We start from the raw sequence: 113,638 nt of genomic DNA, 5'->3' as shown, positions 1-113,638 counted from the left end.
CCGACGCGGTCCGCGCGACCGGTGCTGAGGTCGTCGACCACGACCACCTTCTCGCCGCGCTCCTGCAGGAGGCGCACCACGTGCGCGCCGATGTACCCGGCTCCGCCGGTCACGAGGATCGTCATGGCACCCACCCTAGTGGGGCCGCCCCGCTCCCCCGCCGCGCGCTCCTACGCGTGGTCGTGGGCCTCGCGGTCGCGCAGGGCCGCCGTCTCGAGCTGGAAGGTCGAGTGCTCGACGGAGACCGGGAAGTGGTGCGCGACGCACGCACGGACGCGCTCCGTGATCTCGAGCGCGTGCCCGTCGCGGAAGCACGCGGCGTCGACGACGACGTGCGCGGAGATGGTCGGCAGACCCGTCGCGACGGTCGACGCGTGGAGGTCGTGCACGTCCTCGACGTGGTCGAGCGAGAGGATGTGCGCCCGGACGTCGTCGAGGTCCAGCCCCTCCGGGGTGAACTCCATGAGGACGGCGGTCGCCTCGCGCAGGAGGCGGAAGGCGCGCGGGACGATGAGGAGCGCGATGAACAGGCCGGCGATCGCGTCGGCCTGCTGGTAGCCGGTCGTCGCGATGACGACGGCGGCCACGATCACCCCGACCGACCCCAGGGCGTCGTTGACGACCTCCAGGAACGCCGCGCGCAGGTTGAGGTTCGCGCGGCGCCCGGACGCGAGGACGGCGATCGCGACGACGTTGCCGACGAGGCCGACGATCCCGAAGACCAGCAGCTCGGACGAGGGCACCTCCGGCGGCGAGAACAGCCGCCGGACGCCCTCGACGACGGCGTACGCGCCGACCGCGAGGAGGAGCGCCGCCTGCGCGAGGGCCGCGAGCACCTCGACGCGGCGGAAGCCCCACGTGCGGCGCTTGGTCGCGGGCCGCAGCACGAGCGACGCCGCGACGAGCGCCACGGCCAGCCCCGTCGCGTCGGTGAGCATGTGCGCCGTGTCCGTGAGGAGCGCGAGGCTCCCCGTGAGGACCGCGCCGACGGCCTGCGCGACGAGGATCGTCGCGGTGATCCCGAAGGCGACCGCGAGCCGCGCGCGGTGGTCTGGCGTGGCACCCCCCGCGCCGTGGTCGTGTCCGGCTCCCATGAACCCTCCATTCATCGCCGAATACCGATGATATCGGTATTCGGCGATGAATACCAGGCCTGCTGCGCCGTGAGGCGCGTCACCGCGCGGGGTCAGGGAGCGAGCGCGACGTGCTCCGCGTCGGCGAGCAGGTGCGCCACCTCGGGCCGCACGAGCCGGTACCAGGACGAGCGCCCCTCGCGGCGGACCGCCACGACCCCGACGTCGCGCAGGGTGGTCAGGTGCGCGGAGACCGTGGACTGCGCGAGCCCCAGCTCGCGCGTGAGGTCGACGACACGCCGCTCCGCGCCGGTGAGCAGGTGGACGATGGCCAGCCGGCTCGGGTCCGCGAGCGCATGGAGCAGTCGCGCGACCGCCTCGTGGTCGTGCGCGCCGTCGTGCCGGGGGTCGCTCGCGGCGCTCGTCGTCACCACCCGATGGTAGCGATCGGCGTCCGCACGCCGCGCGACCTCAGTCCCAGCCGAGCTCGTGCAGACGGTCGTCGTCGATGCCGAAGTGGTGCGCGATCTCGTGGACGACCGTGACCGCGACCTCCTCGACCACGTCCTCGCGCGTCTCGCAGATCGCGAGGGTGGGGTTGCGGAAGATCGTGATGCGGTCGGGCAGCGCCCCCGCCGCCCACATGTGGTCGCGCTCCGTGAGCGGCACCCCCTCGTAGAGACCGAGGAGGTCGGGGTCGTCGGCGGGCGCGTCGTCCTCGACGAGCACCACCACGTTGTCCATCTGCGCCGCCAGGTCCGCCGGGACGAGGTCCAGCCCGTCGCGCACGGCGTCCTCGAACTCGGCCCGCGTCATCTCCACCACGCGACCATCCTCCCCTGCCGGCGGCATCGTCCGCGGCACCGTCCCGCGGCACCGTCCGCGGGCAGACCCGGCCGAGCGGTCGACCAGGAGGTCGCGGTCCCGCCGCTGTACACTGGCGCACGTTCCTGAGCCCCCATCGTCTAGCGGCCTAGGACCCCGCCCTTTCACGGCGGTAGCACGGGTTCGAATCCCGTTGGGGGTACGCGAGATCGCACCGGGACCGGTGACCACCAGCGGATTTACGGATCGGCTCATCGGTACGGTACGATCCTCTCGGTTCGAAAGCGGGCCACCACACCACCAGGTTCACTGGTGAAAATCACCGGGTCCCCTGGTGTTAAGGTGTGTCTCGCGAAGAACAGCAAGGCCCTGTAGCGCAGTTGGTTAGCGCGCCGCCCTGTCACGGCGGAGGTCGCGGGTTCAAGTCCCGTCAGGGTCGCGTGAGGCGAAGAGCCCGGTCGGCATCGGCCGGCCGGGCTCTTCCCCCATGGCTCTGTAGCTCAGTTGGTAGAGCGTTCGACTGAAAATCGAAAGGTCACCGGATCGACGCCGGTCGGAGCCACCGAAGAGACCCCCACCCGGGATCCGGGCGGGGGTCTTCTGCATCCCCGCGACGACGTCGCACGGCTCCCCCTCCGCGCCCGGACCGGCCCGCGGGAAGTTGCGCACGGCCCCGGGTGCCGGTTGAGTGGTGGGGTCACCTGCGGAAAGGCGGAGAGATGAGCGACTGGATCGACGGGCGCATCCCGCCCGAGGAGCAGAAGCCGACGGTCGGGCAGCTCGTCGAGCGGCTGTCCGAGCAGGCTACCCGCCTCGTCCGGTCCGAGATCGCGCTCGCGAAGGCCGAGCTGACGACGAAGGCCAAGCACGCCGGCATCGGCATCGGCCTGCTCGTCGTGGGCGGGGTGCTCGTCCTCTACGGGCTGGGCTTCCTCTTCCACTCCGCCATGGAGGGGCTCGCGACCGTGATGCCGCTGTGGCTCGCCGCACTGATCGTCGGCCTGGTGCTGGTGCTCGTCGCCGGTACGCTCGCGTTCGTCGGCGTCAAGCAGCTCCAGCGCGGCGTCCCCCCGACCCCGACCGGGGCGGTCGACAGCATCAAGGAAGACGTCGCGACCATCAAGGAAGGACTGCGCCCGTGAGCGGAACCGACGGGGCCGAGGTGCCCCCGCTGTCCCAGTCCCAGCTCGAGGACGAGATCGCGCGCACGCGCGCCGAGCTCGCAGGGACGATCGACGAGCTCACGACGCGCCTGGACCCGCGCGTCCAGGCGAAGGCTGCGGCGCAGCAGGCGAAGCAGGCGGCCTCGGACACGGGAGCGTTCCTCACGGGCGGCGGGCTGCCGGAGGAGGACCCCGACCGCTCGCGCAACGTCAAGCTGCTGCTGGGTGCCGTCGTCGCGGGTGCCGCGCTGATCGCTGCGGCGGTCCTGCGGCGGCGCTCCTAGAGCGCCTCCCGCACACCCCTCTGGCCGAGCCGCCGCAGGTGCCGTGTCCGTCGCGCCGGCCGTGCCGGCGGCTCGGCGCGAGGACGGCTCAGGACTTGTCGGTGCCCTCCGCCGGCTCGCTGGCGGCGCCGAGCAGCGCCCGGACCTCGGACTCGCGGTAGCGGCGGTGCCCCCCGAGCGTGCGGATCGACGAGAGCTTGCCCGCCTTCGCCCACCGGGTGACCGTCTTGGGATCGACGCGGAACAGGCTGGCGACCTCGGCGGGCGTGAGCAGAACCTCGGACTCTCCGTGCATGGACATCACGACACCTCCTCCTGGTACGCGCTGGTCCGGCAGATACCCCGGATCACGACGACAGCACGACGCCAGTACCCTCCATTGTCGCAGCATGCGGATTTCGGGCGACTTGACGGACGGGTGAATTAGGCGCTCTATGGTCGGAACGGCCGGATAGGCGCTCGTGCGGCTTACGAGCCGTGCGGGGCGCGGTCCTCGGCCAGACGGCCGCGCCTCCTACGACGCGGGCCCGCTCCTCCGCTCGTGGAGACTGTGTGACGGTAGGCACGTCCGCGGCCCGTCACGGTCTTCTGAGTGGATGGAATAGGCCCTGAGCATGTACCGTTGGACCCTGAACAGACGAAACTACACCCCGGGGCCGCACGTCTGAGCACGTAGCCGCCCCGCTTCTACGTTGAGGGGGTCGGAGCCATGGGCCGCGGCCGTCAGAAGGCAAAGCAGACCAAGGTCGCTCGCGCGCTGAAGTACTACAGCCCCGAGACGAACTACAGTGCGCTCGAGCAAGAGCTCACCGGTCACAGCCACACGGATGTCGTGACGGACTCGCGCTTCGGCGCCGAGTCGTCGGACGACCTCGAGCGCTACGACCAGCGCTACAACGACTGGTCCGACGACCGCTGACGGTCGTCGACCACCTTTCTCTCCGCCACCTCTCGCGCGGAAGCATCTCGACCACGACTGCGCCGTCGTCTGCCCACCGCAGGCGACGGCGCGGTCGTCGTCAGCGATCCGTACCCACGCGTAGTCGGTCTGGCGCGCTCTGACGTCCTCGTCGCCCGACGTCGTCGTCCCGGGGCAGCGGGAGCCGCCCCCGAGCGGGTCGGCACGTGCCGGACCCGCCCGGGGACCACGGAGAAATCAGGCGCGGTAGTCGCCGACGAGACGCACGGCGCCCGCCTGGACGCCCTTGGTGCCGGCGACGAGGTCGCCGTCCGCGACGTCGGAGGCCGCCGCCGGGTCGAAGGCCTCGACCGTGCCGAGCACCCACGCGGGCACGCCGAGCGCGGCGCAGCGGGCGAGCGCGGCGTCGACGCCGTCCGCGCCAACCACCGCGACCATGCCGACGCCGAGGTTGAGCGTGTTCTCGAGGTCGCCGCGCGGCACGCCGCCCAGCTCGCGCACGAGGCGGAAGACGGGCGGGACGTCCCAGCTCGCGCGGTCCACGACCCCGACGAGCCCGGCGGGCAGGACGCGCGCGAGGTTCGCGGCGAGCCCCCCGCCCGTGACGTGCGTGAACGCGTGGACCTGCGCGGCGTCGTCGGCGGCCAGCGCGAGGCAGTCGCTCGCGTACACGCGCGTGGGCTCCAGGAGCTCCTCGCCGACCGTGCGCCCGAGCTCGTCGACGTGCCGCTCCAGGCCCCAGCCCGCGTGCTTGAGCACGGCGCGCACGAGCGAGTACCCGTTCGAGTGCAGGCCCGACGAGGCCATGGCGACGAGCACGTCGCCCTCGCGCACCCGCTCGGGGCCGAGCAGCCCGTCGGCCTCGACGACGCCCGTCGCCGCGCCGGCGACGTCGTACTCGTCCGCCCCGAGCAGGCCCGGGTGCTCCGCGGTCTCGCCGCCCACGAGCGCGGTGCCCGCGACCTCGCACGCCGCCGCGATGCCGCGGACGATGCCCGCGATGCGCTCGGGCACGACCTTTCCGCACGCGATGTAGTCCGTCATGAACAGGGGCTTGGCGCCCACCACGACGATGTCGTCCACGACCATGCCGACGAGGTCGAACCCGATCGTGTCGTGGACGTCGAGCGCCTGGGCGATCGCGACCTTGGTGCCGACGCCGTCGGTCGACGTCGCGAGCAGGGGGCGGCGGTAGGTCGCGACCTCGGAGAAGTCGTAGAGCCCCGCGAAGCCGCCGACGCCACCGAGGACCTGCGGCCCGTGGGTGCGCCGCACGGCGTCCTTCATGAGCTCGACGGCCTTGTCACCGGCCTCGGTGTCGACGCCCGCGGCGGCGTAGGTGAGGCCCGTCTGGGGCGAGTCGGCAGTCACGGTGTCGGCTCCAAGGAGGTCTCGCGGCGCACGCGCCGGTGGTGCTGGTGGTCTCGGGTCGGATGCGGGGCTGAGCTCACGGGTGCTGGAGCGCGCCGGACCCGCCGGCGGTCACCGACAGGCTGCGCAGCCCGTCCTCGGGCGCGCCGAGCGGGAGCTCGGCCTGCTCGAGGAGGTGCTTGCCGAGCTGGTCGTCCGGCGGCAGCTCGATGGGGTATCTCCCGGTGAAGCACGCGGTGCAGAGCTGCGACGACGGCTGCTCGGTCGCCGAGATCATGCCCTCGGTCGAGATGTAGCCCAGACTGTCCGCGCCGAGCGACTTCCCCACCTCGTCGGGCGAGAGGCCGTTGGCGATGAGCTCGGCGCGCGACGCGAAGTCGATGCCGTAGAAGCACGGCCACTTCACGGGCGGGGAGCTGATGCGCACGTGCACCTCGGCCGCCCCGGCCTCGCGCAGCATGCGGATGAGCGCGCGCTGCGTGTTGCCGCGCACGATCGAGTCGTCCACGACGACGAGGCGCTTGCCCCGGATGACGTCGCGCAGCGGGTTGAGCTTGAGCCGGATCCCGAGCTGGCGCAGCGTGTCCGACGGCTGGATGAACGTGCGCCCCACGTAGGCGTTCTTGGTCAGCCCCTGCCCGAACGGGATGCCCGACTCGGCGGCGTAGCCCACCGCGGCGGGCGTGCCGGACTCGGGGACGGGGATGACGAGGTCGGCGTCGACGGAGTGCTCGCGCGCGAGCTGTCGGCCCATCTCGACACGGGCGGCGTGCACGGAACGGCCGTTGATCGACGTGTCGGGGCGCGCGAGGTAGACGTACTCGAAGACGCAGCCGGCGCGCTCGGCGGGCGCGAAGCGTTGCGAGCGCAGGCCGTCGGCGTCGATCGCGATGAGCTCGCCCGGCTCGACCTCGCGCACGAACGACGCGCCCACGATGTCGAGCGCCGGCGTCTCGCTCGCCACGACCCAGCCGCGCTCGAGCCGGCCGAGGACGAGCGGGCGCACGCCCTGCGGGTCGCGCGCGGCGTAGAGGGTGCGCTCGTCCATGAAGACGAGGGAGAACGCGCCGCGCAGGCGGGGAAGGACCTCGAGCGCGGTGGCCTCGAGCGTGTGGTCGGCGTCGCCCGCGAAGAGCGCGGTGACGAGCGCGGTGTCCGTGGTGTTGCCGCGCGCGAGCTCGCCGCGGCGCTGGTTCCCGTACCGCTCGGCCACCAGGTTCACGAGCTCGGCCGAGTTGGTGAGGTTGCCGTTGTGCCCGAGCGCGACGGTCCCGGACGCGGTGGCGCCGAGCGTCGGCTGCGCGTTCTCCCACGTCACGCCGCCGGTGGTCGAGTACCGGCAGTGCCCGACGGCGATGTGCCCCGTCAGGGCGTTGAGGGCCGTCTCGTCGAACACCTGGGAGACGAGTCCCATGTCCTTGTAGACCAGGATCTGCTCACCGTTGCTGGTGGCGATGCCGGCCGACTCCTGGCCTCGGTGCTGCAGCGCGTACAGCCCGAAGTAGGCGAGCTTGGCGACCTCTTCGCCGGGCGCCCAGACACCGAAGACGCCGCAGGCGTCCTGGGGACCTTTCTCGCCGGGCATGAGGTCGTGGTTGAGAAGTCCATCTCCGCGGGGGGCCACGTACCTCAGTGTCCCACAGCGGACGCGTCCGGACCGAAGCGCGAGGTCATGCGGACGACCGGGGCGGCGCACGCCCCGCGGCGACGCACGGGCCGTCGTTCACGGTGGCGTTACGTCGTCCCACCTGTCGGGCAGGGGTTCCGCTGGGTGGGAACGCCACGCTTGAATCTCGACTTATTCGACCGCGGCAGTCCAGTATCACGCTGGCTGCCCCGGCCCGCGGCTCGATCACCTGATCGACCTCACGCTCCACCCCCTGCTCCACCCCCGCTCGACCACCCGCTCCCGGTCTCCCGGGACCCCGACGAAGGACGACACCATGCGACGCCTCCGGACGACGATCACCCTCGCGGCTGCCGCGGCAGCCACCGCCCTGGTCCTCACCGCCTGCGCGCCGACCGCCGTCGACGGGTCGGGCGGCGGCGACGCGAGCGGCGACGGGAGCTCCGACGTCGAGCCCACGACGCTCTCCCTCGTCGGCTTCGCCGTCCCGAAGGCGGGCAACGACGCCGCACAGGAGCTGTGGGGCGAGACCGAGGACGGCCAGGGCGTCACCTGGGAGACGTCGTACGGCGCCTCCGGCGACCAGAGCCGCGCCGTCGCCGACGGCCTGGCGGCCGACTACGTGCACTTCTCGCTCGAGGGCGACGTCACGCGCCTCGTCGACGCCGGCCTCGTCGCCGAGGACTGGAACGCGGGCGATCACCAGGGCATCGTCAGCCAGTCCGTCGTCGTGCTCGTGGTGCGCGAGGGCAACCCGAAGAACATCCAGGGCTGGGAGGACATCGTCCAGCCCGGCGTCGAGATCGTCACCCCCAACCCCGGCTCGTCCGGCTCGGCCCGCTGGAACATCCTCGCCGGCTGGGGCAGCGTCATCGCGAACGGCGGCTCGGAGGAGGACGCGACCGAGTACCTGCGGAAGTTCTTCACCAACGCCGTCGCGCTCCCGGGCAGCGGCCGCGACGCGACGACCGCCTTCACGTCCGGGACCGGCGACGTCCTCCTCTCCTACGAGAACGAGGCGATCCTCGCGCGGCAGAACGGCGAGACGTTCGACTACGTCGTCCCCGACCAGACGCTCCTCATCGAGAACCCGGCCGCGGTGACGGTCGACGCCGACCCCAAGGCGCAGAGCTACCTCGACTTCGTGCTCACGCCCGAGGGCCAGGAGGCGTTCGCGCACGTGGGCTTCCGCCCCCTGACCGGGGACGTCGACTTCGAGGTCGAGGGCGCGAACGACCCGAGCGACCCGTTCCCGGCCGTCCCGACGCTCCTCACCATCGCCGACGACTTCGGCGGCTGGTCGGCCACGAACGACAAGTTCTTCGGTGACGAGGGCCTCGTGACGAAGATCCAGGCCGAGACCGGGAAGCAGTGACCCGTGACCACGACCCTCGCTGAACGACCGGGCCGGGCGGCGCGCGAGCGTCGCCCGGCTCCGGCCGCGTCGCGGCCGCGCCGGGTCCGCCGGGCACGCCGAGCGCCCAACGGCCCCTACCGCCTGACCGCGGCCTCGGGGCTCGGCCTCGGCGTCGCGCTCGTGTGGTTCTCGGCGCTCGCCCTCGTGCCGCTGATCGCGGTGCTCGTCGAGACGTCCGCCGGCGGGTGGCCCGCGTTCGTCGCCGCGATCACCCAGCCGCAGACGGCGGCGGCGCTCACCCTCACGGTCACGCAGGCGCTCGCCGTGACCGCCGTGAACGTCGTCATGGGCACGCTCATCGCGTGGGTCCTGGTGCGCGACCGGTTCCCTGGCAAGCGGCTCCTCGAGGTGCTCATCGACATCCCGTTCGCGCTCCCGACGATCGTCGCCGGCCTCGTGCTGCTCGCGCTGTACGGGCCGTCGGGACCGCTCGGGATCGACGTCGCGAACACGCGCGCCGCCGTCTTCCTCGCGTTCCTCTTCGTCACCCTCCCCTTCGTGGTCCGCAGCGTGCAGCCCGTGCTCGCCGAGCTCGACCGCGACGTCGAGGAGGCCGCCGCGTCCCTCGGCGCGACGCGGTCCATGACGTTCCGCCGCGTGGTCCTCCCCGCGCTCGCGCCCGCGATCACCGCGGGCGCGGCGCTGTCGTTCGCGCGCGCGATCAGCGAGTACGGCGCGCTCGTCCTCCTCTCCGGCAACCTGCCGATGCGCACCGAGGTCGGCTCCGTGCGGATCCTGGCCTACCTGGAGAACGGGCAGCCCGAGCAGGCCGCGGCCGTCGCCTCGGTGCTCCTCCTCGTCTCGCTGCTCGTCATCGCGACGATCCAGCTCCTCCAGCGCAGGGTGGCCCGCTGTGGATAGCTCCCCCTGGGTGCGCCGCACGCTGCGCGCCGTCGTGGTCGTCTACCTCGTGCTGCTCGTGGGCTGGCCGGTCTCGCTCGTGGTGCGTGGCGCGTTCGCGGACGGGCTCGAGACGTTCCAGCGGGCCCTGTCCGACCCGTCCGTCGTCTTCGCCCTCCAGCTCACCGCCGCCGTCGCGGTGCAGGTCGTGCTCATCAACACGGTCTTCGGCGTCGGGATCTCGATGCTCATCGTGCGGTACGACTTCCCGGGCAAGGCGCTCCTCAACGCCCTGCTCGACCTCCCGCTCTCGGTCTCGCCGATCGTCGTCGGGCTCTCGCTCGTCCTCGTGTACGGCAAGAACGGCTGGTTCGGCGGCGCGCTCGAGGACGCCGGGTTCCAGGTGATCTTCGCGCCGCCGGGCATCGTCCTCGCGACGGCGTTCGTGTGCCTCCCGCTCGTGATCCGCGAGGTCGTGCCCGTCCTCACCGAGCTCGGCACCGACGAGGAGCTCGCCGCGACGAGCCTCGGGGCGAGCTGGTTCCAGACCTTCCGGCGCATCACCCTGCCCGCCACCAGGTGGGCGGTCGTCTACGGCGTCGTGCTCACGCTCGCCCGGGCGCTCGGCGAGTTCGGCGCCGTCAAGGTGGTGTCCGGCAACTTCGAGGGCCGCACCCAGACGTCCACGCTCCTCGTCGAGCAGCGCTACCAGGACTTCGAGCAGGGCACGGCCTACGCGATCGCGTTCCTCCTCGCGTCCGTGTCCGTCGCGTGCATCGTCGCGGTCACCTTCCTCCGCTCCGACGACCCGCCGACCGCCAGGTCCGCAGTCCGCGCCCCCGACCGCACCTCTGACCGCCCCGCCGCACTCACGGAGGCCGACGCATGAGCATCGAGATCCGCAACGTCCGCAAGACCTTCGGCGACTTCGTCGCGCTCGACGACGTCTCCGTGTCCGTCCCGACCGGCCGCCTCACCGCGCTGCTCGGCCCGAGCGGGGGCGGCAAGTCGACGCTCCTGCGCGTCGTCGCCGGGCTCGAGGTGCCCGACTCCGGCGAGATCGAGATCGAGGGCCGCGACGCGACGAACCTGCCGGCCCGACGCCGCAACGTGGGCTTCGTCTTCCAGCACTACGCGGCGTTCAAGCACCTGAGCGTCGCGCGGAACGTCGCGTTCGGGCTCGAGATCCGGCGCACGCCGAAGGCCGAGATCGCCGAACGCGTCGACGAGCTGCTGCGCCTCGTGCACCTCGAGAGCTTCGCGCACCGGCTGCCGTCGCAGCTCTCCGGAGGCCAGCGCCAGCGCATGGCGCTCGCGCGCGCCCTCGCGATCCGGCCGAGCGTCCTGCTGCTCGACGAGCCGTTCGGCGCGCTCGACGCCAAGGTCCGCAAGGAGCTGCGCGACTGGCTGCGCCGCCTGCACGACGAGGTCCCCGTGACCACGGTGTTCGTCACGCACGACCAGGAGGAGGCGCTGGAGGTCGCGGACGAGATCGTCGTCGTCAACGAGGGCCGCATCGAGCAGGTCGGCACGCCGGACGACCTCTACGACCGCCCCGCGAACGACTTCGTCATGGGCTTCCTCGGCCCGGTGACCCGGCTCGGCGGCGTCCTCGTGCGCCCCCACGACGTCCACGTCGAGGTGCTGCGCGACGGCGCCCCAGACCGCACCGGCGACGACACCACCGACGGCGTCCCCGACGATGCAGCGCCGTCGCGCCCGGGCCGCTCGGTGCCGGGTGTCGTGACCCGCACGACGCGCGTGGGCTTCGAGGTGCGTGCCGAGGTCGCCACCGCGGACGAGGTGGTGTCCGTCGTCGTGACCCGGGCCGAGGCGCGGACGCTGGGTCTCGTGCCGGGCGTCGCCGTGCGGCTCGCCCCGGCCGAGGGCGCGCCGACGTCCGCCGCTCCCCGACCCGTCGGCGCGCCGGTCCCCGGCTGACCGGGCACCGACCCGACGCCACCTGCCCGCCTGCCCACGAGCCGAGAGCCGCTCGCTATCCTGCCCGCGTGGCTCCCTCCCGCGTCGACCGCTCCGCCCGGGACGGCGACGACGGGGACCGTGGCGACCGGGACCGCGGCGACCAGGACCGCGCAGGCCGGGACCGCGCGGGCCGGGACCGCGGCGACCGGCCGCGGCACCGCCGCGACCGGGCGGCCTACCGGTTCGTGGAGGTCCGGGCCGCCGCCGGCCCGGCCCGGCTCGACGGGATCGCGGCGGCGTGCGGGGCGTTCCTCACCGGCACGGTCCTCGGCTTCCTCGTGCTGCTCGGGCTCGGGCTCGTCGGGGGTGAGCTCGTCACGGGCGGGCGGCACGAGGCCGACGAGGTCCTGCGCTCGACGATCGGCTGGTGGGTCCTGACCCTCGTGCTCGCCGTGCTGGCGTTCGTGCCGGCGCACGCCGGGGCGACGCTCGCCGTCGCCCGCGCCCTGCTGGGCGAGGGTCGCCCCCGCACCGACGTCCCCCCGCACTCGGTGCGGCGGCGCGTCGCCGGGTCGAGCCCGCCGGGGGCGCTCGCCGGGCTCGCGTGGACGCTCCTCGTGCTGGCGCTCCTCGCCGGGGCGGTCGGGCTCCTCGCGATGGACCGTGACGACGTCGAGCGCACGCCCATCCTCGCGGTCTCCGCGGTCGTCGGGTGCGTGGCCGCGACCGGGCTGCTGCTCCTGCGGGGGCTGCGCGTGCGCTGGACCGCCTGGCAGGACGCCGTGCGCACGACGTGGGGGCCGAACGAGGTGCGCCTCGCCGAGGGTGCCGAGCGCCGTCGGCGCGCCGCGCTCGGCCCGTCAGCCCCCGCTCCGCGCGACGGCCGGCGCGCGCGCCGGGACGACCGGGCGGCCGCCGTCCTGGGCGGCGCCGGCCTGGTCGGCGTCGTCCTGTTCCTGGTCGGCCTGTGGATGCGGCATCCGCGCAAGTTCGGTCCGGACCGGTACTACGGGCCGGTGGGCGAGGTGTCGATCGACGTCCTCGTCGGCGTGGGCGGTGCGCTGGTCGGGACGGCGCTGCTCCTCGGCACGACGTGGCTCCTGCTCCCGGTGTCGCGGCAGGGACGGCGCCGTCGCGCGGGGCTCGCGCTCCTGCGCTCCCCCGAGCCGTCCGCGCCGCCCGCCGACGACGTCGTCCGGGAGCTCCTGTCGCCCTGGTCGGCCTCCACGACGCTCGCCCTGGCGCTCCTTGCGGGCTCCGGGCTGCTCGCGCCGTCCGTCCTCGCCGGTCTGGCGGGCGGTGGCGTGGGGCTCCTCGTCGAGGGGGTGCCGTTCACCGCCACGACGGCGGCCCTGGTCGTCCTGACCCTCGCGGCGCTGTGCGTCGTGGTGGTCGGCACGACCCGGTCGGCACGCCACCGCACCCTCGTGCGCGAGCGCTGGCACGTGGGCGACGACGGGCCCGGCTGACGCTCGCACCCAGCACCCAGCGCCCGGCACCCAGCACCTGGCGCTCGGCACCGCACCGGTGCACCGGCACCGGGTGACCGGGTCGGGTCAGCGGCGTCCGCGCAGGCTCCGCCGGTCCGCGAGGACCGCCCACAGGCCCGCGACGGCCGCGCCGAGCGCGGCGCACGTGACGACGATGACGGTGAAGTACACGCCCGGCTTGAAGACCGGCGCGGCGGCGGGCGACTGCAGCCAGGCGCCGCCGATCCCGAGGCCGAGCACGGCGCCCAGCACCACGCCGACGGTGAAGAACGCCCCGTAGCGCGGTGCGCGGCGGACGGTCGTCGGGTCCACGACGGTCTCGATCTCGACCTCGTGCGACGCCTCGGTCTCCTCCCCTGCCTCGCGCTCGGCGCGGCCCGCCCCGGCCGTGCCCGCGGGCACGGCGTCCTCGGCACCGGCGGACGCGCGGGGCGTCGACGGCGCCGCGTCGGGCTCGGAGTCACGCTCGGTGTCGGGCGCTGCGTCGGACGCCGTGCCACGCGCAGAGTCGGGCACGGCCGACCCGTCGGGGGCGTCGGCGTCGGGAACGGGGGACTGCTCGGAGCTCACGACCACGACCCTACCCGCGCTTGCTGAGAGCTCCGCGCGCCCTGGGCGGGGGTTCGGGCTCGGGACGTCGCACCCGTCGGGCCCGGACGCACCGCGACCCGGGCCCGTCGGACGGGACCCGGGTCGCGGGACGCGGCGCCGCCTCGTCGGCGGCGCCGCACGGCGTCAGCGAACCGTCAGCCGCAGGTCTGGCCCTCGAACGGGACCTCGTACTCCTGCGTCACGCCGTCGAGCGTGGCGGTGAAGGTCACCGTCCCGCCCTCGACCGACGTGGCCCGGGTGTTGAACGACTGGTACGCGTTCTTGCCCGGCTGGAGGTTCGGGAACCGCTTGGAGCCGTAGGGCGTCTCGACGACGACCTCGACCGGGACGTCCTCGCCGTTGGTCGCCCGGACCGCGACGTGGACGAACTTGCCCATGCAGCGGGCAGAGGCCTCGACGTTCTCGAGCACCACGGTCGGGGCCGCGGCCTCGACCGTGACCGGGATCCGGGCGGTCGTGCCGCTCGGCGACGCCACGACCCACAGGTCGTAGTCGCCCGCCGCGGCGTCGGCCGGGACCGTCGCCGTCAGCGTCGCCGCCCCGTCCGTCACCGTGGCGGTGCCCGCCGGGGTGCCCGGGTTCGCCGGGTCGAACGTGGCGTCCCCGGCGACGAGGTAACCGTCCACCGAGGTGTTCGCCGGCGACCCGAGCGACGTGAGGTTCAGGCCCGAGAGCCCGACGCTCACCGCGGAGCCCGCGGCCACCGGGCCGGGGAGACCGTCGACCACGACGCGCGAGCGGTCGAACGACGGCGACACCGGCGAGCTCTGCTGCAGGTACGCGATCCACGCGTCCCGGTCGACCAGACCGGAGTCGCGCGGGTCCGTGCCCTCGGTGAACACACGGAAGTTGTCGCCGCCGGTGGCGAGGAACGAGAACGTCGCCACGCGGTACTCCCCCGCGAGGTCGATCGGCTCACCGTCGATCGTCACCGACGAGACGTTGCTCCCCGGCGCCGCGTTCGGGTCGGCGGTGCTCGCCGTCCACGACACGTTGTCCGAGAGCCCCAGGGCGAGGTACGGACGCGACGGGCGCGTGCCGTCCGGGTTCGTCTGCCACTGCTGCTCGAGCATCTCGACGACCTGCTCGCCCGTGAGGGTCACGGTCCACAGGTTGTTGACGAACGGCAGCACCGCGTTGGCCTCGGCGTAGGTGATGACGCCGTCGCCGTTGTGGAAGAGCTCGTTGCGGAGCCCGCCCGGGTTGACGACGCCGATGTCCGCACCGCCGCGCGCCGGGTCGGCGAGCGTGGCGAGCAGCGAGTCGGCGACGAGGTTGCCGAGGGTCGACTCGGACCCGCGGTCGTCACGGCCGGAGGTCTGGTTCGGTCCGGACCCGACGTACGTGCCGCCGGGGCCCGTGTAGGAGCCGCCGGCGAACGCGGTCGTGATGTCCGCCGTGACCTCGCCCACCGGCTGGGCGCCGATGACGTCGGCCTGCTGGAGCGCCGCGTCGACGATCGTCTTGACCTCCGCGACGCGCGGGTACGTCGCGACGAGCGTCGCGTCGTCCGTCGTCGTGCGCGCGACGTTCTCGGCCGTGTACGCCGTGACCTCGTGGGTCTCGGTGTCCACGGTGAGCGACACGTGCCCGATGAACTCGCCGTAGCTGCCGGTCTGGACGATCGGGCGGGTCTTGCCCTCGACCCCGGGGACCGGGGCGTCCCACGCGTACTGCTTGTGCGTGTGGCCCGTGAAGATCGCTGCGACGCGCGCGTCGGTCTCGTTGACGATGTCCGCGAAGGCGCCGCCCGCGGCGACCTCCTCCTCGAGCGTCGCGCCGTCGGGCGTGCCCGCACCGGCACCCTCGTGGACGAGGGCGACGACGACGTCCGCCTCGCCGTTCGCCGTGTCGCCGTCCTGGAGCTGGGCGGTGACGCGGTTGAGCGCCTCGACCGGGTCCCCGAAGTCGAGGTCCGCGATGCCGGACGGCGTGACGAGCGTCGGGGTCTCCTCGGTGACGACGCCCACGAAGCCGACGTCCAGGCCGTCGATCTCGACCACCTGGTACTCCGGCAGCGCCGGGTTCGTCGTGCCCTTGTCGTAGACGTTCGCGCCGAGGTAGTTCCAGTCGGCCTCGTCTGCGACGCGGCCCGTGAGGTCCGCGAAGCCCTGGTCGAACTCGTGGTTCCCGACGGCGGACGTCGCGAGGTCGAGCGCGTTGAGCACGTCGATCGTCGGCTGGTCCTCCTGGAGCGCCGACGCGAACAGGGAGGCGCCGATGTTGTCGCCCGCGGAGACGAACGCCGTCCCGTCGGGGTTCGCCGCGCGCAGCTGCTCGATCGTGCCCGCGAACTTCACGGTGTTGGCGTCGATGCGACCGTGGAAGTCGTTGATCGCCAGCAGGTCGAGCTGCGTGGTCCCGGGCCCGGTGTCACCGAGCTGGAGGCCGACGAGCACCGGGTCGTGGTCGGACGACCGGAACGGCGTCGTGTCGTAGAGGATCGACGCGTTGTAGTTGTACCGGCTGTACTCGTTGGCGATGGGCTCGACGGAGTTGATGTTCCACACGTCGGTGCCGGTGACGGCGCTCGCCGCGCCGGCCGAGGCGAACACGTGGTCGAGCGACCCGACGTACCCGTCGAACAGGTAGGTGTGCTCGCCCGTCGTCTCGCCGAGGTCGGTGTATCCCGCCTCCTTGAGCACCTCGAGCGGGTCCTCCTGCGAGTACGAGTTGAAGTCGCCCGCGAGCAGGATCTTGTCCGTGCCCGCGTCCGCCGCGACGTCCTCCGCGAAGCCGACGAGCGCCGTCGCCTGCGCGACGCGCGACGCGTTGAACGCGCCCTGGCCGTCGCCCGAGTCCTCGTCGCCGGGCAGCACGGGAGTGCCGGAGCCCTTCGACTTGAAGTGGTTCGCGACGACGAGCACGTCGTCGCTCGCCGCGTCGTCACCCTCGCTGATCCCGCCGACCGGCTGGAACACCTGCGCGAGCGGCTCGCGCGCGTTGACGAACGCCGCGTCGTCGAGCAGGATCCGCGAGTCCCCGACCGGCTCGGCCGCGTCCACCTGGTAGATGTACGCGAGCCGGATCACGTCCTCGTCGTCCGGCAGCGCGGCCGGCGACGGGACGAACGCCCACTCGTCTCCGCCCGCGGACTCGTTGAGCGCGTCGACGAGGTCGGAGAGCGCCTGGTCGCGGTCCTTGCCGAACGGCGTCGAGTTCTCGATCTCCATGAGCGCGACGACGTCGGCGTCGAGCGCGTCGATCGCCGCGACGATCTTGGTCTCCTGGCGCTCGAGGTTCTCGGCGTTCGCCGCGCCCCGGGCGTCGCAGCCACGGTTGACCGTGATGGGGTTGCCGGCACGGTCCGTGTAGTAGGTGCAGCCCGTGAGCTGGTCGCCTGTCGTCGTGAAGTAGTTGAGCACGTTGAACGTCGCGACCGACAGGTCGCCCCCGACCTCGGCCGGGGCGTCCTCGCGCGTGTTCGCGAACGTGGCCGGCTGCACCGTGGCGGCGTTCCCGCCGTCACCGGCGGTGAGCTGCGTCAGCGGCTGGAACGTCCACGCGTCGAACCGGTAGTCGAGGATGACGGGCGTCGTGAAGGACACGCCCGCCCCGACGCGCGCCGGCGCCCCGCCCGTGAGGTACGGGAGCGGGATGCCCTTGTTCGCCGTGTTGTTGAAGTTCGTCGTCGCGCCGTCGTCGAGCACGACCGCCCGTGCCGCGCGGTCCGTGACCGCGGCGGCGGCCTCCGCGCTGCCCGGACGCCCGGCCGACGTCGGCTGGACGAACGGGTCCGTGCCCGCGGCGAGCAGGAACGAGCCGTAGAAGTTCGTGTCGTAGTTGTCCGCGACGACGTAGTCGCCCGCGGGCTGCACGAGCATGCCCTCGAGCACCTCGCGCGCGGCGTCGGTCGCGGGGAACGCGACGTTCGCGGGCTTGACCGCCTCGGCCGCCTCGTCCAGGACCGTCCAGCCGCCCGCGGCAGGAGTGATCTGGGTCAGCGTGAAGTACTCGGAGACCGCGCCCGTGACCTCGACGTGGTCGCCGACCTGCACGGCCGCGGCACCGGCCTTGGAGTAGACGAAGATCGCGTCCGACGCCGCGTGCGAGGCGTCGAGGTCGCCGCCCGTGCCCTCGGTCTGCAGGTAGAAGCCGTCGTAGCCGCCCGTGGGGTAGGTGGCGGTGACGACGCCGCGCGTCGTGACGGTCTGGCCGACGAGCGGGCTCGCCGCACCGGTGCCCTGGATCTCCGCGATCGGGACGACCTCGCCCGGCTCGGGGCCGGGGCCACCGCCGTCGTCGCCGCTGTTCTGCGGGGTGACGGTGCTGGAGAGCGAGAAGTCCTTGCTGTTGTCGTCCGTGTCCGCGAAGCCCGTGCGGTTGATCGACGCCGGCACGTTGTTGGCCGACGGCGCGGGGCTCACGGCGGTCTCGAACGTGTTCGACGTCCCGTACCCGACGAGGTCCACGACGTTCGCGGCACCCGCGGCGTTCCCCGCGGGCAGCGTGACCGCCGACGTGGAGCGCACGAGCGCGAGGGTGCCCGTCGTGCCCGACGGGTTGAGGCCTCCGGTCGCGTCCGGCGTCGGCAGCTCCGCGCCGTTCGAGCCGTTGGAGCCGCCCTGCACGAGGAAGTAGCCTCCGGGCGCGACGGTGCCGGTCAGCGGCGTGACGCCGGTGAAGGCGCCCGTCCCCGTCGCCGAGCGGTACTGGAGCGACATGCCGGAGAGGTCGATCGCCGCCTGCGTGGGGTTGTACAGCTCGACGAACTTGTGGGTGTAGGGGGCGTTGGCGCTGCCCCCGCTCAGGTAGGCCTCGTTGATGACGAGGCCCGACCCGTCGGGCGCCGCGCTCGCGGCGGTGGCCGCCGCGACGGAGATCGGCACGGCGAGCGCCACGGTCAAGGTGCCCGCCACCACCCTCCGTCGCCGCAGGTGCTGGTGGTCGGTCACGCTGACTCCTTCATCTCGTGCGGACGGCCGGGCAGCAGTCGCGCGTCCATCGATCGAGTCCACGACTCGGGACGGGTCGACGCCCTGCCTCCGCAGGACATCGCACCCCACCTCGATGAACGGGCGGTTGCTGCCACGTCACCGCCGCGAGAACGTCGCCGCACGTCGTCGTGCCGCGAGCGCCCGCACGGACGGCGGCCGGTCATCATCGGACGCTAGCCCTCCGCGTGCCCCACCGCCAGACCTGGGACCGAGAACGTTACGCACCAGTAACACGCCGGCCCGGACGCGCGTCGCGCTCAGCGGGGGCGGGCCGCCTGGAGCGGGAGGAGCCACGAGATGTCGGACCGCTCGCCCGACGCGCGGACACGGCCGTCGGCGACGGCGTCCGCCCACGTGAGCGCGCCGGTCACGAGGCCGAGCCACGTCTGCGGGTCGGTCTCCACGACGTTGGGCGGCGTGCCCCGGGTGTGCCGGGGACCCTCCACCGCCTGGACCGCGCCGGCCGGAGGCACCCGCACCTCCACGGTGTGCCCGGGCGCGACGTCCGCGAGCTCCTCGAGCGTGAAACGCACCGCGGTCGTCACGGCCGTGCGGTCGGCGGGGTCGTCGCGCCAGGCCGCCAGGGCGAGGCGGCCGGCGGCAGGGTCGGTACGTCGTCGGGCGGGCACGAGGCCAGCCTAGGACGCCCCGCGCGACCTCAGCCGACGGTGAACCGGACGCGACGGCCCTCCACCGACGCCTCGCGCAGCGTCGCGCGGACCGGGTCGCCGAGCGGGAGGTCCGCGCCCTCGACCGGAGCCCGGACCGCGGGGTCGGCGAGCACGACCTGGCCGCGCCGCGCACCCGAGGCGTCGCCGCCCTCCCGCTCGAGACGCCGGCCGCGCTCGCGGTCGTCCTCGACGTCGACGACGACGCCGTCGAACTCCTCCCCCTCGCGCCCGCTCAGCAGCGCCGCCTCGACGACGTCGACGATCGCGCGCTCGTACGAGGCCGCGCGCTGGCCCGTCCGTGCCATCGTGCGCGGCAGCCCGGGCAGCGCGTCGAGCACCCAGCGCGGCACCTCCTCGCCCGCGCACAGCGCGAGGCACACCTCCGTGCCGTAGCGGTCGACGAGCCGGCGCAGCGGCGCGGTGACGTGCGCGTACTCGGCGCCGATCGCGGCGTGCGCGGCGTCGTCGGGCACGCCGGGCTCCTGCCCCGTCCCCCCGAACGCCTCGTACGACGCGCCGCGGAAGAGCGACGTCGCCTCGTTGAGGAAGGCCGCGTGGCGCGGGACGCGCGAGTCCAGGGTCGGCACGAGGTCGGCGTACACCGTCTCGCGCGGCCAGTCGATGCCGAGCGCGCGCGCCGTGCGGCGCAGGCGCGCGAGGTCGCGCGGGTCGGCCTCGGGCAGCGCACGGAAGACGCCGACGCCGCCCGCGCGCATGAGGCGCGCCGCCGCGATGCCCGTGAGGAGCGAGATCTGGGCGTTCCAGCCCTCCGCCGGGAGGGTCGAGCGGAACTCGAGGCCGAACGAGCCGTCGTCGCGCGTGACGATCTCCTGCTCCGGGACCTCGAGCGACACTCCCCCGCGCACGCGCTCGAGCGCGAGCCGCAGCTCGCCCACCTCGCGGAGCAGCAGGAGCGCGGCACCCCCCGCGTCCTGCGCGCCACCCGCGTCGATCGCGGCCTGGGCCTCGTCGTAGGTGAGGCGTCGCGTCGACCGCACGACGGCGCGGCGCACCGTCGCGTCGAGGATCTCGCCGCGCGCGTCCAGCACGACGCGCCACGCCGCCGCGGGGCGCTCCTGGTCCGGCAGGAGGCTCGCCGCGCCCTCGGAGAGCACGGCGGGGTGGAGCGGGGTGCGGCCGTCGGGCGCGTAGAGCGTCGTCCCGCGCTCGTGCACCTCGGCGTCGATCGCCCCGCCCGGCGCGACGAACGCGCCGACGTCCGCGATGGCGTAGTGCACGACGAACGCCGCACCCGCGGGACCCGCCGGGTCGTCCCCCGCGCGCTCGAGGTGGAGCGCCTGGTCGAGGTCCATCGACCCGGGCGGGTCGATCGTCACGAACGGGACGTCACGCAGGTCGACGCGGCCGTCACCGACGACGGCGTCGCCGTCCCGGACGACCGCCTCCGCCTCGGCGAGCACCGCGGCGGGGAACGACTCCGGGACCTCCATCTCACGGCGCAGCGCCGCGAGCGCGCCGGTCACGGTGAGGACCGGGTCCACGGGGGGCGTCGGCGCGGGGGGCTCGGCGGGGCGCACCAGGCGCAGGTGACGGGCGGGCACGAGGCCGACCCTACCCACCCGGCGCCCGAGCGTCTCCCGCCCGACCGTCTCCCGGGCCACCACGGCCTCCCGGCGGGAGGCGGCGGCTCTGCGGCAGAGGGCGCGCGGGCCAGGGCGTCCGACAGACCTGGCCCGCGCGACGGGTACGCGTCACCACCGACGCGTACGGCTGGAGGCAGCACCCGCCGCCCGGATCGAGCGGGCGGCGGGTGCGCCGGTCTCACATCCCGCGCGTCCCGAACCGGTCGCGCGCGGCGTCGTCGCCCGAGCCCGCCGCGGCCGCCGCGAGCTCGCGGCGCACCTCCTCGCGGAGCTTCCCGTGGTTCTGGGGCTCGGGCGCGGCGCCCAGGAGCAGCTTCGTGTAGTCGTGCTGGGGGTCGAGGATCACCTGGTCCGACGGCCCGCGCTCGACGACGTTCCCCCGGAACATCACGAGGATCTCGTCGCTGAAGTGCCGCGCGGTCGCGAGGTCGTGCGTGATGTAGAGGACACCGAGGTTCTCCTCCCGCTGCAGGCGCGCGAGCAGGTTGAGCACCCCGAGACGGATCGACACGTCGAGCATCGACACCGGCTCGTCCGCCACGAGGAAGCGCGCGCCCGGCGCGAGGGCCCGGGCGATCGCGACGCGCTGGCGCTGCCCGCCCGACATCTCGTGCGGCTGCTTGGCCGCGAACACGGGCGCCGGCGTGAGGTTGACGCGCTCCAGGAGCTCGTGGACCCGCGCGTCGAGCGCCTGCCGACCGCGGGCGACCTTGTGCAGGCGCAGCGGCCGCTCGAGGTGGTGGCCCACCGTGTGGAACGGGTTGAGCGACGCGAACGGGTCCTGGAACACCATCTGCACGTCGTGCCGGTAGGCGTCGAGGCCCCGGCCACGGGTCGCCGACGGCGTGCCGTCCAGCAGGATCTCGCCCGACGTCGGCGTCTCGAGCTGGGCGATCATGCGCGCCACGGTCGACTTGCCCGAGCCGGACTCCCCGACGACCGCGATCGTCTTGCCCGGCTCCAGGGTGAACGACACGTCGTTCACCGCACGCAGGCGCGTGCGGCGCAGCCCCTTGCGGATCGAGAAGTCCTTGACCAGGTTGCGGACCTCCAGGGTGCTCATGCGTGCGGTCCTTCCTGGCTCTCTCCGGTGCCCTCGCCCGTGCGGACGAACGAGCCGCGGTCGCCCGTGAGGCTCGGGAACGAGCCCAGCAGGCGCCGCGTGTAGGGGTGCTGGGCGCCCTCGAAGATCGACTCCGCCGTGTCGATCTCGACGATCTCGCCGCGCAGCATCACCGCGATGCGGTCGCTGATCTCCAGCAGGAGCGGGAGGTCGTGCGTGATGAACACGACGGCGAACCCGAGCTGCTCGCGCAGCCGCATGATCTCTCGCAGGATCCCGCGCTGGACCACGACGTCGAGCGCCGTCGTCGGCTCGTCCATGATCATGACCTGCGGGTTGAGCGCGAGCGCCATCGCGATCATGACGCGCTGGCGCATGCCGCCGGACAGCTCGTGCGCGTAGCTGTCGAGGCGCAGCGGGTCGACGCCCACGAGCTCGAGGAGCTCCGCGGACCGGGTCGCCCGCTCCTTCCGCGACATCTCCGGACGGTGGGTCTTGAGCACGTCCCCGAGCTGGTCGCGCACGCTGATGACCGGGTTGAGCGAGTTCATCGCGCCCTGGAACACCATGGAGACCTTGTCCCACCGGAAGGCGCGCAGCGCGTCCCCGGAGAGCGCGACGACGTCGACGTCGTCGCCGCCCTGGTCGTGGAACGTCACCGACCCGGACGTGAGGAGGGCCGGGGGCTTGAGGAGGCGGTTGATCCCGTACGCGAGCGTCGTCTTGCCGCAGCCCGACTCGCCAGCGAGGCCGAGGATCTCGCCGCGGTGCAGCGTGAGGGAGACGTCCTTCACGGCGTGGACGACCGGCTCGACCTCGTAGTCGATGGAGACGTGCCGCGCGGTGAGCACCGGGTCCTTGCCGACGAGGTACGCGGCGTGGCGCGCGCTGGTGAGCGGCTCGGCGGCCGTGGTCGTGGCGGTCATGCGCCCACCGTCTCCTTCGCGTCGTCGGTGTCGGTGTCCGTGCCGTCAGGGTCGGTGCCGTCAGGGTCGGTGCCGTCAGGGTCGGTGGCGTCAGGGTCGGCGCCGTCGGCGGTGTCCGGCCCGGTGCCGGCAGGGTCCGCGTCCACGGCGAGGCCGGCCTTGCGGGCCTTGCGCACGCTCTTGACCGCGGCCGGGCCCAGGCGCAGGCGGGGGTTGATGATCTCGTCCAGGCTGAAGTTGATGAGCGCGAGCCCGCAGCCGAACAGGGCGATGAGCAGGCCCGGCGGGACGAACCACCACCACATGCCGAGGCTCAGTGCGTTGTTGGCGCTCGCCTGGTTGAGGATCGTGCCCCACGTGATCGAGCCCGAGGGGCCGAGCCCGAGGAACGACAGCCCCGCCTCGGCGAGGATCGCGAGGAGCACCGCGCCGAGGAACTGCGCCGTGAGGAGCGGCAGGAGGTTGGGGAAGATCTCCACGAGGATGATCCGCGGCGTCTTCTCCCCCGCGACGCGCGCCGCGGACACGTAGTCGCGGGCCCGCAGCGACTTGGCCTGCATCCGGAGCACGATCGCCGCACCCGGCCAGGCCGTCAGCCCGAGGATCACCGCGACGATGATGAGCGACCGCGTCTGCAGGTACGCCGAGATGACGATGATCAGCGGCAGGCCCGGGATGACGAGCATGATGTTGGTGACGAGCGAGAGCGCCTCGTCGGTGAACCGCCCGCGGTACCCCGCGACGATGCCGAACACGATCGACAGCACGAGCGCGATCGCCCCGGCGACGAGGCCGACCATGAGCGAGCCCTGCCCGCCGTACGCCACCTGGGCGAAGATGTCGTTCCCGATGTGGTTGGTGCCGAGCAGGTGCTCGGTGCTCGGCGGCAGGAACCGCGCGTTCGCCGTCGAGCGCGGGTCCTGCGTGAAGAACGGCGCGACGAACGTGAACAGCAGGATGCCGACCACGAGGACGATCCCGGCGGTGAGCTTGCCGGACCGGCGCGGGAGCATCGCGCGCAGGCCCCGGCGCGCGGGCGCGGCCGGTGCGTCCTGGTCGAGCGCCGCGGGGACGTCCCGCACGTCCGGGACGATCCCCTCGGTCGTCGTCGCCGGCGCGAGGCCGTCGGCCACGACCGTGGCCACGGGTGCCGCGTCGGCGGCGGGGGTCACGATCTCCGTGTCGCGGATGTTGTCAGACATTGGCGCGCGCCCTCGGGTCGATGAATCCGTAGATGATGTCCATGAGGAAGTTCGCGGCGAGCACGGCGAGCGTGATCACGAGGAACGTGCCCTGCATGAGCGCGAAGTCGCTCGCCTGGACCGCGTTGAACAGGAGCTTGCCCAGACCCGGGTAGCTGAAGACCTGTTCCATGACCACCGACCCGGCCACGACGAACCCCAGCGCGACCCCGAACCCGGCGAACGACGGGAGCGCGGCGTTGCGGGTCGCGTAGGTGATCGCGACGCGCATCCGGCGCAGGCCCTTGGCCTCGGCCGTCGTGACGTAGTCCTCGGACAGCGTGGACACCATCATGTTGCGCATCCCGAGCAGCCAGCCGCCGACGGACGAGAGCACGATCGTCAGCGCGGGCAGGAAGCCGTGGTAGATCACGCTGCCGACGAACGCCCACGACCACTCCGGGCCGTTGTCGAAGCCGAAGATGTCGTAGCTGCCGATCCGCGGGAACCACCCGGTCGAGACGGAGAAGACCGAGACGAGGATGAGAGCGAGCCAGAAGTAGGGCACCGCCTGGAGCAGGGTCGAGGCGGGGATGATGCTGTCCACCCACGTGCCGCGCTTCCAGCCGGCCCACGCCCCCAGCCCGACACCCAGGACGAACGAGATGATCGTCGCGAGTCCCACGAGCCCGACCGTCCAGGGCAGCGCCTGGCCGATCAGCTCGGTGACGGGCTGGGGGTAATAGGTGATGGAGATCCCGAGATCTCCCTGGAACAGGCGCCCCCAGTAGTCCACGTACTGGTCCCACAGGGAAGCGTTGTCGTCCGCGCCGAAGAGGAGGTCGATGCTGTTCTGCATCTGGGGCGTCAGCTCGCCGCCCTTGCGCAGGAACTTGTCGATGAAGATCTGCTTGGGGTCACCAGGCATGAGCTTCGGGATGAGGAAGTTCAGCGAGACCGCTGCCCAGAGGGTGATCACGTAGAACGTGATCCGTCGTGCGTAGTACCTCATGATGCGTGTCCCTCGTTCCCCGTTCCTCCTCCTCGGCGCGGTCGCATCAGCTCGTCGGCTCGAGCTTCGAGAGCACGACGCCCAGCGAGACCGTGCTCCACGACGGCGGGAAGGCGTAGAGGTCCTCCTCCGTCGGCCAGCCCGTGAAGTCCTTCGTGTCCATGAAGGTCTGCGAGGCGTTCACGACGACGGGGATGTAGGGCAGGTCGCGGACGATCTCCTCCTGGATGACCGCGTACTGCTCCTGCTTCGCGGCCTCGTCGTTCGTCGAGGCGGCCGCCTCGACCGCGGCGTCGACCTTCGGGTTGGTGTAGCGCACGTAGTTGAAGAGCCCGGACTCCATGACCTCGCCGACCGGACGCGTGTAGTCCGTCGACATCCACTGGCGGTAGATGGTGAACGGGTCGTCGAGCGACGGGCCCGTGATGCCGCCGACCATGAGCTGGTAGGTGCCCGCGGCGCGCGCGTCGGACATCTCCTGCTGCGTGACCTTGTTGTGGACGACCGAGATGCCGGCGGCCTTCGCCTGCTCGACGAGCAGGTCACCGACGGCGTTGTAGTCGTTCCAGCCGTCGACCGTGATGAGGGTCAGCTCGACCTTCTGGCCGGCCTTCTCGTAGATGCCGTCCGCACCCTTGGTGTAGCCGGCGTCCTCGAGGACCTTCGACGCCGCCGCGGCGTCGGCCGTCTGCGGGCTCTCCGCCTCGACGTCCGGCGAGATCCAGCGGTCGTCGCGGCCGAGCAGCGCGAACGTCGGGGACGCGGTGGCGGCGAGGCCGGCGAACGCCTTCTCGTTGATCTCGGTGCGGTCCATCGCGAGGTTGATCGCCTGGCGCACCGCGACGTCGGTCTGCGGCCCGGCGCAGCCGAGGTCGACCGAGACGCACGTGTAGATCGTCGTCGGGTCCTGCGGCGTGTTGATCATGCTCAGGCGCCCGTCCGCGGTGATGCGGTCGGGGTCCGCGACGAACATCGCGGTCCAGTCGACCTTGCCCGTGGTCATGAGGTCCTCGGCGCTCTGGTTCGCGTCGATGCCGAGGTAGCGCACCTTCTTGATCTTGGGAGCGCCGTCCCAGTAGTCCTCGTTGGCGACCACCGTGTAGGCCGCCTCGGTGACCGCGTCGGCCTTGAACGGGCCGGTGCCGACCGGGTTCTCGTTCGCGAACGTCACCAGGTCGTCGACCTCGGACCAGATGTGCTCGGGCACGACGAGCGACGTGCCGAGGATCTGGACCTCGGAGGTGAACTGCGGCGAGTCGAACGTCCACGTCACGGTGTACGGGTCGACGGCCTCGACCGAGAGCACGAAGTCCCGCTTGGCGGCCTCGTTGGTCTGGGAGAAGACCACGTCCTCGGCGTCGAAGGCCTCGCCGTCGGTCCACTTGACGCCCTCACGGAGCTTCACGGTGAGCTCGGTCCCGTCCTCCGACCACTCGAACGACTCGCCCAGACGGGGCTCCGGCGGGCCGGCCTGCGCCTTGTTGTAGTAGAAGAGCGGCTCGTAGATCGCGCCGTTGGCCGCGTGCAGCGGGTTCGGCGAGTACGGGTTGAAGTTCGCGACGATCGGCGTCTGCGACCCCGCCCAGACGTTGAGCGTGCGCCCACCGTCCGCGGTCTGCTCGCCGTCGCCGTTCCCGGAGCCGGAGCAGCCCGTCGCCATGAGGGTCACGCCGGTCACGAGCGCAACCGCCGTGAGCAGACGCTTGCGCGCCGTGCTTCGAATCATCATCGGTCCTTTCGCGTGGACGACGCGTCGTCGCGTCGTTCGTCGTGCGCCCGGAGGCGTGTGGCAGGAACACTAACTAATCGATCCGGGGTCGCCGGCTAATACGACAGGAAAGTTACCTAACTGAGACATGGCCGCCGACGCCCGCCCGGAACGACGGCGGCCGACCCCCGCGTGGGCGGGGGCCGGCCGTCGGGACGTCGTGCCGTGAACGGCTCGCGCGCGCCGGGTAGCGGGGCGAGGTGCCGCTAGCGCGCGGCGTCGAGCGCCGTGCGCGCGGCCGCGGCGACCTCGGGGTCCGTGACCTCGTAGCCGGCGTCGCCGCCGCCCCCCGGTCCGGCGTCGTCGGCGACGACGCGCTTCGCGGAGAGGTGCACGGCGTCCACGCCGGCGGCCACGAGAGCGCCGACGTCCTGGGGCCGCACTCCCCCGCCGGCCATGACCTGGACGCGGCCGCGCAGCGGGCCGCGGGCGTGCACCGACATGGCGCGCAGGCGCTCGACCCCGTCGATGCTGCGGGCGGCGCCGCCCGACGTGAGCACGCGCACCACGCCCGCGGCGGCGAGCGCGTCGAGGGCCGCGAGCGGGTCGGCCACGACGTCGACCGCGCGGTGGAACGTCACCTGGCGACCGTCGGCGGCCTCGACGAGGGTGCGCACGGCGGGGACGTCCACGGAGCCGTCCGGGGTCAGCGCCCCGACCACGACCCCCGAGGCTCCCGCCGCGACCGCGGCCCGGACGTCGCGGACCTGCACGTCGAGGTCCGTCGCCGAGAGGACGAACCCGCCCGGGCGCGGGCGCACGAGGACGTGCACCTCGACGGCCGCCGCACCGGTCATGGCGTCCGCGGCGGCCGCGACGGCCGCCTCCACGAGGCCGGCGCTCGGCGTGAGCCCGCCCGTCGCGCCCAGGCCGACGCACAGCTCGACGCGCCGAGCGCCTGCGGCGGCAGCCACCCGGACGCCGTCCGGGTCCTGCACCGCGAGCTCGAGCACGACGTCGCGGCCCACGCGCGAGGCGGGCCCCTCGGGATCGGTGGTCGTCACTGCGTTCTCCCGTCGTCCGGTCCGGCGGCCGTCGCGTCGCGCGCTGTGCGCGACGGCGGCCGTCGGCCAGGGTAGACGACGGTCAGATGACGCCGAGCGCGAGGATCGCGTCGGCGACCTTGGTGAAGCCCGCGATGTTGGCGCCGAGCACGTAGTTGCCGGGCGTCCCGTACTCGTCGGCCGTCTCGACGCACCGGTCGTGGATGCCGGACATGATCTGCGCGAGCCGGTCCTCGGTGTACTCGAACGACCACGCGTCGCGCGAGGCGTTCTGCTGCATCTCGAGCGCGGAGGTGGCGACGCCGCCGGCGTTGGCCGCCTTGCCCGGCGCGAAGAGGACGCCCGCGTCCTGGAGCAGCGCGACGGCAGCCGGGGTGGTCGGCATGTTGGCTCCCTCGGCGACGGCGACGACGCCGTTCGCCACGAGCTGCTTGGCCGCGCCCTCGTCGAGCTCGTTCTGCGTCGCGCACGGCAGCGCGACGTCGCACGGCACGTCCCAGATGGAGCCGTCGGTGACGACGCGCGCGCCCGGGCGGCGAGCCGCGTAGTCGGCGACGCGACCGCGCTCGACCTCCTTGATCTGGCGCAGCAGGTCGAGGTCGACGCCCGCCTCGTCCACGACGTAGCCGGAGGAGTCGGAGAAGGCGACGACGTTCGCGCCGAGCTGCTGCGCCTTGGCGGTCGCGTAGATCGCGACGTTGCCCGAGCCCGAGACGACGACGCGGCGGCCGTCGAGGTCCTGCCCGCGCGTCGCCAGCATGCTCTGCGCGAAGAGCACGGTGCCGTAGCCCGTCGCCTCCGTGCGCACGAGGGACCCGCCCCACGAGATGCCCTTGCCCGTGAGGACGCCGGACTCGTAGCGGTTCGTGATGCGCTTGTACTGCCCGAACAGGTACCCGATCTCGCGTCCGCCCACGCCGATGTCGCCGGCCGGGACGTCGGTGTTCTCGCCGATGTGCCGGTACAGCTCGGTCATGAACGACTGGCAGAACCGCATGACCTCGCCGTCGGAGCGGCCGCGGGGGTCGAAGTCCGACCCGCCCTTGCCTCCGCCGATCGGCATGCCGGTGAGCGAGTTCTTGAAGATCTGCTCGAAGCCGAGGAACTTCACGATCCCGAGGTAGACCGACGGGTGGAACCGCAGGCCGCCCTTGTACGGGCCGAGCGCGGAGTTGAACTCGACCCGGAAGCCGCGGTTGATCTGCACGCGGCCCGTGTCGTCCACCCACGGGACCCGGAAGATGATCTGGCGCTCGGGCTCGCAGACGCGCTCGAGGACGGCTGCCTCGACGTAGCGCGGGTGCTTGCGCAGCACGGGGCCGAGCGAGTCGAAGACCTCGCGCACGGCCTGGTGGAACTCGGCCTCGCCGGGGTTGCGACGCAGGACCTCGTCGTAGACGGACTGCAGTCGACTGTCCATGGGCACTCCTCGTCTGGGCGGAAACTCCTGCTGACGGTACGCCTGTGCCAGAAGTTCCCGTACCGCCGTCTCACTCCCTGCGCACCCGGAGAGGTCGCGCGCGGGCTCGGGACGAGGCCCGGGGCGCGCCCCGGGGGGCGTCACGGGCCTGCCGGAAGCACCCGCGGACGACACAACCGTCCACCCGTCGAGAAACCCGATCGATCTAGTGCGGTTTATCGCGAGCCGTTGCTATACCCGTCCCCAGGTCACGAGCACCAGCGCCAAGCCCCGGCTCGCTGGTCGGCAACCCCCTGTTACGGCGGGGTGCTCCGGGAGATGACCCGGCCGTGCGCGACCAGCCCCGCACCCGCGGGGACGGCCGCACGGCAAGCGTGATCGACGACTACTGCGAGGTGCACATGACCCACCGCTCCCCCTCCCCGACGGTCCTCGCCGTCTCCGGCAACCCTCGGCCCGGCTCGCGCACGCTCGGTGCCGCCGAAGCCGTGGCGCACCGCGTCGCGGGCCTCCTCGGTACGACCGACGTCGCGGCGATCGACCTCGCGACGTTCGGCGACGAGGTCCTCGCCGCCGAGCACCCCGGCGCGGACGCCGCGCGCGACCGGCTGGCCGCGGCGACCGTCGCCGTCGTGGCGACCCCGGTCTACAAGGCCTCGTACACCGGGCTCCTCAAGGCGTTCCTCGACCTCTACGGCCCGGACGGCCTCGTGGGCGTCGTCGTCGTGCCGCTCGTCGTGTCCGGCAGCCCCGCCCACGCGCTCGTCGGCGAGGTGCACCTGCGACCCGTGCTCGTCGAGCTCGGGGCGGTCGTCCCGACCCGCTCGCTCACGGTCACCGAGGCGCAGCTCGCGGACCTGGGCCCCGTCGTGGACGCGTGGCTCGCCCGCGAGGGCGACGCGCTGCGCCGCGCCGCGACGCCGCTCCCCGGTGTGGACGGCGGCGACCCGCCGCCCGCCGACCAGGCCGTCGCCGACGCGTTCGCGGGGGTGACCCGATGACCGCCGGGCTCACCCACCTGGAGGCCCTCCTCGCGGAGCAGGACGAGCCGCAGCTCTCCCCCGACGAGTACAAGGCCGTGTTCCGCGGCCACCCCGCCGGGGTCGCCGTGATCGCGCTCGAGCACGACGGCCGCCTCGTGGGATTCACCGCGACGTCGGTCATCTCCGTCTCGGCCGCGCCGCCGCTGCTCGCGTTCTCGCTCGCGTCGACGTCGTCGTCGTGGCCCGCGGTCTCGGCCGCGCGGACGCTCGCGGTGAGCTTCCTCGCCGACCACCAGGACGACGTCTCGGCCCGGTTCGCCACGAGCGGCATCGACCGGTTCGCCGACGGCGGCTGGTCCCGCCTCGGCACCGGCGAGCCCGTGATCGACGGCGCGCTCTCCTGGGTCCGGGGCCGCGTCGTGCAGCGCACGCCCGTCGGCGACTCCTACCTCGTCTCGCTGCGCGCGCTCGCGTCGAGCGTCGGCGCGGGCGGTGGCACCCGGCCCGGGGCGGCCGGCGCGCCGTCGCCCCTCGTCTACCACGACCGCACCTACCACCGGATCGGGGACCACTCGGCGCTCTGACCCCGAGCGGCGGGCACCAGGGGCGAGGGGCCCGACCGCGGACGCGCCGCCGTCGGGCCCCTCGTCCGTCCCGCGCCGCCCTTCACGGGTGGACCGGTCACCAGCTCCAGCCGCGCGCGCTGAGCTCGAGCTCCTCGCGGAAGCGTTCGTCGTCGCCCGTGCGGAACCCGGCCCGCAGCGGGGCGTCCTCGACCGAGAGCCCGGTGAGCCGGCACGCCTCCCGCAGCAGCGCGTCGTAGGCGCCCTGGACCGCGAGGTAGTGGTGAGCACGGGCGAAGACCTCCGGGTCCGCCTCGATGCGCCGCATCTCCGCCGCGAGCTCGCTCAGCCGCACCTGGAGCGCGAGCGTCGCGAGCGGGTCGGGGGGCGGCGGACGGCGCCGCAGCAGGTGCGGCCGGCTGGTCGTCCGGTGGCTCGGAGGGCGACCTGCGCGGCGCAGCACCCACCACGCGGCGGCGGCGGTGCACGCCGTCGCGCACCAGATCATGAGCAGCCACGACATCGGAGCCGACCTCTGCGCGGGGAGACCCACAGGACCCCTCCAGTCTAGGTCCGCGTGCCGCCCCGAGCCATGGGTCGCGCGCGCCATCCCCCCGGAGCGCGGCACGGCCGTACGATGCCGACGACGCGCGCCGAGGCGCGCCACGACGACGGGGGCCGCGCATGACGACAGCACGACGGCTGCGGACGATCGCGTTCCGCGGCCGGCTCTGGGCGGCCCTCGTGCTCCCGCTGTGCCTCGTGGCCGGAGCCGTCGCCGCGGGCGGCGGCCTGCTCATGGCGGGGTTCGTCGTCGCGGCGGTCCCGGTCGCCGGCCTGCTCGCGCTCCCGCCCCTGCTGGGGACGTGGGTCGGGCGCGTACGGACCGCCGACGACGTCCCGCTCCCCGACGCCGTCGTGACCGTCGCGCTGTGGGTCGTGACGGTCCCCGTCGGCTTCCTCCTGACGTACACCCAGCCGGTCCCGCTGGACGTCGCGACCCCTCCCGGGTATCACGCGGCCGAGCTCGCGAGCGCCGTCGTGGTGCCCGCGGTCCTCGTGCTCTGGGTCGCGCAGCTGGCCCTGGCGCTCGTCGGCGTCCGGGCACGGCGACGCGCGCCCGACGCCGCACCCGCCGGCCCGGGAGCCGCGACCCTGCCGGGCTGACCGGGTCAGCCGGCGAGAAGGTCCGCCTGCGGGTGCCGCACGCCCTGCACCGCCCCGCGCGGGATGGCGGCGCCGATCGCCGCGACGTCGTCCGGGGTGAGCCCGATCGAGGCCGCGGCGACGTTCTGCTCGAGGTAGGCGAGTCGCTTCGTGCCCGGGATCGGGACGACGTCCTCGCCCTGGGCGAGCAGCCAGGCGAGGGCGAGCTGCGCCGTCGTGACGCCGCGCTCCGCGGCGAGCTGCTCGAGGGTGCGCACGAGGCCGCGGTTGTGCTCGAACGCCTCGCCGGCGTACCGGGCGTGGGCGCGGCGCACGTCGTCCGCGGCGAAGCCGTCGGGCGCGTCCACGGTGCCGGTGAGGATGCCGCGGCCCAGGGGTGAGAAGGGCACGAACCCGACGCCGAGCTCGCGCAGCGCGGGCAGCACCTCGTCCTCCGGGTCGCGCGTCCACAGGGAGTACTCGCTCTGCACGGCCGTCACCGGGTGCACCGCGTGGGCGCGGCGCACCGTCGCGGCGGACGGCTCCGAGAGGCCGATGCCGCGGACCTTCCCGGCCTCCACGAGCCCCGCGAGCGCACCGACCGTGTCCTCGATCGGGACCTGCGGGTCGACGCGGTGCAGGTAGTACAGGTCGAGCCGGTCCGTGCCGAGGCGGCGCAGGCTCGCGTCGACCGCCGCGCGCACGTACGCGGGGCGACCGTCGACCCGCCGGCCGTCCGGGTGCCCGCCCGCGGGCGGGAGCCCGAACTTCGACGCGAGGACGATCTGGTCGCGGTGCGCCCCGAGTACCCGGCCGATCAGCTCCTCGTTGCGGCCGTGCCCGTAGACGTCGGCGGTGTCGATCAGCGTCACCCCGAGCTCGAGCGCACGTCGCAGCACGGCCTCCGCCTCGGTGGCGTCCGCGGGGCCGTACGCGTCCGTCACGGACATGCCGCCGAAACCGACGGCCGCGACGGTGAGGGCGGCGTCCCCCGCGCCGAGCGTGCGCTGGGGGAGGAGGTGCAGGGCGGCAGGGGCGAGGTCGTCGGTCATGACGCCAGCGGACCACTCCGGGCGTCGCTCGGCAAGGGCCGCGGCGGGTCCTCTCACCTGGCGAGAGAACGTGACGCGCACCCCTCGCGACGGGCACCATCGGCCCGTGTCGCCGTAGGTCAGGCACGCCTGTCCTTGCTGGCGGGAGCGGGGAATCCTACCTAGTCTGGAATCGTTCAAGAGAACGAGCCACGAGGACGGCACCGACGGAAGCCGGGTGACCGCCGCACGTTCCGGGAGACCCCCGAGAGAGCGAGGAGCACCATGTCCGCACCCACCATCCACCGCGCCACCGCCCGATTCGAGGCGTCGGAGACGCTCCGCGCCCACCTGCAGCGCGTGCTCGTCGCGCTCGTCGACCTGCACGTCCAGGGCAAGCAGGCCCACTGGAACGTCACGGGCCGCGGGTTCCGCGACCTGCACCTCCAGCTCGACGATGTCGTGGACGTCGCGCGCGAGCACAGCGACACCGTCGCGGAGCGCATGCGCGCGCTCCAGGTCGTGCCCGACGGCCGGACCGAGACCGTCGCGACGACGACCGACCTCTCGCCGTACCCGGCCGGCCTCGTGTCCGTCGGCGACACGGTCGACGCGATCGTCGAGCGCATCGCCCAGACCGTCGAGGTCGTGCGCGAGGTGCACGACGGCGTCGACGCCGAGGACCCCACGACCGCCGACATCCTGCACGAGATCATCGCCGACCTGGAGAAGCAGGCGTGGTTCCTCTCCTCGGAGAACCGCGAGGCCTGACGAGCCCGTCGGCCCGGGCGTCGTGGTCGCACGAGGCCCGGGCCGCACGGCCTGCGCCGAGGGGCTCGGTCAGGCGACCGCGACGTGCCGGGATGCTCGTCCGGAGAGACCGAGCGTGTCGCGCAGCGTCGTCCCGGGGTAGGCCGTGCGGAACAGGCCGGCCCCCTGCAGGAGGCGCACGACCCGGCCGACGATCGCGTCGAGGTCGGTGCTCAGGGACGACGGGCGCAGGAGGAAGCCGTCTGCCGCACCGGCGCGCACCCACTCCTCGGCCGTGACCGCGAGGTCGCGCGCCGTGCCGACGTGCGTGAGGGAGTCCGTGTCCCACGAGACGCCCTCGAGGTCCTCGATCAGGTCGAGGCGCGCCTGGGCGCTCGCACGCGTGTCGCCGATGACCACGTACGCGTCCACGAGGACCCGCAGGGCGTCGGGGTCGCGCCCCGCGTCTGCCGCGGCGGCGCGCACCTGCGCCCGCCGGGCGACAGCCTCGTCCAGCGTCGCCGCCCGCACCCGGACCACGTCCGCGCGGCGGGCCGCGAGGTCCAGCGACGCGGGCGTGCTCGCTCGCACGACGACGGGCGGCCGGCCCTGCGGCGGCCGCGGCGTGCTGGACGGCCCCGCGACCGCGAACCGGATGCCCTCGTGGTCGACGTGGCGGAGCTGCTCGCGATCACCGGGCCGGCCGGTCGCGACGTCGCGGGTCTCCGCGTCGTCCTCCCACGAGTCCCACAGCCGCGTGACGGCCTCGACGGCCGCGCCCGCCTCCGCGACGGCGCCGGGCTCGTCCTGCGCGCCGTCGGGCCCGGACGCCGCGGCCTCTGCCGGCGTGGTGGACCACCCGACCTGCCAGCCGGCGCGTCCAGAGCTCACGTGGTCGATCGTCGCGATCGCGGTGGACACGTGGAAGGGCTCGGTGTGCGTCGTCGTCACGGTCGGGACGAGGCCGATCCCCGCGCTGCGGGGCGCGAGGCGGGAGGCGACGAGCGCGGCGTCGAGCCGGCCCCGGACGGACCCGTCGCGGCTCGGCCGGAGCGTGAACGCGTCGTCGAGCGTGACGAGGTCGAGCAGGCCGCGCTGGGCGGTGGCGACGAGCTCGACGAGGCGCTTCCCGTCGAAGAGCCGCTGGGCCTGGGTGCCCACGGTCCGCCAGGCGGCGGGGTGCGCGCCGGCGTCGGTGAGGTCGACGCCGAGGTGGAGCGTGCGGGCGGGGCGGGGGTCGGACATCGCGAGGTTCCGTTCTCGGTGCTGCCAGCGCAGCGCCGACGCCGTCGCCGGTAGAGCGCCGACGACGCTCGGGGCGCGGCGGGTGCGGAGGTGGGCAGGGCTGCTCCGCCGCGGGGTGGCAGGACGGGGCGCGGGAAGCCGGGGGCGACGGGCCACGCGCGGGGCGCGCGGGCCTCTTCGGTGGCGGTTCGTCGTCAGCGACAACAGGTGGCGCGCGCGGGACCCGCGGTCCCGAGTGCGCGCGCGGCAGAGGCGCCCGCGGGTGGACGGGGGCACGTCGAGGCGTGCGCGGCGGTCACCGGGGTGCTCACCGCGGTGCTCACCGCGGTGCTCGACTCCCGCCGGTCCATCGTCCGTCTCCTTCGTGCCCGTCGCCGGGCTCCGCGTCCTTGCCCCGCGCCGCGCGTGGTCCGCGCGACGCGGGACCCGGTCCTCACCCGGGGCACCCCACCGCGCGGGAGGGTTGCCGTCCGACGAGCCGGGGCTTGGCGTCGGAGCTCATGACCATGTCCTGTGACCGGGGTACGTCGACCTCGGTTGCGCGGGAACTTACGAGCGGCCGCCGCAGGGTGTCAACGCGCCGAGGGGACCTTCCCACATACTGGACTTGATCGGTCAACTTTCTGCCGCCCGAGGCGCTGCTTGCACCGAGTGCATCGATGCACTTAGTGTCAAGAGGTGCCCCTCCCCTCCGCGACCGACCCGTCGGGCGTGCCCGTGACCGACCCGACGACGGGCTCCGCGCCCGCCCCCCCGACCGGCTCCTCCACCGACCGCCGCGCCGCGCTGCGCGCACGGCACCGGCGGGCGATCGTCGACGCGGCGGCGTCGCTCATGGAGGAGAACGGCGGCACCCGGTTCACCGTCGACGAGCTCGCGGCCCGCGCCGACGTCGCGCGGCGCACGATCTTCAACCACTTCGCGTCGCTCGACGACGTGGTGGTCGAGGTGTGCGAGGATGTGCTGGGCACCGTGGTCGACGCGCTCGGGGCGAGCGCGGCCGACCCCGGCACCGACCGCACGACCCCGCTCGACGACCTCACCGCGGCGCTCCGCGGCACCGACCTCGTCGGCCCGATGTCCTACCTCACGCGCGCACTCGGCGGCACCGCGACCGAGCCCACCCCGCGCGTCACGACGATGGTCGTGCGCACGTTCACCCACCTCGCCGAGCGCCTGGTCGCCGAGACCACGCGGCGGCACCCCGACGTCGACCCGCTCGAGATCGAGATGCTCGTGGGCGCGCTCATGGCCGGGGTCCTGGTGATCCAGCGACGCTGGTGGGCCGCGACCGGCGCCGCCGACGACGACGCCTCGCGCCGCGTCTGGGCGGACCTCCTCGACCACCTCGTCGGACGTGTGCGCGCGGGCTGGGCGCTCCCCGCCTGACGCCGCCCTCCTCCCCCGACCGACCACCACCCGGCCTGCACGCCGCACCGCTCACCGGACCGCCGACCGGACCGTCCCGGACTCCCACCGAAGGATCCTCATGGCTGAACTCCTCTACCGCCTCGGCCGCGCCAGCGCGCGCCGCGCGCGGACCGTCCTCGCTTCGTGGCTCGCGGTGCTCGTGCTGGCCGGGGCGGCGTTCGTCGCGTTCGGCGGCTCGCTCGCGAGCAGCTTCTCCATCCCCGGCACCCCGACCGCCGAGGTGACCGAGCGCCTGCAGACGGCGCTCCCGGAGGCCTCCGGCGGGAGCGGCACCGTCGTCTTCGTCACGGAGGACGGCTCCGCGTTCACGCCCGAGCAGGAGGCGGAGATCTCCGACCGCCTCGCCGCGGCGGAGGACGTCGACGGCGTCGAGACGGCCGTCGACCCGTTCGCCACGCAGGCCGAGCTGGCGGACCAGCGTCAGCAGATCGGGGACGGTCGCACCCAGATCGAGGCCGGGCGCACGCAGATCGAGGACGGTCGCGCCCAGCTCGCCGCGGGCCAGGAGCAGCTCGACGCCGCGCGGACCCAGCTCGACCAGGGCCAGGCCCAGCTCGACGCGGCGCGCGCGCAGGCCGAGGCCGCGGGCGCGCTCGACCAGGTGGCGCCCCAGCTCGACGCGCAGCAGGCCGAGCTCGACGCCGGGCGCGCCGAGCTCGACGCCCAGGCCGCGGCGCTCGACAAGCAGGTGACCGCGCTGGAGGACCAGAGCACGATGCTCGAGGAGCAGTCCGCGCAGCTCGAGCTCTCCGCACCGCTCCTCGAGATGGCGTCGGAGATCCGCATGGTGTCCGAGGACGGGAGCGCCGCCGTCGCGAGCGTCGCGTTCACCGAGCCGAACATGAGCATCGAGCAGCAGACCAAGGACGACCTCGTCGCGGTCTTCGCCGACGACCCGGTCGACGGCGTCCAGACGGACTTCTCGTCCGACATCACGCAAGGAGTTCCCCAGGTCTTCGGCGTCGGCGAGGCGATCGGCCTCGTCGTCGCGGCGATCGTGCTGATCGTCATGCTGGGCACGCTCGTCGGCGCGGGGCTGCCGATCCTCACGGCGCTCATCGGCGTCGGGATCGGCGCGCTCGCGGCGATGTCGCTGTCGGGCGTCGTCGAGATGTCGTCCGTGACGCCCGTGCTCGGCCTCATGCTCGGGCTCGCGGTCGGGATCGACTACTCGCTGTTCATCGTCAACCGCCACCGCCGCCAGCTCAAGCAGGGCGACGACGTGCAGGAGTCGATCGCGCTCGCGAACGGCACGTCGGGCAACGCCGTCGTCTTCGCCGGCGCCACGGTGCTCATCGCGCTCCTCGCGCTCAACGTCACCGGCATCCCGTTCCTCGGCCTCATGGGGACCGTCGGCGCGCTGTGCGTCGCGATCGCCGTGCTCATCGCCGTCACCCTCACGCCAGCCCTGCTGAGCATGATCGGGACGCGCATCCTCAGCCGTCGCGAGCGCGCCGCGCTCGCCGGGACCGAGGCGGCCGGGGCTCCGGGCGAGACCGACGCCGCAGCCGGCCCCACGCCGTCGGGCACCACCGCGGGGGCGGCGAAGCCCGCTCGCCCGATGTCGACGCTGCGCGCGGTGGGCACGGCGCTGCTCGCCGTCGTGGCGCTCGGGGTGATCGCCCTCCCCGCGCTCGACCTGCGCACCAACCTGCCCGACGGGTCGTCGGAGGCGCACGACTCCACCCAGTACCGCGCGTACTCGACGATCGCCGAGCGGTTCGGCGAGGGCACGAACGGCCCGCTGCTCGTCGTCGCCGACCTCCCGGGCGAGCCCACGGAGGCGGAGGCCCTGGAGTACCAGGTGCGCGTCGCCGAGGAGCTCTTCGCGCTGGACGACGTCCGCGCGGTCGCCCCGATCGGCACGTCGGACGACCGCACGGTCGCCGCGTTCCAGGTGGTTCCCGCCGAGGGACCGACGAGCGAGTCCACCGAGGAGCTGGTGCACGACCTGCGCGCGCTCGAGCCGCTCGACGGGGACGTGACGCTGGGCGTCGCCGGCTCGGCCAGCGGCAACATCGACATCTCCGACAAGCTCGCGCAGGCGCTGCCGATCTACCTCGCGGTCGTCGTGGGCCTGTCGCTCGTGATCCTCGTGCTGGTGTTCCGGTCGGTCTTCGTGCCGGTCGTCGCGACGCTCGGGTTCATCCTGTCCTACTTCGCCGCGCTCGGCGGCGTCGTCGCGATCTACCAGTGGGGCTGGCTGTCGGGGGTGTTCGGCGTCGAGACGCCGGGCCCGATCCTCAACTTCCTCCCCACGATCCTCGTCGGCATCCTGTTCGGCCTCGCGATGGACTACCAGCTCTTCCTCGGCTCGGGGATGCGCGAGGCGTACGCGCACGGCGCCCCGGCGCGCGTCGCGATCACCCAGGGCCTGCGCGCGGGCCGGTCCGTCGTGACCGCGGCGGCGATCATCATGATCTCCGTCTTCGGCGGGTTCGTCTTCTCGCACAGCGCGATGATCCGGCCCATCGGGTTCGCGCTCGCGTTCGGCGTGCTGGTCGACGCGTTCGTCGTGCGGATGCTGCTCGTCCCGGCGCTCATGCACCTCGTGGGCGACAAGGCGTGGTGGCTCCCGCGCTGGCTCGACCGCATCCTGCCCGACGTCGACGTCGAGGGCGCCGCCCTGGAGCGCCGCCACCCGCACCACCCCGACGGGGATGCCGGCGCGGACGACGCGGGCAGTGCCACGACCGACCCTGGAGCGACCGAGCCGGAGCCCGCGCGCGGCTGAACGCTCCACGTCACCTCCCGGCGCCGAACCCGGGGTCCCGCGTCACCGAGTCTGCTCGGTGGCGCGGAATCCCGGGTTCGGCGTCAAGGGCGGGGCACGTGGACCGTCGCGACGATCGCGTGGTGGTCGCTGCCGGGCACGGGCAGGGAGGCGACGTCGGTCACGACGTTCTCGCGGTCCGTCACCACGTGGTCGAGGTTCAGGACCGGCGGCACCGTGCCCGGCCGCGGCGACCACGACAGGTCGAGCCCGCCGCCCGACGCGCGGCTCGCGTCGTGGAACCGGTCGCCGAGCAGCCGGCGGAACGTCGCGTGGTCGTGGGTCGCGTTGAAGTCGCCGACGAGCACCTGCGGGAGCGGGTCCGCCGTCGCCCGCTCGGCCAGCGCGGCGGTCTCCTCGCCCCAGACCCGCACGTACTCCGGGATCGGCGGGATCGGGTGCACGGCGGTGACCCGCACCGGCACCCCGTCGACCTCGACCGTCGCGGACGGCATCGCGTCGTTCGAGAACGGCTCGAGGTCCACGTCGCGGAGGGGCGACGCGCTCCACAGCCCGCTGCCGAGCGCCCCGGACCCGACCTTCGCGTCCGCGCTGTACGGGAGCACGTCCTCGATGCCCGCCGCGACGAGGCGCTCGCGCAGGTCGGTCGTCAGCTCCAGCACGGCGAGCACCTGGACGTCCTGCTCGCGGACGAGGTCGACCAGCGCGTCGGCGTCCGCCGACCCGAGCCACGCGTTGGCGCCCATCACACGCACGGAGACCGCGCCGTCGGGCGGTGCCGGACCGGGCACGAACGCCGGCACGAGCCACACCGCCTGCGCGGCGACGCACACGGCGAGCAGCGCCGCGAGGATCCACCGGCGCACGACGAGCGTGACCACGACGCCGACGACGGCAGCCGCCGCGACGAACGGCGTGAACCCGACGACCTGCGCGAACGGCGTCACCGCGTCGTACGGGACCGCGCGCACGAGCGTGAGCAGAGCGACCGCCACGGTCCCCGTCGCCAGCAGGACGGTGAGGACCGGACCGCCCGGCCGCCGTCGGGCGGTGACGCGCGCGGGCGGGAGGCTCGTGGTCACCGAGGTCATGCCCGGACTCTCGCAGCATCGCGCCCGGCCCCGCGCCCCGCCGCACCACCTCGCCCGCCGACCTCCACGAAACCCGCGCAGCATCGCGCCCCGGTCCGCCGAGCACGACATGAGGGTCGTTCTCCGCCCGAGAACGACGCTCATGTCGTGCTCGACAGCGGGCAGGGTCGTGCTCGGCCAGGGTCCATGGACGACGACGCCCCGGTCACCTGGGCGGTGACCGGGGCGTCCGTGGTGCGGGGTGTCAGCCGAAGATGGCCGGGAGCGTGCCGCGGAAGGCCGCGTCCGCCTCGCTGAGCGGGACGGTGAACAGGCCCGCGACGTCGAGCGCCTCGCCGGACTCGGCGACGGCGCCGGGCTCGGTGCCCGTCTCGCCGATCTTCAGCACGGGGACGCCTCGCGCGACGCACGCGTCGACGAGCTTGGACTCCTCGCCGCGGGGGACCGCGACGAGCGCGCGCGCCGTCGACTCGGAGAACAGCGCCTCGAACGGGGTGACGCCGTCGCGCTCGGTCAGCGCGTCGAGCGACACGGTGGCCCCGACGCCGAAGCGCAGCGACGCCTCGAGGAGCGCCTGCGCGAGCCCGCCCTCGGAGAGGTCGTGCGCGGCCGACACGAGGTCGTCGCGGCTCGCGTTGACGAGGACGCCGGCGAGCGCCTTCTCGGCCGCGAGGTCCACCTGCGGGGGCACGCCGCCCAGGTGGCCGTGCTCGACGTCGGCCCAGGCCGACCCGTCGAGCTCGGGGCGCGTCGTGCCGAGCAGGTAGATGCTCTCGCCCGTCTCGCGCCAGCCCGACGGCGTCGCGTGCGCGACGTCGTCGAGCACGCCGAGCACGCCCACGACGGGGGTCGGGTGGATCGACGAGTCGATCTGGCCGGGCTCGCCGGTCCCGTTGTAGAGCGACACGTTGCCGCCCGTCACCGGCACGCCGAGCTCGCGGCACGCGTCCGCGAGGCCCTCGATCGCCTCGACGAGCTGCCACATGGAGTCCGGGTCCTCGGGCGAGCCGAAGTTGAGGCAGTCGGTCACGGCGAGCGGGCGGGCGCCCGTCGTCGCGACGTTGCGGTACGCCTCGGCGAGCGCCAGGCGGGCGCCCGTGCGCGGGTCGAGCTTGCCGTAGCGGCCGTTCGCGTCCGTCGCGAGCGCGACGCCGAGGCCCGTGCTCTCGTCGACGCGGACCACGCCCGAGTCGTCGGGCTGCGCGAGCGCGGTGTTGCCCTGGACGAACCGGTCGTACTGGTTCGTCACCCACTCCTTGGACGCGAGGTTCGGCGACGCGAGGAGGCGCAGGGCCGTCGCGCGCAGGTCGTCGCCGCTCTCGGGGCGTGCGAGCGCGTCGGCCTCGACGGTGCGGGCGTTGAGGCCGTCCTGCCACGACGGGCGCGCGTACGGGCGGTGGTAGACCGGGCCCTCGTGCGCGACCGTCCGGGGGTCGACGTCGACGATGCGCTCGCCGTGGTGGTCGATCGTCAGGCGGCCCGAGTCGTTGACCTCGCCGATCACGGCGGTCTCGACGTCCCACTTGGCGGTGATCGCGAGGAACTCGTCGAGCTTGTCGGGCGCGACGACCGCCATCATGCGCTCCTGCGACTCCGACATGAGGATCTCGCCCGCGTTGAGCGTGGGGTCGCGCAGCAGGACGTCGTCGAGCCACACGTGCATGCCGCCGTCGCCGTTGGAGGCGAGCTCCGACGTCGCGCAGGAGATGCCGGCGGCGCCGAGGTCCTGGATGCCCTCGACGACCTGCGCCGCGTAGAGCTCGAGGCAGCACTCGATGAGGACCTTCTCCATGAAGGGGTCGCCCACCTGGACGCTCGGGCGCTTGGCGGGCACGCCGTCCTCGAACGTCTCCGAGGCGAGGATCGAGGCGCCGCCGATGCCGTCGCCGCCCGTGCGCGCGCCGAACAGCACGACCTTGTTGCCGACGCCCGAGGCGTTGGCGAGGTGGATGTCCTCGTGGCGCAGCACGCCGAGGCACAGCGCGTTGACGAGGGGGTTGCCCTGGTACGAGGAGTCGAAGACGAGCTCGCCACCGATGTTCGGCAGGCCGAGGCTGTTGCCGTAGCCGCCGACGCCGGACACGACGCCGTGCACGACGCGCGCCGTGTCCGGGTGGTCGACGGCGCCGAAGCGGAGCTGGTCCATGACGGCGACGGGGCGCGCGCCCATGGAGATGATGTCGCGCACGATGCCGCCGACGCCCGTCGCGGCGCCCTGGTAGGGCTCGACGAACGACGGGTGGTTGTGCGACTCGACCTTGAACGTCACGGCCCAGCCGTCACCGATGTCGACGACGCCCGCGTTCTCGCCGATGCCGACGAGCAGGTGCTTCTTCATCTCGTCCGTGGTGGCCGCGCCGAACTTCGACAGGTGGACCTTGGACGACTTGTACGAGCAGTGCTCGGACCACATGACGGAGTACATCGCGAGCTCCGCGGCCGTGGGGCGGCGCCCCAGGATGTCGCGGATGCGCTGGTACTCGTCGGGCTTGAGGCCGAGCTCGGCGTACGGCTGGACCTCGTCGGGGGTGGCGGCGGCGTGCTCGACGGTGTCGAGCGTCGGCGCGGCGGGACGAGCCTCGGAGCGTGCGGAAGCCTGGGGTGCGGGGGCGGTCATCGTTTCCCTCGGGTGGGCGCTGAGCGGGGAGCGCACGACGGCGCGCGGCCAGTCTACCGGCGTACGGGGAGAGGGCGTCCGCGCGTCTCGCGTCGCGGTCGGCGGAGAACCGAGACGGGCGTCTCGCCGTGCGGAGACCCGTCCTCCGGGTTCGGATGGAGGCGTGCCCACCCTTCTCGAACCGACCTCCGGTCCTGCCCGCACCCCGACCAGCGACCTCCTCGACCCGCACCTGGAGCGCCTCGGTCACGACCTCACGCTCGTCGAGCGCCAGCTCCACGGCTACTCCCGTCGCACGGGCTCGTACGTCGGGCACCAGGCGTTCGAGACGGTCGAGCCGGCGGGTGGGCGCTACCGGGAGGAGCTCGAGGCCGAGCGCGAGCGCATCCTGTCGCGGCTCGAGCTGCTCAGCGCGATGCGCGTGGCCGCAGGCTCCTGACCGCCCTCCCGACCCGGGTCAGAGCGTCAGCCCGAGCACGACGCCCAGCACGCCGAGCGCGGGCGGCACGAGCTGGACGAGGGCCGCGCGCGCCTTGGACGGCGACGACAGGATCAGCACCAGCCCCGCGGCGACCATCGACCCGGCGCCCGCGACGACGAGCGTGAGCCCCACGTCCTGCCGGTCCGTCGCGTACAGGACGATGCCGAGCACGACGAGCACCGCGAGGAACAGGTTGTAGAACCCCTGGTTGAACGCGAGCTCCTTCGTCGCCTCCGCCTCCTCGCGCGACGTGCCGAACGTCGCGCGCGTGCGCGCGCTCGTCCAGGTGAGCGACTCCATGACGAAGATGTACACGTGGATCGCCGCGGCGACCCCCGCGAGCGCCAGCCCGAACCCGATCACGGTCGGCCCCTCCCGGTCCGCGAGGCCGCACGGTGCACGACCTCCCGCCGGCGGGCGGGTCCGGGTCGCTGCCTCAGCGGTCCTCAGCGTTCCACAGGAGCGGCTCCGCCGCCGCGAGCGCCACGGCGAGCGCGCCGAGGGCGAGCCCGACACGCGTGTGCGGCAGGCGCACGCCCCGCGCGCGCAGCCGCTCCCCACGGCGGTAGACCCACTTCTCCCCGGCGACGGCGAGCGTCGTCGCGAGCGCGACGCCCCCGACGGCCCCTGCCGCGACGACCCCGGGCGGCACCGGCGTCGGCTCGTCGCGGTCCGGCGCGTACCTGTTGTCCTCGCGCGCGGTGGGGTCCGCGGGATCAGACCCCCGCGTGCTGCCCGTCCCGGCGCTCGGCGCCGCGTCGAGGTCGTCCGCGACGGCCCCTGCTGCGCGGACGGCGTCGCGCAGCGACCGGGCGCCCTCGCGTGCCTCGCGTCCCTCCGTCGTCGAGGTCACCGTGAGCACGGCGCCCGCCGTCGCGACCGCCGTCTTGGCGAGCGCGCGGGCCCAGCGCGGCCGTACGACGTCGGGCACGGCGTACCAGGCGACGGTCGCCAGGCCGGCGATCGCCACGGTGCGCGGGTCGGCGGACCGCCGGGTCGGCTCGTGCTCGGTCATCGGGCCCCTTCGTCGGACGGGTGCGGCGCGGACGCGCTCGCCGACCTCAACGGACCACGCGCCCACGGAGTTCCGGCGGCGGACGCGACCTCCGCCTCCCTGGATGCCGCCGAACCCGGGGTCTTTCCCGACGCACGGCCGAGGGTGAGGAGCGATCCCGGGCTCGGCGCCTGGTCAGGGCGCGACGGCGCGCAGGCGCTCGCGCAGGTAGCGGACCGCGGGGGCGTCGGTCATGGTGGCGCGCCAGACGACGGTCACCGGGCGGGTCGGGACGGGCTCGCGCACGGGCACCGCGACGACGTCGGCGGGCAGCGGGCCGCGGCCGAGCCGCGGCACGAGCGCGACGGCGAGGTCCTGCGCCACGACCTCGACCTGCGACGCGAACTCGAGGCACCGGAAGTCGATGCGCGGGACGCGCGGCTCGCGCGCGAACATGTGGCAGAACCACTCGTAGCAGATGGTGCCGTCGGGCGTGCAGACCCACGTCTCGTCGAGCAGGTCCGCGGGCGTGAGGGTGGGACGCCCGGCGAGCGGGCTCGACGCGTGCACGAGCACGTCGGCCTCGTCGCGGAAGAGCTCCTCGCTGCGCAGGCTCGGGGGCAGCGCGAGGCCGACGCCCTCCCAGTGGTGCACGAGCGCGAGGTCGAGCGTCCCCGCCGCGACGGCCGCGACCGCGTCCCACGGCTCGGTCTCCTCGACGACGAGCCGCAGGTCCGGGACGTCGTCCCGCACCCGCGCGACGAGCGGCGCGACGACGCCGCGCACCGCCGTCGAGAACGACCCGAGGCGCACGGTCCCCGTGGGGCGGGCGCCGGCGTCGTGCAGGCGCGCGCGGAGCGACTCGACGTGCTCGCGCAGCGTGCGCCCCTCCTCGACCACGCGCCGGCCGGCGGCCGTGAGGACGACGCCGCGCCCCTCGCGGTCGAGCAGGCGTGCGCCGAGGTCGCGCTCCAGGCGCTTGACCTGCTGCGAGACGGCGGACGGCGTGTACCCGAGGTCGCGCGCGGCCGCGTGGACGCTCCCGGTGCGCTCGACGGCGATGAGCGCGTCGACGGCGGCGAGGTCGATCATGCACCCAGGGTATCGGGAAGCAGCACTACCGGGAACCGTGCACGACCGTGCGCTGGACGTGCACGATACCCGGAGCGCACCCTCGTACCCATGCCCCTGCGCTCGTCCCTCCTCGCCGTCCTCGTCGCCGTCCTGTGGGGCGTGAACTTCGTCGTCATCGACCTCGGCCTCGGCGACGTGCCGCCGACGCTGTTCGTCGCCCTGCGCTTCCTCGTCGTGCTCGTCCCCGCGATCTTCCTCGTCCCACGGCCCCGTGCGCGCTGGCGGGACGTGCTGCTCGTCGGCACGTTCATGAGCCTCGGCCAGTTCGGCCTGCTGTACACCGCGCTCGCGCTCGGCATGCCCGCCGGGCTCGCGTCGCTCGTGCTGCAGGCCCAGGTCGGGCTCACCGTGCTGTTCGCCGCCGCGGCGCTGCGCGAGGTCCCGACGCGCGCGCAGCTCGTGGGCGTGCTGGTCGGCGCGGCCGGGCTGGTCGTCGTCGGCGTGGGGCGCAGCGCCTCGACGCCGGCCCTCGCGTTCGTCGTGACGCTCGCCGCCGCGGCGTCGTGGGCGGTGGGGAACGTCGTCGCCCGACGCGCCGGGAGCCGCCGCGACCAGGGTTCTACCTCGCGTGACCTGGGCTCTACCTCGCGTGACCTCGGCTCTACCTCGGCGGGCCGGGACGCTCCCTCGCGACCCGGGCTGGAGGGGCTGTCGATGACCGTCTGGTCGGCGCTCGTCGTGCCCCTCCCCATGCTGGGCCTGTCGCTCGCGCTCGACGGGCCCGACGCCGTCGGGCACGCGCTCACGCACCTCACGCTCGCGCCCGTCCTGTCGACCCTGTACACCGCGTGGCTCGCGAGCCTCGTGGGCTACGGGATCTGGAACACGCTGCTCGCCCGGTACCCGGCGTCGGCGGTGGTGCCGTTCACGATGCTCGTGCCGCCGGTCGGGATGCTCGCCGCGTGGGTCGTGCTCGACGAGGTGCCGAACGCGGCCGAGCTGCTGGGCGGCGTCGTGCTCCTGCTGGGCGTCGCGACGACGACGGGCGTCCTGCGCCGGAGGCCGCAGCGAGCCGCACGCCCGACGGCCGCCGAACCCGGGGTTGTCGCACCCCATGCGGCCGAACCTGGCGACGTCCCCGGGTTCGGCGAGGGTCCCGACCACAGGGCCGGGTTCGACAGCCCAGGGGCGACACGCGCGCGTTCGCGCTGACAGGACCCCGCGACCGGGGGTTCCATGGAGGTCCGGGGACGTCCGAGACGCGAGGGAGCCTCTCATGAGCCAGACCGCGGGTCGCACGGAAGAACGGCAGCAGCCGGAGCTCAAGCGCGTCATGGGGCCGAGGCTGCTGCTCCTGTTCATCGTCGGGGACATCCTCGGCACGGGCGTGTACGCGCTCACGGGTCAGGTCGCGGGCGAGGTCGGCGGCGCGGCGTGGCTGCCGTTCCTGCTCGCGTTCGTCGTCGCGACGATCACCGCCTTCTCCTACCTCGAGCTCGTCACCAAGTACCCCAGCGCCGCCGGGGCCGCGCTCTACACGCACAAGGCGTTCGGCATCCACCTGCTGACGTTCGTCGTCGCGTTCATGGTCATGAGCTCGGGCATCACGTCGGCGTCGACGGCGTCCAACGCGTTCGCCGGGTTCGTCTCCGACGGCTTCGGCCTGGCCCTCCCGACGGGCGGCGACGGCCGGCTCCTCATCGCGCTCGGCTTCATGGCCCTCGTCGCGCTCGTCAACTTCCGCGGCGTCGGCGAGAGCGTCCGGGCGAACGTCGTGCTGTCGCTCGTCGAGCTGTCCGGCCTGCTGCTGGTGATCTTCGTGGGGCTGTGGGCGACGACGCAGGGACGGGCCGACTTCTCGCGCGTCGTCGTGTTCGAGAGCGCGGACGACAAGAGCGTGTTCCTCGCCGTGACCGCCGCGACGACGCTCGCGTTCTTCGCGATGGTCGGGTTCGAGGACTCGGTGAACATGGCCGAGGAGTGCAAGAACCCGGTGCGCGACTTCCCCCGCATGATGCTCACCGGGCTGTCCATCACGGGCGCGATCTACGTGCTCGTCGCGATCACCGCCGTCGCGCTCGTCCCCGTCGGCGACCTCGTGGACGACTCGAAGGGATCGGCGCTCACGCAGGTCGTCGCGGCCGGCGCACCGAACCTGCCGTTCGACACGATCTTCCCGTTCATCGGCATGTTCGCCGTCGCGAACTCGGCGCTCATCAACATGCTCATGGCGTCGCGCCTGCTCTACGGCATGGCGAACCAGGGCGTGCTGCCGCGCGCGTTCGGCCAGGTGCACCCGTTCCGTAGGACGCCGTGGGTGTCGATCCTCGTGACGACGGCCATCGCGTTCGCGCTCATCGTCTACGTGGTGCGCCAGTCGGGGACCGAGGCGGGCACGAACGCGATCGCGCTGCTCGGCGGCACGACGTCGCTGCTCCTGCTCGTCGTGTTCACGATCGTCAACGTCGCGCTCCTCGTGCTGCGCCGCGACCGCGTGGACCACCAGCACTTCCGGACCCGCACCTGGCTCGCGGTCCTCGGTGCGCTCACGTGCGCGTACCTCGCCGGGCCGTGGGCGCGCAGCGCCGAGCAGCAGGAGCAGTACGTCATCGCGGGCGCGCTCGTCGGCCTGGGGGTCCTGCTCTCGTTCGTCACGTGGCTGTACAACCGCTCGGTGCGGCACCGCCAGATCGCGTTCTCCGACGTGTCCCGCCTCGAGGACGAGGTCGAGGACGGCTCCGACGACGACGGCCGCTCCCCGTGAGCGACGACGTCCGCCCGGGGCCGTGGGCCTCGGGCGGACGTCGTGCGCGGCGTCAGGCCGAGCGCTGCCGGGTGCGGAACGCCTGCGTCGCGAGCCAGCCCATGACGACCGCCGCGAGCGCGAGCAGCCCCAGCCGGCCCCACACCACGCCCCAGTCCGGCGAGGCGGCGAGCGCCTCGCGCCCCGCGACGACGGCCCAGTCGAACGGGTTGTACCGCGCGACGTCGGCCACCCAGTCGGCAGACAGGCTCGTGTCCATCACGGCGGACGACAGGAACATGAGCGGCAGCGTGATGAGCTGCGAGATGCCGATGAGCGCCTCCTGCTGGCCGGTGAGCAGGGCCATGGCGTTGCTCAGCGCCGAGAAGAGGGCCGTGAGCAGCACGACCGCGAGCAGCAGCGCGAGGACGCCGAGCGTCGTCTCGCCGGGCGTGCTGCCGAACCGTGCGCCGCACAGCCACGCGACGGCGAGCACGACGAGGGCCTGCCCGACCGCGATGACGGCCTGGTAGATCATCGTCGACGCCATGAGCGCGCCGCGGGACGCCGGGGACGTGAGGAAGCGGTCCATGACGCCGCGGTCCATGTCCTGCACGTACGAGGTGCCGGCCCACGCGGCGCCGAACATCGCCGTCATCATGACGACGCCCGGCGTGATGAACTCGAGGTACGTCCCGCCCGTGGAGAACCCGGGGATCTCGACGACGGACCGGAAGAGCTGGCCGAACAGCAGCAGCCAGATCATCGGCTGCACGAGGTTCATGACCATGAACACGGGGATGCGCGCGCCCTGGCGCAGCGCCCGGGCGGTGAGGAGCCCGGTGTGCACGACGGCGGTCATGCGGCCACCCCCTCGACGGTCGCGCCGGCATCGGCCCTCGGGGCGCCCCCGGCTGTCGCGTCCGCGGAGGACTGCGCGGCCGTGAACGTGCGGCCCGTGTGCCGCAGGTACACGTCGTCGAGGCTCGGGCGCGCGAGCGTCGCCGACGCGACGGGGAGCCCCGCGGCGTCGAGCGCGGTGAGGACGGCGGGCAGCGCGACGGCGCCCGAGTCGGCCCGGGCGCGCAGGGTGCGACCCTCGACGTGCACGTCGCGGACTCCCGCGCACGCGCGCACCGCGTCGGTGACGCGGCTCGCGAGGGCGGCGCCGCCGTCGGGCCCGCCGCTCCCCGCTCCGAGCGCCGCGGGGGCGAGCTCAACGACGATGCCGTCGCCGCGCAGCTCGTCCTTCAGCGCGTCGGGGGTGCCCGCGACGGCGACGCGGCCGTGGTCGACGATCGCGAGGTTCGCGGCGAGGCGGTCGGCCTCCTCCAGGTAGTGCGTGGTGAGGAGGATCGTCATGCTCTCGCGCGCCGTCATGCGCTCGATCTCGGCCCACATCTCGGCGCGCGCCTCCGGGTCCAGCCCGGTGGTCGGCTCGTCGAGGAACAGCACCTGGGGCCGGTGCACGATCCCCATCGCGACGTCGAGCTTGCGCGCCATGCCGCCGCTGTAGGTCTTCACGAGGCGGTCGGCCGCGTCCGCGAGGGAGAACCGGTCGAGCAGCTCGGTCGCCCGGACGCGGGCGGCGCGCGCGCCGAGGCCCTGGAGCCGGCCCGCGAGGACGAGGTTCTCGCGCCCGGTGTCCATGGGGTCGGTCACGGGCTTCTGCGCGACGTAGCCGATCGCGCGCCGCACGCGCTCGGGCTGGCGTGTGACGTCGATCCCCGCGACGGTCGCCGTGCCGGAGTCCGCGCGGCTGAGCGTCGTGAGGATCTTGGCCGTCGTCGACTTGCCCGCCCCGTTGGGGCCGAGCAGCGCGAACACGGTGCCCGCGGGGACGGCGAACGACAGGCCGTCGAGCGCGTGCACGGGCGGGCGGCCGCGGCCGCCCGGGTAGGTCTTGCGCAGGTCGACGGCGGCGATCGCCGTCTCCTGCGCACGGGTGCTGGAGGGCACGATGAGGCTCCTTGTGTCGGGAGCCGTCTCGCCGGGGGTGGTCCCTCCCGCGCGGCTAGCATGGGAGGGCCCTGGGTGACTGTTGACGCAGCAGTTCTGTCGGTTTCCGGCGGGACGACTCGGGCTCGGTGGTCCGGATGTTGGCGCATCCGGGCCACCACTCTTTCTCCGTCCGGCGCGCGCCTGGTCGGGGCGCGCGCCGGTGGTTCAGGGGGTGGGGTCGGCGGGCAGGTGGCGGCGCACGACCTCCTCGATCTCCTCGGGCGAGGCGCCCGCGGCGCGCAGGCGCGCCATCTCGGCCCAGCCGTCCTGGCCGCCGACCTCGCCCGTCTCCAGGCGTGCGGCGAACCGGTCGATCCACGTGCGCTCCGCGCGCAGCATGGCCAGCCGGTAGTCGGCCTCGACGAGGAAGATCTCCGGCAGCCCCGCCGCCGCGGCGCCGGTGAGCCCGGCGTCGCGCGTGCGGATCTCGTTGTCGAGCGACGCGAGGCGCGCGCGCAGGAGCGCCGCGACCTCCTCCGGCGAGAGCATCGCGATGAGCGACAGCCCGGCCTCGACGTCCGGGTACTCCTTGGACGGCACGGCGAGCAGCTCGCGCAGCCACGCGGCCGCCTCGACCTTGCCCGCCTCCGTGATCTCGTAGACGACGCGCTCGGGCCGGTTGCCCTCTCGCTCCGAGTGCGACGGCGTGATGAAGCCGTGCTTCTCGAGCGACTTGATGACGGAGTACAGCGAGCCGAAGTTGAGCCGGATGCTGTCGTCCTTGCCCCGCTCGCGCAGGGTCGTCGTGATCTCGTACGGGTACATCGGCCGCTCGGCGAGGCTCGCGAGCACCGCGAGCGCGAGCGGGTTGGACACAGGACGACGGGACATCGCTCACCTCCGAATACTTGATCCAGAGTATTCTGTCTCGATCACTCGCGCAAGGCTATCGCCGCGATGTGGTCGAACACGGGGTCGTGGACGGTCCAGGCGCTGGGACGGGCGACCTCCGCATGCTCGGCATGTCGGGACCGCATGGTCGACGGGAGCGGGAAGGGGCTGTGGCCGTCGTCGGGCGGTCGTCGCGCATGATGGGTCCATGCAGACCCGCGTCGCCGCCTACGCCGTGATCGTCCGCGAGGACGGGAGGATGCTCCTCCCCCACTGGAGCGAGGGGGACCACGACGGCTGGACCCTGCCCGGGGGCGGCATCGACCCGGGCGAGCACCCCGAGGCCGCGGCCGTCCGCGAGGTGCGCGAGGAGACCGGCTACGACGTCGAGCTCGACGGCCTGCTCGGCGTCGACAGCGTCGTGGTCGACGCCGCGGCGCGGCTGCGCGCCGAGGACCGCGACCGTTCGCTCCACGCGATCCGGATCGTCTACCGCGCCCGCGTGGTGGGCGGCGAGCTGCGCGTCGAGGAGGACGAGTCGACCGACGACGTCGGCTGGTTCACGCCCGACGAGGTCGACGCGCTCCGGCGCGTGGGGCTCGTCGACCTCGGCCGGGGCTGGGCCGGCCTGCTTCCCGTGTCGTCGTGACCCGGCCCGGCCGCGCCGGTGCGCGGCGCCGGCCTCGTCCGACGGCGCGACCCCTCGCCGCCGACGTCCTGATGCTCGTCGTCCTCGCCGGGTGCACGCCCGGCGGCGGGGCGTCCGCGCCAAGCCCCGGCACCGTCACGACGATGCGGGCGGACGGCACGCCCGGCGACGACGGCACGGCAGACGCCGGTGGCGACACGACCGCGGCGCCCGAGGTCGTGCGGGTGCCCGTGGGTCCAGCGACGGTCGAGATCGCGGCGCCGGTGCTCGCCTCCACCGCGGCGGACGGCGGTGCTCCGGCAGCGGCGGTCTCGGCAGGCGGCGAGGGCACGTCGAACGTCGCGCTCGTGCTCGCCGACGCCCCGGCTCTGGTCTCGGTCGAGACCGGGTCGCTCGTGCGCCACCCGGACGGCACCCTGACCGTCCTGGACGACGCCGGCACGCCCGTCGGCGGGCTCGACGCCCCCCGCGTCGTCGGTCCGCACGGCGACGTCGCGCCCGGCGGCACTGCGCACGGCGACGCTCCGCAGGGCGACTCTCCGCAGGGCGATGTTCCGCGAGACGCCAGTCCGGACGCCGCGAACCGGGACGTGGGCACGACGGCCGCCGACGGGACGGACGCCGACGACGCGGCCGGACCGACCGCACCCGACGCTCCCGGTGTGCGAGTCGTGCTGCTGGACGCCCACCGCGCGGAGGTGACGCTCGCGCCCGCGACCGGGACGCCGTCGGGCACCGCGCCGGACGCCTCGTCCGGTCCCGACGAGACGAGCGGTCTTCCGCAGACCCCCGCGGACGACGCGGGCGGGACTGGCGCTACCGACGCCGCGGGCGCGACCGGCGCCGACCCGCCCGCGGCCTGGGACGTCGTCGTGACGCTCGCTACGCAGGCGGTGCGGAGCACCGACTGGGGCGAGCGCGAGGGCGGGCGGTCGCTCGCGGTCGACGCGACAGCGTGGGCGCGCGCCGCGGGGCAGGCGGGTCAGGAGCTCGTGTGGGCGCAGGTGGTCGCGGCCGAGCCGGAGGCCGACACCCCGACGATGCACGACCAGCTCGTGTGCCACGTGGTGGGCGCCCCGGACAAGGCGACGTGGAACCTCGAGCCGTGGCGGCCCGACGTCGGGCTGCTCGCCACGATGGCCGCGCGCTGCAACCCGACCTGACGGGCAGCGCCCGTGCCGCGCCGAGCACGACGTCGCGCGCGGTCGACCACGAGGTTCGTGGCGTTCTGGCCCTCAGAACGACAGCAACCTCGTGCTCGGCGGCCCGCGACCGGACGGGACGGCAACGGCCCGGGCGGCACGACGGCTGGTGGACGTCGCGCTGCCCGGGCCTGACCCTCGGCGGCGGTACCGCTCCGCCTGCTGCGCCGAGGACGTTCGGGGACGGGCCGGCAGCCCGTCGGTCGTTCTGCGGGTGCGGTCAGCGGGCCTGCGGGCCGCCCTTCGCGGCCTTGCGGAGCGACTTCTCGCTGCGCGGCTCGTCGCCGCTCGCGCGCAGGCGGCGGTAGTAGTCGCGCGCCTCGTCCTGGCGCTCCTTCTCGATGCCGGTCGCGATCGTCGCGCGCAGGTGCTCGGGGCCGTACCCCCACGCGTCGACGAGGTCCTGAGCGTGCGGGCGAAGGCGGTCGATGAGGCGGTCCAGGTAGCTCGTGACCGTCCGGGCGCGCTGCGTCGAGAGACGGCCGTTGAGCAGGTACCACGCGAGGTGGCGCTCGACGAGGCTCAGGCCGAACAGGTCGCGCACGGTCGTGAGGACCTCACGCGTGCCCGCGTCCTCGATCGTCTCGAGCGCCTGCGTGAACGCCTCCCAGCGCAGCAGCTCCGCGTGCGCGCGGGCAGCCTCGACGAGCTCGACCTGGTGGGCGTTGAACAGGTTCGTCGCCGTCTCCGGGTCGGCCTTCTGGGCGGGGCGCAGCGCCTGGGCCACGTCGGCGACCATCGTCTCGACCCGGTCGGTAAGCAGCGCGCGCTGCGTCTCGGGGTCGCGCAGGTGACCAGCGGCGCGGCGCGGGTCGCCGACGTCCGCGAGCGCCTGGGCCGCACGCTTGAGGGGCGTGCGGTGCAGGGCCATGTCGCCCGCGCGCTCGACGACGACGCGCGCCATCTGGCCCGGGGTGATGCCCTTGAACTGCTTGCCGTAGTCGGCGAGCAGCCGCTTGGCGACGAGCTGGAGCAGGACGGTGTTGTCGCCCTCGAACGTCGCGTAGACGTCGAGGTCGGCGCGCAGGCTCGTGATGCGGTTGGCCGTGATGAACCCGGCGCCGCCGCACGCCTCGCGCGTCTCCTGGAGCACGTCGAGCGCGAACCGCGTGCTGGTCGCCTTGAGTGCGGCGGCCGTCGTCTCGAGGTCCTCGCGCTGCTCCGGGGTGTCCTCCTCGCCCGAGAACACCGAGTGGAACAGGTCGAGCAGGCGGTCGTGCGCGAAGTGGGCGGCGTACGTCTCCGCGATCGGCACGATGAGTCGGCGCTTGTGCGTGCCGTAGTCGAGGAGCACGACCTCCTCGGTCGCGCTCGCCCCCGTGAACTGGCGGCGCTCGTTCGCGTACCGCACCGCGATCGCGAGGCCGAGCTTCGAGGCCGTCACGGCGGCGCCGTCGAGCGACACGCGGCCCTGGACGAGCGAGCCGAGCATGGTGAAGAACCGGCGGCCCGGGCTCTCGATCGGGCTCGAGTACGTGCCGTCCGCGTCGACGGAGCCGTAGCGCGCGAGCAGGTCGGTGCGGGGGATCCGTACGTGGTCGAAGTGCAGGCGGCCGTTGTCGATCCCGTTGAGCCCGCCCTTCTGGCCGTCGTCCTCGCCGCCCACGCCGGGCAGGAACGGCAGCCGGCCGAGCTCGTCGCGCTCGCCCGTGGTGTCGCGGATCGGCACGTAGAACGCGTGCACGCCGTGGTTGACGTTCTTCGTGATCAGCTGCGCGAACACGACCGCCGCGACGCCGTGCACCCCCGCGTTGCCGAGGAACTCCTTCCACGCCCCCCGGAACGGGGTGTGGACGACGAACTCCTCGGTCTCCGGGTCGTAGGTCGCCGTGGTGCCGATGCTCGCGACGTCGGACCCGTGGCCGATCTCCGTCATCGCGAACGCGCCGGGCACCGAGAGGTCCATCGCGCCCGGGAGGAGGCGGTCCTGCTGCTCGGGCGTGCCCAGGTGCAGGATCGCCGCACCGAACAGGCCCCACTGGACGCCCGCCTTGATCTGGAGCGACGGGTCGGCCGCGACGAGCTCCTCGAACCCGGCGAGGTTGCCCCCCGCGTCGTCCGCGCCGCCGAGCCGCTCGGGGTACCCGCGCCAGACCTGCCCCTTGCCGACCAGCAGGCGCATCTGCTCCAGCACGCGCTCGCGGTGCTCGCGCAGGCTCAGGCCCTCGATGCGCTGGAACGCCTCCTCGCCGGCGGTGGCGCGCGCCGTCGCGCGCAGGTCTGCCCACCGGCCGAGCAGGAGCTTCTCGAGGGAGGCGACGTCGACGCGGGCGTCGCCCTGCGGCGTCGCGCTCGCGTCACCCGTGGTCGACGCGCGCTGCGCGAGGGCGGGACGGTCGGACGTGGCGGTCATGGGATCTCCTTGAGTTCTGAGGCGGTCGCCGGGTGCTCAGGGCGGTCGGTGGCGGGGCGGACGCCGTCGCGACGGGTCGCGGGCGACGTGCGCCGGTCGCCATGGGAGCGGGGGGTGCCCGGGTTGTGGGAGAGGACGCCGACGGGCCCGGCCCAGAGCCAGGCGGCGACGCGCTCGGTGAGCTGCTCGCGGTCGGGGACGTCGGCCCGGTCGCGGTGGCCCAGCCACCACTCCCCGGCGCCCCGCACGAACCCGACGGCGCCCGCGGCCCAGGCTGCGGCGTCGGCGGGAGAGACGTCGGTGACGCGCGCGAACGGCTCCGCGACCAGCTCGATCACCGAGTCGAGGAACGCGGCGAGCGGTGCACGGCTCGCGCCGGTCGTCCCGTTCGTCAGCCCGCTCGCGGCGAGCTGCGCCGCCGGCTCCTCGGTCCCCGCGACGGCGCTCGTCCGGGTGACGAAGTAGTAGACGTTGGGCGAGCTCTCGATCATCTCGAGGTAGACGCCGACCATCGCGCGCAGCGCGCGCCTGGGGGTCTCGGCCGACTCGGCGGCCTGGGTCAGCGCGTCGTGCATCTGTCCCACGACGGCGGAGCCGAGCGCGACCTGCAGGCCCGTCTTGTCGTCGAAGTAGCGGTAGATGATCGACTTCGACGTCCCCGACGCCGCCGCGATCTCGTCCATGGAGACCCCGGGGCCCCCGCGGTGCACGGCCTTGCTCGCCGCCCGGATGAGCTCCGCGCGGCGCGCCGCCCGGTGCTCGTCCCAACGGGTCGACCGGCCGTCCACCGCCGCGCCCGGCTGCACCCTCCCTCGGGTGGCCGCTCGCGCGTCGGCACCTGTGTTCACGTCGCCCTCCGTTGCGCCCGACCTCGATGTCGTCGGTGCCTGGTCCTCCGGCACCGCGTCGGGGCAGGGCGCTGCCCTGTGACCCGACTCACGAAACCGAGAGTATCAGGTACTCTTGGTATTGGACACCAGCCGGCCCTCTCCCTCGCCTCCGCACGGCGTCGACCGCGGCATCGCCGTCGGACTCGTGCAGAGACTCCCTCTCCGGGCCGGACCGACGCAGCGCAGCGAGCACGGACAGGAAGTGAGGCACAGTGGCCAACCGCACCAGCCCCCGCCAGACCCCCGAGCAGACCCCCGAGAACGTTCCGGCGACCAGCACCCCGGGCGCCCCCCGCGACGCCTGGGTCGTGGGCGGGAACCGCATCCCGTTCGCCCGCGCGGGCAAGAAGTACTCCTCGGCGAGCAACCAGGAGATGTTCACGGCCGCGCTCGAGGGACTCGTCGCGCGGTTCGGCCTCCAGGGCGAGCGGCTCGGGGAGGTCGTCGGCGGCGCGGTGCTCAAGCACTCGCGCGACTTCAACCTCGTCCGCGAGTCCGTGCTCGGCTCGTCCCTCTCCCCCGAGACCCCCGCGTACGACCTCCAGCAGGCGTGCGCGACCGGCCTCGAGGCGACGATCGCCGTCGCGAACAAGATCCGCCTCGGTCAGGTCGAGTCGGGCGTCGCGGGCGGCTCCGACACCGTGTCCGACGCCCCGATCGCCGTGAGCGAGGGGCTGCGCCGGGCGCTGCTGGAGGCGAGCCACGCCAAGACGCTCGGCCAGCGCGTGAAGGCGTTCGCCAAGGTCCGCCCCGCCGACCTCGCGCCCCTCACGCCCGCGACCGACGAGCCGCGCACCGGCCTGTCGATGGGCGAGCACCAGGCGATCACGACGGCGCGCTGGGGCATCGAGCGCGAGGCGCAGGACGAGCTCGCGCTCGCGAGCCACGAGCACCTGGCGGCCGCATGGGACGCCGGCTTCTTCGACGACCTCGTCACCCCGTTCCGCGGGCTCGTGCGCGACGACAACCTGCGCACCGACTCGTCGCTCGAGAAGCTCGCCGCGCTCAAGCCGGTGTACGGCAAGCGCTTGGAGGGTGTCACCCCGACCATGACCGCGGGCAACTCGACGCCGCTCACCGACGGTGCGTCGACCGTCCTCCTCGCGTCGGCCGACTGGGCGCACGAGCGCGACCTGCCGCTCCTCGCGCGCGTCGTCGACGCCGAGACCGCCGCCGTCGACTTCGTGCACGGCCACGAAGGCCTGCTCATGGCGCCCGCGCACGCCGTCCCGCGCCTGCTCGCGCGCAACGGCCTCGCGCTCGGCGACTTCGACCTCTACGAGATCCACGAGGCGTTCGCGTCGACCGTGCTCACGACGCTCAAGGCCTGGGAGGACGACGTGTACTGCCGCACCGAGCTGGGTCTCGACGGCGCGCTCGGCTCGATCGACCGTTCCCGGCTCAACGTCAACGGCTCCTCGCTCGCCGCGGGCCACCCGTTCGCCGCGACCGGCGGCCGCATCGTCGCGACGGCGGCCAAGCTCCTCGCGCAGCGCACCGCCGAGACCGGGGCGCCCGCGCGTGCGCTGATCTCCGTGTGCGCCGCGGGCGGCCTCGGCGTCGCCGCGATCCTCGAGTCCGTTCCCACCGCGGACCCCGCGACCGACGCCGCCTGACGCCCCGACGACCCGAGAGGAACCACCGTGACCGACTCCTACGTCCAGGCCGTCAACTCCGGCTTCACGAAGACGCTCGCCAAGAAGCTCGGCCTCCCGCGCCCCGCGGTCCTGCGCCGCTTCCGTGCGGGTGACCCGCTCACCGTCGGGCCCGTGCTCGTGCTGGGCGGCACGCCGGGCGTGCGCGACGACGCCGACCGCGTCGCCGAGGCCCTGCTCGCCTGGGACCTCGACGTCCGCCAGACCCCGGACGACACGACCCGCTGGGGCGCGGTCGTCGTCGTGCTCACCGGGATCGAACGCCCCGAGGACGCGTCCGCGCCCGTCATGGCGCTCTCCGCGACGCTGCGCCGCCTCGCGTCCAACGGCCGCGTCGTGACGATCTCGCGCGCCCCCGCGGACACCGACTCCCCCGAGCTCGCCGCCGCCCGCGAGGGCGTCGACGGGTTCCTGCGCTCCGTCGCCAAGGAGCTCCGCTACGGCGCGACCGGCAACGGCATCCAGGTCACCGACGACGCCCCCGTCGACAGCCCGAGCGTCCTCGCGACCCTCCGCTTCTTCCTGTCCGCCAGGTCCGCGTTCGTCGACGGCCAGCTCCTCCGTGTCGGCGCGAGCACGCCGTCGGACCTGGGCGCTGCCCCGCGCGGCCAGGGCTCTCCCTCGTCGGACCAGGGCTCTGCCTCGGCAGGTGCGACGGGCGCCGGCCCGATCCAGGGCCCGAGCCCCGACCAGCCGCTCGCCGGCAAGGTCGCCGTCGTGACCGGCGCGGCCCGCGGCATCGGCGCGCAGGTCGCCCGGACGCTCGCGCGCGACGGCGCGAAGGTCGTCGTGGTCGACGTGCCCGCGGCGGGCGAGGCGCTCGCGAAGGTCGCGAACGAGATCAAGGGCACGGCGCTGCAGCTCGACGTGACCGCCGACGACGCGGGTGCGCGCATCCTCGAGCACGCCCGCGCACGGCACGGCGGGCTCGACGTCCTCGTGCACAACGCCGGGATCCTGCGCGACAAGCTGCTCGCCAACATGTCCGCGGACAAGTGGGACGCGGTGGTCGCGGTGAACCTCGCGGCGCAGCTGCGCATCACCGAGTACCTGCTCGGCGCGAACGGGTTCTCCTCCGCGCCGCGCATCGTGTCGCTCGCGTCGACGAGCGGCATCGCAGGCAACCGCGGCCAGGCGAACTACGCGTTCTCGAAGGCGGGCGTCATCGGGCACACGCGCGCGTTCGCGCGGTTGCTCGCCGCGCCGGGCGGCCCGGGCGGGACCGCGAACGCCGTCGCGCCCGGGTTCATCGAGACGGACATGACCGCGTCGATCCCGTTCGTCCAGCGCGAGGTCGCGCGCCGCGTCGCGTCGCTCCAGCAGGGCGGCCAGCCCGTGGACGTCGCCGAGGCGATCGCGTTCCTCGCGTCGCCCGGGGCCGCGGGCGTCAACGGGCAGGTGCTGCGCGTGTGCGGGCAGAACGTGGTGGGCCGGTGACCGCCGCACCCACGTCGCCCGACGGCGCCGCTGCCGCTCCTGCCGGAACCGCTCCCGCGCGCGTCGAGACGCTGCCCGCGATCCCGGGCCTCGGCGGGCTGTACGTGCGCGGGCTCGCGGCGTCGGGCCGGATCGCAGCGGCGCACCGCCTCCCCGGTGGCGGCGGCCGACGCGACCTCGCGCTGCCCGACGTCACGTACCGCGTCGCGGGCGTGCCGACGGGCGACGCCGCCGCACCGGACCACGTGGGCAGCGCCGCGCACCTCGCGCGGTACGCGCGCCTCGTGGGCGAGGCGCCCTCGGAGGTGCTGCCCGCCGGGTACCTGCACGTGCTCGGCTTCCCCCTCGCGACGGCGGTCATGGTCCGGACCGACTTCCCGCTGCCGCTGCTCGGCATGGTGCACCTGGCGAACTCGGTGTCCGTGCTGCGCCCCGTGCGGCTCGGGGACACGCTCGAGGTGCGCGCCTGGGCCGAGCGGCTGCGGCCCCACCGGCGCGGGGTCCAGGTGGACCTCGTCACCGAGGTCTCCGTCGAGCGCACCGACGACGAGCGCGCGGCGGGGAGCGGCCTGCCGGCGACGACGCTCGCGTACCGCGGCGTCTCGACGTACCTCGCGAAGGGCGTCACGCTCCCGGGCGGCCCGGCGGACGAGGACGCCGGGGCCGCGTCGGACACCGAGGGGTTCGTCGCCCCGCTCCCGACGGCGCGCTGGGCGCTCGGCACAGGGACGGGCCGCGCGTACGCGGCGGTCTCCGGCGACCGCAACCCCATCCACACGTCGGCGCTCGGCGCCAAGGCGTTCGGGTTCCCGCGCGCCATCGCGCACGGGATGTACACCGCCGCGCGGGCGCTCGCCGAGGCGGGACCGCGCCGCGGCGACGCGTACGACTGGACGGTCACGTTCGCCAAGCCCGTCCTGCTGCCGAGCACGGTCGACGTGGCCCTGCGCCCCGCGGGCGACGTGCCCGCCGCGGTGCGGGACGCCGTCGGGCAGGTCGCTCCCGCGGTACCCGACGGCGCGGGCGACCCGACGACGGGCGTCGTCTACCAGGCGTGGGACGGCAAGGGTCGGTCGCACCTCTCGGGCCGGGTCACGCCCCGCTCCTGAGGTCGCATCTCTCGGGGCGGGTCACGCCCCGCTCCTGACGAGCCGCGTCGCCGCCCGGGCTGACCGGCGCGCCTGCCGGACAGCCCGGGCGTGCTCACGCACGTCGCGCCTCAGCGCGACGCGCACCGACGCGATGTCGACCGCCGCCGCGCACAGGGTCCCGGGCAGGACGGCGAACCAGTACGAGCTCGCGACGGGGACCAGCAGCAGGCTCCCCGCGAGGGCGCCGAGATTCATGGCGCCGCTGACGGCGCCGGAGCCGACGAGCAGCCATCGGGCGCTCCAGGCGCTCGTCACCATCCCGCCCAGCACCATCCGCACGAGTGCGAGCGCTCCGACACCCAGGACGAGCCAGAGCACGCCGTCCGGCGACGGCTGGTCCCACACGGAACCGAGGAGCGAGGTCACGAGGAGCATCGCGAAGGAGACCCCCGAGCACGCGAGCACGGCGAGCCCGAAGTTCACGGTGACGGTCCCGGCGCGGTCGACCGACCACGGAGCGGGCGGCAGATCGGCGCGCACCCGTGGGGCGCGTGGCCGCGGTCGCCGCCTCTTCTGCCAGTCCCAGACGGGCTCGGGCGGTTCGTGGTACATGGCGTGCGGCCCCCTTCGTCGACGGCCCCGATGCCCGGGGCGCGTCGCACGCTAGCGGCGCACGGGCCGCCCCGAACCGTTGTCCACAGGCTCCGTCGGCGCGGTGCCCGCGAGCGCGTCGAGGCGCGCGAGCAGGCCGTCGCGGACGGTGGGCCACTCGTCGAGGAGGATCGAGAAGTAGGCCGTGTCCTGGCGCGACCCGTCGGGCGCGACACGGTGGCTGCGGAGCACGCCCTCGGGCACGGCGCCCAGGCGCCGGATCGCCCCGATCGAGCGGCTGTTGCGCGCGTCGGCCCGCAGCGCGACGCGCGCGACGCCGAGGTCCTCGAACGCGTGCCGCAGCAGCAGGTACTTGCACGCCGGGTTCGTCACGCCGCCCCACCACTCGCGCGCGTAGAACGTCGAGCCGAGCTCGATCCGGCCCTGGGAGGGCACCCACTCGTAGAGGGACGTCGACCCGCGGACGACGTCGGCGCCGTCGGGCGCGCCGTCCGACGCGGCACTCGACCCCGAGCCGACGACCGCGAACGCGAGCCGGCCGGGGGCGGCGACGGCGTCGCTGACGTACCGGGTCATCGCGTCCGTCCCGCTCGGCACGCGGCTGGACATGCCGGCCCAGATGCCGTCGTCGACGAGCGCGCCGAGCGCGGGAGCGTGGCTGTCGTCGAGCGGGACGAGGCGGACGCCGAAGCCTTCGAGGGTGGTCTCGTGCTGCACCCGCACATCCCACCACACCGTGGGTACCCGACCGCGTGCGAGCGAACGGGGCCGTGCCTACGGTCGACGAGTACCGACGAGAGGAGCAGTCATGGGACTCGGAGACAAGGCCAAGCACGCCGCCGAGGAGGCGGGCGGCAAGCTCAAGGAGGGCGCGGGCAAGCTCACGGACAACGAGCGGCTCGAGGCCGAGGGCAAGAAGGACCAGGCGAAGGCCGACGTCAAGCAGGCGGGCGACGACGTCAAGGACGCGTTCGACCGCTAGTCCCTGCCCCTGACCTGCTCGCGAGGGCCCCGCTCCGGCGGGGCCCTCGCGGCGTCCCGGGTCCGCCCGGTCCCGGGACCGCCGTCCGGCACGGGCGTCCGGCGACGGGCCTACGACGCGGCGAGCGGCAGCGAGGCCACCGGGTGCGCCGGGGCGAGCACGGGCACGACGCGCGGCGCGTTGATCCGCTCCAGGAGACCGACCTCGACGGTGGGCCACTCGGGCGCGAGGATCGAGAACATCACGGAGTCGGCGCGCGTCCCGTCCGGCGCGGTGCGGTGGCCGCGCATGACGCCCTCCTCGTACGCCCCGAGCCGGCGCATGGCCCCGAGCGAGCGGGTGTTGCGCGTGTCGACGCGGAAGCCGACGCGGTGCACGTCCCACGTCTCGAACGCGTGCCGCAGCAGCAGCCACTTGGTCACGGGGTTGACGAGGCTCCCCCACGTCGAGCGGGCGTAGAACGTCCGGCCGACCTCGACCCGGCGGTCGACGAGCGACAGGTCGCGGAACGCCGTGCTGCCGAGCACGTCGCCCGGGGCCCCGTCGGGGCCGGTGGCGCGCACGACGAAGCCCGTCAGGTCGGGCGCGGCGCGCGTCGCGGCCACCAGCTCGGCCATCCCCGCGACCCCGAAGGGCATGGGGATGCTCATGCCTGACCACATCGCCTCGTCGACGAGGCCGGCCAGTGTCTCAGCGTGCTCCAGGGCCAGCGGTTCCAGGCGGAATCCGTGCCCCGAGAGGACGACGTCGTGCAGCACAGCGCATATCAGAGCACACGCGGACGACGCCGCCAAGAGGCTCCGGCAACACGGTGGACAACGCTCGTCGACGGCCTGGTGAACGGACGCCCGAGCGCCCGCGAGAGAGCGACGCCCGGCCGAGGTAGCGACCTCCGGTGCCTCGACAGGGCTGCACGTCGCTACCTCGGCGGGAGGTCGCTATCTCGCGGTCATGCGGCGGGGCCGCACCCCGCCGCGTCGGCGAGGAAGCCCGCCGCGGCGGTGGCGAAGAGGCCTTCCAGGCCCGAGCCCGCCGGTACCGGGCGCGGGTCGTCGGCGACGGCCCAGCAGCCGTCGACGACCTCGTAGCGCGTCGCCGGGCCCTGTTCCACGTACGACCGCACGGCCTCGACGAGGCGGACGACGTCCGCGCCCGTCGTCCCGACGCCGACGGACGCGCGGATCGCGCCCGCGTCGTACCCGAGGCGTGCGAGCAGCGGGTGGGCGCAGAAGCGACCGTCGCGCACGCCGATGCCGTGCTCGGCGGAGAGGTACGCGGCGACGAGGCCCGGGTCGTGACCCTCGACGGAGAACGTGACGACGCCGACCGGGTCGACGGCGTCCTCCCAGACCCGCACGACGCGCACGCCCGGGACCGCCTCGAGGCCCGCGACGAGCGCGGCGCGGAGCGTCGCCTCGTGGGCGTGGAGGTCGGCCGGGTCGAGCGCCGCGAGCGCGTCGCACGCGGCCGCGAGCGCGGCGGCGCCCACGACGTTCGGCGACCCGGCCTCGTGGCGCGCGGGCGCCGTCTGCCACTGCGTGCCGGTGACGGCGACCTGCCGCACCGCGCCGCCCCCGGCGAGGTAGGGGGTCCCCGCGTCGAGCCAGTCGCGGCGGCCCACGAGCGCGCCCGCGCCGAACGGCGCGTACGTCTTGTGGCCGGAGAACGCGACGTAGTCGACCCCGGAGTCCGCGAGGGAGAACCCGCGGTGCGGGACGAGCTGGGCGCCGTCGAGGACGACGCGCGCCCCGGCGTCGTGCGCGACCCGCACGACGTCCGCGACGGGCAGCGACTCGCCCGTGACGTTCGACGCACCGGTCACGGCGACGAGCGCGTACGGGAAGCGCGCGAGCTCGGTGCGCAGGCCGGACAACGTCTCCGCGACGGACGCGCCGCCGGCGAGGACCGTCGCGCCGCCAGCACGCTGCCACGGCAGCAGGTTCGCGTGGTGCTCGACGTCGAGGACGAGCACGCGCCCGGGCGTCCCGTCCGCGTTCGCCGGGACGCAGCCCGCGAGCAGGTTGAGCGAGTCGGTCGTGTTGCGTGTGACGACGGTGACGTCGTCGGCGCGCGCGCCGACGAACGCGCCGATCGCGCGGCGCGACGCCTCGTAGAGCGCGGTCGAGACCTGCGACAGGTACCCGGCGCCGCGGTGCACGCTCGCGTAGAGCGGCAGCACCTCGGTCACGCGGTCCGCGACGGAGCGCAGCGCCGGGGCCGACGCCGCGACGTCGAGGTTCGCGTACGGGACGCTGCGGCCGTCGACGAGCGGCACGAGCGTGTCCGCGCCGACGACGGGCAGAAGCGCGGGCGCGCCGGCGACCGCCGCGAGGTCAGGCGCCGTCGGGAGGTCGGTCGGACACGAGACGTCGGCGAGAGCGGTCATGGCACAGTCCTCCGAGGGCGGTCCGGGGACGGTGATCCCCGCGCTTGCCACGCGCCGGTCGGCGTGCGGCCTGGTCGTCACCCGGGGCACCCCGCCGCGAGAGGAGGGTTGCCGGCCAGCAAACCGGGGTTTCACGCTGGCACTCATGACCTGCGTCCCAGCATGTGCGCGGCGGCCCGGGCGTGTCAACCGGTGGTCAAGGCGTCTCGGATGGCGGGACACAGCTCACGGGCAGGTCGAGGCGCCAGCCGGACTCGTCGACCTCGAACGCGTCGAGCACCTCGCCGGTCCGCGCGTCGAGCACGACGACGGAGTCGGGCGGCCAGTCCGCGGGTTCTCCGAGCGCGCCGTACGGGACGCCCTGGAGCCTCGTCCCGTTCACGAACGCCTCGACCGGCTCCCCCGACCGCGTGCTCACCAGGACCACCTCGGGGTGGGCGTCGGCGTACGCGTCGCAGGCTGCGCCGTCGCCGTCGCCGCTCCACCACCCCTCGTACCCACCGACGGCGAGCTCTGCGAGGTCGACCGGCTCGCCCCCGGTCGCCACGTCGGCGGGCACCGGTCGGGGCGATGGCGGCGGCGCGGAGCCGACGTCCGGCTCGACCAGGACGATGCGCGCCCTCCCGTGGGCGTCGAGGACGTCGTCCTCCGCGAGACGGACGCTCGCCACGCGCGGCGGCGGCTCCTCGTCGCCGGTCGCCACCCAGAGCCAGGCGCCCGCGGCGACGACGCCCGCCACCACGACCGCACCCAGAACCCGTCCCCGGCCGGTCCGCATCCGGTTCCCCCCTGCCCGTCGTCCTGCCCCCGGGACCCCCGCCCGGGCGCGCTGCCACGCTAGCGCGACCGTCCGACGTCGGGCACCTCGCTCGGGGCCGCTCGCCGAGACAGGCGTTCCGCGCGTCGGACGCGTGGCGTACGATCCGTGCCAACCATCCGGAGCGGCCGAGTGACGTGGCACGTCGACGCCGCAGCAACCCCCCGGTCCGTCGCGAGGCGGCCGGGCGCAGGGTGCTACTGCCACGATCGATGGAGGAGGACTCATGAGCGACCGGTCCCAGCAGACGTCGGCCGTACCCGACGCCCGACCCGCCGTCGGCTACGCCGGCGACATCACCCCGCAGCAGGCGTGGGACCTGCTGACGAGCGACGAGCGCGCGGTGCTCGTCGACGTCCGCACCGAGGGCGAGTGGCGCACGATCGGCGTGCCCGACGCCACGGACCTCGGCCGCGAGGTCGTCTTCGACGAGTGGGTGACCCCGGCCGGTCCCAACCCCCGCTTCGTGGACCGGCTCGTCGAGGCCGGCCTGGCGCCCGGCGACGAGCGTCCGGTCGTGTTCCTGTGCCGCTCGGGCCAGCGCTCGATCGGCGCGGCGCGCGCGGCCACGGCCGCCGGGCTCGGGCCGTCGTACAACGTGCTCGAGGGCTTCGAGGGCGCCCAGGGCTTCTCGGGCCTGCGCGACGTCGAGGGCTGGAAGGTCCGCGGCCTGCCCACCACGACCTACGACGAGGCCGCCCGGTGAGCGCCGCGCAGCCCGTCCCCGGCGGCTCGGGCCGCAAGCCCCTGCCCGCGAGCGCGCGCGCCGCGACGCTCGCCGTGCGCGGCGGGCACCACCGGACGGAGTTCCAGGAGACGTCCGAGGCGCTGTTCCTCACGCAGGGGTACACGTACGACCGCGCGTCCGACGCGGAGGCCGCGTTCAAGGGCGAGATCGACCGGTTCGTCTACTCGCGCTACGGCAACCCCACGGTGCACGCGTTCGAGGAGCGCCTGCGCCTCCTGGAGGGCGCGGAGGCGTGCTACGCGACGGCGTCCGGCATGTCCGCGGTGTTCACGTCGCTCGCCGCGCTCGTGGGCTCGGGGTCCCGGATCGTCGCGGCGCGCGCGCTGTTCGGGTCGAGCATCGTCATCTTCGACGAGATCTTCGCCAAGTGGGGCGTGCGGACCGACTACGTCGACGGGCACGTGCTCTCCCAGTGGGAGGAGGCGCTGGCGACCCCGGCGGACGTCGTGTTCTTCGAGACGCCGTCCAACCCGATGCAGGACATCGTCGACGCGCGGCGCGTGAGCGAGCTCGCGCACGCCGCGGGCGCGGTCGTCGTGCTCGACAACGTCTTCGCGACCCCGCTGCTGCAGAAGCCGCTCGAGCTCGGCGCGGACGTCGTCGTGTACTCGGCGACCAAGCACATCGACGGCCAGGGCCGCGTGCTCGGCGGGGCGATCCTCGGGACCGAGGAGTACGTCCACGGCCCCGTGCAGACGTTCCTCCGCAACACCGGCCCGTCGCTCTCCGCGTTCAACGCGTGGGTGCTGCTCAAGGGCCTGGAGACCCTGCCGGTGCGCGTCGCCGCGCAGAACGCCGCGGCGACCCAGGTCGCGGAGGCGCTCGAACAGCTCCCCGGCGTCGGCCGCGTGCGCTACCCGTTCCTCGCGTCGCACCCGCAGCAGGAGCTCGCGCGGTCGCAGCAGAGCGGCGGCGGCACGGTCGTGACGTTCGACCTCGCCGTCCCTGAGGGCACCGACCCCGAGACCGCGAAGAAGCGCGCGTTCACGTTCCTCGACGCGCTGCAGGTCGTCGACATCTCGAACAACCTCGGCGACGCGAAGTCGCTCATCACGCACCCCGCCACCACGACGCACCGCAAGCTCGGCCCCGAGGGCCGCGCCGCCGTCGGGATCGCGGAGACGACCGTGCGCCTGTCGGTGGGCCTGGAAGACCCGCTCGACGTCATCGAGGACGTGGAGCAGGCGCTCGACGCCTGACGACCCTCGCGCCGACCATGTGGTCGTGGCCCGTCCCGGCGTCGGGACGGGCCACGACGGCATGCTCGGCGGGCAGCAGGCACATGGTCGACACAGTGCTTCCGAGAAAGGCGTGGACCGGTCGCGTCATGCCTTCGTAGCGTCGGGAGGTGCCCGACGCGATCTTCGACGACGCCCGCCTCGCCGCCCTCTACGACCCGCTCGACCCGGACCGCTCCGACCTCGACGCCTACGCGGCGATCGTCGACGAGCTCGGCGCGCGGCGCGTGCTCGACGTCGGGTGCGGCACCGGGACGTTCGCGTGCCTCCTGGCGCGGCGCGGGATCGAGGTGGTCGGCGTGGACCCCGCGGGAGCGTCGCTCGACGTCGCGCGCTCCAAGCCGGGCGCCGACCGCGTGCGCTGGGTGCACGGCGACGCCACGACCCTCCCGCCGCTCCAGGTGCACCTCGCGACCATGACGGCCAACGTCGCCCAGGTGTTCCTCACCGACGACGCGTGGACCGCGACGCTGCGCGGCGTCCGTGACGCGCTGGTCCCGGGCGGGTGGCTCGTCTTCGAGACGCGCGACCCCGCGCGCCGAGCATGGGAGGGCTGGGTCCGCGAGGCGACGACCGTGCGCGTGGACGTGCCCGACGTCGGGCCGGTCGAGTCCTGGACCGACCTCACCGACGTGTCCCTCCCCCTCGTGTCGTTCCACGACACGACCGTGCTGCCCGACGGCACCGAGCTGCACTCCGACTCGACGCTGCGCTTCCGCGAGCGCGACGAGGTCGAGGCGTCGCTCGTGGCGTGCGGGTTCGAGGTCGTCGACGTCCGCGACGCGCCCGACCGCCCGGGCCGCGAGTGGGTGTTCGTCGCGCGGCGCGCGGAGCCCGACGTCGAGTGACGCAGGTCCGAGCGAGCGACGCACTCCGAGGTGCGCCTCCCGGTCGGGCGTGCGTCGGTCGGCACGTTCGCCCAGGACGGCACCGTGGTGCCTGGCATCGTCTGTGGACGGCGGTTCGACGGTGTGGGACACACCTCGTAGATTCCTCGTAGCGCTCGGCCGACCAGCGGGGCGCGACGACCGGTCCGACACCACCGACAGGGGTCCTCTTGCTGCACGTGCACCGCTCCGAGCGTGCCGAGGCGCTCGTGGCGCCGCTCGCCGCCGTGCTCGCCGAGGCGCCGGAGGACCCGTTCACGCCGGACGTCGTGGCCGTCCCGACGCGCGGCGTGGAGCGGTGGCTCGCGCAGCGGCTCTCGCACCACCTGGGCGCGGGCGAGACGGCGGGCATCTGCGCGAACGTGGACTTCCGCGGGCCGCGCCGGCTCGTGGAGCAGGTCGTCGCGGACCTCACGGACCTCGACCCCGACGACGACCCGTGGCGCCCCGAGCGGCTCGCCTGGTCGGTGCTCGAGGTGCTCGACGCGCACCTCGCCGAGCCCTGGGCGGCGCCGCTCGCGCGCTACGTCGGCGACCCGGGCGACGAGGTGCGCCGGGGGCGACGTCTGACGCTCGCGCGGCGGCTCGCGGACCTGCTCGTCGACTACGCGCGGCAGCGGCCCGAGGTCGTGCTCGCGTGGTCGGCCACGTCGCCGGAGACCGGCGACACCCCGGACGACCTCGCCTGGCAGCCCGAGCTGTGGCGCCGCCTCGTCGACCGCGTCCCGGCCACGGACCCCGCACGTCGCGTCGAGGACGCGGTCGCGGCGTTGCGCGCGGACCCGGCGGCCGTCGACCTGCCGCCGCGGCTGTCCGTGTTCGGCCCGACGCGGCTCCCGGAGGACGAGCTGCGCGTGCTGCACGCGCTCGCCGAGCACCGCGACGTCCACCTCTGGCTCGTGCACCCGTCGCCCGCGCTGTGGGAGAAGGTCGCGGCGTTCGACGGCGGTCCCGCCGCGACCCTCGACGCCGCCCCGGACGACCGCCCGGAAGGCGTGCGCACCCGACGCCGCGCGGACCTGCCGACGCTCGCGCGGCATCCGTTCCTCGCGTCGACCGGCCGCGACGCGGTCGAGCTCCAGCTCCGGCTCGCGGGGAGCACGTCGGTCGAGTCGCACCACGCGGCCGCTCCGGCTCCGCCGACGCTGCTCGGCACGCTGCAGTCCGCGCTGCGGACCGACGAGCCCGACGGCGCCCACGTGCTGGACCCGGCGGACCGGTCCGTGCAGGTGCTCGCGTGCCACGGCCGCGCCCGCCAGGTCGAGGTCCTGCGCGAGACGCTGGTCGGCCTGTTCTCCGCAGACCCCACGCTCCAGGCGCGCGACGTCATCGTGCTGTGCCCCGACGTCGAGACGTTCGCCCCCCTCGTCACGGCGACGTTCGGCGCGGTCCCCGAGCTCGGCGACGACGCGCACCCGGGCCAGCGCCTGCGCGTGAGCCTTGCCGACCGCGGCGCCGGGACGACGAACCCCGTGCTCGCGCTGCTCGCCACCCTGCTGCGCCTCGCGGACGGCCGCGTCACGGCGTCGGAGGTGCTCGACCTCGCGGCGAGCGCGCCGGTCCGCCGCCGGTTCCGGTTCTCCGACGACGACGTGGACCGCCTGCGCCAGTGGGCCGTCGAGGCGGGCGTGCACTGGGGCGAGGACGGCGCGCGCCGAGCGCGATTCGACATCAACGAGAGCGTCCGCCAGGGCACGTGGGACGCGGCGCTCGACCGCCTCCTGCTCGGCGCGGCGATGGCGGACGAGGACGCACGGTTCGTCGGGCCGGCGCTGCCGCTGGACGACGTCGGCTCGACCGACGTGGACCTCGCGGGCCGCCTCGCGGAGCTCGTCGCGCGGCTGACGGAGACGCTGCGCGCGCTCGACGGGGTGCACCCGCTCGCGCACTGGCTCGACGCGCTCGACCGCGCGCTCACGCTGCTCGCCGAGGCGCCGCCCACGGAGGGGTGGCAGATCGGCTCCGCGCGCCGCGTGCTGGGCGACGTGCGCGCGGCGGGCGCCGCGCACGGCGGGGTCGCGCTGCGGCTCGCGGACGTGCGCGCGCTGCTCGACGACCGTCTCGCGGGGCGTCCGACGCGTGCCGGGTTCCGCACGGGCGCGCTCACCGTGTGCTCGCTCGAGCCGATGCGCTCGGTGCCGCACCGGGTCGTGTGCCTCCTGGGCCTCGACGACGGCGTCTTCCCCCGCACCGCCGCTCCCGCGGGCGACGACCTGCTCGCACGGCACCCGGAGATCGGCGAGCGCGACGCGCGCAGCGAGGACCGGCAGATCTTCCTCGACGCCGTCGCGGCGGCGGGCGACCACCTCGTCGTCGTGCACACGGGCGCCGACGAGCGCACCGGCGCCGCCCGCCCGCCGGCGGTCCCCGTCGCGGAGCTGCTCGACGCGCTCGACCGCGTGGCGCGGACTTCCGACGGGCGCCCGGTGCGCGAGCACGTCGTCGTGCAGCACCCGCTGCAGACCGTGGACGAGCGCAACTTCATCCCGGGCGCTCTGGGCGTGCCGGGTCCGTTCAGCCACGACGGCGCGGCGTTCGACGGCGCCCGCCAGGCGCGCGAGACGCGTCAGCCGGTCGGAGCGCTGGTGGGCGCGCCGCTCTCGCTCCCGGCCGTGGCCGAGAGCGGCCCGCAGGCCGGCGAGGTCCCGGACGCCGGGGCGGACGCCCGCGCCGACGTCGAGCTCGACGACCTGGTCCGCCTGCTGGAGAACGCGCCGCGCTGGTTCGCGCAGCACACGCTCGACGTCGGGCTCGTGCTGGAGGAGGACGACGTCGAGGACCGCCTCCCGCTCGCGCTCACCGGCCTCGCGGGCTGGGGTGTGGGCGACCGCGTGCTCCGCGCCGCGCTCGCCGGCGTCGACCCGAACCGGGCGATGCAGGCCGAGTGGCGCCGGGGCCAGGTCCCGCCGCGCGAGCTGGGCCGCTCGGCGTTGCAGGAGGTGGTCCGCGCCGTCGGCCCGCTGCGCGTCGCCGCCGTGGAGGCCGCGCGCGAGGCCGACCTCGCCGCGGGCCGCCCGGTGAGCCAGGACGTGCTGAGCTCCGCGGAGACGGTCGACGTCCGCGCCGTGCTGCCCGACGGCCGCACCCTCGTCGGGAGCGTGCCGGGCGTGCACGGGGCGCGGGTCGTGCGCACCGAGTACTCGCGGCTCGGTCCCAAGCACCGGCTGCGCGCCTGGGTCCAGGCGCTCGCGCTCACGGCGAGCGACCCGGGCCGCCCGTGGGACGCCGTCGCGATCGGTCGCTCGTCCCGGGGCCCCGGCGTCGCGTGGTCCACCCTCACCCCGCCGGACCGCGAGACGGCGTCCCGGGTCCTCACGGACCTCGTGGCGCTGCGCGACGAGGCGGCGCGCGAGCCGTTGCCGCTGCTGCCCGACGTGTCGCTGCGCTACACGGAGGAGCGGCGCACGAGCGACGCGCGCGACGCCCTGATGCGCGCGGGCTGGGCGTGGAACAAGGGCTTCGAGCGCAAGGACCCGTACGTCGTCCTCGCGTGGGGCCAGGACCCAGCCCTCCCCGACGTCGCCGGGCTCGCCACCACGGCCGACCTGGGCCGCTTCCCCGACGACCCGACCCGCCTCGGCGCGCTCGCGCGCCGTGTGTGGGAGCCCCTGCTGGAGAACGAGCTGCGAGGTGCCCGGTGAACGGCGTGACGTCCCGGACCACGCCCGGCGGCGCCCCCACGCGTGGGGGCACGCCGGGGACGAGCAGCGCGCCCCGGCGCTTCGACCCGTTCGGCGAGCTGCCGAGCGGGACGGTCGTGCTCGAGGCCAGCGCCGGCACGGGCAAGACCCACACGATCGCGACCCTCACGACGCGCTACGTCGCCGAGGGCGTGGCCGCCCTGCCGGAGATCATGCTCGTGACCTTCGGCCGCGCCGCGACCTCGGAGCTGCGCGACCGCGTCCGCGAGCGCCTCGTCGCGACCGAGCGGGCGCTGCGCGGGGCCGCCCCCGCCGACGACCCGGACCCCCTCGTCGCGTTCCTCGCCGCGGTCGACGACGACGAGCTCGACCGCCGCCGCGAGCGCCTGCGCGTCGCGCTGTCCCAGCTCGACGCGGCGACGATCACCACGACGCACGGCTTCTGCCAGCAGATGCTCACCGCGCTGGGGACGGCGGCCGACGTCGACCTCACGACGAGCTTCCTGCCCGACGTCGCGGACCTCGTCGAGGAGGTCACGGACGACCTGTACGTGCGACGGTTCGCCGACGAGCCCGAGCCGATCCTCTCGCCGCGCGACGTGCGCGACGTCGCCCGGGCGGCCGTGAGCGACCACGGGGCGGTGGTCGCGCCGTCGGACGCGGCCGAGGGGTCGGTGGCGGCGGCGCGGTACGAGGCCGCGGTCGCCGCGCGCCGCGAGGTCGAGGCGCGCAAGCGCGCGATGCACCTGCTCGACTACGACGACCTGCTCGTGCTGCTGCGCCGCGCGCTGACCGACCCCGAGCACGGCGCGACGGCGGCCCGGCGGGTCCGGTCGCGGTTCCGCGTCGTCATGGTGGACGAGTTCCAGGACACCGACCCCGAGCAGTGGGAGATCCTGCGGACGGCGTTCCACGGGCACCCCGAGGAGTGCCGCACGCTCGTGCTGATCGGCGATCCCAAGCAGGCGATCTACGCGTTCCGCGGCGCGGACGTCGTGACGTACCTGCGCGCGGTCGAGGACGCCGCGGACACGGCGACGCTCAGCACGAGCTGGCGCAACGACGGTCCGCTCCTCGCGGGCCTGCACGCGCTGCTGGGCGAGACGGCGCTCGGCGACCCGCGCATCGTCGTGCGCCCGGTCGACGCGGCGCACCCCGAGCCGCGCTTCTCCGGCGGCGCGCCGGTGCGGCTGCGGCAGGTCACGCGGCGCGCCTACCGCCTCGGCGGGTCGTCCGCGCCGTCGGCACCGGACGCGCGCAGCCTGCTGGCCCGGGACGTCGCGGCCGACGTCGCGAGGCGGCTGGGGACCGCCGGCGGCGGCGGCGACCGCGTGCGCGACGACGGGCTCGGCGCGGCGGGCGACGACGGCGTGAGCACCGGCGGCGCGGGACGGTGGCGGCCGCTCGAGCCGCGCGACGTCGCGGTGCTCACCCGGACGAACGCACAGGCCGAGGCGGTGCGCTCCGCGCTCGTCGCGCTCGGCGTGCCCGCGGTCGTGTCGGGGCCGTCGAGCGTGTTCGGCTCGGCGGCGGCCCACGACTGGCTCACCCTGCTCGCCGCGCTGGAGCAGCCGGGTCTGCACCGCCGCGCGACGGCGCTCGCCCTCACCCCCTTCGTCGGCTGGGACGCGCAGCGGCTCGCGACCGCCGGCGACGCCGACCACGACGAGCTCGGGGACACCGTCCGGACCTGGGCACGCCTGCTCGCGGACCGCGGCGTGGCCGCGGTCGCGGAGGTCGCGGCCCGGGGAGGTGCGACCGCGCGGGTCATGGCGCGGGTCGACGGCGAGCGCTACCTCACCGACCTGCGCCACGTCACGCAGGCGCTCCACGAGGCCGCCGTCACCGACGGGCTCGGCACGGCCGCGCTCACGGCGTGGCTGCGTGCCCGGATCGCCGAGGTCGGCACCGTCTTCACCGACGAGCGCACCCGGCGCCTCGAGACGGACGCCGCCGCCGTCCAGGTCGTCACGGTGCACGCGGCGAAGGGCCTGGAGTTCGGGGTCGTGTACGTCCCGTTCGGCTGGGAGCGGTTCGAGTCGGACGACCAGGAGCTGTTCGCCTTCCACGACGACCACGGGCAGCGCGTCCTGCACCTGGGCGGGGTCGGCTCCCCCGGGTTCGTCGACGCCAAGGCACGCTGGCGCGACGAAGAGCTGGGCGAGGACCTGCGGCTGCTGTACGTCGCGCTCACGCGCGCCCGGCACCAGGTGGTCGTGCACTGGACGCCGACCAAGCGCAGCACCGGGTCCGGCCCGCTCACGCGGCTGCTGCTCGCGGACCGGATGCTCGGCGGCGAGCCCGGCCGCCACGCCCGGCCCGACGCGATGCGCGACGACGCCGTCCGGTCCGCGTTCGAGGCGCTCGCCGCGCGCTCGGGCGGGACGGTCGTCGTCGAGCAGATCGATGCCCGGCCGAAGGGCGAGCGCTGGTCGCCCGGCGCCCGCGCCGGGTCCGACCTCGCCCTCGCCGCCGCGACGCACCTGCCCGACCGCGAGTGGCGGCGCGCGTCGTACTCGGCCCTCACCGCGGCCGCGCACCACGGTCCGGTCGGCGGGATCGAGAGCGAGCCCGAGGACCCCGGTGTCCAGGACGAGCCGGAGGAGACGCCGGACGACGACGGGACCGGCACCGCGCCCGCCGTCGTGCCGGCCGGCCGCCCCGGCGCCGACGTCCCCTCGCCCTACGAGGGGCAGCCGGGGGGCACGGCGTTCGGCACGCTGGTGCACGAGATCCTCGAGTACGTCGACACCACGGCGGACGACCTCGACGCCGAGGTCCGCGCCCGGTGCGCGCAGGCTGCGACGGTCCGTGTGCCCGGGGTGGAGCCCGTGTCGCTCGCGGCGGCGCTGGGCCTGTCGCTGCGCACCCCGCTCGGACCGATCGCGGGCGGGCTCACGCTCGCCGACGTCGACCCGCGCGACCGGCTGCCCGAGCTCGAGTTCGAGCTCCCGCTCGCGGGCGGGGACGAGACCGAGGGCGTCACGCCCTCGACGCTGCGCGACCTCGCCGACGTCTTGCGCGCCCACCTGCCCGCCGACGACGCGTTCGCCCGCTACCCCGACCTGCTCGCCGCGCTGGCCGACGAGGCGGCGGACGGCTCCGGGGCGAGCGGAGCGGCGGGCGGCGGCGTCCCGCTGCGGGGGTACCTCACGGGCTCGATCGACGCGGTGCTGCGGGTGCCCGCCACGGGGCCGGACGGTCGTCCCGACCCTGCGGGCCGCCGGCGGTACCTCGTCGTCGACTACAAGACCAACCGCGTCGGCCCGCCCGGGGTGCCGCTCGCCGTCGGCGACTACCACCCGGACGCGACGCGCGACGCGATGCTCGCCTCGCACTACCCCCTGCAGCTCGTGCTGTACCTCGTCGCGCTGCACCGGTACCTGCGCTGGCGCGTGCGCGACTACGACCCCGACCGCGACCTCGCGGGCGGCGCGTACCTGTTCGTGCGCGGCATGGCCGGCCCCGACACCCCGACCGGTCCCGACGGCGCGCCGTACGGCGTCGTCGCCTGGACGCCCCCGCCGGGGCTCGTCGTCGCCCTGTCCGCCCTGCTCGACGGAGGTCGCGCATGACCACGACCCCTCTCGGCGCGACGGCGCCGGCCGCGCCCGTGACTCCCCCCGTGGACGAGGGCGACCCGCGCCTCGCCGTCGGGGTGCCCGCGTGGCTCGCCACGTTCAACGCCGCGCGCGTGGTCTCCGCGGCCGACCTGCGCGTCGCGCTGCGGCTCGGCCGCCTCACGGGCGAGCAGGACGACCAGGTGCTGCTCGCGGTCGCGCTCGCCGTGCGCGCGGTGCGCAGCGGGTCGGTCTGCGTGCGCCTCGACGACCTCGGGTCGCTCGAGCTGCCCGAGGACGAGGAGGCGGCGCGCACCGACGCCACGGACCTGCCCTGGCCGGACCGCACCGCGTGGGCGGCCGCGGTCGCGCGCAGCCCGCTCGTCGCGGTGGGCGTCGACGGGCCGGCCGACCGCCCCGCGCGCTGGGTGGGCGGCGCCCTGTACCTCGACCGCTACTGGCGCGACGAGCTCGCGGTGCGCCACGACGTGGACGGTCGGCTCGCCGCGGACGACCTGCCCGTGGACGGCGAACGCCTCGACGCCGCGCTCGCGCGCCTCTTCCCCGCGGCGGACGACACCCGGCAGCGCCTCGCCGCCGCGCACGCCGCGACGCGCCGGCTCACCGTCCTCACGGGCGGCCCGGGCACGGGCAAGACGACGACGGTCGCGCGCCTGCTCGCCGTCCTGCACGACGCCGCGCTCCCGACCTCGTCGTCCGCCGGCACCACGTCCGGCGCCGCGTCCTCCCCCGTACCTCCGGGCGCCGGAGGGACGACGCCCGCCGCGGGCACCGCTCTCGCGGCGGGCACGGTCCCCGGCACCGCGCTGCGCGTGGCGCTCGCCGCGCCCACGGGCAAGGCGGCCGCGCGCCTTCAGGAGGCGGTGCGCGAGGTCGTCGCCGGTTTCCCGGACCCGGTCGACCGCGAGCGGGTCGGCGCCCCCGTCGCCACGACGCTGCACCGCCTGCTCGGCTACCGGCCCGGCAGCAGCACCCGGTTCCGGCACGACGCGCACCACCACCTGCCGCACGACGTGGTGGTCGTGGACGAGACCTCGATGGTCGCCCTGCCGCTCATGGCGCGGCTGCTCGAGGCGCTGCGGCCGGACGCACGGCTCGTGCTCGTCGGCGACCCCGACCAGCTCGCGTCCGTCGAGGCCGGGGCCGTGCTCGGCGACCTCGTGCACCGCGAGCCGGTCGCGCCGCCCGCGACCGCGACCGTCGTGGTGGCGACGGCCGACGTCGCGCTCGCCGGCTCCCCGCCGCCCGCCGTCGGCGAGGTGGACGACCGCGCGGTCCTGGGCAACGGCGTCGTGCGGCTGCGCACCGTCCACCGCCAGGACCGCGACTCCGAGATCCTGCCGCTCGCGGCGGCGATCCGGGCCGGGGACGCGGAGGCGACGCTCGCGCTCCTGCGGGCCGGGCACGGGAGCGTCCAGTTCCTCGAGACCCCCGACGACACGCCCGACGACGCCGTGCTGGCCACCGTCCGCGCGGACGCCGTGGCCGCGGGCACGCTGCTGGTCGAGGCGGCCCGCTCGGGTGACGCGCCCGCAGCGCTCGACGCCCTCGCCCGGCACCGCGTCATGGTCGCCCACCGGCGCGGCCCCGCCGGTCGGGGCCGGTGGGCGGCGCAGGTCGAGGCGTGGGTCGAGGAGGCCACGGGCCACCACGCGACCGACTCTCCGTGGGTCGCCGGCCGGCCGCTGCTCGTCACGACGAACGACGCCGAGGTCGGCCTCTACAACGGCGACACGGGCGTGCTCGTCGCAGAACCCGGGGGCGCCGGCGTCGTCGCCGTGTTCGGCGACCCGCGCTCCCCGCTGCGGGTGCGCACCCACCGCCTCCCGCCGGTCGAGACCGTGCACGCGATGACGGTCCACCGCGCGCAGGGCAGCCAGTTCGACCGCGTCACCCTCGTGCTGCCGCCCGCGACGTCGCCCCTGCTCACACGCGAGCTCCTCTATACCGCGGTCACGCGGGCACAGTCGTTCGTGCGCGTCGTCGGTTCCGAGGACGCCGTGCGCACCGCGGTGACGAGCCCGGTCCACCGGGCGAGCGGGCTGCGCACCCCGCTGCCCGGCGGTCAGTCCTCCGCGCGCCCCGCCTGATCCTTCTCCCGCAGCTCCTTCAGCCGGCTCCAGGGCACGAGCACGATCCAGGCGACGGACGCGATCGCGGCGCCCATGATCATCGAGGGGACGTCCATGGCGACCATCCTGACAGGCGTGCCCCGACTCCCCAGGGGAATGAGGCTCGGGGGTCGCCGGTTGGCACCAGGGTGAGCACCCAGACCCCGCGCCTGTCCGTCCTCGACCTCGTGCCCGTCCGCTCGGGCCAGTCCAGCACCCAGGCGGTGCGGGCGTCGCTCGACCTGGTCCGCCTCGCGGACCGGCTCGGGTACGAGCGGTACTGGTTCGCCGAGCACCACAACATGCCCGCGGTCGCGGCGTCGACCCCGCCCGTGATGATCGCCGCGGCGGCGTCGGTCACCGAGCGCATCCGGGTCGGCTCGGGCGGGGTCATGCTCCCCAACCACGCGCCGCTCGTCGTCGCGGAGCAGTTCGCGGCGCTCGAGGCGATCGCCCCCGGCCGGGTCGACCTGGGCATCGGCCGCGCGCCGGGCTCCGACCCCGTCGTCACGCAGCTCCTGCGCATCACCGGCCCGACGGCCGACGTCGACCGGTTCCCCCAGCACGTGACGGACATCCTCGCGCTCATGAGCCCGCAGGGCGCGACGCTGCGCCTCACGAGCGGCCAGGTGTACGACGTGCACGCGACCCCGGCCGCCGACGGCGCACCGACCGTCTGGCTGCTCGGGTCGAGCGACTACTCCGCGCGCCTCGCGGCCGAGCTCGGGCTCCCGTACGTGTTCGCGAACCACTTCTCCGGTCAGGGCGTCGACGAGATCCTCGCGCTCTACCGCGAGGGCTACCGTCCGAGCGAGGCGTTCCCCGAGCCGCGCACGTTCCTCACGCTCAACGCGGTCGTCGCCGAGACCGACGACGAGGCCCGGGCCCGCGCGCTCCCGCAGGCGCGGATGATGTCGCGGCTGCGCACCGGTCAGCCGCTCACCGCGCTGGAGACCGTGGAGGAGGCCCTGGCGGCGCCCCTCGACGGTGCGGCCGGGCAGATGGTCGAGGACAGCCTGCGCCGCTGGGCCGTCGGGACGCCCGACGACGCCGCGGCCGAGGTCCGTCGGCTCGCCGAGCGCCATGGGGTCGACGAGGTGATGATCGTGCCGGTCGCGGCGTCGCGCGCCGACGAGGCGCTGGACTCCACCCCGGGCCGCACCCGCACGCTCGAGCTCCTCGCGGCCGCCCTCGCGGGCGCCCCGACGGCCTGACCCGCCGACCGCCCGTCGGGCCATCCACCCGCCTCGCTGCCGAACACGACCTGGCACGCGGTCGAACACGACATGAGGGTCATGATCCGCGGGATATCGACCCTCATGTCGTGGTCGGCGGGAGGCGGTAGCCTCGCGCGCATGACGACGACGTACGACGACGCGTCCTGGCACTCCGACGGCGAGGGGTACCCGCCGGAGGCCGGCCCCGCGGCGGGCGCGACGCACATCGGCATGTTCCTCGCGTGGGCGGTGCTCGGCGGGCGCGTCTCCGAGGGGCTCGCCGAGGAGGCCGCGGACGAGCTCGCCGCGCTGCGCGACCGGAGGACGACGCCCGGTGAGTTCGTGCTCGACGCGTGCGACGGCAGGCTCGTCGACGAGGACCTCGACGACGTCGCCGCGGCGTTCGCGAGCGCGTACTACGCCGGCGACGAGGAGGACGAGGACGGCGGCGGCCTCTACCTGGAGGACTACGTCGACGCGGTGAGCCCCGGCGACGGCGAGCCCGAGGACGTGTACCGCGTGCCGGACACGTGGGAGACGTACGACCTCATCGGTCCCCTGATCGACGCGCGCTTCTCGCAGTGGGACGACGAGGGGTGCCCGACGGTCCTGCGCCACCGCGCCTGAGACCCGAGATGACCGCGCCCACGCCCGTCACCCGGCTCGCCGCCGTGCTGCGCGCCGACAACCCGGGTCCGATGACGCTCGACGGCACACGCTCGTACGCGCTCCGGGCGCCCGGGTCGGCGACGTGCGTCGTCGTGGACCCGGGGCCCGACGACGCCGCGCACCTCGACGCGCTGGCGGCGGCCGGGCCGGTCGAGCTCGTGCTCGTCACGCACCGCCATGCCGACCACACGGCCGGGGCTCCCGGGCTGCGGGAGCGGACCGGGGCGCCGGTGCGCGCCGCGGACCCGGCGCACTGCCAGGGTGGCGCGCCCCTGCGCGACGGTGAGGTGGTCCAGGCCGCCGGGCTGCGCATCGTCGTGCACGCCACCCCGGGCCACACCGCCGACTCGGTCTGCCTCGTCCTGCCCGACGACGGCCCGGTCGCCATGGCCGGCGACCTCGCCACGGCCGGCGAGCTCGCCAGGGGCGGCGCACGCCCGGGCGACGAGACCCCCGCCGACCAGCCCCTCGGCGACGCGGCCCTCGGTGGCACCCGGTCGGGTGACGCCGCTGCGGGCGGCGCGGGATCGCCGTCGGGCACGACGGTCCTCACCGGGGACACCGTGCTCGGGACCGGCACGACGGTGATCGCGGCGCCCGACGGCTCGCTCGGTGCCTACCTCGCGAGCCTCGACGCGATCGAGACCGTCGCCTCCGCGGGGCCTGGCCGGACGACGGGGCTCCCCGGCCACGGGCCGGTGGTCGACGACCTCGCGGAGCGGGTGCGTGCGTACCGCGCGCACCGGCTCGAGCGCCTGGCCCAGGTGCGGGCGGCGCTCGCCGCGCTCGGGTTGGCCGCGGGCGCGGACGACGCCGTGGAGCGGGTGGTCGCGCGCGTCTACGCCGACGTCGACCCGTCCGTCCTCGGCGCGGCGCACCAGTCCGTCGCGGCGCAGCTCGCGTTCCTGGCGCGGGCCGACGAGCTCGCACGACGGTCCGCCCGAGGGAGGTCCCGCGCGCCCCGCGACCCCGGCTGAGCGGACGGCTGGTCGTGCGGCGAGTGTCGGTGGCGCCCGGCACGATGACGGGCATGACGACACCACGGCTCGGTATCGCGTTCGTGCCCACCCACGCTCCGGAGAGCCTGCGGCGGCTCGCCACCACTGCGGAGGAGGCCGGCCTCGACGACCTCTGGGTGTGGGAGGACTGCTTCAAGCAGTCGGGCCTGGTGTCGGCGGCCGCCGCGCTGGCCTGGACCGAGCACCTGCGCGTCGGCATCGGGCTCATGCCGGCCCCGCTGCGCAGCACGGCGATCACCGCGATGGAGGTCGCGACGCTCGCCCGGATGTTCCCGGGCCGGCTCGTCGCGGGCGTCGGTCACGGGGTCCAGGAGTGGATGGGGCAGGCGGGGGTCCGCGTCGCGTCCCCCCTGACGCTGCTGCGCGAGCACACCACAGCGCTACGGAGCCTGCTCGCGGGCGAGGAGGTCACGACGGCGGGGCGGTACGTCACGCTCGACGCCGTGCGGCTCGACTGGCCTCCCACGCAGCCCGTCCCGCTGTGGCTCGGGGGCGTGGGTCCCCGGTCGCTCGCGCTGGCGGGCGAGCTGGGCGACGGCCTGATCCTCGCGAACGCGCTCACCCCGGACGACGTGCGGGCGGCGGCCGCGGCGGCCCGCGCGGCCCGGGGCGGTGACCGGCTCGGAGCGGGGAGCGACCTCGATGTCCACGCGACGCTCATCGCGGCGACCGGCCCGGACGCGCAGGAGCGCGTGGACCGCGAGGTGCCGCTGTGGGGCAAGGAGGCCGGTCAGGGCATCGGCGCTGGCGGCGACGCCGCGACGATCGCCGCGGCCGTCCAGGCCCTGGCGGACGCGGGTGCGACGGCCGTCGCGGTCCAGCCGACCGCCGACGAGCCGGACGTCGAGGGGTTCGTCCGGTTCCTCGGGCGGGAGGTCGTGCCGCTGCTCAACGCCCGCTGACGCGCGACGCGTCGGTCGACCCGCCGGCGCGCTGACGCTCGCGGAGGCCGTGCATCAGGGCGACCACCGCGCACACCAGCGCGACCGCGCCGACGGCGAGCGCGAGCCGCACGGGGAAGGCGGCATAGAGGTCGGACACCTCACCGACCGGGAGCCCCCACTCGACGGCGGTCTCGCGCAGCTCGCCCGCGAGGACCCCGACCCGGCCCGGCACCCGCGACGCGACTGCGGCGACCCAGCCGAGGAGCTCGATGACGACGGAGGCCACGGAGTAGGCACCGGTCGCGAGGGGGATCACGGGGACACCCTAGCGGAGCCGGACACCGCGGGCATATCCGGCACGACCCCGAGAATCCCCTGGCGCGACCCTCAGACCAGCGGCTTCGCGAAGCAGAGCGCGACGTGGTTGTCCCCGACGTAGGGCGGGAACGTGTGGACGGCGCGGTAGCCGAGCGAGCGGTAGAGCGCGATCGCGCCCGGCTGGCGGATGCCCGTCTCGAGCAGGAGCCGGGCCGCCCCGCGCTCGCGCGCGACCGCCTCGAGCCCGTCGAGCAGCCTGCGGGCCGTCCCGGTCCTGCGCGCCCGTGCGCGCACGAAGACCTTCTTCACCTCGAGCGCGTCCGCGGGCGCCCCGGGCGCGGGGCGACGCAGCGACGCGCACCCGACGGCCTCACCGTCCCGGTACGCGACGAGGGTCGCCACGACGTCGGCGCCCAGGCGTGCGTCGACCACGTCGAACCCGCCGGCGGCGTCGAACGCCGCGAACAGCTCGGGGTAGAGGATCGCCGAGGACGTCTCGTGCATCTCGCGCCGCAGAGTCGCCGCGTCCGGGTCGTCCCACGGCACGGCGCGGACCTCCAGGACCCCACGAGCAGACGTGGTCACGGACTCGCGCGGGGTCGCGGTCGACCGCGCGTCGAGCGTCCCGGGCCCGCCGATCGCCGCCGACGTCTCGTCCACGGCGCCGGTGCCGACGCCCGTACCCCGCGCCGTCCTGAGGTCGAGCGCGAAGCAGCGCGAGAGCAGGTGCCCCGCGTAGTGGCCGTACGACTCGATCGGGACGTACCCGAGCGAGAGGTAGAGGTCGATCGACTCGGGCTGGAGCGTCCCGGTCTCCAGGACGACGCGCTCGAGACCGGCGTCGACAGCGTGCCGGTGCACGGCCCGCATCGCGGTGCGCGCGTGACCGTGGCCGCGGTGGTCGGGCTCGACCCAGAGGCGCTTCACCTCGCCGGTGCGCGCGGGGTGCGCGCCGCCGCGGCCGTCGGGAGTGCCCGACACGTCCCGCAGCGCGACGAACGCGACCGGCTCGCCGGCCGACCGGACCACGAGGTTCGCGACCGACGCCTCGGGCTCGAACGTGCCCGCGTCGGGCTCGCCGTAGCGCACGGCGAGCTCCGCCTGCTGACGGGCGCGCAGGAGCTCGGCCGCGGCGTCGTCCCCGGGGACGGCCTCGACGGTGACGTGCGCGCCCGGGCGTCCGACGCCGTCGGGCCGGACGCGCGGGGACGCGCCCGTCACGCCGACCTGGTCATGCGCGGACGAGCGCGCCCAGGACCGACGTGAAGAAGCCGAGCCCGTCGGTGCCCGCGCGGGGTCCCGCCTCGTTCGCCGGGCCGAAGCCCGCCTCGACGGCGTGCTCGGGGTGCGGCATCAGGCCGACGACGTTGCCCGCCGCGTTCGTGATGCCCGCGATCCCACGGCGCGACCCGTTCGGGTTCCAGCCGTCGTAGCGGAAGACGACGCGACCCTCCGCCTCGAGCTCGTCGAGCGTGCGGTCGTCCGCGACGAACTGGCCGTCCTGGTTCTTCAGCGGGACGGTGATGCGCTGGCCGACCGTGTAGTCGCGCGTCCAGGCCGTGTCCGCGTTCTCGACCACGAGCACCTGCTCGCGGCAGATGAAGTGCAGGTGGTCGTTCTTGACCATCGAGCCGGGCAGCAGGTGGGCCTCGGTGAGGACCTGGAAGCCGTTGCAGATGCCCAGGACGGGCATGCCGCCCGCCGCCGCGTCGACGATCGACTCCATGACGGGCGCGAAGCGGCTGATCGCGCCCGCGCGCAGGTAGTCGCCGTAGGAGAAGCCACCGGGCAGGACGACCGCGTCGACGCCGTGCAGGTCGGCGTCCGCGTGCCACAGCGACACGGCCTCGCCGCCCGCGAGGCGCACCGCGCGCGCCGCGTCGCGGTCGTCCAGCGTGCCGGGGAACGTGACGACGCCGATCCGCGCCGTCGCGAGCGTCGCGCCGGACATCAGGCGAGCCCCTCGGACGTGATCGTCGCGGCGGCGTCCGCCTCGATGTCCGCCACACGCACGACGTCCTCGATGACCGGGTTCGACAGGACCTTGACCGCGGCCTCCTGGGCGGCGGCGAGGACCTCCGGCGTGACCGGGCCGTCGACCTCGAGCTCGAACCGCTTGCCCTGGCGCACGGACGTGAACTGGGTGAAACCGAGGCGCGGCAGCGCCCCGACGACGGCCTTGCCCTGCGGGTCCAGGATCTCGGGCTTGGGCATGACCTCGACGACGACGCGTCCCACGGGGGCTCCTTGGCGAGAGAGTTCGGGAGAGCCGGGGCTCCGGGATCCCGCCCACGTCACGGTCGTCGAGGACGGCCGGTGGGACGGGGCGAGCGGGAGCCGACGGCGGGATTCCGCGGCCAGTCTACCGGGCGCGCACGACGCTTCCGGCGGGCGTCCGCACCCTGGCACGACGGCGCGGCTCAGGCTCCGGCCGCGCGCGGCGGGTCCGTCGGGGTGTCCACGGGGATGTTGCCGTCGAGCACGTGCTTTCGCCACGCGCGCGCGACGTGCGAACGGCGGAAGAGCAGCCCCCCGCCGAGGAACGTCCCGCACCACAGGAGGATCAGCCACAGTTCGGGCCTGCTGACGTCGTCCGAGAACAGGACCTGCGCCAGCACCGGCCAGCCGTAGAAGATCGCGAGAGCGGTCCCGAGCCCCGTCATGGTCACGCGCCAGGGGTAGAGCAGGCCGTGGATGTCGTCGGCCACCCATCACCAGTAGCGCGACGGGAGCCGGGCGTCGAACAGCCGGTACAGCAACCAGCGCCCGAGCGGCGGGTGCTCCCGCCGGCGCAGCGCCCAGCCCGCGCGCACCAGCCCCCACGCCTCGCGCGCGCCGATGCCGTGCGGCGCCCCGCCGTCGTCGGGCGCGGGCGCGAGGTCGAGCAGGACCGCGAGCGCCTCGTCGCCGTGGAGGCGGCGCCAGCGCGGCGGGTAGGCGCGGAGCCAGAACCGGGCGGACCGTTCGTACCGGTCGGCGCCGCCCGCGCTCACGCGCCGCTCCCCGCGAGACCGTCGGCGGCGCCCGCCGGGCCGTGGCGCTCCAGGGACCGCCGCGCACGCTCGGCGAGCTCGGCGAGGCGGAGAGTCTCCGCCCGGGCCGCTCGGCGCCCGTCGTCGGTAGCGCGGTAGTAGCGCCGGAGGCGGCCGTCGACGACCTCCTCGCCGGTCGGCTCGACGAGCCCGGCCCCGACGAGCCGGTCGAGGTTGCCGTAGAGCGTGCCGGCCCCGAGCCGGGTGCGGCCGTCGGACAGCTCGCGCACGGCCTGGATCACCGCGTACCCGTGCCGCGGCTCCGCGCTGAGGGAGAGCAGCACGAGGTACGCCTGCTCGGTCATGCGGAACGCGGGAGGACTCGGCGCCATGAACGATATGTATCGGATGACGACCTATAGAGCCAGCCCTCGACGCGTGTCGGAGGGTGCGGCTAGAGTCGAACACGTGTTCGAGACGCACGCTCGGGCACGGTGCGAGGGCGGGGTCCTGCCCCTTCCCCGCCCTCGCACGAACTGGTCCCACGACGCAGGGAGGTCCGCGTGGCAGCACCGCTCGCACCTGCTCCGACCGCCGAGCGCGGCAGGGCTCGTCCGACGCCGCAGACCGTCGCGCGCGTCCTCACGCGCGACGAGACCTGCGTGTTCCCCGGGTGCCGTGTCCCGGCGTTCCGCTGCGACCTCGACCACGTCGTGGCCCCGCGGCCGGGCGCGGACGACGACGCCGCGGCCGCCGCACAGGAGGCCGACAACCTCGTCGCGCTCTGCCGGCACCACCGCGTCGTCCGTGCCCGCGACGGCTGGCGGCCCGCCCTGCTCGCCGACGGCTCGGTCCGGTGGACCGCGCCGAGCGGGCACACCTACGTGCGCCCGGGCGCCGCCCGGACCGCCTGACGGCGAGACCGGTCGACCGACTGACAGCCTCAGCCGAGCGTCGAGCCCGTGAGGCGCTCGTACGCCTCGAGGTACCGGGCGCGGGTGCGCGTGACGACCTCGGCGGGGATCGACGGCGGCGGGGTGTCGGACGCGCGGTCCCACCCGGACGCGGGCGAGACGAGCCAGTCGCGGACGAACTGCTTGTCGTAGCTCGGCTGCGCGCGCCCCGGCTCCCACTGGTCCGCGGGCCAGAACCGCGACGAGTCGGGCGTGAGCACCTCGTCCCCGAGGACGGTCTGGCCCGTGGTCGGGTCCACGCCGAACTCGAGCTTGGTGTCCGCGAGGATCACGCCGCGCTCGCGCGCGACCTGCTCGGCACGCGCGTAGACGGCGAGGGTCAGGTCGCGGAGGCGCGTGGCGTCGTCGAGGCCGATCTGCGCGGCGACCGCGTCGAACGAGACGTTCTCGTCGTGCTCGCCGACGGCCGCCTTGGTCGCGGGCGTGAAGATCGGCTCGGGGAGCCGCGAGCCGTCGACCAGCCCGGCAGGTAGCGGCACGCCGCAGACCTCTCCCCCGGCGCGGTACTCGACGAGCCCGGAGCCGGTGAGGTAGCCGCGCGCCACGCACTCGACGGGGAACATGTCGAGGCGGCGGCAGATCATCGCGCGCCCGGCGACGACGTCGGGCACGAGTCCGTCGCCCGGCTCCGACGACACCTCGGTCGACACGACGTGGTTCGGCACGAGGTCGGCGAGCTGCTCGAACCACCACAGGCTGAGCTGGGTGAGCACGACGCCCTTGTCGGGGATGCCGGGCGACAGCACGTGGTCGTAGGCGCTGACCCGGTCGCTCGCGACGACGAGCACGACGTCGCCGAGCGGGTGCACGCCGCCGACGGCGGGCAGGTCCGGCGCGTAGAGGTCGCGCACCTTGCCGGAGTACACGTGCGTCCAGCCGGGCAGGTCGAGCGCCGCGGTGTCGAGCGCGTCCACCTCGCCGAGCGAGAGGGCCGAGGCAGGGTCCTGAGGGGTGTCGGTCACGGCCCCTAGTCTCGCACCGGCCGTAGCGGGCGCGGCACCGTGTCCGACGACCGGTCGGTCAGCCTGTCAGCCTGCCTCGCCGGACCGGCGGTCCGACCTGGCGGCTCGAACAGGCGTCCCGTCCCGGCGGCCCCTCGGACGGCGCCGAGACGCCTCGCCCGACGGCACGGGACCGCGACCACCGCCGAGCCCGGCGCGACGAACGCCGCCGAAGCCGCTACTGTGCCGTCAGGACGGTCGTGGGAGCGCTCCCTCACCGTCGGGGGCCTGCATCGGAGCGACCCCCTCGGGGGCGCCTGCACCGCTGTCCCGGCCCGGCCGACGACGGCGGGGTCGACATCCGCACCGAGGAGGCAACGATGCACCACGGCACGATGCACCATCGCCTGACAGCGCTAGCAAGCGGGATCGGGGTGGTCGTCGCGAGCGTCGGGCTCGCGACGGCCGCGAGCGCGAGCGCACCCGCCGGCACCCCGACGTCCGCCGGGAGCGCGGTCCCCGCGCTGCTCGCCGGGCCCGTCCCGAGTCCTGACGACCTGTCCCCCGGCCAGCTCCACGCGCTCGAGCGCGACCTGGGCCTCGACGCGGCCGGCGTCGCGGACCGCCTCGCGCTCGACGCCGCGACCGGCGCCGTCGAGCAGGCACTGAGCGGCGGCCTGGGCGCGGCGTACGCCGGCACGTGGGTCGACGCCGACGCCGCGACGCCCGTCGTCGCCGTCACCGACCCGGCCGCGGTCCCCGAGGTCGAGGCGGCGGGCGCCGAGGCCGTCGTCGTGGAGCGCGGCCTCGCCGAGCTCGACGCCGTCGCCACCGGGCTGGACCAGGTGTCGACGCCCGACGCCGTCCAGGCCTGGTACGTCGACGTGACGACGAACGAGGTCGTCGTCGAGTCGCTCGACCCGGCCGCTGCGGAGGCGTTCGTCGCGGCCTCGGGGGTCGACCCGGCCGCCGTCCGCACCGAGGTCGTCGACGCGCCGTACGAGCTCACGGCCGACGTGCGCGGCGGCGACCGGTACATCACCCGCGACCCGGGCGCGTCGTCGGGGTCGGCGTGCTCGATCGGCTTCGCCGTCCAGGGCGGCTTCGTCACGGCCGGGCACTGCGGCGCCGCGGGCAAGGAGGTGCTCACGGCGGGCTGGGCGCGCATGGGCACCGTCCAGGCGGCATCGTTCCCCGGCCACGACTACGCCTGGGTGCGCGTCGACGCCGGGTTCTCCCCCGTCCCGCGGGTCAACAACTACGCGGGCGGCACGGTCGACGTCGCCGGGTCCGCCGAGGCGCCGGTGGGCGCGTCCATCTGCCGCTCCGGCGCGACGACGGGCTGGCGCTGCGGCGTCATCGAGCAGAAGAACATCACCGTGAACTACGGCAACGGCGACATCCCCGGCCTCGTGCGCGGCAGCGCGTGCGCCGAGGGCGGCGACTCGGGCGGCTCCGTGATCTCGGGGAACCAGGCGCAGGGCGTGACCTCGGGCCGCATCAACGACTGCTCCAACGGCGGCAAGTTCATCTACCAGCCCGTCAACCCGATCCTCTCGGCGTACGGGCTGTCGCTCGTCACGACCGGCGGCGGGTCGGGCAGCGCGCTCGTCGGGCTCGCGGGCAAGTGCATCGACGTGCCGGGCTCCGACTTCAGCGACGGCAAGCGGCTGCAGCTCTGGACGTGCAACGGCACGAACGCCCAGCGGTGGACGTTCGAGTCCGACGGCACGGTCCGCGCGGGCGGCAAGTGCATGGACGTGGCCTGGGCCGCCACGGCCGACGGGACCGCCGTCCAGCTCGCGAACTGCAGCGGCCACCCCGCCCAGCAGTTCGTGCTGAGCGGCGCGGGCGACCTCGTGTCCGTCCTCGCGAACAAGTGCGTCGACGTGCCGAGCAGCAACAGCACCGACGGGACGAAGCTCCAGATCTGGACGTGCAACGGCACCGCGGCCCAGAAGTGGCACCGAGCCTGACAGGACCCCCAGGGCGCCGAACACGACATGGCGGTCGTTATCAGCGTGAAAGCGACCGTCATGTCGTGTTCGACGGCGGGAGAGGTCGTGCTCGACGGGCGCCCGGGCGCGTCGGGGTCGGGCGGGCTGCCCGACGGCGGGGCGTCAGCCCGCGAGCGTGACCTCGCCCGCGGCGGCCCGCGCCGCGATGTCGGTGCGGTGGTGCGAGCCCGGGAGCACGATGCGGTCGACCGCCGCATACGCCCGACGGCGCGCCTCGGCGAGGTCGGCACCGCGCGCCACGACCGACAGCACCCGGCCGCCCGAGGCGACCAGGCCGCCGTCGTCCCCCCGCGACGTGCCTGCATGCAGCACGTGCACGCCCTCGACGTCCTCCGCCGCGTCGATGCCCGTGATGACGTCGCCGCCGCGCACCGCGCCCGGGTAGCCGTGCGCCGCGACGACCACGGTGACCGACGCGTCGTCGTGCCAGCGCAGCGCGCCGACCTCGGCGAGGCGGCCCTGCGCCGCCGCGAGCATCACGGCGGACAGCGGCGTGGCGAGGCGCGTGAGCACCGACTGCGTCTCCGGGTCGCCGAACCGCGCGTTGAACTCGACGACGCGCGTCCCGCGGCTCGTCAGCGCGAGCCCCACGTACAGGACGCCGACGAACGGCGTGCCGCGCCGCGCCATCTCGTCGATCGTCGGCTGCGCGACGCGCGTGACGACCTCGTCGACCAGCCCCTCCGGCGCCCACGGCAGCGGGCTGTAGGCGCCCATGCCGCCCGTGTTGGGGCCGGCGTCGGCGTCGAACGCGCGCTTGAAGTCCTGGGCGGGGGCGAGCGGGACGACGGTCGCGCCGTCGCTCACGCAGAAGAGCGAGACCTCCGGGCCGTCCAGGTACTCCTCGACGACGACGCGCGGGTCCTCGGGCATGCCGTCCGCGGCCCGGCGCGGGGTCGCGAAGCACGCGGCGGCGTGCTCGAGCGCGGCCTGCCGGTCCTCCGTGACGACGACGCCCTTGCCCGCGGCGAGGCCGTCGTCCTTGATGACGTACGGGGCGCCGAACGCGTCGACCGCGGCCGCGACCTGGTCGACGTCGGTGCACACGTGCGCGAGGGCCGTCGGGACGGACGCCGCCGCCATGACGTCCTTGGCGAACGCCTTGGAGCCCTCGAGGCGTGCGGCCTCGGCGCTCGGCCCGAACACCGGGATCCCCGCCGCGCGCACCGCGTCCCCGACGCCCGCGACGAGCGGCGCCTCCGGGCCGACGACGACCAGGTCGACGCCCAGGTGCGTGGCGAGCGCGGCCACCGCGGCGCCGTCGTTCTGGTCGACGGCGTGCAGCGTCGCGAGGCCCCCGATGCCGGGGTTCCCGGGAGCGGCGTGCAGCTCGTGGGGCTCGGAGCCCGGGCGGTCGGCCTCGTGCGCGAGGGCGTGGACGATGGCGTGCTCGCGGGCACCGGTCCCGACGACGAGGATCTTCACGGGCGCCGAGTCTACCGAGACGGCCCGGACGCCCCGCGGGGCGTCCGGGCCGTGGTCGGCGCGCGTCGTCAGTTCAGGGACGGCGGCTCAGTGGATGAGGTCGTGCCGCGGGATGATCGCATCGCGGCTCGGGCCGACGCCGATCGCGGAGATGCGCGTGCCCGACATCTCCTCGAGCGCGAGCACGTAGCGCTGCGCGTTCGTCGGCAGGTCCTCGAACGTGCGGGCGCCGGAGATGTCCTCCTGCCAGCCGTCGAGCTCCTCGTAGATCGGCTTCGCGTGGTGGAACGCGGTCTGGTCGAGCGGCATCTCGTCGTAGCGGACGCCGTCCACGTCGTACGCGACGCACACCGGCACCTTCTCGAAGCCGGTGAGGATGTCGAGCTTGGTGAGCACCATGTCCGTGATGCCGTTGACGCGGGTCGCGTAGCGCGCGATGACCGAGTCGTACCAGCCGCAGCGGCGCGCGCGGCCGGTCGTCACGCCGTACTCGCCGCCCTGCTTGAGCAGGTACTCGCCGTTCGCGTCGAACAGCTCGGTGGGGAACGGGCCCTCGCCCACGCGCGTCGTGTACGCCTTGATGACGCCGATGACGGAGCTGATGCGCGTCGGCCCGACGCCCGAGCCGGTGAGCGCGCCGCCCGCCGTCGCGTTGGACGACGTGACGAACGGGTAGGTGCCGTGGTCGACGTCGAGCATCGTGGCCTGCCCGCCCTCGAAGAGGACGTTCTTGCCCGCGTCGAGCGCCTTGTTCAGCTCGAGCGCCGTGTCCGCGACCATCGGCTTGAGCCGCTCGGCGTACTGCAGCAGCTCGGCCACGGTCTCGTCGACCGTGATGGCACGGCGGTTGTAGACCTTCACCAGCAGGTGGTTCTTCTGGTCGAGCGAGCCCTCGATCTTCTCCGCGAGGATCTTCTCGTCGAAGAGGTCCCAGATGCGGATGCCGACGCGGTTGATCTTGTCCGCGTAGGCCGGGCCGATCCCGCGGCCGGTCGTGCCGATGCGGCGCTTGCCGAGGAACCGCTCGCTCACCTTGTCGATCGTGCGGTGGTAGCCCGCGATGACGTGCGCCGAGCCCGAGACGAGCAGGCGGGAGACGTCCACGCCGCGCGAGATCAGGTCGTCGAGCTCCTGGAACAGGACCTCGATGTCCACGACGACGCCGTTCGCGATGACCGGCGTGACGCCCGGGGACAGGATGCCCGACGGCAGCAGGTGGAGCGCGTACTTCTCGTCCCCGATGACGACCGTGTGGCCGGCGTTGTTGCCGCCGTTGAACTTGACCACGTAGTCGACCCGGGAGCCGAGCAGGTCGGTCGCCTTGCCCTTGCCCTCATCGCCCCACTGGGCACCGACGAGCACCACGCCTGGCATGGAATCCCCACTTTCGCACTGCCTGTTCCTCGGGCCGGTCATGGTCGTGGGCGCACCGGCGTCCGGAGCGGAGCGGGCAGGTCGTGCCCGACGGCGCTGGGCCCGCGGGCCCGAGGCGTCACCCGGGCGGCAGTCACCCGGGGACCGGCGCCGAGTTTACCGGCCATTGACCTTTCGGGCGTCCGTCGTCCACGGCGCGTCCGCCGAGCCCGTGATCGCTCCTCATCGTGCGGCCGGCGTGGGGAGCGACCCCGCGTTCGGCACGTTCCGGTGCCGGGCGCATCCCGGGCGGGCAGAATGGCTCCATGAGCGACACGCACGCGAACCTCCTCGACGGCCCTGCGCCGGTCCGTCTTCCCGACGACTACGCGCACGTCCGCGACGCCATCGCCGCCGACGGCGACCCGTACGAGATCGCGGCCCGCACCCCCGCCAGCTCGCTCGCGTGGGCGTACCTCGCGGAGGACTTCCTCCACGAGAACGGCTCCCGCGGCGCCGTGACGGCCTACGCGTTCGCGCGCACCGGCTACCACCGGGGCCTCGACTCGCTGCGCCGGGCGGGCTGGCGCGGGCAGGGCCCGATCCCGGCCGACCACGTCCCGAACCAGGGCTTCCTGCGCGCGCTGCTCGCGCTCGCGGAGTGCGCGGCGTACATCGGCGAGGTCGAGGAGGCCGAGCGCTGCGAGCAGTTCCTGCGCGACTCCGGCACGTCGGCCGACGAGGTCCGCGGGCTGCGCTGACGGCTCCGGGTCGCGCGACCGTCGTCCAGGGGCGGTGGACGCGCGACCCACCCGGGCGACGATTAGAGTCGACGACATGATCGAGATCGCCACGTCACCCGCGACGACGACCCTCGTCATCGCCGGGGACCTCGATCTCGCCGAGCGTGACCAGTTCCCGGAGATCGCGGCGCGCGTCGTCGGGCTGCGCCGTCAGCTCCTCGTGATCGACATGTGCCGCGTGACGTTCATGGACTCCACCGGCGCCGCGTTCCTCATCTCGCTCGCGGACTCGGGGCGCAAGCGCGGGGGCGCCACGGTGCTGCGCGGCTGCGACGACCGCGACCTGTTCGTGCTGGAGGTGTGCGGGGCGCTCGAGCTGTTCCGCATCGACTCCGACCACCGCTGCGAGCCCGCGACGCCGCCGTCCGGCTTCGCGAAGGTCGAGCCCCCGGCCTGACGGCCGGGCCCGCGGGGGCGACCGCCTATCGACCCGACGGCCGCAGCGTGGCCCAGACGAGCTTGCCGGACGCCGTCGGGCGCCAGCCCCAGTCCGCGAGCCGCTCGACGATCTGCATGCCGAACCCGCCCATACGGTTCGGGTGCCCGTCCGTCGGGACGGGCGGCGCCGGGTTGGAGTCCTCGACCTCGACGCGGATGCCGTCGCCCGTGTCGAAGAGGCGCAGCGCCAGGTGCCCCCAGCCGTGCAGCACGCCGTTCGCCACGAGCTCGGAGACCACCAGCTCCGCGTTCGCGCTGTCCCGCACGCCCCACGCCTGGCACGTGCGCACGACGGCGTGCCGCGCGCGCCCGATCGACGCGGGCTCGCTCGGCAGGAGCCAGCGGCGGCTGCGCGGGCTGAGCACGACGGCCGACGCGTCGTGCACCGGGTCGGGGATGCGCACGACGACGAGCGCGACGTCGTCCTCGGGGGCGTCCGCGAGGCGGGACAGGAGCTCCTCACCCACGCCCGCGGCGTCGACGGCCGTCACGGCCTCGGACGCGGCGACGAGCGCCTCGAGCCCCACCCGCAGGGCGCGGTCGCGGCGCTCGATGAGGCCGTCGGTGTAGAAGACGAGCGTGTCGCCCGGGGCGAGCGCCGCGACGCCCGTCGACCGGCTGCGGCCGCCGAACCCGACGAGCGCGCCCCCGGCGTCGTCGAGCTGCGTCACCGTGCCGTCCCGCAGCAGGAGCGGGGGCAGGTGCCCGGCTCGCGAGTACTCGATGCGCCACGCGTCGTCGGGCTGCTCGGCGTCGGGCTGGGTGAGCGCCGCGTAGACGAGGCTCGCGGAGCGCGGGATGCGCATGCCCTGCACGAGCTGGTCGACGCGCTCGAGCACCGGTCCCGGCGTCGTGAGCTCGTACGCGTACGAGCGCACGACCGAGCGGAGCTGGCCCATCGCCGCCGCCGCCTCGACGTCGTGGCCCACGACGTCGCCGATGACGAGCCCGACGACGTCCGGCGCGATCTGCAGGACGTCGTACCAGTCGCCGCCGACCTGTGCGTGCTCCGAGTTGGGCGCGTAGTAGGTCCAGACGTCGAGCCCGGTCACGTCGGCCTGCTCGGGCAGCATCGCGCGCTGCAGCGTCTCGGCGAGGCGGTGCTCGCGCGCGTAGAGCCGCACGTTGTCGATCGCGGTGCCGGCGCGGCGCGCGATGACCTGGAGGAGCGTGCGCACGCCCTCGCGCGCCTCCGCCTCGGTGCCGAGCCCGTGCTGCGCCGCGTCGGGCGCGTCGCCCGTGACGAGCAGGCCGAGGATGCGCCGGCGGCCCGGGACCGCGGTCACCGTCACGGAGCCCGGCCGGTGCGGCAGGCCCGAGTGCCGGTGGTGCAGGTCACGCTGGAGCCAGCCGGACGCCGACCACTGCGGGTACGTGGCGGACAGGTCGAGCGTCACGGGGCCCTCGATGCGCCCGTCCAGGACGTCCTGGACGCGGTCGGGCACGTCCACGAGGCGCACGCGCGGGACGGAGCCGGTGACGGCCGCGGAGTCGCCGAGCGCGTCGGTCGTGTGCAGGCCGGGCGCGACGGGGAACGCCCCTGGCGTGTAGCGGCCGTGCCGCTGCCCGCGCCCGCTCGGGGGCGCGGCCGTGTCGACGCCCTCGGCGTACCGGAGCCCGTCGTCGTTGAGGTAGAAGCCGGCCCAGTCGACGACGTACCCCGCGAGGAGCTGGGTGATGTCGCGCAGCGCGTACGGCTGGTCGAGGTCGGCGAGGAGGTCCGAGCTGCGGGAGACGACGTCGAGCACGGCACGCTCGCGCCGCTCCAGCGCGAGGGACGCGACCTGGGCCGCGTACCGCTCCAGGTGCTCGGAGACGTCGACCTGCACCCCGACCCAGTGGGTGACGGTACCGTCCGGGCCGGCGAGCGGGGCGAGCGAGAGCTGGGTCCACACGGGGGAACCGTCGCGGCGCAGCGCGCGGACGGTGTGCGTGATCTCGCGCTCCTCCGCGATCGCCGTGCGCAGCTCCTGCGCGTCCACCGGCTCCGAGAGGAGGGACTCGAGGACGTGCGGGCTGCGGCCCAGGACCTCGGCGGCGGCGAACCCGGTCTGGCGCTCGAACGCGGCGTTCACCCACACGATCGGCATCTCGTCCGAGCGGGGACCGGTGACGAACATCGCGACACCGGCGCCCTCCATCGCCCGCGTGCACAGCTCCTGGACGTGCGCGGGCACGTCGGTGCCGAGCCCCGGCGAGCTGCCCATCGTCACCTCCGACGGTCCGTGCGTCGATCGTCTGGAAACCGACGCCACGGTCGCGTTACTGTCCCGACTGGACATTCAACCGTAGATTGGTGCTTCCCGAGACCGGAACGGGTCGGGACCACGCAGAGAGGAGCGCCGGTGCGCGAAGGTACACCCTCGGCCGCCGACCGTCCGGTCGGCGTCGCCGGCGACCCCGCCGGGGCGGGCGACCCGGCGAGCGTGCACGTCATCGTGGGGACGACGCGGGCACGCATCGTCCTCTCGGGCGAGATCGACGCCGACCTCGGCGCCGACCTCCAGGAGGCGACCGCCGCGGCGGAGGACTCCGGGCTCCCCGTCGAGATCGACGCGCACCACGTCACCTTCATGGACTCGTCCGGTGTGGCGTTCCTCGCACGCCTCGCGTCGCGCGGCCCGCACCGGGTCCGCGTCCTGCGCGCCCCGCCGACGGTCCGGTTCCTCCTCGAGGTGACCCGCATCGGCGAGCTGCTCGACATCGTCGACGTGGACCCCGGCTTCGACCTCGACGAGACCCCGGGCGACGGCGCGGGCACCACGGACTGAGGCCGGCCCCACCCCCGCACCGTCACCCTGCTGCACGGTCACCCTGCTGCACGGTCACCCCGCCGCACGGTCGTCCTGTCCGACGGGTCACGACCCGTCGGCACCGGTCGCGACCACCGGCACGACCCACGACGAGGGCCCCCGGTCCGAACGGACCGGGGGCCTTCGCGCGTCCCGAGCCGGCGCGACGCCGGCTCGCGGGGCGTCAGCGGATCTTGTTGCCCGCCGAGCGCAGCTGCTGCGACGCCTCGATGATGCGGGCGGCCATGCCGGCCTCGGCCAGCTTGCCCCAGGCGCGCGGGTCGTAGGCCTTCTTGTTGCCGACCTCGCCGTCAACCTTCAGGACGCCGTCGTAGTTCGAGAACATGTGGCCGACGACCGGACGCGTGAACGCGTACTGCGTGTCGGTGTCGATGTTCATCTTGATGACGCCGAAGTCGACCGCGGCCGAGATCTCCTCGGCCGTGGAGCCCGAGCCGCCGTGGAAGACGAGGTCGAACGGGTTCGCCTTGCCGACCTTCGCGCCGACGGCGTCCTGGATCTCCTTGAGGATCTCCGGGCGGAGCTTGACCGCGCCCGGCTTGTACACGCCGTGCACGTTGCCGAACGTGAGGGCCGTCAGGTAGCGGCCCTTCTCGCCCGTGCCGAGCGCCGCGACCGTCGCGAGGCCGTCCTCGACCGTCGTGTAGAGCTTCTCGTTGATCTCGGCCTCGTGGCCGTCCTCCTCGCCGCCGACGACGCCGACCTCGATCTCGAGGATCGTGCGCGCCGCCTGCGAGAGCTCGAGGAGCTCCGCCGCGATCGTGAGGTTCTCGTCCAGCGGGACGTCCGAGCCGTCGTACATGTGCGACTGGAAGGTCGGCAGACCGCCGTTCTTCACCTGCTCGGCCTCGAGGGCCAGGAGCGGGCGGACCCACGAGTCGAGGTTCTTCTTGACGCAGTGGTCGGTGTGGATCGCGATCTGCACCGGGTAGTTCTTCGCGACCTCGCGCGCGTACGCCGCGAGCGCGAGCGAACCGGCGATGCGGTCCTTGACCGTCGAACCCGAGCCGTACTCGGCGCCGCCCACGGAGACCTGGATGATGCCGTCGGACTCGGCCTCGGCAAAGCCCTGGAGCGCGGCGGTGATGGTCTGCGACGAGGTGATGTTGACGGCCGGGTAGGCGAACGAGCCTGCCTTCGCCCGGTCGATCATCTCGGCGTAGACCTCGGGGGTTGCGATGGGCATGCGGAGCTCCTGTGGAGTCGTGCGGGGTGGACTGTCAGGTCAAAGTCTGGCATGGATGACAGCGCAGGGTCAGGGCCGTTCGACCTGTGGTCGCCCGGTGACCACGCCGCCGCTCGACACGGCCCGCGGGTCCGGGCTCACTGCACCGGCGGCAGCGTGCACAGCAGCGCCGTGACCGCCAGCAGCAGCCCGGCCACCACCAGGAGCACGACGGCAGCGACCGACGGCTGGCGGCTCCGCACGACCACCTCGGCGCGGGCTCCGTCACCGGTCGGGGCGAGTCGACGCAGCACCTCCAGGTCAGCGGCGAGCTGTGCGGTCGGCGTGGTGCTCATCGCCACGTCGCCACGCCGGGCGTCGCTCACGAACGCGAACTCGTGCCGTGCGCCGTCGACCGTCTCGACGACCAGCAGAGTCGTCGTGTGGACGACCCGCGCGATCGACGCCCACGGGATCTCGGTCCGGGTGGTGCGGACGTGCACGACGACCCCCGCACGATCGGCCCGTACGGTCCGCGCCTCGTCGACCAGAAGTCCCAGGAGCACGAGCCACGACAGCACCGCCGTCCCCCAGGCCGCCACCGACCCGGGATCGATGTCGACGAGCATCCACCGCACGCCCGCCGTCCCGAACAGCGCGACGACAGCCACGGCACCGATCACCATGGCGGCCTGGGCGATTCGGAGGACCGCGCGACGCCCGGCGTCCGGGTAGGCGTACGGGAGACCGGCCACCGCAGCCCGGATCGGCGTGGTCTCCCCGACCGCGGGCACGGGGTCAGGCCTCGCTCAGGATCCCGACCAGGACCAGCGCGCAGAACGCCGTGATCGCGCACAGGGCGAGAGCGGTGACCACCACGGTGGCGGGCCGCTGGTACCACCACGGCCCCGGCTCCATCGGTGCGTCGAGCTCAGCGACGACGCCGGGGGTGGGCCGGGGCACGTCCAGCTCACGGACCTTGCGGACCCGTGCGCGGTTGACCAGGGGCATGACCCACCACGCCAGGAGCCCGATACCCCACCACGACCAGGTCAGCGTCCGCGCGGTCGCCTCCCGGTGGATCGCCTCGCCGCACGACCGGCACATCCAGCCCTTCCACGTGGTCACGCGGTAGAAGATCGCGATGGACCCCAGGGACTGCTGCGCGGTCTTGACGGCGGGTGTGGATCCGCAGAAGCGGCACTCGCCGACGTCCGGCTCCCGCCCGGTCGTCGTCGGCTGGGCGGAGGTCTCGGCACTCATCAGGCTTGCTCCAGATCATGTTTTGTCGGGCTATGTTGCCCGATAGCGGGCGAACCGTAGCAGCGCTGGCTCGCGGCTGTCACCCCCGCTCGTGCGGGCTCACCGCGTGCTCGTCGCCCAGGCGTACATGGCCACGGCGGCAGCCGCCGCGGCGTTGATGGAGCGGGTCGAGCCGTGCTGGGTGATGTGCAGGACGGCGCGGCACGCGGCGACCGCCTCGGGCGTCAGCCCGGTCGACTCCTGCCCGAGCAGCAGCACGCACGACGCGGGCAGCGCGTACCCCTCGATCGGGACGGAGCCCGGGATGTTGTCGACGCCCAGGAGCGGCAGCCCCTCCCCCGCGGCCCAGGTCGCGAGGTCGGCGACGGTCGCGTGGTGGTGCACGTGGAGGTAGCGGTCGGTGACCATCGCGCCGCGACGGTTCCACCGGCGCCGCCCGACGACGTGCACGCCCGCCGCGTTGAACGCGTTCGCGGTCCGCACGACGGAGCCGATGTTGAGGTCGTGCGCCCAGTTCTCGATCGCGACGTGCAGGGAGCGCGCCGGGTCGCGGCGGGCGTCGAGGTCGGCGACGACCGCCTCGACGGTCCAGTAGCGGTAGGCGTCGACGACGTTGCGCCGGTCGCCGTGCGCGAGCAGCTCGGGGTCGTACCGCGGGTCGACGCGGGTCGCCCCGGGCGGGCCCGCAGGGTCCGGGACGCGCGGCCACGCGTCCGGCCCGCCGGGCCAGGGCCCGACCCCCACCTCGCGCTCCTCGGCGCGGTCCTCGGCGCGGTCCTCGGCGCGGTCGCCCTCGTGCCCGACGGCGGGACGCGCCCCGGGCGGCACCTCGCGCGAGGCGTCGGACGGCGTCACGCGCGGGACCCGAGCCAGTCGCGGTAGGTGAGCGTCCCGTAGCGGCGGTCGGGCACGAGGTTGCGGCCCGCGCGGAAGAACTCGCCCAGCGGCCCGGGCAGCGGCACCCCGACGACGGGGCGGCGCGAGCAGTGCGCGGCGCGCCACGCGCGGGCCATGCCGCGGGCGTCGAGGACCTCGGGGCCGCCGATCGTCACCGTCGTCGCGTCCGGTCCCGGTCCCGGCACGCCGCCCGCGGGCGGCGCGCCCTCGGCGGCGTCGACGAGCGCCCGCGCGACGTCGGCGAGCGCGATCGGCTGGAACCGGACCCCGCGCGGCACGGGCAGGAGGCCGAGGCGAGCCCACCGGCCGAGCCGCCCGTCGCGCCCGAGGAAGATCTCGAGGAACTCGTGGAACTGGGTCGCGCGCACGACCGTCGTCGGGACGCCACCGGACGACAGGACCCGCTCCTGCTCGGCCTTCGCGCGGTAGTACCCGTAGTCCCCCTGGTCGACGTTCACGATGGAGAGCACGACGACGCGGCCGACCCCGGCGCGGCGCGCCGCCTCCACGAGGCGACCCGCCCCGACCGTGAAGACCTTCACCGCCCCCGGCGACATCCCGTTGCTCGCGTCGACCACGGCGTCGGCCCCCGCGAACGCCGCGTCGAGCGCGGCCGCGACGACGACGTCGTCGGAGCCGAGGAGGTCGACGCGGTGGTGCGTCGTGCCCGGGAGGCGCGCGCCGTCGTCGGGCGCGTGCCGCGAGACCACGCGCACCTCGTGGCCGCGCGCGACGGCCTCCTGCACGACGGCGCGGCCTGCCGCGCCGGTCCCGCCCACCACCGCGATGCTCGCCATGACGGACATTCTGCCCGGAACCTGCGCGGGACCCCCGGCCGCGCGGGACCTTCACAGGCGGTGCACGCCCGACGTCCGGGCCGGGCGCACCGCCCCCACTACGCTGGTGACCCGTGAACACCCTCGCCGAGCTCGCCTCCGCCCTGCCCGGGGCCGCGCACGCCGCGGGCCTCGGCGCCGCCGGACCCGTCGCCGCCCTGGGCCCGGACTGGATGGACCCGATGACGCTCATCGAGCGGTTCGGCGACGCCGCGCTCGTCGGCATCGTGGTCGTGATCTTCATCGAGACGGGCCTGCTGTTCCCGATCCTGCCGGGCGACTCGCTGCTCTTCACCGCGGGCGCCCTCGTCGCGCAGGACACGCTGCAGATCAGCCTGCCCGTGCTGCTCGCCCTGCTCTTCGCGGCGGCGTTCCTCGGCGACCAGACGGCGTACCTCATCGGGCGGACCGTCGGGCCCAAGGTGTTCGACCGGCCGGACTCGCGGTTCTTCAAGCGCAAGTACATCGACCAGACCAACGCCTACTTCGAGAAGTACGGCGGCCGGACGATCGTCATCGCCCGCTTCGTGCCCATCGTGCGCACGTACGCGCCGGTCGCCGCGGGCGTCGGCAAGATGCACTACCGGCACTTCGTGGGGTTCAACGCGCTCGGCGCGCTGCTGTGGGCCGTGGGCCTCACGTGGCTCGGCTACCTGCTGGGGAACATCACGTTCGTCAAGGACAACATCGAGGCGCTCGTCCTGCTCATCGTGTTCCTCTCCGTGGTCCCGATGATCGTGGAGGTCTGGCGCGGGCGCCGCGCCGAGAAGCGTGCCGCGGCGCTCGAGGCACAGGTCGCGGCCGACGCGGCGGGCACCGACGGCGAGCCGGCCGTCACCGACGGCACGACCGCCGTCGGGCAGGGCGAGAAGGACGGGAAGGACGCCTGAGATGACACGAGAGATCACGAGCTGGCTGACGGACATGGACGGCGTGCTCGTCCACGAGGGGCACGCGATCCCCGGCGCGCCGGAGTTCGTGCGGGCGCTGCGCGACAAGGGCCGCCCGTTCCTCATCCTCACGAACAACTCGATCTTCACGGCCCGCGACCTGCGCGCGCGGCTCGCGACGTCGGGCATCGACGTCCCCGAGGAGTCGATCTGGACGTCGGCGCTCGCGACCGCCCAGTTCCTCAGCGACCAGATCCCGAACGGCAGCGCGTACGCCGTCGGCGAGGCGGGCCTGACGACGGCGCTCTACGAGGCGGGCTACACGCTCACCGAGTCCGACCCGGACTACGTGGTGCTCGGCGAGACGCGCACGTACTCGTTCGAGGCGATCACCAAGGCGATCCGCCTCATCCTCGGCGGCTCGCGCTTCATCTGCACCAACCCGGACACGACCGGCCCGTCCCAGGAGGGCCCGCTACCCGCGACGGGCGCGGTCGCGGCCATGATCACGGCCGCGACGGGCCGCAAGCCGTACTTCGTCGGCAAGCCCAACCCGATGATGTTCCGCTCGGCGCTCAACCGCATCGACGCGCACTCGGAGAAGACGGCGATGATCGGCGACCGGATGGACACGGACGTCGTCGCGGGCATCGAGGCCGGGCTGTACACGTACCTCGTCATGACGGGCTCCACGAAGATGTCCGACGTCGACCGGTTCCCGTTCCGCCCGAGCAAGGTCGTCGACTCCGTCGCGGACCTCGTCGACCTGGTCTGACGCTCACCGCTCCCCCGCACGCACGACGGCGCCCGGTCACCTCGCGAGGTGACCGGGCGCCGTCGTGCGGGGTGCCGGTGGCTCAGGCGGTCGCGACCGCCGACGCGCGACCCGCGCGACGGCGCCGCGCGGTCAGGATCGCCCCGCCCGTGAGCAGCAGGGTCCCGGCGAGGAGCGCGAGGCTGCCCGCGTCCGTCCCGGTCGAGGCGAGGGCACCCGAGTACGCGTCGCACTCCACGTCGCCGCCGATCGGGAAGCTGAACGTCACGGGCGACAGCGCCGTGCCGGCCTCGTAGAACCCGGCGAAGGCCTTCGCCCCGGCCGCCGTGAGGGTCGCGGGAGCGCCGCTCCACGTGATCGTGGAGCCCGACGTCGACTTCTTGCCCGACAGGTCCAGGCTCGCGAACGCGACGCCGTTCGACGAGGACGTGTTGCCCTCCATGTCGCTGCTCCGGACGTCGACGACGAGCGTGCCCGACGAACCGTTCACGACGACGCGCGGGTTGCTGATCCGCAGGTCGAGGATGCCCTCGTGCCCGGAGAACGACACCGAGCCGCCGAAGCTCGCGCGCCCCTTGCCCAGGTCCGTGTTGAACGAGCCCTTGCCGCCGCTCCACGTGAACGCCGAGCCGGAGTCCTGCACGCCGCTCGTCGAGACCGAGCCCTTCGCGATCGGGCCGGTGACGTACGCGCGGAAGCGGTCGCTCACGCCCCACGAGAGGGTCGCGCCGTGGACGCCCTGCGCGAAGCACTGCTCCGTCGCGCTGCCCGAGCCCGTGCCGGTGGTCCCGGTGCCGACGATCGTGATGGGCGCGGACGCCGTGTGGTTCGCGCCGACCAGCAGCAGCGTGTGCTCGCCCGGGGCGACGTCCCTCGGGATCGTCACCGTGGAGGTCGCGGCGCCGCCGGCGTTCGCCGTGACGCCCGTCGCGAGGGTGCGCGGCGTCGAGCGGATCTCCGTGCGGATCCCGGACTCGTTCGCGCCGAAGCCGATGCCGTTGATCGTGACCGCCTCGCCCGGCGCGGCCTGCGACACCGAGAGCGTCGCCTTCGCCGGGTCGACCGTGCCGCCCGTCGAACCGTCACCCGGGGTGCCGATCGTCCCGCCGTCGCCACCGGTGCTCGACGTCGGGGCACCAACGGTGAACGTCACCGGGGCGAGTGCCTCACCAGCGCCGTAGAAGCCGGAGAAGGCCGCGGAGCCGGCTGCCGTGAGCGTCGCCCCGGCGTCCGCGTACGTCACCGCGCCGTCCTTCGCCGTCGTCGGGGTCGGGAGCGCGAGCGTCGCGAACTCGACGCCCTTCGCGGCGAACGTCGTCCCGTCGAGGTTCGAGGACGTCACGTCGAGCAGGAGCGTGCCTGCGCGGGTGCCGTCGATCCGCACGCGGGGGTCGGACACCGTGAGAGAGAGCAGCCCGTCGTGCCCCGAGAACTGGACCGTCCCGCGGTAGCCCGTGGACGTACCCGCCACCGGAGCCGCCCAGGGCGTGGACTGCCAGAACGTGAACGTCTTCCCGGAGACCGCCGCGCCCGCGCTCGCCGTGGCGCCGCCCTTCGCGATCGGGCCCTGGATGTAGTCCACGAACGAGCCGCGCACTCCCCAGCTCAGGCTCCCGACGGTGGTCGGCGTCGTGGGCTCCGGGTCGACCGGTCCGGGCTGCAGGACCGCGACCGGGGTGAACGTGTCGAGGCTGCGGTCGGTCGCGGAGAGGCCGTGCGCCGCCGACGTCGCGACGACGTACTCCTTCGCCGGGTCGAACGAGCCCGCGGGGACGGTCAGCGTCGTCGTGAACGCGCCGTCGACCACCTGCTGCGGCATGACCCAGCCGAGCTGGAGCCACCCGTCCGCGACGAGCGGGCCCGAGCCGTCCCAGATCGACGCGTCGCCGACCAGCACGTACGCGCCGAACCGCGCGCCGTCGCCGACGAACCCGGTGCCCGAGACCGTGAACGTGGTCTCCACCGCCGGGTCCACCGGCGCCGACGGCGACACCGTCACCGTCGGCACGGGCTCCGGAGCCGGGGCCGTGACGGTGAGCGTCGCGCTGCCCGTCACCCCGAGCTCCGACGTCACGACGACGGGGACGGGCCCCGCGGCGGCGTCGGCCGGGACGGTGAGCAGGATCGCGGCCCCGTCGCGCGAGTAGGTCGCGGCCTTGCCGCCGAACGTCACGCCCTTGACGTCGTCGCCCTCGACGAGGCCGCCCACGGTGAGCCGGACGGTGTCGCCGGCCTCGACCGTCGTCGTGGCTGGCGTCACCGTGAGCGACGCGGGGGTGTCGAACGCGACGGGAGCGAAGAGCTCCTGGTCCGCGTTGACGGCGCCGCCGGCGGGGTAGGTGTAGACGCCGTAGCGCCCGCCCTCCAGCGCCGCGGGGTTCTTCACGACGAGGCGTGCCTCGAACGTGCCGTCCTCGGCGATCTCGGTCCAGGCCGCGCGGATCGCCCCTTGGTACTGCGGCGGGACCTGGTCCAGGACGGACGCCGCGAGTGCCCACGACTGCGAACCGACCTTGCGCGTCGACCCCTTGGCGCCCTCCGACGGACGCCACTCCTCCGCGAAGGACCCGAACACGACGTACGTGCCCTGCGGGAGCGTCGCGGGGATCGGCATGCCGTAGCCCCCGACGTTCGCCGCCGGGTCGAAGCCCAAGCCCTTGACGACGATCGTGTCGCCGACCGCGACGGTGGAGTCACCGAGCGGCGTGGTGCCGTCCGCGGCGTAGACGTCGATCGCGGGCTCCCACGCGGGGACCTCGTCCTCGCCGAACGCGAGGGTGACCGGAGCCGTCTTCTTGGCCTCGGCGTTCGCGTCGTTCGGGCCGCTCGCGACGAAGTGCGCGCGCTGGCCCGTCGGCTCGAGGTAGGCGAGGAGGGCGTCCGTGTACTGCTGGGCCGACGACGTCACGAGGACCCGGCCGCTGCCGAGCGCCTCCGGGTCGACGGTGAACGTCGCGACGTCGAGCTGCGTCGCGGCGGACGAGTCGGCCGCGTCCGTGAGGTTGTCCCAGGACACCGCGGCCGACAGCACGCCGTGCCCCGACTCGTCGACGCGCGCGGTGAGGTCCTCGAGCTGGAGCCAGTAGAACGGCGTGTTGCCCGCGTACGTGTTCTTCCAGGTCAGACGGAGAGCGCCGGAGAGCGTCAGGTCGGTGTCGGAGTCGGACCGCTCGACCACGGTGACGGGGAACCCGAAGGTGCCGTCCGCGGTGACGCCGCCCGTGACCTGCTTGTCGTTGTAGTAGGAGAAGACGCGGTCGGAGACCTTCCACGAGACGGTGCCGCGCGTCGTCCCCGGCTCGGCGATCTGCGGGAAGGGCGCGCTGAGAGGCACCTGAGGCTCCGGCTGCTGCACCGAGACTGAGGTGAACGTGTCGAGGCTGCGGTCGGTCGCCGAGAGGCCGTGCGCGGCCGATGTCGCGACGACGTACTCCTTGGCCGGGTCGAGCTTCCCCGCCGGGACGGTGAGGGTCGTGGTGAACGCACCGGCGCGCACCTGCTGCGGCATCACCCAGCCCTGGGCGAGCCAACCGCTCGCGACGAGCGGGCCGCTGCCGTCCCAGATCGAGGCGTCTCCGAGGAGCACGTACGCACCGTTCGCCGCGCCCGCGCCGACGAAGCCGGTGCCGGAGATCGTGAACGTGTTCTCCACCGCCGGGTCCACCGGGGCGGACGGCGAGACGGTGACCTTCGGGTCCACCGCGGGCTCGGGCTCCGGCTCGGGCTCGGGCTCGGCGGCGGTCACGGAGTGCACGACACCGGCCGACGTCGAGGCGACGAAGGCCGCCGGGTCGGCCGGGTCGAAGGTCGCGCTGAGCTCGTGCGCACCGGCGGCGAGGCTCGCCGTCTCCAGGCGCGCGACGCCGTCGGCCACAGGCGCGGTGCCCAGCACGGCGCTGCCGTCACGGAACGCGACCGTGCCCGCTGCGGCGGGCGCGACGGTCGCGGCGAGCGTCACGGTCGTGCCCGCGACGGAGGTGCCCGCCGGCGTCACGGCGAGCGTGGTCGTCGTCGCCTGCGCCGGGGACGCCGGCTCGGGCGACTCGACGCGCGCGGTCAGCGTCGCGATCGGCTTGCCCGCGTACGACGAGAAGTAGGAGGAGACGTCGCCGAGCGACGCCGCGACGGTCCCGTTCGCCACGAACGTCACCTGGTCGCCGTCGCGCGTCGCCGACACGGCGACGTCCGCGACCTTGGCACCGTCGCCCGCACCGGCGTTCACCGTGCCCGCGAAGTCGGCGTAGAGGACGCCGGTCGTGGGGCCGGTGAGGTCGAGGCGCAGGTCGGAGACGGTCACGTCGAGCGCGCCGTGGTGGCCCTGGTAGCGGGTCGCGCCACCGAGCCGCACCGTGCCGGTGCCGGACGCGTCGTCGTACGTGCCGGACGCCGGGCCGTAGGAGGACTGGCCCCCCTGGAGGGCCGGCGTGACCGTGCCCTGCGCGATCGGGCCGGTGACGTAGGACGTCCAGGAGTCGACGAAGTTCCAGGTGGCCGAGCCGCCTGTCACGTCGGTCGGGGCCGCCTGCGCGGGGGCCCCCGCGCCCGCGACGGTCAGGCCGGCGGCGAGGGCCGCGGCGAGGAAGGAGGCGAGGCCGCGGCGGACGCGTCTCGACGAGGAAGTGCGCACAAGGTCTCCCGTGCTGGTCCGGGCGAGGTCCCGGCGGGGAGCGGGACCGACGACGCGGAGCGTGCTGAGGCTCCGTCGTGACGGACCATATAAGGCTCGCCTCACCAAAGCAAGGTAAGCCTGACCTATCTCGATGTGACGCGCGCCTCGTCGCACGTCGCACCGCACGCCTGACCCGCACGACGACGCCCCGCGGCACGGCCACGGGGCGTCGTCGGGCAGGCGGCGGCGCTGCGCCGGGGACCGTCCGGGCTCAGGCGAGGCCGAGGTCCTCCAGGCTGAACAGGAAGTGGTAGGGCACGCCGAGCGCCTCGATCTTCTCGCCCGCGCCCGTCGCGCGGTCGACGATCGTCGCCACCCCGACGACCTCGCCCCCGGCGGCGCGCACGGCCTCGATCGCGGTGATCGGCGACCCGCCCGTCGTCGTGGTGTCCTCGACCACGACGACCTTGCGGCCGGCGACGTCCGGACCCTCGATCTGCCGCTGCATGCCGTGGGCCTTCGCGGCCTTGCGCACGACGAACGCGTCGAGGTCCTGCCCGCGCGAGGCCGCGGCGTGCAGGAGCGCGGTCGCGATCGGGTCCGCCCCGAGCGTCAGCCCGCCCACCGCGTCGACCTCGGCCGTCCCGAGACCGCGCTCCTCGAGGAGGTCGAGGAGCTGGTGCCCGATGAGCGGCGCAGCCCGGTGGTGCAGCGTCACCCGCCGCAGGTCGACGTAGTAGTCCGCCTCCTTGCCCGAGGAGAGCGTCACCCGGCCGTGCACGACGGCGAGCTCGCGGATGAGGTCGAGCAGCTGCTCGCGGGGCGTCGCGGAGAGATCACTGGTCACGCCGCCAGCGTAGTCGGCTCCCGGTTCAGCGGTACTTGCCGATCGCCCGGACGGCCGAGCGCGGCATCGCCCGCAGCGCGGCCGACGCGACGCGGTAGCGGACCGACGGGGTCGAGATGACGACGCCGCGCCGGACGTCCGCGAGCGCCGCGGCGACCACGCGGTCGGCGTCGAGCCACGCGAGGTCCGGCAGGACGGACTTGTCGATGCCCGCGCGGTCGTGGAACTCCGTGTGCGTGAAGCCGGGGCACAGGACGGTCGCAGAGACACCCGTGCCGTGCAGCTCGACGGCGAGCCCCTCCGTGAACGAGCGCACCCACGCCTTCGCGGCAGCGTAGGTGCCGCCCGCGGTGAGCGCCGCGACCGACGCGACGTTGAGGATCGCGCCGCGACCCCGCTCCGTCATCTGGCCCGCGGCCGCGTGCGACAGGACCAGGACGGCCCGGACCATGACGTCGAGCGCGCGCAGCTCGACGTCCAGGTCGCCGTCCACGAAGTGCTGCTGGGTCGCGAAGCCCGCGTTGTTCACGAGCAGCCCGACCGGCCGCTCGTCCGGGCCCCCGGTCGAGGCGAGGCGCTCGGCCACGCGCGCGACGTCGTCGGGCACGGACAGGTCCGCCGGCAGGACCTGGACCCGCACGCCCGCGGCGGCCCGGATCTGGCCCGCGACCTCCTCGAGGCGCGCCTCGTCGCGCGCGACGAGCACGAGGTCGTGCCGCGCCGTGGCGAGTTGCCACGCGAACTCCAGGCCCAGGCCGGCGCTCGCGCCGGTGATGAGTGCTGTCGCCATGGCCACAGCCTACGGGCGGCGGCGCCCGGACCCGGCCGCCACACGGCCGCCGACGTCGGTACGGTGGGGCCCGTGCGCCTCGCGACCTGGAACATCAACTCCGTCCGCGCCCGGGTCGACCGGGCGATCGCGTTCCTCGAGCGGACGGGGACCGACGTCCTCGCGCTCCAGGAGACCAAGTGCGCCGACGCGCAGTTCCCCGTCGCGCCGTTCGAGGCGGCGGGGTACGAGGTCGCGCACGTGGGCGTGAACCAGTGGAACGGCGTCGCGGTCGTCTCGCGCGTCGGCCTGGACGACGTCGAGACCTCCTTCCCGGGCCAGCCCGCCTTCGGCGAGAAGGTCGAGGCGCGCGCCCTGGGCGCGACGTGCGGCGGCGTGCGTGTGTGGAGCCTGTACGTCCCGCACGGCCGCGAGGTCGGCGACCCGCACTACGCGTACAAGCTGCGCTGGCTCGACGAGCTCCGCGCACGGGCGGCGGGCTGGCTCGCGGACGACCCGGCGGCCCAGGTCGCCCTGGTCGGTGACTGGAACGTGGCCCCGCTGGACACCGACGTGTGGGACGTCGCGTACTTCGCGGGCAAGACGCACGTCACGCCGGCCGAGCGCGACGCGTTCGCGGCGTTCGGCGCCGCCGGGTACACCGAGGTCACGCGCGAGGCGCTCCCTGGCGAGCACACGTACACGTACTGGGACTACCAACGACTGCGGTTCCCGCGGAACGAGGGCATGCGGATCGACTTCGCCTACCTCTCCCCCGCCGCTCGCGCCCGGGTGACCGGCGTGGCGATCGACCGCGACGAGCGCAAGGGCAAGGGCGCCTCGGACCACGTGCCGGTGGTCGTCGACCTCGCCGACTGACACCTTCGCGCGGGCTCAGGCACGAGCACCCACGTGGAGCGCGACGGCGCGGACGGCCCCGATCTCGACCCTCGCCGTGCCGTCACGCCTGACCTTCACGACGTCGCCCGTGCACGAGCCGCCCACCAGGCCCGGCGCGCCCGTGCCCACGTCGCAGTAGCGCCCCGCGGGCAGGCCCGTGCGCACCTCGACGGTCACGGGCTCCGCCGCCCGGTTCACGGCCACGAACGCGCGGTCGCCGCGCGAGAAGGCGAGGACGTCGTCACCCGGCACCTGCACGTCGACGAGCGGGGCGTCGCCTGCGACCGCGCGCCAGTCGACGAGGCCCTCGACCGCGGGCCAGCGGTGCTGGCAGACCCACTCGCCGTCCTCCCACGACCGCTCCGGCCCCTCGTCGCCCACGCACGCGGCGTCGAGCACCGCGCCCTCGGCGTCCTGCACAGGGCCTGCGTCGCGGTCCGTGAACGCGTACCCGGAGTACACGACGGGCGTGCCGTAGTCCGTCGCGAGCATGAGCACGCTCGCGAGCTGGTCGCGCGCGCCGTCGCGGTAGGTGAGCGTCGACCCGTTGCGCTCCGTGTCGTGGTTCTCGACGAACACGACCGCGTCGTCGTCGGGGAGGCGTCCCTCGCCGAGGGACGTCGCGAACTCGAACGCCCCTCCGTCGAGGATCCCGACGAGGTCCTTGCCGTAGGCGAACTCGTACACCTGCCCGGCCGCGGTGTACTGCTCGGGCTTCACCGGCTGGTCGCCGTCGCGGATGACCTCTTGGAGCACGCGCGTGCCCTCGGGCAGACCCGCGACGATCGCGGCCACGTCCTCGGGCGGCACGTGCTTGGCGGCGTCGATGCGGAACCCGTCGACGCCCAGCGAGAGCAGGTCGTCGAGGTAGGCCCGCTGCGCCTCACGGACGCGCTCGCTCCCCGTGGCGAGGTCCGCGAGGTTGACGAGCTCACAACCCTGGACCTGCTCGGCGAGGAGGTACGTCGAGATGTCGCCGCCCGGGGTGTCGCAGTGGTGGAAGTCGCCGTCCGCGTCGGAGAACAGGCCCGGATACTCGTAGTGCTCGTACGGGCTACCGGCCCAGCCCGTGCCCGGCTCGTCCTGCCCGGACATGTGGTTGAGCACCGCGTCCGCGACGACCTCCACTCCGGCGGCGTGGCACGCGTCCACCATCGCCGCGAACTCGTCACGCGTCCCCAGGCGCGACTCGACCCGATGGCTCACCGGCTGGTACGAGGTCCACCACTGCGCGCCCAGCACGTGCTCCTGCGGTGGGGAGGTCACGACGAACGCGTAGCCCGCCGGACCGATCCGCTCGCCGCACTCGGTCGAGATCGCGTCCCAGGTCCACTGGAAGAGCTGCACGCCGACGTCGCGCGAGCGCTCCACGTCGGGTGCCGAGCACGCCGTGGCCCCCGCGCCGACCGCCAGCGCGGTGACGGCCAGCACGACGACGACGCCGACCACCGGACGGGTGCGGCGGTGACGGGGACGGGGGCGCGGCCGGGGACGGTCGTTCACGGTGCTCCTCGGTGGGGAGGTCGCAGGGAGTCGGTCAGGGGACGCGCAGGATGCGCACGGGATCACGGAAGGCCGCGAGCGCCGCGGAGGGGACGGCGCCCAGCAGCGCCACGAGCAGCGTGAGGCCCGCGACGCCGACGACGAACGGCACGTGCGGGACCGCGCCGACGACGCGTAGCACCACGACGAGGCCCGCCACCGTCCCGAGGGCCACGCCGCAGACCGCCCCGCACGCCGTCTGGACCAGCACCCCCGCGACCAGTGCCGACCGCGTCGCTCCGAGCGCACGGCGCCGCCCGAAGTCACGGCGACGGGCGGACACCGCGCCGAGCACGGTGACCGCGACGACGACGCACCCGACCGCCATGACGAGCGCCATCGTGCGGCGCGCGCTCGCACCGAGGTCGCCCGCCACGACGGCGCGCAGCTCGACCGCACCCGCCGCGGTCTCGACCGTCACCTCGTCCGGCGCCGCGGCAGGGGGTGCGGCCTCGAGCGCCGCGCCGAGCCGCGGGACGACCGACGCGTCGTCGGCCAGGACGTGCACGAACGACAGCACGAGCCCGGCCGGCTCCGTCGCGACGAGCACCGTCCCGTCCAGCGCCGCGAGCGGGCCCGACGCGTCGAAGGTGCCGACCACCGGGACCGCTCTCGCGTCGTCGACGCGCACCCCGGAAGCGGTCGCGTCCGCCGGGACGACCGTCCCGACGCCGTCGTCCGTCCCGAGCGCACGCGCGGCGTCGCGGCCGACGACCGCCTCGCCCGGCAGGGGTGCGCGACCCGCGACCAGCACGAGGTCGGGCGGCAGGTCCCCCACGACCGCGCGGGCCGGTACCCGGGCGTCCTCGCGCGGCAGGGACGCGTTCACGACGTCGTTCGCGGGGCCGAGGCCGAACGCCCACGCCACGTCGGACAGCTCCTCGGTCTCGGCGACCGCCTCGGCACGGATACCGGCGGTGCCGGTCGCGTCGACCAGGGTCACCAGGCGCGTGCCGGTCCCGTCGATCCGCGCGACGACCTGCTGCTCGGCGACGGCCGCCTGCCCTGTCGTGACGAGGACGACGAAGCACACGACGGCGACGAGCAGAGCAGTGACGGTCGTCGCGGCGCGCTGGGACCTGGCCGCCTCGACCGCGTCCCGGAGCAGGTCCAGGACCCGCGGAGAGCCGTTCACGAGATCTCCAGCCGTCGGGAGGACTCGGCCGCGAGACGGGGGTCGTGCGTCGCGACGACCACCGTCGCCCCGTCCGCGGCGTGCGCCTGCAGCGCCTCCCACACCACGCGCGCCGACACGGGGTCGAGGTTTCCGGTCGGCTCGTCGCCCAGGAGGACGCGGGGACGAGTCAGGAGCGCACGGCACAGCGCGACCCGCTGCGCCTGCCCCCCGGACACCTCGCCCGGGCGGTGGTCCGCACGGTGCTCGACGCCGAACCGTTCGAGAAGATCGTGCGCGCGGCGGACGCGGGCCCGCCGGTCGAGACCCCCGAACAGGCCGGCGTCGCACACGTTGTCCAGCACGGTGCGTGTCGGGTCGAGGACCGCGTCCTGGAAGACGAAGCCGACGTCGCGTGCACGGATCTGCGCACGTCGTGCGTCGGGCAGCGCCGAGACGGGCTCGCCGTCCCACAGCACGGTGCCGGACGTGCCTCGCAGCATCAGGGCGAGGAGGTACAGGAGCGTGGACTTGCCCGAGCCGGACGGCCCGGTCACGGCGGTCAGGGTCCCGGGCTCGAGGTCGAGCGAGAGGTCGGAGACGACGGGCGCCGAGCCACGCCGGTAGGAGAACGTGAGGCCCCGCGCGCCGAGCGTCACGGGACGTCCTCGGCGACCTGGACCACGGTGCCGACCTCCACACCCTCGAGCACCGCACGCCCCCCGCCCTGCGCGACGACCCGGACAGGGACCCGCACGCCGTCCCGCGCGCGGACGTAGGTCGCGCCCTCGGGACCCGTCCGCACCGCGGCGAGCGGCACGGTCGGGCCGGACGTCTCGGGGACGAGCACCTGACGACCCGTGTACACCGCGCTCCCGGGGTCGGTGGGCACGTTCCCGCACGTCTCGCCGCACACCGCCGCTCCGTCCGGGCGAGCGAGGTGCAGCACCGTGTACCCGTTCGTGTCGGTCGTGACGTCGGCGACGACCACGTCCACCTCCGCACCCTCGTACCCGACGGCCGCGGCCGCCCCCGGCGGCGGGACGTCGGCCCCGTCGGCCAGGGTCGCAGAGAAGCCCGGTGCCGCCGCGAGGACCTCGACCACGGGCGTCCCCGGGGAGAGGCGGTCCCCGACCTCGACGTCCGTCGCCGCCCGCACCCGGGCCGGCAGCTCCGGCACGAACACGACGTCACCCGCTCGCACCGTGCCGTCGGGGGTGATGCCCAGGTCCCGCTGCCAGGCGCGGACGGCCGTCGTGGTGGCCGCGCCGAAGGTCCCCAGCCCACGCCCCGGGTCGACGAGCCGGTCGGTCGCCGTGAGGAACCGTTGGAGCTGTGCGACGTCGTCGCCGACCGCGCCCGCGGTGAGGTCCCGGAACGACGGCACGGCCCCGGGCAGGACCGTCACCGGGCGCAGGTCGACCGTGAACAGGACGTCTCCGGCAGCCACGACCGCGCCGTCGGACACGGCGACCGAGGTGAGCGTCCCGTCCGCGGCGCTGACGCCCGCGCCCGCGGTGTCCCACCGCGCCACGACCGTGAGCGGCAGCGACCGGCCGACGGTCCCCTCCGTCACGGTCGTCGTCAGCGGCTCGTCGGCGGCCGTCGCGACCTGCGGGGGGACGAACGTCGCTCGGCCGAGGACGAACGCCGCGGCGGCTGCGACGAGCACCGCGACCGCCCAGCCGACACGCGCGACGGCCCGTGGACGCGCACCGCGCCACCCGGCGCCACCCCTCACGACGACGCCTGCGGGGCTCTGCTGACGATCATCTTGAAGGCGGCGCTGGTCGGGCACGCCTGGACCACGCGAGAGAGCTCGTCGGGACCTGTCGAGGTCGTCCCGTCCGGGCCGGGATCGAAGATCTCCCACGGCGACCACGCCTCGGCGTCCTGCGCGTAGGCGTCGGCCCACGCCTCGGCGCTCTGCGAGGGCGGCGGGACGTCGTACCCCTCGTGGACGAGGCACTCACGCTGGTCGAGGAGCCGCTCGTACTCGACCTGGAGGTCCGGGTCGCGCTGGTACTCCGGCTCGGGGACGACCGCACGGCACGCCTCGACAGCGGCGGCTGCGGCAGCCTCCGCCCCGGGGAGCGACTCGCCCTGCCCGTCCTGGGGGACGACGACGCCGTAGCCGCCGGCCTGGACGTCCGGGACCTGCCCCTGCTCACGCAGGCACGCCTCCGCCGCGACCCGGAACTCTTCGTCGGCCGCCCGCACCTCGGCCATCCAGCCCGGCTCCGTGTACGCGGTCGGCGCGCCGGAGATCGGCGCACCCGTGCCGCAAGCCCCGAGAAGGAGTGCCGGCAGGAGTGCGAGCGCGGCACCCGTCGCGGTGTCTCGGCACCTCCGCCGACGTTCCACGGTGTCGTTCGTCATACGTCCTCCCCGGTGCGGCGGGCGGGGCACGGCCCGCCCGCCGCGATCGCGGTCAGTGGCAGAAGCCGGAGGCGGAGATGAGCGTCGAGGCGCTCCCGCTCCACGTCCCCGTCGAGCCGGCCCCGTAGGCCCAGACCTGGGACCTCGTGCTGGTCGCGCCGTAGTAGGTCGTGACGGCACCGCCCGGCGCCTTGGCCTGGACGGTGCCCTTGCCCGTCGTCGTGGCGCCGACGTCCTTGCCTCCGTAGCAGATCTGGTATCCCGACGTCGATGCCGCCGACGCGGGTGCGGCGACCGCGACCCCGCCGAGAACGACGGCGAGACCCGCCGCGAGACCGATGAGCGAACGCTTCATTGCTGCTCCTTCGTGGCCGGCGGCACCGAGCGGTCCGCCGGTCGGCCACGGGAACCTTCCGTGCCGCAGGCGGCACGGAAGGCACCGGCGGCATCTGCGCCGCCTCCCCCTGACGCCGCAAACGTACAGAAAATTGCGGAAACTGTCTGCAACCATCCGCATCGTGGTACGCGCACGGCGCGTCCCCGGGGTCGTCCCCCGGAGCCGCGCCGTGCGCAGGCCCCCCGGCGGCGGAGCCGCTACCTCAGGTACGGGCCCGCCTCACCGACCTTGCCCGGCGCGGGGTTGCCCGGGAGGTCGAGCACGTAGGCGCGCAGGTTGCCCTTGC

General features: G+C 74.6%; 104 protein-coding genes, 3 tRNA genes and 3 riboswitches (2 of these 110 running past the window's edge). Of the genes, 44 read left to right on the top strand and 63 right to left on the bottom strand.

Going from position 1 to position 113,638, the window contains the following annotated elements; genetic code table 11:
* The 4 genes from galE to ACZ402_RS01435 all read right to left on the bottom strand — a co-directional run.
* Positions 1 to 125 carry the 5' portion of a UDP-glucose 4-epimerase GalE gene (gene galE / locus ACZ402_RS01450; RefSeq protein WP_375822563.1) on the bottom strand. Its footprint begins 895 nt before the window's first position, so only the first 125 of its 1,020 coding nucleotides appear in the window; the start codon lies at positions 123 to 125; its stop codon lies off the left edge, out of view.
* A 45-nt stretch (positions 126 to 170) separates the two neighbouring features.
* Positions 171 to 1,094, bottom strand: coding sequence for a cation diffusion facilitator family transporter (locus tag ACZ402_RS01445; protein WP_375822564.1), 924 nt, complete (start codon positions 1,092 to 1,094; stop codon positions 171 to 173).
* A gap of 92 nt (positions 1,095 to 1,186) precedes the next feature.
* The gene (locus ACZ402_RS01440) at positions 1,187 to 1,504 is read right to left on the bottom strand and encodes an ArsR/SmtB family transcription factor (protein WP_204539642.1); all 318 of its coding nucleotides are present in this window, start codon (positions 1,502 to 1,504) and stop codon (positions 1,187 to 1,189) included.
* A 40-nt stretch (positions 1,505 to 1,544) separates the two neighbouring features.
* On the bottom strand, positions 1,545 to 1,889 hold the full coding sequence (locus ACZ402_RS01435) for a metallopeptidase family protein (RefSeq protein ID WP_375822767.1): 345 nt from the start codon (positions 1,887 to 1,889) through the stop codon (positions 1,545 to 1,547).
* Positions 1,890 to 2,027: 138 nt separating this feature from the next.
* Between ACZ402_RS01435 and ACZ402_RS01430 the strand changes: the two genes are divergently transcribed.
* From ACZ402_RS01430 to ACZ402_RS01410, 5 genes are all read left to right on the top strand, one after another.
* Positions 2,028 to 2,100, top strand: a tRNA-Glu gene (locus ACZ402_RS01430).
* A gap of 163 nt (positions 2,101 to 2,263) precedes the next feature.
* Positions 2,264 to 2,337: transfer RNA gene (locus tag ACZ402_RS01425), tRNA-Asp, on the top strand.
* Positions 2,338 to 2,387: 50 nt separating this feature from the next.
* Positions 2,388 to 2,460: transfer RNA gene (locus ACZ402_RS01420), tRNA-Phe, on the top strand.
* Positions 2,461 to 2,617: 157 nt separating this feature from the next.
* Positions 2,618 to 3,040, top strand: coding sequence for a phage holin family protein (locus tag ACZ402_RS01415; protein WP_375822565.1), 423 nt, complete (start codon positions 2,618 to 2,620; stop codon positions 3,038 to 3,040).
* Positions 3,037 to 3,345: a DUF3618 domain-containing protein gene (locus ACZ402_RS01410; RefSeq protein WP_375822566.1), complete on the top strand. Its 309-nt coding sequence runs from the start codon at positions 3,037 to 3,039 to the stop codon at positions 3,343 to 3,345. Before ACZ402_RS01415 ends, ACZ402_RS01410 begins: the two co-directional genes overlap by 4 nt.
* A gap of 88 nt (positions 3,346 to 3,433) precedes the next feature.
* On the opposite strand, the gene ACZ402_RS01405 is transcribed toward ACZ402_RS01410, so the two are convergent.
* Positions 3,434 to 3,646, bottom strand: coding sequence for a BldC family transcriptional regulator (locus tag ACZ402_RS01405; RefSeq protein ID WP_024839011.1), 213 nt, complete (start codon positions 3,644 to 3,646; stop codon positions 3,434 to 3,436).
* Positions 3,647 to 4,054: 408 nt separating this feature from the next.
* Here ACZ402_RS01405 and ACZ402_RS01400 point away from each other — a divergent pair, with 408 nt between their 5' ends.
* Complete coding sequence (locus ACZ402_RS01400) at positions 4,055 to 4,264, top strand: DUF3073 domain-containing protein (RefSeq protein WP_047231363.1); 210 nt, start codon at positions 4,055 to 4,057, stop codon at positions 4,262 to 4,264.
* A gap of 237 nt (positions 4,265 to 4,501) precedes the next feature.
* On the opposite strand, the gene purM is transcribed toward ACZ402_RS01400, so the two are convergent.
* Both purM and purF read right to left on the bottom strand, forming a co-directional pair.
* Entirely contained in the window at positions 4,502 to 5,635 is a 1,134-nt protein-coding gene (gene purM / locus ACZ402_RS01395; RefSeq protein WP_375822567.1) for a phosphoribosylformylglycinamidine cyclo-ligase, read from the bottom strand.
* 76 nt (positions 5,636 to 5,711) lie between these two features.
* Positions 5,712 to 7,259 (bottom strand): amidophosphoribosyltransferase, encoded by a 1,548-nt coding sequence (gene purF / locus ACZ402_RS01390; protein WP_375822568.1) that lies wholly within the window; start codon positions 7,257 to 7,259, stop codon positions 5,712 to 5,714.
* Positions 7,260 to 7,578: 319 nt separating this feature from the next.
* On the opposite strand from purF, the gene ACZ402_RS01385 reads away from it, so the two are divergent.
* From ACZ402_RS01385 to ACZ402_RS01365, 5 genes are all read left to right on the top strand, one after another.
* Positions 7,579 to 8,637 (top strand): sulfate ABC transporter substrate-binding protein, encoded by a 1,059-nt coding sequence (locus ACZ402_RS01385; protein WP_375822569.1) that lies wholly within the window; start codon positions 7,579 to 7,581, stop codon positions 8,635 to 8,637.
* A gap of 3 nt (positions 8,638 to 8,640) precedes the next feature.
* Positions 8,641 to 9,540: a sulfate ABC transporter permease subunit CysT gene (gene cysT / locus ACZ402_RS01380; protein WP_375822570.1), complete on the top strand. Its 900-nt coding sequence runs from the start codon at positions 8,641 to 8,643 to the stop codon at positions 9,538 to 9,540.
* On the top strand, positions 9,533 to 10,408 hold the full coding sequence (locus ACZ402_RS01375; protein ID WP_375822571.1) for a sulfate ABC transporter permease: 876 nt from the start codon (positions 9,533 to 9,535) through the stop codon (positions 10,406 to 10,408). Before cysT ends, ACZ402_RS01375 begins: the two co-directional genes overlap by 8 nt.
* Complete coding sequence (locus ACZ402_RS01370) at positions 10,405 to 11,460, top strand: sulfate/molybdate ABC transporter ATP-binding protein (RefSeq protein ID WP_375822572.1); 1,056 nt, start codon at positions 10,405 to 10,407, stop codon at positions 11,458 to 11,460. Before ACZ402_RS01375 ends, ACZ402_RS01370 begins: the two co-directional genes overlap by 4 nt.
* A 68-nt stretch (positions 11,461 to 11,528) precedes the next feature.
* A complete protein-coding gene (locus tag ACZ402_RS01365; protein WP_375822573.1) occupies positions 11,529 to 12,911 on the top strand; it encodes a hypothetical protein in 1,383 nt (460 codons plus the stop codon).
* An 87-nt stretch (positions 12,912 to 12,998) separates the two neighbouring features.
* Here ACZ402_RS01365 and ACZ402_RS01360 read toward each other — a convergent pair whose 3' ends face one another.
* The 11 genes from ACZ402_RS01360 to gdhA form a co-directional block, all read right to left on the bottom strand.
* Positions 12,999 to 13,502, bottom strand: coding sequence for a hypothetical protein (locus ACZ402_RS01360; RefSeq protein ID WP_375822574.1), 504 nt, complete (start codon positions 13,500 to 13,502; stop codon positions 12,999 to 13,001).
* Between the two features lie 176 nt (positions 13,503 to 13,678).
* Positions 13,679 to 18,439: an ExeM/NucH family extracellular endonuclease gene (locus tag ACZ402_RS01355; protein WP_375822575.1), complete on the bottom strand. Its 4,761-nt coding sequence runs from the start codon at positions 18,437 to 18,439 to the stop codon at positions 13,679 to 13,681.
* A gap of 299 nt (positions 18,440 to 18,738) precedes the next feature.
* Positions 18,739 to 19,110 carry a sterol carrier family protein gene (locus ACZ402_RS01350; RefSeq protein WP_375822576.1) on the bottom strand — a complete coding sequence of 124 codons (372 nt, stop codon included), beginning with the start codon at positions 19,108 to 19,110 and terminating at the stop codon, positions 18,739 to 18,741.
* Positions 19,111 to 19,139: 29 nt separating this feature from the next.
* Entirely contained in the window at positions 19,140 to 20,714 is a 1,575-nt protein-coding gene (locus ACZ402_RS01345; protein WP_375822577.1) for an RNB domain-containing ribonuclease, read from the bottom strand.
* A 220-nt stretch (positions 20,715 to 20,934) separates the two neighbouring features.
* Entirely contained in the window at positions 20,935 to 21,819 is an 885-nt protein-coding gene (locus ACZ402_RS01340; protein WP_375822578.1) for an ABC transporter ATP-binding protein, read from the bottom strand.
* The gene (locus ACZ402_RS01335; protein WP_375822579.1) at positions 21,816 to 22,745 is read right to left on the bottom strand and encodes an ABC transporter ATP-binding protein; all 930 of its coding nucleotides are present in this window, start codon (positions 22,743 to 22,745) and stop codon (positions 21,816 to 21,818) included. The genes ACZ402_RS01340 and ACZ402_RS01335 overlap by 4 nt, the downstream gene beginning before the upstream one ends.
* A complete protein-coding gene (locus tag ACZ402_RS01330; protein ID WP_375822580.1) occupies positions 22,742 to 23,947 on the bottom strand; it encodes an ABC transporter permease in 1,206 nt (401 codons plus the stop codon). Before ACZ402_RS01330 ends, ACZ402_RS01335 begins: the two co-directional genes overlap by 4 nt.
* A complete protein-coding gene (locus ACZ402_RS01325) occupies positions 23,940 to 24,938 on the bottom strand; it encodes an ABC transporter permease (protein ID WP_375822581.1) in 999 nt (332 codons plus the stop codon). The genes ACZ402_RS01330 and ACZ402_RS01325 overlap by 8 nt, the downstream gene beginning before the upstream one ends.
* Before the next feature lie 46 nt (positions 24,939 to 24,984).
* The gene (locus tag ACZ402_RS01320; RefSeq protein ID WP_375822582.1) at positions 24,985 to 26,664 is read right to left on the bottom strand and encodes an ABC transporter substrate-binding protein; all 1,680 of its coding nucleotides are present in this window, start codon (positions 26,662 to 26,664) and stop codon (positions 24,985 to 24,987) included.
* 248 nt (positions 26,665 to 26,912) lie between these two features.
* Positions 26,913 to 27,710, bottom strand: a complete 798-nt coding sequence (locus ACZ402_RS01315) for a copper homeostasis protein CutC (RefSeq protein ID WP_375822583.1) — start codon at positions 27,708 to 27,710, stop codon at positions 26,913 to 26,915.
* Positions 27,711 to 27,792: 82 nt separating this feature from the next.
* Complete coding sequence (gene gdhA, locus ACZ402_RS01310; RefSeq protein WP_375822584.1) at positions 27,793 to 29,130, bottom strand: NADP-specific glutamate dehydrogenase; 1,338 nt, start codon at positions 29,128 to 29,130, stop codon at positions 27,793 to 27,795.
* A 246-nt stretch (positions 29,131 to 29,376) separates the two neighbouring features.
* Positions 29,377 to 29,511, top strand: a riboswitch (SAM riboswitch).
* Positions 29,512 to 29,531: 20 nt separating this feature from the next.
* On the opposite strand from gdhA, the gene ACZ402_RS01305 reads away from it, so the two are divergent.
* Both ACZ402_RS01305 and ACZ402_RS01300 read left to right on the top strand, forming a co-directional pair.
* The gene (locus ACZ402_RS01305; protein WP_375822585.1) at positions 29,532 to 30,131 is read left to right on the top strand and encodes an NADPH-dependent FMN reductase; all 600 of its coding nucleotides are present in this window, start codon (positions 29,532 to 29,534) and stop codon (positions 30,129 to 30,131) included.
* Positions 30,128 to 30,697: a flavin reductase family protein gene (locus ACZ402_RS01300; RefSeq protein WP_375822586.1), complete on the top strand. Its 570-nt coding sequence runs from the start codon at positions 30,128 to 30,130 to the stop codon at positions 30,695 to 30,697. The genes ACZ402_RS01305 and ACZ402_RS01300 overlap by 4 nt, the downstream gene beginning before the upstream one ends.
* Positions 30,698 to 30,794: 97 nt before the next feature.
* Here ACZ402_RS01300 and ACZ402_RS01295 read toward each other — a convergent pair whose 3' ends face one another.
* The gene (locus ACZ402_RS01295; protein ID WP_375822587.1) at positions 30,795 to 31,199 is read right to left on the bottom strand and encodes a hypothetical protein; all 405 of its coding nucleotides are present in this window, start codon (positions 31,197 to 31,199) and stop codon (positions 30,795 to 30,797) included.
* A 161-nt stretch (positions 31,200 to 31,360) separates the two neighbouring features.
* Here ACZ402_RS01295 and ACZ402_RS01290 point away from each other — a divergent pair, with 161 nt between their 5' ends.
* Positions 31,361 to 31,843: a hypothetical protein gene (locus tag ACZ402_RS01290; RefSeq protein WP_375822588.1), complete on the top strand. Its 483-nt coding sequence runs from the start codon at positions 31,361 to 31,363 to the stop codon at positions 31,841 to 31,843.
* Positions 31,844 to 31,848: 5 nt separating this feature from the next.
* On the opposite strand, the gene ACZ402_RS01285 is transcribed toward ACZ402_RS01290, so the two are convergent.
* Entirely contained in the window at positions 31,849 to 32,874 is a 1,026-nt protein-coding gene (locus ACZ402_RS01285) for an aldo/keto reductase (RefSeq protein WP_375822589.1), read from the bottom strand.
* 264 nt (positions 32,875 to 33,138) lie between these two features.
* Between ACZ402_RS01285 and ACZ402_RS01280 the strand changes: the two genes are divergently transcribed.
* Positions 33,139 to 33,624 carry a Dps family protein gene (locus ACZ402_RS01280; RefSeq protein WP_375822590.1) on the top strand — a complete coding sequence of 162 codons (486 nt, stop codon included), beginning with the start codon at positions 33,139 to 33,141 and terminating at the stop codon, positions 33,622 to 33,624.
* A gap of 69 nt (positions 33,625 to 33,693) precedes the next feature.
* Here the strand turns inward: ACZ402_RS01280 and ACZ402_RS01275 are convergent, their stop codons facing one another.
* Positions 33,694 to 34,848 carry an LLM class flavin-dependent oxidoreductase gene (locus ACZ402_RS01275; protein ID WP_375822591.1) on the bottom strand — a complete coding sequence of 385 codons (1,155 nt, stop codon included), beginning with the start codon at positions 34,846 to 34,848 and terminating at the stop codon, positions 33,694 to 33,696.
* A gap of 380 nt (positions 34,849 to 35,228) precedes the next feature.
* Positions 35,229 to 35,354: riboswitch (SAM riboswitch) on the bottom strand.
* A gap of 172 nt (positions 35,355 to 35,526) precedes the next feature.
* Between ACZ402_RS01275 and ACZ402_RS01270 the strand changes: the two genes are divergently transcribed.
* Together ACZ402_RS01270 and ACZ402_RS01265 are read left to right on the top strand one after the other, a co-directional pair.
* On the top strand, positions 35,527 to 36,237 hold the full coding sequence (locus ACZ402_RS01270) for a TetR/AcrR family transcriptional regulator (RefSeq protein ID WP_375822592.1): 711 nt from the start codon (positions 35,527 to 35,529) through the stop codon (positions 36,235 to 36,237).
* Positions 36,238 to 36,337: 100 nt separating this feature from the next.
* Positions 36,338 to 39,013 carry an MMPL family transporter gene (locus ACZ402_RS01265; RefSeq protein WP_375822593.1) on the top strand — a complete coding sequence of 892 codons (2,676 nt, stop codon included), beginning with the start codon at positions 36,338 to 36,340 and terminating at the stop codon, positions 39,011 to 39,013.
* An 83-nt stretch (positions 39,014 to 39,096) separates the two neighbouring features.
* Here the strand turns inward: ACZ402_RS01265 and ACZ402_RS01260 are convergent, their stop codons facing one another.
* Together ACZ402_RS01260 and purL are read right to left on the bottom strand one after the other, a co-directional pair.
* Positions 39,097 to 40,104, bottom strand: coding sequence for an endonuclease/exonuclease/phosphatase family protein (locus ACZ402_RS01260; protein ID WP_375822594.1), 1,008 nt, complete (start codon positions 40,102 to 40,104; stop codon positions 39,097 to 39,099).
* Positions 40,105 to 40,348: 244 nt separating this feature from the next.
* Positions 40,349 to 42,721 (bottom strand): phosphoribosylformylglycinamidine synthase subunit PurL, encoded by a 2,373-nt coding sequence (purL, locus tag ACZ402_RS01255; protein WP_375822595.1) that lies wholly within the window; start codon positions 42,719 to 42,721, stop codon positions 40,349 to 40,351.
* Positions 42,722 to 42,884: 163 nt separating this feature from the next.
* On the opposite strand from purL, the gene ACZ402_RS01250 reads away from it, so the two are divergent.
* The gene (locus ACZ402_RS01250; protein ID WP_375822596.1) at positions 42,885 to 43,160 is read left to right on the top strand and encodes a hypothetical protein; all 276 of its coding nucleotides are present in this window, start codon (positions 42,885 to 42,887) and stop codon (positions 43,158 to 43,160) included.
* An 18-nt stretch (positions 43,161 to 43,178) separates the two neighbouring features.
* Here ACZ402_RS01250 and ACZ402_RS01245 read toward each other — a convergent pair whose 3' ends face one another.
* The 3 genes from ACZ402_RS01245 to ACZ402_RS01235 form a co-directional block, all read right to left on the bottom strand.
* Positions 43,179 to 43,565 carry a DUF1304 domain-containing protein gene (locus tag ACZ402_RS01245; protein WP_375822597.1) on the bottom strand — a complete coding sequence of 129 codons (387 nt, stop codon included), beginning with the start codon at positions 43,563 to 43,565 and terminating at the stop codon, positions 43,179 to 43,181.
* 73 nt (positions 43,566 to 43,638) lie between these two features.
* Entirely contained in the window at positions 43,639 to 44,217 is a 579-nt protein-coding gene (locus tag ACZ402_RS01240) for a hypothetical protein (protein WP_375822598.1), read from the bottom strand.
* Between the two features lie 174 nt (positions 44,218 to 44,391).
* Positions 44,392 to 45,288, bottom strand: a complete 897-nt coding sequence (locus tag ACZ402_RS01235) for a LysR family transcriptional regulator (RefSeq protein ID WP_375822599.1) — start codon at positions 45,286 to 45,288, stop codon at positions 44,392 to 44,394.
* 90 nt (positions 45,289 to 45,378) lie between these two features.
* Here ACZ402_RS01235 and ACZ402_RS01230 point away from each other — a divergent pair, with 90 nt between their 5' ends.
* Together ACZ402_RS01230 and ACZ402_RS01225 are read left to right on the top strand one after the other, a co-directional pair.
* Complete coding sequence (locus ACZ402_RS01230; protein ID WP_375822600.1) at positions 45,379 to 46,482, top strand: EamA family transporter; 1,104 nt, start codon at positions 45,379 to 45,381, stop codon at positions 46,480 to 46,482.
* 64 nt (positions 46,483 to 46,546) lie between these two features.
* Positions 46,547 to 48,034: an APC family permease gene (locus ACZ402_RS01225; protein WP_375822601.1), complete on the top strand. Its 1,488-nt coding sequence runs from the start codon at positions 46,547 to 46,549 to the stop codon at positions 48,032 to 48,034.
* A 52-nt stretch (positions 48,035 to 48,086) separates the two neighbouring features.
* Here ACZ402_RS01225 and ACZ402_RS01220 read toward each other — a convergent pair whose 3' ends face one another.
* From ACZ402_RS01220 to ACZ402_RS01210, 3 genes are all read right to left on the bottom strand, one after another.
* Positions 48,087 to 48,875 carry an ABC transporter permease gene (locus tag ACZ402_RS01220; protein WP_047231327.1) on the bottom strand — a complete coding sequence of 263 codons (789 nt, stop codon included), beginning with the start codon at positions 48,873 to 48,875 and terminating at the stop codon, positions 48,087 to 48,089.
* On the bottom strand, positions 48,872 to 49,972 hold the full coding sequence (locus tag ACZ402_RS01215) for an ATP-binding cassette domain-containing protein (protein ID WP_375822602.1): 1,101 nt from the start codon (positions 49,970 to 49,972) through the stop codon (positions 48,872 to 48,874). The genes ACZ402_RS01220 and ACZ402_RS01215 overlap by 4 nt, the downstream gene beginning before the upstream one ends.
* 207 nt (positions 49,973 to 50,179) lie before the next feature.
* Entirely contained in the window at positions 50,180 to 50,845 is a 666-nt protein-coding gene (locus ACZ402_RS01210) for a PadR family transcriptional regulator (RefSeq protein WP_375822603.1), read from the bottom strand.
* Positions 50,846 to 51,053: 208 nt separating this feature from the next.
* Between ACZ402_RS01210 and ACZ402_RS01205 the strand changes: the two genes are divergently transcribed.
* Both ACZ402_RS01205 and ACZ402_RS01200 read left to right on the top strand, forming a co-directional pair.
* Positions 51,054 to 51,494 (top strand): NUDIX hydrolase, encoded by a 441-nt coding sequence (locus ACZ402_RS01205; protein ID WP_375822604.1) that lies wholly within the window; start codon positions 51,054 to 51,056, stop codon positions 51,492 to 51,494.
* Positions 51,491 to 52,657, top strand: a complete 1,167-nt coding sequence (locus ACZ402_RS01200; protein ID WP_375822605.1) for a DUF2599 domain-containing protein — start codon at positions 51,491 to 51,493, stop codon at positions 52,655 to 52,657. Before ACZ402_RS01205 ends, ACZ402_RS01200 begins: the two co-directional genes overlap by 4 nt.
* A 259-nt stretch (positions 52,658 to 52,916) precedes the next feature.
* Here ACZ402_RS01200 and ACZ402_RS01195 read toward each other — a convergent pair whose 3' ends face one another.
* A complete protein-coding gene (locus ACZ402_RS01195) occupies positions 52,917 to 55,049 on the bottom strand; it encodes an acyl-CoA dehydrogenase family protein (RefSeq protein ID WP_375822606.1) in 2,133 nt (710 codons plus the stop codon).
* The gene (locus ACZ402_RS01190) at positions 55,046 to 55,897 is read right to left on the bottom strand and encodes a TetR family transcriptional regulator (protein WP_375822607.1); all 852 of its coding nucleotides are present in this window, start codon (positions 55,895 to 55,897) and stop codon (positions 55,046 to 55,048) included. The genes ACZ402_RS01195 and ACZ402_RS01190 overlap by 4 nt, the downstream gene beginning before the upstream one ends.
* A gap of 254 nt (positions 55,898 to 56,151) precedes the next feature.
* On the opposite strand from ACZ402_RS01190, the gene ACZ402_RS01185 reads away from it, so the two are divergent.
* From ACZ402_RS01185 to ACZ402_RS01175, 3 genes are read left to right on the top strand one after another with little or no spacing between them, the layout of a single operon-like run.
* A complete protein-coding gene (locus tag ACZ402_RS01185; RefSeq protein WP_375822608.1) occupies positions 56,152 to 57,555 on the top strand; it encodes an acetyl-CoA C-acetyltransferase in 1,404 nt (467 codons plus the stop codon).
* 27 nt (positions 57,556 to 57,582) lie between these two features.
* Positions 57,583 to 59,031, top strand: a complete 1,449-nt coding sequence (locus ACZ402_RS01180) for a 3-oxoacyl-ACP reductase (RefSeq protein WP_375822609.1) — start codon at positions 57,583 to 57,585, stop codon at positions 59,029 to 59,031.
* Positions 59,028 to 60,140 carry a MaoC/PaaZ C-terminal domain-containing protein gene (locus tag ACZ402_RS01175; protein WP_375822610.1) on the top strand — a complete coding sequence of 371 codons (1,113 nt, stop codon included), beginning with the start codon at positions 59,028 to 59,030 and terminating at the stop codon, positions 60,138 to 60,140. The genes ACZ402_RS01180 and ACZ402_RS01175 overlap by 4 nt, the downstream gene beginning before the upstream one ends.
* A 21-nt stretch (positions 60,141 to 60,161) precedes the next feature.
* Here the strand turns inward: ACZ402_RS01175 and ACZ402_RS01170 are convergent, their stop codons facing one another.
* Together ACZ402_RS01170 and ACZ402_RS01165 are read right to left on the bottom strand one after the other, a co-directional pair.
* A complete protein-coding gene (locus ACZ402_RS01170; protein WP_375822611.1) occupies positions 60,162 to 60,662 on the bottom strand; it encodes a hypothetical protein in 501 nt (166 codons plus the stop codon).
* Between the two features lie 123 nt (positions 60,663 to 60,785).
* Positions 60,786 to 61,451 (bottom strand): GNAT family N-acetyltransferase, encoded by a 666-nt coding sequence (locus ACZ402_RS01165; protein ID WP_375822612.1) that lies wholly within the window; start codon positions 61,449 to 61,451, stop codon positions 60,786 to 60,788.
* Between the two features lie 91 nt (positions 61,452 to 61,542).
* On the opposite strand from ACZ402_RS01165, the gene ACZ402_RS01160 reads away from it, so the two are divergent.
* Positions 61,543 to 61,716 (top strand): CsbD family protein, encoded by a 174-nt coding sequence (locus ACZ402_RS01160; RefSeq protein WP_047233613.1) that lies wholly within the window; start codon positions 61,543 to 61,545, stop codon positions 61,714 to 61,716.
* Positions 61,717 to 61,826: 110 nt separating this feature from the next.
* Here the strand turns inward: ACZ402_RS01160 and ACZ402_RS01155 are convergent, their stop codons facing one another.
* The 3 genes from ACZ402_RS01155 to ACZ402_RS01145 all read right to left on the bottom strand — a co-directional run bounded on the left by ACZ402_RS01155 (position 61,827) and on the right by ACZ402_RS01145 (position 64,880).
* Complete coding sequence (locus tag ACZ402_RS01155) at positions 61,827 to 62,474, bottom strand: GNAT family N-acetyltransferase (RefSeq protein WP_375822613.1); 648 nt, start codon at positions 62,472 to 62,474, stop codon at positions 61,827 to 61,829.
* A 191-nt stretch (positions 62,475 to 62,665) separates the two neighbouring features.
* Positions 62,666 to 64,102 carry an aminotransferase class V-fold PLP-dependent enzyme gene (locus ACZ402_RS01150; RefSeq protein ID WP_375822614.1) on the bottom strand — a complete coding sequence of 479 codons (1,437 nt, stop codon included), beginning with the start codon at positions 64,100 to 64,102 and terminating at the stop codon, positions 62,666 to 62,668.
* Positions 64,103 to 64,137: 35 nt separating this feature from the next.
* A riboswitch (SAM riboswitch) is annotated at positions 64,138 to 64,253 on the bottom strand.
* Positions 64,254 to 64,298: 45 nt separating this feature from the next.
* Positions 64,299 to 64,880 (bottom strand): hypothetical protein, encoded by a 582-nt coding sequence (locus ACZ402_RS01145; protein ID WP_375822615.1) that lies wholly within the window; start codon positions 64,878 to 64,880, stop codon positions 64,299 to 64,301.
* A gap of 265 nt (positions 64,881 to 65,145) precedes the next feature.
* Here ACZ402_RS01145 and ACZ402_RS01140 point away from each other — a divergent pair, with 265 nt between their 5' ends.
* The 6 genes from ACZ402_RS01140 (at position 65,146) to recD (ending at position 77,104) form a co-directional block, all read left to right on the top strand.
* Positions 65,146 to 65,625 (top strand): rhodanese-like domain-containing protein, encoded by a 480-nt coding sequence (locus tag ACZ402_RS01140; RefSeq protein ID WP_375822616.1) that lies wholly within the window; start codon positions 65,146 to 65,148, stop codon positions 65,623 to 65,625.
* Complete coding sequence (locus tag ACZ402_RS01135; protein WP_375822617.1) at positions 65,622 to 66,866, top strand: O-succinylhomoserine sulfhydrylase; 1,245 nt, start codon at positions 65,622 to 65,624, stop codon at positions 66,864 to 66,866. Before ACZ402_RS01140 ends, ACZ402_RS01135 begins: the two co-directional genes overlap by 4 nt.
* 149 nt (positions 66,867 to 67,015) lie before the next feature.
* Complete coding sequence (locus tag ACZ402_RS01130) at positions 67,016 to 67,753, top strand: class I SAM-dependent methyltransferase (RefSeq protein ID WP_375822618.1); 738 nt, start codon at positions 67,016 to 67,018, stop codon at positions 67,751 to 67,753.
* A gap of 218 nt (positions 67,754 to 67,971) precedes the next feature.
* Positions 67,972 to 71,433, top strand: a complete 3,462-nt coding sequence (gene recC, locus ACZ402_RS01125) for an exodeoxyribonuclease V subunit gamma (protein WP_375822768.1) — start codon at positions 67,972 to 67,974, stop codon at positions 71,431 to 71,433.
* The gene (locus ACZ402_RS01120) at positions 71,430 to 75,008 is read left to right on the top strand and encodes a UvrD-helicase domain-containing protein (protein WP_465272271.1); all 3,579 of its coding nucleotides are present in this window, start codon (positions 71,430 to 71,432) and stop codon (positions 75,006 to 75,008) included. The genes recC and ACZ402_RS01120 overlap by 4 nt, the downstream gene beginning before the upstream one ends.
* The gene (gene recD / locus ACZ402_RS01115) at positions 75,005 to 77,104 is read left to right on the top strand and encodes an exodeoxyribonuclease V subunit alpha (protein ID WP_375822620.1); all 2,100 of its coding nucleotides are present in this window, start codon (positions 75,005 to 75,007) and stop codon (positions 77,102 to 77,104) included. Before ACZ402_RS01120 ends, recD begins: the two co-directional genes overlap by 4 nt.
* Here the strand turns inward: recD and ACZ402_RS01110 are convergent.
* A complete protein-coding gene (locus ACZ402_RS01110; RefSeq protein ID WP_255364885.1) occupies positions 77,080 to 77,202 on the bottom strand; it encodes a hypothetical protein in 123 nt (40 codons plus the stop codon). The two genes, recD and ACZ402_RS01110, sit on opposite strands and share 25 nt — an antisense overlap.
* A gap of 72 nt (positions 77,203 to 77,274) precedes the next feature.
* Between ACZ402_RS01110 and ACZ402_RS01105 the strand changes: the two genes are divergently transcribed.
* From ACZ402_RS01105 to ACZ402_RS01090, 4 genes are all read left to right on the top strand, one after another.
* Positions 77,275 to 78,339 (top strand): LLM class flavin-dependent oxidoreductase, encoded by a 1,065-nt coding sequence (locus tag ACZ402_RS01105; protein ID WP_375822621.1) that lies wholly within the window; start codon positions 77,275 to 77,277, stop codon positions 78,337 to 78,339.
* 141 nt (positions 78,340 to 78,480) lie between these two features.
* Positions 78,481 to 78,969, top strand: coding sequence for a DUF7832 domain-containing protein (locus ACZ402_RS01100; protein ID WP_375822622.1), 489 nt, complete (start codon positions 78,481 to 78,483; stop codon positions 78,967 to 78,969).
* An 8-nt stretch (positions 78,970 to 78,977) separates the two neighbouring features.
* A complete protein-coding gene (locus ACZ402_RS01095) occupies positions 78,978 to 79,988 on the top strand; it encodes an MBL fold metallo-hydrolase (RefSeq protein ID WP_375822623.1) in 1,011 nt (336 codons plus the stop codon).
* A 53-nt stretch (positions 79,989 to 80,041) separates the two neighbouring features.
* The gene (locus tag ACZ402_RS01090; protein ID WP_375822624.1) at positions 80,042 to 80,932 is read left to right on the top strand and encodes an LLM class flavin-dependent oxidoreductase; all 891 of its coding nucleotides are present in this window, start codon (positions 80,042 to 80,044) and stop codon (positions 80,930 to 80,932) included.
* On the opposite strand, the gene ACZ402_RS01085 is transcribed toward ACZ402_RS01090, so the two are convergent.
* From ACZ402_RS01085 to ACZ402_RS01055, 7 genes are all read right to left on the bottom strand, one after another.
* Complete coding sequence (locus tag ACZ402_RS01085) at positions 80,919 to 81,230, bottom strand: hypothetical protein (protein ID WP_375822625.1); 312 nt, start codon at positions 81,228 to 81,230, stop codon at positions 80,919 to 80,921. The genes ACZ402_RS01090 and ACZ402_RS01085 overlap by 14 nt on opposite strands.
* A 71-nt stretch (positions 81,231 to 81,301) precedes the next feature.
* The gene (locus tag ACZ402_RS01080) at positions 81,302 to 82,453 is read right to left on the bottom strand and encodes a GNAT family N-acetyltransferase (RefSeq protein WP_375822626.1); all 1,152 of its coding nucleotides are present in this window, start codon (positions 82,451 to 82,453) and stop codon (positions 81,302 to 81,304) included.
* A 10-nt stretch (positions 82,454 to 82,463) separates the two neighbouring features.
* On the bottom strand, positions 82,464 to 83,183 hold the full coding sequence (purQ, locus tag ACZ402_RS01075; RefSeq protein WP_375822627.1) for a phosphoribosylformylglycinamidine synthase subunit PurQ: 720 nt from the start codon (positions 83,181 to 83,183) through the stop codon (positions 82,464 to 82,466).
* Positions 83,183 to 83,470 (bottom strand): phosphoribosylformylglycinamidine synthase subunit PurS, encoded by a 288-nt coding sequence (gene purS, locus ACZ402_RS01070; RefSeq protein ID WP_375822628.1) that lies wholly within the window; start codon positions 83,468 to 83,470, stop codon positions 83,183 to 83,185. The genes purQ and purS overlap by 1 nt, the downstream gene beginning before the upstream one ends.
* A 182-nt stretch (positions 83,471 to 83,652) precedes the next feature.
* Positions 83,653 to 83,940: a hypothetical protein gene (locus tag ACZ402_RS01065; RefSeq protein WP_375822629.1), complete on the bottom strand. Its 288-nt coding sequence runs from the start codon at positions 83,938 to 83,940 to the stop codon at positions 83,653 to 83,655.
* Positions 83,941 to 83,943: 3 nt separating this feature from the next.
* Positions 83,944 to 84,225 carry a hypothetical protein gene (locus ACZ402_RS01060; protein WP_375822630.1) on the bottom strand — a complete coding sequence of 94 codons (282 nt, stop codon included), beginning with the start codon at positions 84,223 to 84,225 and terminating at the stop codon, positions 83,944 to 83,946.
* Positions 84,222 to 84,596, bottom strand: a complete 375-nt coding sequence (locus ACZ402_RS01055) for a PadR family transcriptional regulator (protein ID WP_375822631.1) — start codon at positions 84,594 to 84,596, stop codon at positions 84,222 to 84,224. Before ACZ402_RS01055 ends, ACZ402_RS01060 begins: the two co-directional genes overlap by 4 nt.
* 171 nt (positions 84,597 to 84,767) lie before the next feature.
* On the opposite strand from ACZ402_RS01055, the gene ACZ402_RS01050 reads away from it, so the two are divergent.
* Complete coding sequence (locus ACZ402_RS01050; RefSeq protein WP_375822632.1) at positions 84,768 to 85,118, top strand: hypothetical protein; 351 nt, start codon at positions 84,768 to 84,770, stop codon at positions 85,116 to 85,118.
* A gap of 29 nt (positions 85,119 to 85,147) precedes the next feature.
* Here the strand turns inward: ACZ402_RS01050 and ACZ402_RS01045 are convergent, their stop codons facing one another.
* Positions 85,148 to 86,092, bottom strand: coding sequence for a phosphoribosylaminoimidazolesuccinocarboxamide synthase (locus ACZ402_RS01045; RefSeq protein ID WP_375822769.1), 945 nt, complete (start codon positions 86,090 to 86,092; stop codon positions 85,148 to 85,150).
* A gap of 407 nt (positions 86,093 to 86,499) precedes the next feature.
* On the opposite strand from ACZ402_RS01045, the gene ACZ402_RS01040 reads away from it, so the two are divergent.
* Complete coding sequence (locus tag ACZ402_RS01040) at positions 86,500 to 88,095, top strand: ricin-type beta-trefoil lectin domain protein (protein ID WP_375822633.1); 1,596 nt, start codon at positions 86,500 to 86,502, stop codon at positions 88,093 to 88,095.
* A 144-nt stretch (positions 88,096 to 88,239) separates the two neighbouring features.
* Here ACZ402_RS01040 and purD read toward each other — a convergent pair whose 3' ends face one another.
* Together purD and ACZ402_RS01030 are read right to left on the bottom strand one after the other, a co-directional pair.
* Positions 88,240 to 89,562 (bottom strand): phosphoribosylamine--glycine ligase, encoded by a 1,323-nt coding sequence (purD, locus tag ACZ402_RS01035; RefSeq protein WP_375822635.1) that lies wholly within the window; start codon positions 89,560 to 89,562, stop codon positions 88,240 to 88,242.
* An 87-nt stretch (positions 89,563 to 89,649) separates the two neighbouring features.
* Positions 89,650 to 90,936: an adenylosuccinate synthase gene (locus ACZ402_RS01030; protein WP_375822637.1), complete on the bottom strand. Its 1,287-nt coding sequence runs from the start codon at positions 90,934 to 90,936 to the stop codon at positions 89,650 to 89,652.
* 305 nt (positions 90,937 to 91,241) lie between these two features.
* Between ACZ402_RS01030 and ACZ402_RS01025 the strand changes: the two genes are divergently transcribed.
* Positions 91,242 to 91,676: a DUF3151 domain-containing protein gene (locus tag ACZ402_RS01025; RefSeq protein WP_375822638.1), complete on the top strand. Its 435-nt coding sequence runs from the start codon at positions 91,242 to 91,244 to the stop codon at positions 91,674 to 91,676.
* 76 nt (positions 91,677 to 91,752) lie between these two features.
* A complete protein-coding gene (locus ACZ402_RS01020) occupies positions 91,753 to 92,115 on the top strand; it encodes an STAS domain-containing protein (RefSeq protein ID WP_047233594.1) in 363 nt (120 codons plus the stop codon).
* Positions 92,116 to 92,140: 25 nt separating this feature from the next.
* Here the strand turns inward: ACZ402_RS01020 and ACZ402_RS01015 are convergent, their stop codons facing one another.
* Positions 92,141 to 94,363 carry a SpoIIE family protein phosphatase gene (locus tag ACZ402_RS01015; RefSeq protein ID WP_375822640.1) on the bottom strand — a complete coding sequence of 741 codons (2,223 nt, stop codon included), beginning with the start codon at positions 94,361 to 94,363 and terminating at the stop codon, positions 92,141 to 92,143.
* A 138-nt stretch (positions 94,364 to 94,501) separates the two neighbouring features.
* Here ACZ402_RS01015 and ACZ402_RS01010 point away from each other — a divergent pair, with 138 nt between their 5' ends.
* On the top strand, positions 94,502 to 94,927 hold the full coding sequence (locus ACZ402_RS01010; protein WP_375822641.1) for an STAS domain-containing protein: 426 nt from the start codon (positions 94,502 to 94,504) through the stop codon (positions 94,925 to 94,927).
* Between the two features lie 205 nt (positions 94,928 to 95,132).
* Here the strand turns inward: ACZ402_RS01010 and fbaA are convergent, their stop codons facing one another.
* The 5 genes from fbaA to ACZ402_RS00985 all read right to left on the bottom strand — a co-directional run bounded on the left by fbaA (position 95,133) and on the right by ACZ402_RS00985 (position 99,091).
* On the bottom strand, positions 95,133 to 96,155 hold the full coding sequence (gene fbaA / locus ACZ402_RS01005) for a class II fructose-bisphosphate aldolase (RefSeq protein WP_253055145.1): 1,023 nt from the start codon (positions 96,153 to 96,155) through the stop codon (positions 95,133 to 95,135).
* A gap of 137 nt (positions 96,156 to 96,292) precedes the next feature.
* Positions 96,293 to 96,928, bottom strand: coding sequence for a hypothetical protein (locus ACZ402_RS01000; protein ID WP_375822643.1), 636 nt, complete (start codon positions 96,926 to 96,928; stop codon positions 96,293 to 96,295).
* 4 nt (positions 96,929 to 96,932) lie between these two features.
* Positions 96,933 to 97,397 (bottom strand): hypothetical protein, encoded by a 465-nt coding sequence (locus ACZ402_RS00995; protein WP_375822644.1) that lies wholly within the window; start codon positions 97,395 to 97,397, stop codon positions 96,933 to 96,935.
* Positions 97,398 to 97,496: 99 nt separating this feature from the next.
* Positions 97,497 to 98,252, bottom strand: a complete 756-nt coding sequence (locus tag ACZ402_RS00990) for a TrmH family RNA methyltransferase (RefSeq protein WP_375822646.1) — start codon at positions 98,250 to 98,252, stop codon at positions 97,497 to 97,499.
* Positions 98,249 to 99,091 (bottom strand): SDR family oxidoreductase, encoded by an 843-nt coding sequence (locus ACZ402_RS00985; RefSeq protein WP_375822648.1) that lies wholly within the window; start codon positions 99,089 to 99,091, stop codon positions 98,249 to 98,251. Before ACZ402_RS00985 ends, ACZ402_RS00990 begins: the two co-directional genes overlap by 4 nt.
* A gap of 113 nt (positions 99,092 to 99,204) precedes the next feature.
* On the opposite strand from ACZ402_RS00985, the gene ACZ402_RS00980 reads away from it, so the two are divergent.
* Together ACZ402_RS00980 and ACZ402_RS00975 are read left to right on the top strand one after the other, a co-directional pair.
* Positions 99,205 to 100,020, top strand: coding sequence for a VTT domain-containing protein (locus tag ACZ402_RS00980; RefSeq protein WP_375822649.1), 816 nt, complete (start codon positions 99,205 to 99,207; stop codon positions 100,018 to 100,020).
* 1 nt (position 100,021) lies between these two features.
* Positions 100,022 to 100,795: an HAD-IIA family hydrolase gene (locus tag ACZ402_RS00975; protein ID WP_264029577.1), complete on the top strand. Its 774-nt coding sequence runs from the start codon at positions 100,022 to 100,024 to the stop codon at positions 100,793 to 100,795.
* An 82-nt stretch (positions 100,796 to 100,877) separates the two neighbouring features.
* On the opposite strand, the gene ACZ402_RS00970 is transcribed toward ACZ402_RS00975, so the two are convergent.
* The 3 genes from ACZ402_RS00970 to ACZ402_RS00960 all read right to left on the bottom strand — a co-directional run bounded on the left by ACZ402_RS00970 (position 100,878) and on the right by ACZ402_RS00960 (position 107,041).
* Positions 100,878 to 105,422 carry an HtaA domain-containing protein gene (locus ACZ402_RS00970; RefSeq protein WP_465272270.1) on the bottom strand — a complete coding sequence of 1,515 codons (4,545 nt, stop codon included), beginning with the start codon at positions 105,420 to 105,422 and terminating at the stop codon, positions 100,878 to 100,880.
* 253 nt (positions 105,423 to 105,675) lie between these two features.
* Positions 105,676 to 106,251, bottom strand: a complete 576-nt coding sequence (pyrE, locus tag ACZ402_RS00965) for an orotate phosphoribosyltransferase (protein ID WP_375822652.1) — start codon at positions 106,249 to 106,251, stop codon at positions 105,676 to 105,678.
* A gap of 25 nt (positions 106,252 to 106,276) precedes the next feature.
* Entirely contained in the window at positions 106,277 to 107,041 is a 765-nt protein-coding gene (locus ACZ402_RS00960; RefSeq protein WP_375822654.1) for an SDR family NAD(P)-dependent oxidoreductase, read from the bottom strand.
* Between the two features lie 72 nt (positions 107,042 to 107,113).
* Between ACZ402_RS00960 and ACZ402_RS00955 the strand changes: the two genes are divergently transcribed.
* Positions 107,114 to 107,899 carry an exodeoxyribonuclease III gene (locus tag ACZ402_RS00955; RefSeq protein ID WP_375822656.1) on the top strand — a complete coding sequence of 262 codons (786 nt, stop codon included), beginning with the start codon at positions 107,114 to 107,116 and terminating at the stop codon, positions 107,897 to 107,899.
* A 15-nt stretch (positions 107,900 to 107,914) separates the two neighbouring features.
* Here ACZ402_RS00955 and ACZ402_RS00950 read toward each other — a convergent pair whose 3' ends face one another.
* The 7 genes from ACZ402_RS00950 to ACZ402_RS00920 all read right to left on the bottom strand — a co-directional run.
* Positions 107,915 to 109,423, bottom strand: coding sequence for an alpha-amylase (locus tag ACZ402_RS00950; RefSeq protein WP_375822658.1), 1,509 nt, complete (start codon positions 109,421 to 109,423; stop codon positions 107,915 to 107,917).
* A 34-nt stretch (positions 109,424 to 109,457) separates the two neighbouring features.
* Positions 109,458 to 110,597 carry an FtsX-like permease family protein gene (locus tag ACZ402_RS00945; protein ID WP_336722730.1) on the bottom strand — a complete coding sequence of 380 codons (1,140 nt, stop codon included), beginning with the start codon at positions 110,595 to 110,597 and terminating at the stop codon, positions 109,458 to 109,460.
* Positions 110,594 to 111,235, bottom strand: a complete 642-nt coding sequence (locus tag ACZ402_RS00940; protein WP_264029585.1) for an ABC transporter ATP-binding protein — start codon at positions 111,233 to 111,235, stop codon at positions 110,594 to 110,596. Before ACZ402_RS00940 ends, ACZ402_RS00945 begins: the two co-directional genes overlap by 4 nt.
* Positions 111,232 to 112,248 (bottom strand): peptidoglycan-binding protein, encoded by a 1,017-nt coding sequence (locus tag ACZ402_RS00935; protein WP_375822660.1) that lies wholly within the window; start codon positions 112,246 to 112,248, stop codon positions 111,232 to 111,234. Before ACZ402_RS00935 ends, ACZ402_RS00940 begins: the two co-directional genes overlap by 4 nt.
* A 65-nt stretch (positions 112,249 to 112,313) precedes the next feature.
* Complete coding sequence (locus ACZ402_RS00930) at positions 112,314 to 112,955, bottom strand: hypothetical protein (protein ID WP_375822662.1); 642 nt, start codon at positions 112,953 to 112,955, stop codon at positions 112,314 to 112,316.
* 52 nt (positions 112,956 to 113,007) lie between these two features.
* Complete coding sequence (locus ACZ402_RS00925; RefSeq protein WP_375822663.1) at positions 113,008 to 113,310, bottom strand: hypothetical protein; 303 nt, start codon at positions 113,308 to 113,310, stop codon at positions 113,008 to 113,010.
* A gap of 239 nt (positions 113,311 to 113,549) precedes the next feature.
* Positions 113,550 to 113,638 carry the 3' portion of a carbohydrate binding domain-containing protein gene (locus ACZ402_RS00920; protein ID WP_375822665.1) on the bottom strand. 2,977 nt of this gene lie beyond the right edge of the window, so only the last 89 of its 3,066 coding nucleotides appear in the window; its start codon lies off the right edge, out of view — the gene reads right to left on this strand; the stop codon is at positions 113,550 to 113,552.

This window comes from Cellulosimicrobium sp. NPDC030954 (assembly GCF_055571305.1).
This window is presented reverse-complemented; position numbering and strand designations above follow the sequence as displayed.

Coding starts and splice junctions, on each gene's coding strand:
- ACZ402_RS01405 (WP_024839011.1), bottom strand. CDS start 3,646: ATGTCCATGCACGGAGAGTCCGAGGTTCTGCTCACGCCCGCCGAGGTC.
- ACZ402_RS01210 (WP_375822603.1), bottom strand. CDS start 50,845: ATGTCCCGTCGTCCTGTGTCCAACCCGCTCGCGCTCGCGGTGCTCGCG.
- ACZ402_RS01040 (WP_375822633.1), top strand. CDS start 86,500: ATGCACCACGGCACGATGCACCATCGCCTGACAGCGCTAGCAAGCGGG.
- ACZ402_RS01340 (WP_375822578.1), bottom strand. CDS start 21,819: ATGAGCACCCTGGAGGTCCGCAACCTGGTCAAGGACTTCTCGATCCGC.
- ACZ402_RS01325 (WP_375822581.1), bottom strand. CDS start 24,938: ATGAGGTACTACGCACGACGGATCACGTTCTACGTGATCACCCTCTGG.
- ACZ402_RS01145 (WP_375822615.1), bottom strand. CDS start 64,880: ATGCGGACCGGCCGGGGACGGGTTCTGGGTGCGGTCGTGGTGGCGGGC.
- ACZ402_RS01320 (WP_375822582.1), bottom strand. CDS start 26,664: ATGATTCGAAGCACGGCGCGCAAGCGTCTGCTCACGGCGGTTGCGCTC.
- ACZ402_RS01445 (WP_375822564.1), bottom strand. CDS start 1,094: ATGGGAGCCGGACACGACCACGGCGCGGGGGGTGCCACGCCAGACCAC.
- ACZ402_RS00975 (WP_264029577.1), top strand. CDS start 100,022: ATGACACGAGAGATCACGAGCTGGCTGACGGACATGGACGGCGTGCTC.
- ACZ402_RS01290 (WP_375822588.1), top strand. CDS start 31,361: ATGACGACAGCACGACGGCTGCGGACGATCGCGTTCCGCGGCCGGCTC.
- ACZ402_RS01140 (WP_375822616.1), top strand. CDS start 65,146: ATGAGCGACCGGTCCCAGCAGACGTCGGCCGTACCCGACGCCCGACCC.
- ACZ402_RS01285 (WP_375822589.1), bottom strand. CDS start 32,874: ATGACCGACGACCTCGCCCCTGCCGCCCTGCACCTCCTCCCCCAGCGC.
- ACZ402_RS01160 (WP_047233613.1), top strand. CDS start 61,543: ATGGGACTCGGAGACAAGGCCAAGCACGCCGCCGAGGAGGCGGGCGGC.
- purQ (WP_375822627.1), bottom strand. CDS start 83,183: ATGTCCGGCGCGACGCTCGCGACGGCGCGGATCGGCGTCGTCACGTTC.
- ACZ402_RS01110 (WP_255364885.1), bottom strand. CDS start 77,202: ATGGACGTCCCCTCGATGATCATGGGCGCCGCGATCGCGTCCGTCGCC.
- ACZ402_RS01275 (WP_375822591.1), bottom strand. CDS start 34,848: ATGTCCGACCCCCGCCCCGCCCGCACGCTCCACCTCGGCGTCGACCTC.
- ACZ402_RS01195 (WP_375822606.1), bottom strand. CDS start 55,049: ATGACCGCCACGTCCGACCGTCCCGCCCTCGCGCAGCGCGCGTCGACC.
- ACZ402_RS00925 (WP_375822663.1), bottom strand. CDS start 113,310: ATGAAGCGTTCGCTCATCGGTCTCGCGGCGGGTCTCGCCGTCGTTCTC.
- ACZ402_RS01020 (WP_047233594.1), top strand. CDS start 91,753: ATGATCGAGATCGCCACGTCACCCGCGACGACGACCCTCGTCATCGCC.
- ACZ402_RS00985 (WP_375822648.1), bottom strand. CDS start 99,091: ATGGCGAGCATCGCGGTGGTGGGCGGGACCGGCGCGGCAGGCCGCGCC.
- ACZ402_RS01220 (WP_047231327.1), bottom strand. CDS start 48,875: ATGACCGCCGTCGTGCACACCGGGCTCCTCACCGCCCGGGCGCTGCGC.
- ACZ402_RS01260 (WP_375822594.1), bottom strand. CDS start 40,104: ATGACCTCGGTGACCACGAGCCTCCCGCCCGCGCGCGTCACCGCCCGA.
- ACZ402_RS01205 (WP_375822604.1), top strand. CDS start 51,054: ATGCAGACCCGCGTCGCCGCCTACGCCGTGATCGTCCGCGAGGACGGG.
- ACZ402_RS01305 (WP_375822585.1), top strand. CDS start 29,532: ATGACCCACCGCTCCCCCTCCCCGACGGTCCTCGCCGTCTCCGGCAAC.
- ACZ402_RS01280 (WP_375822590.1), top strand. CDS start 33,139: ATGTCCGCACCCACCATCCACCGCGCCACCGCCCGATTCGAGGCGTCG.
- purL (WP_375822595.1), bottom strand. CDS start 42,721: ATGACCGCCCCCGCACCCCAGGCTTCCGCACGCTCCGAGGCTCGTCCC.
- ACZ402_RS01370 (WP_375822572.1), top strand. CDS start 10,405: ATGAGCATCGAGATCCGCAACGTCCGCAAGACCTTCGGCGACTTCGTC.
- ACZ402_RS01240 (WP_375822598.1), bottom strand. CDS start 44,217: ATGACCGAGCACGAGCCGACCCGGCGGTCCGCCGACCCGCGCACCGTG.
- ACZ402_RS01335 (WP_375822579.1), bottom strand. CDS start 22,745: ATGACCGCCACGACCACGGCCGCCGAGCCGCTCACCAGCGCGCGCCAC.
- ACZ402_RS01300 (WP_375822586.1), top strand. CDS start 30,128: ATGACCGCCGGGCTCACCCACCTGGAGGCCCTCCTCGCGGAGCAGGAC.
- ACZ402_RS01150 (WP_375822614.1), bottom strand. CDS start 64,102: ATGACCGCTCTCGCCGACGTCTCGTGTCCGACCGACCTCCCGACGGCG.
- ACZ402_RS01055 (WP_375822631.1), bottom strand. CDS start 84,596: ATGGCGCCGAGTCCTCCCGCGTTCCGCATGACCGAGCAGGCGTACCTC.
- ACZ402_RS01030 (WP_375822637.1), bottom strand. CDS start 90,936: ATGCCAGGCGTGGTGCTCGTCGGTGCCCAGTGGGGCGATGAGGGCAAG.
- ACZ402_RS01230 (WP_375822600.1), top strand. CDS start 45,379: ATGCCCCTGCGCTCGTCCCTCCTCGCCGTCCTCGTCGCCGTCCTGTGG.
- ACZ402_RS01100 (WP_375822622.1), top strand. CDS start 78,481: ATGACGACGACGTACGACGACGCGTCCTGGCACTCCGACGGCGAGGGG.
- fbaA (WP_253055145.1), bottom strand. CDS start 96,155: ATGCCCATCGCAACCCCCGAGGTCTACGCCGAGATGATCGACCGGGCG.
- ACZ402_RS01095 (WP_375822623.1), top strand. CDS start 78,978: ATGACCGCGCCCACGCCCGTCACCCGGCTCGCCGCCGTGCTGCGCGCC.
- ACZ402_RS01265 (WP_375822593.1), top strand. CDS start 36,338: ATGGCTGAACTCCTCTACCGCCTCGGCCGCGCCAGCGCGCGCCGCGCG.
- ACZ402_RS01235 (WP_375822599.1), bottom strand. CDS start 45,288: ATGATCGACCTCGCCGCCGTCGACGCGCTCATCGCCGTCGAGCGCACC.
- ACZ402_RS01295 (WP_375822587.1), bottom strand. CDS start 31,199: ATGTCGTGGCTGCTCATGATCTGGTGCGCGACGGCGTGCACCGCCGCC.
- ACZ402_RS01330 (WP_375822580.1), bottom strand. CDS start 23,947: ATGTCTGACAACATCCGCGACACGGAGATCGTGACCCCCGCCGCCGAC.
- ACZ402_RS01025 (WP_375822638.1), top strand. CDS start 91,242: ATGAGCGACACGCACGCGAACCTCCTCGACGGCCCTGCGCCGGTCCGT.
- gdhA (WP_375822584.1), bottom strand. CDS start 29,130: ATGGACAGTCGACTGCAGTCCGTCTACGACGAGGTCCTGCGTCGCAAC.
- ACZ402_RS01415 (WP_375822565.1), top strand. CDS start 2,618: ATGAGCGACTGGATCGACGGGCGCATCCCGCCCGAGGAGCAGAAGCCG.
- ACZ402_RS01225 (WP_375822601.1), top strand. CDS start 46,547: ATGAGCCAGACCGCGGGTCGCACGGAAGAACGGCAGCAGCCGGAGCTC.
- ACZ402_RS01385 (WP_375822569.1), top strand. CDS start 7,579: ATGCGACGCCTCCGGACGACGATCACCCTCGCGGCTGCCGCGGCAGCC.
- ACZ402_RS01400 (WP_047231363.1), top strand. CDS start 4,055: ATGGGCCGCGGCCGTCAGAAGGCAAAGCAGACCAAGGTCGCTCGCGCG.
- ACZ402_RS00960 (WP_375822654.1), bottom strand. CDS start 107,041: ATGGCGACAGCACTCATCACCGGCGCGAGCGCCGGCCTGGGCCTGGAG.
- ACZ402_RS01015 (WP_375822640.1), bottom strand. CDS start 94,363: ATGGGCAGCTCGCCGGGGCTCGGCACCGACGTGCCCGCGCACGTCCAG.
- ACZ402_RS01090 (WP_375822624.1), top strand. CDS start 80,042: ATGACGACACCACGGCTCGGTATCGCGTTCGTGCCCACCCACGCTCCG.
- ACZ402_RS01435 (WP_375822767.1), bottom strand. CDS start 1,889: ATGACGCGGGCCGAGTTCGAGGACGCCGTGCGCGACGGGCTGGACCTC.
- ACZ402_RS00995 (WP_375822644.1), bottom strand. CDS start 97,397: ATGAGTGCCGAGACCTCCGCCCAGCCGACGACGACCGGGCGGGAGCCG.
- ACZ402_RS00930 (WP_375822662.1), bottom strand. CDS start 112,955: ATGACGAACGACACCGTGGAACGTCGGCGGAGGTGCCGAGACACCGCG.
- recD (WP_375822620.1), top strand. CDS start 75,005: ATGACCACGACCCCTCTCGGCGCGACGGCGCCGGCCGCGCCCGTGACT.